The organism is Paenibacillus sp. FSL R5-0810 (assembly GCF_038002285.1).
Classification (GTDB): Bacteria; Bacillota; Bacilli; order Paenibacillales; family Paenibacillaceae; genus Paenibacillus_AQ; species Paenibacillus_AQ lactis.
This window is the reverse complement of the sequence record NZ_JBBOCF010000001.1, coordinates 403,701-519,043: the sequence shown is the minus strand read 5'-3', so window position 1 is coordinate 519,043 and position 115,343 is coordinate 403,701. Positions and strand designations below refer to the sequence as shown.

The following is a 115,343-nucleotide window of genomic DNA, read 5'->3' as shown; positions in this document are numbered from 1 at the left end:
CCGCAGTATACGATGTTCCATTCCTTCGACTGGATCAATACCTATCTGCCGCTGATCGTCCCTTCAGCCATGGGCGGAGCCTTCTTTATTTTCCTGATTGTCCAGTTCATCCGCAGCATTCCGCGAGAGCTCGATGAGTCCGCGAAAATCGACGGCTGCTCCTGGTTCGGCATTTATCTGCGCATCGTAATGCCGCTGACCCTGCCTGCGCTCATCACGGTAACGATATTCTCGTTCATTTGGGGCTGGGACGAATACTTTGGGCCGCTGATTTATCTAAATACCGTGGATAAGTACACGGTCCCGCTCGCGCTCAGAATGTTTATCGACTCCCAGTCAGCCGTTCCATGGGGGCAGCTGCTTGCCGTATCCCTGCTCTCCGTGCTGCCGCCGGTGGTCATTTTCTTTCTGGCGCAAAAGCATTTCGTGGAAGGGATTGCCACATCCGGGCTGAAAGGATAGATTTCAGAGCGGTAAACGGATACTGTAGCGTGTTCTTCCAGCTCTTCTTCAGGCGGCGGCCAAGCCGGACATCTCGATCATCCGGCTTCCGCCAACGTTGGCAATGAGGCAGCAGCGCGTTCAGCGACCTTATGGCTTCCAAGGGGAGGAGAAAACGCATGAATCCGTTTCGCACGTTTCGCATCGATTACGTTTTTTTCTTCAGTTTTGCCGGTTTTATCGCGGTCCTCATCACGATCATGATGATTGTTAGTTATCGCTTCTCGGCTGATGAGCAGGCGAACAGTGCCTCCATGTACCAGCAGGCGGTGCTGCAGCAGCTCAACAAACAGCTTACCGACCAGATGAGCGCTGTGGAGCAAACCTCGCTAGCCGTGTCCATCAACTCGCCTCTGGTGAACTATTTAACAATGAAAGGAGATTATTATGCACGCAAGAAGGCCAGGGACGAGCTGAATCGGGATTATTTGGCGCCAATGCTGAACAGCTCGCGCTCGATGTTTTCTTTTCAGATTTATATGAACGATCCGCTTCAGGTCGATCCCAACGCCAACATTCAGTACCTCCCGCTGGCCACAGCCAGCCGGGAGATCTGGTATCCGGCCATCGACAAATCCGACTTTCTCTGGATCGGCCAGCGTGAGGTCGGTTCGCCGCAGGGGAAACAGCAGGTGATCAGCTTTGTCCGTAAAATCACTTCACTTGACGGTGTGAACCACGGAATTCTGATTATCAATGTCCGGGTCAAATTTTTGCAGGACATTCTGACGGAAGATAATTCCTTGGCCAGCCGGCTCCTGCTCGACTCCGGCGGCCGGATGATCATGCACACCCGGATTGCTCCGCCTCCCGAGGAAATCAGCGCCATCCTGGAGCGGGTCAGCGGAGACACTGGGCATGCGCGTCATCTTCTGACCGCCGCCGGCTCGCTGCCTGAGAAGAACATGCTTACCGTATGGTCCCGGACATCCCCTGGCAGCTGGATGCTGGTGGAGCTTACGCCCTGGAAGGAAATTACTACCGGAGGTGTCCGCCTTGCGTGGACGATGGCTATTGTGGGAGCCGTCGCCATTTTGCTGTCCCTGTTCTTCACATTGTTCCTTTCCCGGAATTTCACGCGGCCGATCCGGAAACTGATTCAGCTGATGCAGGCGTTCAATCCCGGGAAGCGCAGGCAGCCGTTGCCCAACGAATACCGCAACGAATTCGGCAGCTTGTTCAGCGGCTACCGCAAGCTCACCGAGCGGATCGAAACGCTGTATCAGTCGCTGGAGCAGCAGTATAAGGCACAGCGCGAAGCGGAGATTAAGGCGCTGCAAGCGATGATTAACCCCCATTTTCTCTACAACACCCTGGATCAGCTGAACTGGATGGCGCTTGAAGCCGGTCAAGAGAAAATCAGCCGCGTGCTCGAGCTGATGGGGCAAATGTTCCGTATTGGCCTGTCGGGCGGCGAATCCATGATTTCGATCCAGGAAGAGCTTTTGCACGTGGATTGCTATCTGAAAATCCAACAGTTCAAGTGGGGCGAAGGATTGGAATGGCACATCGATTGCCCGAAGGATTTACAGCATCTGATGATTCCGAAACTCACCCTGCAGCCCTTTGTGGAAAACGCCGTTATGCATGGTTTTCATGGCAGACGCCAAGGACGGATCCAATTGACATGTCAGGAAGAGGACCGAGGCATCCGGATTTGGATTCGGGACGACGGCATCGGGCTGCGCGAAGACTGGAAAACACGGAAACGCCATCCGACGGGCGGATACGGCATCCGCAACGTAACGGAACGTATTCAGGTTTATTTCGGTCCGCCCTTTGGCGTTACGCTTCGCAACCGTGCCGATGTGCCAGGCACCGAAGCGGAGATCTACTGGCCGAAGCTGGATCAACAGCAGGATCAGGAAGGGGGAAAAAATCATGTGGACCATTGCTATCGTGGATGACGACCGGCAAGCGCTCGGCGGCATGTCCCGGTTAATCCCTTGGGAGCAGCTCGGCGTACGGCCCGTCGGGGAGGCCATGGATGGCGAAGAAGGACTCCGGCTGATCGAGTCAAGCAAGCCCGATATCGTCATCACGGATATCTATATGCCGGTAATGAATGGTCTCGACATGATCGAACAGCTCCGTAAGCAGCAATATACCGGCAAAATCATCATTTTGAGCGGGTATTCGGATTTTGAATATGCTCGCAAGGCACTGCGGCTTCAGGTCGACGATTATTTGCCCAAGCCGGCCTCACCGGCAACGATCCGGGAAGTGCTGCAGCGCGTCACACGCGAGTTAACGGAGCGCCGAGCGTTGGAGAACAGAGAGCGGGAGCTGCAAAACCGACTCATGCAGTATGAGCCGTTTCTGGAAAGGGAATGGGTCAAATCCGTGCTCATCGGAGGGTCCTCTTCCCCGCTAACGGATTCCTCCCGTATGCTGGACCGGCTGGGATGGAAGAATGCCCAATTCATGATGCTAGCTTTAGAAATTAAACGCCAAGGACGTATGGAAGGGATCTCCGTCCGGGACTGGCACCTGTTCCGGTTTGCCGTGGGCAACACGGTAGAGGAGCTGGCCGGTCAGGACGGTCTGCGCAGCTATTTCCTGGAGCTGCATAGTCACCATATGGCGCTGCTGTTGTATAAGCCCCTTTCGTGGCCGACCGAAGCGTTCCGCTTGGAAGTTCTGGCGCTGGCAGGGCGAATCATTTCGTCCGTGCATCGATTCCTCAGGGTCAAACTGCATATCGGTGTCGGTCTCCGTAAGGACAACTGGCTTGCCATCTCCGATTCCACCGAAGAAGCCTTCCAAGCACTCGCCGAGCGGCGCGAACCGGATTCCGCCCATCCCTGCGTCTACGTATATAATGAAGGCGGCATTCGGCGTTCAGCACGACGGAACATACGTCCGGTGCGGTTTTTCCAGGAGATGGCCGACGCAGTAAGGACCTTTGACGAGCCTAGAGCACTGCTGGCGCTGGAGGACTTCTTCCGCAAGGACAGCGGCGCGGCTCAGCTTCAGACCGACGAACTAACCGCCATCGGAACACAGCTGTTCGCCATCCTCTCCTTTACTCTGTACGAGTCCGGCATCCGGCTCGACGATGAGCTCTCTCTCACGGACTTGACCAAAGAATTGGGGCAATTGGAAGATGCCCAGCAGTGGAAGGCATGGGTAGCGGACAAAGTGAGCCGAATCTGTTCGCGTTACACGCCCAATGAAAACCTCAAGCATAAGGAAACGGTCGAATATATCATCCAATACATTCATGAGCATTACGCCGAGAACATTCATCTTCAGGATCTGGCCAACCAGGTGTATATCTCCAAAAACTATCTCAGTACCATATTCCGCCAGTTTACAGGTGAAACCTTCGGCGATTATTTAACCAGGGTGCGAATGGAAAAAGCCAAGAGCATGGTTATCGAGAAAAAACTGCTGATTGCAGAAATCGCCGAGCGGGTCGGATATCGGAATGTTCCGTACTTTACCACCCTGTTCAAAAAGCATACCGGGCGCAGTCCCACCGAGTTTCACAAAGCCTAATGATCAGTTCTGTTCTGAAATTTCCGACTCATGAGCATCCCGCCTCCTCATTCGATCATCGTAAAATACTGAAATGATTCGTTGTTTTGTCGCCTACGAGAAAGGTCCTGGACTTGGTACGTTAAAGAAGCAGATCAGTTAATTAAGGGAGGTTCATCCGATGAGAAAATCATGGCATCGTCTCGCTTCTGGCGCTGCGGCCGTGTTGTCACTGTCCCTGGTACTCTCCGCTTGCAGCGGAATCAAGAAAGAAGAAGCCGGATCCGCGGAGCCGGCAGACGGCAAGTCCATCACGCTCCGAATCATGTGGTGGGGATCTCAGGCAAGGCATGACGCAACTCTGAAAGCGCTTGATTTGTACTCCGAAAAGAACCCAGGCATCACATTCGAACCGGAGTACCAGTCATTCGACGGGTACCAAGACAAGCTGTCGACCCAGTCCGCGGGGAAAAACACGCCGGATATTTTCCAAATGGATGCCGCCTGGTTCAACGATTGGGCGTCCAGCGGACGGCTGGAGGATCTCTCCTCCATACCGACGGACCATATCGATAAGGCGCTGCTTGAGACAGGCACCTACCAAGGCAAACTGTACGCGATGCCGCTCGGCAACAACGCTTGGGGCATGGTGTACAACAAGACGATGATGGATAGCCTCGGCGTTCAGCCGCCGAAGACATGGGACGAGTTTTTTGCCATGGCGCGCGACCTGAAGCCGAAGCTGGCCAAGGACCAATACCTCACGCGTGACCTGACTGCGGACGGCGCGTTCTACATGTCGTATCAGCTGAGCATGGGCAAAGGCTTTTCCATGAGTAAGGACGGAAAATTCCATTATGACGAGGCTACCTGGAAGGATTGGATGAACAAATGGGCGGAGCTGCGCAAGGACAATCTCGTGACACCGCCTGACGTCACCGTATCGGATAAAGCGCAGGACGCACAAATGGACCTGCTCATTCAGGAGAAGATTCTGCTTCGGGGCGCGCATGCCGCGGAATTCGGCGGAACGGATGCCTTAAAACCCGGCGTGTTGGCGTTAACGACCCAGCCGAGGGGAACGCAGGCAGGCGGCTGGCTGAAAGCCTCCATGTACTGGAGCGTCAGTCCCAACAGTCAATACAAAGAAGAGGCGAAGAAGTTCATCGACTGGTTTGTCAACAGCGAGGAAGCCGGAGAAATTTTGGGTACTTCGCGCGGGATTCCGGTTAACAAAACCGTAGCCGATGCGCTCCAGCCCAAATTTACGGACGTCGATAAAAGCGCCCTCGGCCTGATTAACGAGGTGTCCAAGGACGGAGCCGCGTTTGACCCCGGTCCAGGGAATAAGGGCGGCTGGGCCAACTTCACGAAGGAATACGACAATATCACGCAGTCGATCATGTTCGGTAAAATCAGCATCGACGAGGGCTGGGACCAGATTGTCAAATTGAGCAAAACCCTGGAGTAATCCATGCCGTTAAGCTGTCTGTTTGAGTTTGGTAAAAACCGCCACGCGATAGCGATGGCACTCCGTAAAGCACCCGAAAATACCGGGTGCTTTACATTATGGAGCTTTGAAGTCTCCATAAGGCCTTTTAATTTTCTTCTTTAATTGGATACAACTCCTCTAAGCTGTTCATGTCTTTACTTCCAAGTACCGTTTCTCTGCCATTGGTGGTCATGTATCCATACTGGGATTGGCCTGAATGTGTAGAAACATTATAGAAAAACAACCGATCATTGCTAATTTGTGGATTCGTGAATTGGTTTACACGTAAGGGTATTCTGTTAGTAGTTTGCCCTATTCTTTGTTGACGTCGCTTCCTCGGAAGAATACGTACACGCCTTGGACGACGATAAGGATCAACCAGATCATCGTAACGAATATCCCCGATTCCTCATGATAGAACCAGATCTTCCCCGTCAGAATGGACTCTTGCAGTCCAGGTAAAAGCGGCGTGTCCATCCGCAGCCAGAAATTAACGATGATGTGAACAACGATGAACAAGGCAAGATGCTGCTTGAAATCCTTACGATTACCGAATTCTTTTTCCAGATTCATGTTCCTTGTCACCTCCCCGATTCGTGTAATGATCCATGATGTGATCGATATAGCGAACCACTTCTTCATCCATGCCGTAGATCAGCGGCGATTCCTGACTGGCTGCGTCGATGAAGCGAAAATATTTGGACTGTAGTTCCTCATCGCCGTTAAACCAACTGGATATGCATGCCTTCCATTGTTCGGCCAAATCCTCCACCAGAGGAGCGTCTTCATCGGCTCGCATGCTCTTGCGAGTCTTCTTGATAAGCTCCAAAGCCGTTAACAGGCGCGGGTCCTCGCTCCCGATTAAGGGAAGCTCCCTCAGCGCGTCGATCTCCTCTTCGGTGAATACATCGACTGGAAACGTGGCCGGAATCTCGTGATTTACAAAATGCGGACTGTCGATTCTTTCGATGATATTAAAAACATGCTCATCATTTCGCCTACCCGACATTTCAATCGTTTGAATTACGCCTCTCAATATAAACTGCTTGCGCTTCAGATCATCGATCTTCTTCGAGGCCTGCTCGATCTGGGCTTGCAATAGTGGAACCCACGGGTCCGCATCCGGCTCCGCTGCCGGTATTTGTTCATCGAATAATGCTTTGATTTGTTCCAGCGAATAGTCCATGGATTTCAAGGACAGGATCGTCTGGAGCTTGATGATGGCCTGATCATCGTAATAACGGTAGCCGTTTTCCCTTGAAATCGTCGGCTTTAAGAGTCCGATCTCATCATAATAATGCAGCGTTCTGCGGCTGATCTTGACTTTATGAATCATTTCTCCAATAGAATACATCATGCCAAGGCTCCCTTATCTTCCATATTTCATTCTCCATTAAAGAATACAACATCAGAAGCGTCGCTGATGAGATAGATTCCGGAGATGGTAGCAATTACGGCAAGAGCTTCATGAGTATACGGTTCGATTTTTTGATTGATTTTGATCAAGAGTCCGTTAGCTTTGTCGCCCATTAAATATCGGAGCGTAAGCAGCATGCACGGCGGTGCAATCATGACCGCACAGTATGCAGCCAGCATGGGCATCCACTCATAAACCTCAATTCCTCGCGTAGTCATCAGTCCGATGGCTGACAGAAAGGGAAGCATCGTCGCGGCCTCGATCATGGATACCGTGATGCCTAATTTCATCATGGAAGAATACGTATCCTGAGGTTTGATTCGTTCCAGCTTATTGCTCCTTCCTTTCGGTTTTTTGTCCAGCCACACGCCAATCAGCACGAGGATGGCCCCGAGTAATAGCTGAATGTACGATATGACAGCATGCTCCTTCCACGCGGATAGCCAAAATTCAAACATCGCTCCCGCTCCGTTCATGAGTGCGATGCCCAGCAAAATATAAAAACCGGCTACGGTCAACAGATACACCATGATTCGATCAGGACGGTAGGCGTTAGATAACAACAAAAAAATCGTCACGACGATCGATGCAAAGCTAAGGCTATCCAGCAAGGCCAATCCCAGGATGGTAATCCACATATCGTCCCTCCCTTATGTCATGATGCGATCCTATATATTCATAACATTGACGTTAACGTGGAAGTCAACGGCAAAAAAACGCCGCATGGTCTATAGACAACACGGCGTTCTTCTTTAAGGGTAAATATGATCTATTATTGAATCTGAATCCGATACGCCAAGCTGTCAAAATCCCCGCGCAGCGGCAACTCGATCCCGATGCTCATGAGTGCCCTGCCGCTCCATGTACCGGCCACCCCCTCAATGGCATACGACTGATCGGCTTGCAGCCCGGTCAGCTGCAGTCTCGGGAGCGGCTCGCCCAGCTTCTGGCTGTGCAGGAAAGCAAACAGCACGTTGTCGCTGCCGTCTTCGCTGCCGTACTGCACGGCCGTTACGCCTTTATGCCGAAGTGAGTCTAGGCGATACTGGCCGTTCCACAAGCCACCTTTAAAAAAATGATATTGACACGACACCAAACGGTGACCTAAAATCAAAGTATCACCAAATGGTGTCCAATTAGCAGCCATGCTGCCAATGCCTTGACTGTTTTTATAGGTAAAGACCATGCTCTTTACAGATGCCCGCATTAGCAAAGTAAACTGTTCCAAAATAAGTAGGGGAGTTGGGGATATTGAGCTTTTTTCAAGACATGTTCGCCGTATTCAAAAAGAGAGAGCTGCCATTGTTGGAAAGCCGCAAAGAATCAGAAGACGTATATTCATTTTTATTTGAGAAAGATAAGGATTTAACCTGGAAAGCAGGGCAATATGGTTTGTTTAGCATCACGCATAAGACCATCAAAAATCCTACGAAACCATTCAGCCTAGCTGCCGCTCCCGCAGAGAATATGGTTAAAATCACAACACGTATTGGTGAAAACCCAAGCGATTTCAAGAAAGCACTGCTAGAATTAAAGCCCGGCATGAAAATCAAAATGAGCGGTCCTGTAGGGTCCTTCTATCTCCAAGATAACAGCCCCTCGCTGCTGATCGCAGGCGGAATTGGCATCACACCGTACCGGTCAATCCTTAAGCAGTTAGAGGCCGAGGGGAGTAAAGACGCGAAGCAGCAAAAACTGCTCTATTTGGATGGCAATAAAGCTTATATTTACAAAGATGAGCTTGATAAATTGGCTACCCGAACTTCACTAAATGTAGCTTATCTTGATTCAAGGGATGACTTGCATGAGGAAATTGAAAGGTTTAAAGCCTTACATAACAACAATGGTAAATACTTTATAGCAGGACCGAAGTCCATGGTGGAGTCTATTTCTAGCTATTTACTAAATCAAAATATATCCAAGCGGAATATTAAAAAGGACGCCTTCTTTGGATATTAGTTCATCTTTGAAACCTTTACTTGAAACCATGCTGCAAAGGTGGTGAAATATAAACGACGGTCCCCTCAAACATCTTTAGATTACTAACAGCGAAAATCAATTCTTTTAGGAGGGTTGTCGTGATAGAGAATCATTCATCAAGGGATGTGTTTGACGCCATCGCAGATCCCACTAGACGCCAACTGATTCATCTGTTGTCACAGGCGGACGAGAAACCACTTCATGAACTTACGTCGCAGTTTTCAATGGGCCGAACCGCGGTATCCAAGCATTTGACCGTTCTTAAAGAGGCCGGACTGGTGCTTGACCGGAAAGTAGGCAGAGAAACACGATTTAAGCTGAACGCCGCTCCGCTTCGAGAAGTCCAGGATTGGGTGGCTTATTACAGCAAATACTGGACGACCAATATGTTGCGCTTGGGCCAGCTTTTAGAGGAGGAGAAACATTGAGCTTAGTATTATCCCTGGATTTTCAGTACACCACATCGATCGAGAAGGCTTGGGCGGCCTTAACCGATCCCAACAAGTTGGCACAGTGGATCACGGCCAATGATTTTAAGCCTGTCGTGGGGCATCGTTTTCAGTTTCGCCATGAGCCGAACGAATATTGGGACGGAATCGTTGACGGCGAAGTGCTGATCGTGGAGGAACCGACCCGGTTGTCCTATTCCTGGGCTGCCGGTGACGAACGGCATACCGTTACCTGGACGCTGCAGGATTTAGGAGACGGAAGAGTTAACCTTCATCTCGAACAAACGGGCTTCTCCCATGTTCATGGACTCGAAGGGGCCAGATATGGCTGGAAAGAATGGTTCGGCAAGTTTGAACAGGTGCTGGAACCATAATCGTATTCGGTATGAAGCTCGAACCCATATAAACCGGCTGCAAATGTGCGGCCGGTTTATATCTGTAATGTTGGACATGCTGGCAAGCTCTCATTTTTTCAGGTTTGTAAAACGATTGAATGACGTATTGATCATAGGAGGGTACAACATGGAAGCTTTCAAAGAATTTTTAGAGCGTATTGATAACCCGCAGCATCGCGCCCGAACGGAAGAAGTGATCAGTTGGGTCACTACAAAGTTTCCCAATTTAATGCCAAAAATTGCGTGGAATCAGCCCATGTTTACTGATCATGGCACTTATATTATTGGCTTTAGCGTATCCAAGCAACATCTGGCTGTTTCCCCTGAACAGGCAGGGATTAGTCAATTCGCTGATGAAATTGTGCAAGCTGGCTATGGTCACACCAAGGAATTGCTGCGTATACGGTGGGACCAACAGGTTGATTTCTCACTGCTTGAGAGGATGATCGAATTTAATATCATGGATAAAGCAGACTGTTCAACCTTTTGGCGGTAAATAGGGCAAACCGGATTTCCGTTCATGGCGAGTCGTCGAATCTTGATTGAAACTTTTTTGTTAATGCCGGGGGCAGGGTCTCCTCCCGTAAAGCCTAAACACCTTAGCTATATGGTTTAGCCTAACATATCTAATCGCGAGCGATGATACAACATTCCATCCCGTCAGGCCCCGTAAAGCTGGCAAAACGGCCGACGCCGGGCTTTTCCCGAGGTTCGAGGATGGCATGCGCGCCGAGTGACTCGGCTTTGATCAAGCTTTCTTCACAGTCATGAACGACATAATAAACTTTCCATTCCGACTTTCCATGTTCAGAAGCAGAGACGGTTACGCTGCTTTCATATTGATCTTTTTTGCAATAAAGAACTGCTGCATCCCGATTTTGGTACTCAAGGTTCCAATCGAATAGCTTCGAATAGAACTCCCCCGAAACTTCCAGATTGGTTGTCGTAAGCTCCAGCCAGCCCGGCAGTCCTTCGGCTGCCATACCCAAATTCAAGTGATGGGGTTCCTTGGCTGACTGCAAAGTAATTACGGCACCCGTCGGATCCTGGATGGTTGATAAACGCAAGTTCATGACGTCAAAAGGCTCGACCAGCACAATTCCACCTAAAGCTTTAACCTTGGCAACCGAAGCATCCACATGCTGAACACCGAAATACAAGCTGGTATGAGGCTTAGCTCCCTTGGGAATAACCGGAGAGTCAAGGGCAGTCAGGCTGCCCCATTCTCTTTCGCTTGAATGCATCTTGGTCATGACTCTTCCCGGCAGAAGCTCCTCCTTAAATCTCCAGCCGAATAAATCTCCGTAAAATGTTTTTGTGGTGTCGATCCGCGGCGTCTTTAAGTCCACCCAAGCCAATTGGCCTTCCGACTGATATGTTTTCATAGATCGTCCTCCCCCTCACGCAAAAAAAGCGCACACTCCTCCCAAGGAATGTGCGCTTGTGCGCTTAAATATGATGTAACTCAGTGTCTAGAATACCACGGCAACCATGCAGTTTCAATAAGCGAATAATGCTGACCCAGGCAGATTCCCTCTCCTATCCACCCAGCTTTACAGATTTATTTCTTCGCGGAAGCTCCTTGCCTTCTGTACAAAATTCCCTGGATCAGTTTGTACAAAAAGCACAGAAGAAGCGAGAAGGCAATCATCATGAAATACGTGTTCCAATTAAAGAACTGATTATTCATATGGATCGATAAAATACCGGTCGTAATGGATTCGATATGAGTCCAGTCTGCTTCACCATATCTCGCTTTGAATGCATCAGCTTGGATTTTCCTATAAATGTCTAGCCTATGCAGCTGATAGGCATAGCCCGCAATGATATAGCAGCCAAGCGCTATGATCAGCAAGCTTGAAACGCTGAGGGCCATCTTCACATGTTTCAGTATACGAATCCATTGATAGACCAACACCGGAAAAAGGATGCAAAGCGGGATGAGCAGCAGTATAGCCGGATTGCCGTTACCTGAACTGACGCCTGGTCTAGGTGTCATCGCATTTCCGAGCAAAACCAGAATCAAGCAGACCAGCGCATTGATGAGCAGACCGGCATATCGTTTCATCCTCATTTGTCATCCCCCCGCTCAAGCTTACCTGCAAAAACCAACAATCTCTTCATGAATGAGCTCAGGCATCTCATGATTGATCGCATGACCCGCGTTCTTCACAATTCGGTGATTGATCCCATACTCCCTAAGTCTCGCGAGAGACTTCGGATAATAACTCAACATATCATGGTCCCCGATCAGAAATAAGGATTTATCCCGAATCGTCTGAATCGCATCTTGTGGATAAATCGTAATCGAATGCTTCATCATTGAACGGTTGTTAAAGTACTTAAGCAGATAGGTCCAATGCTGCAAGAGGTCGGGGTTCTTCTCAAAAGCGTCTGCGCTCGCACCACACAGCTTTCGAAGCAATTTGCGGACATTTTGTTCCGATGGAAACATGGCTTCCGGCAGAAATGCCTTCATCATCTTGCTCATCACTTCGAGCTGGCTGCCGGGAACTCTGCCTGCCATGCATACGATTTTCCGAACCTTTTCCGGCCTGGCAATCGCATAATGGTAAGCAAGATAAGCGCCATAGGATACGCCGGCGATGTAAACAGACTCCAGCTTCAGAACATCAAAAACCTCATCCAACCATTTCACCTGATTAAAGGCTCGGTCGTAATTCGCGTTGGGCTCGCTCTTCCCCGAACCTCCAATATGATCGACCGCGATCACATGATAGCTGGCAGACAGCTCCCTAGCGTTATAGATCCACATCAATGCTGAATGATCTCCTGTACCGTGAAAGAGAAGCAGCGGCGGATGCTCCGGATTCCCGGCCGTTATGATATGCGTGATACCGTATTGGGTAGACACATCTGCTTCCTCGTAGGGTACATTCCATCCATTTAGCAATCGGTCGTAGGATTCATGGATAAGCCTGCGGCCTTCCTCGCTTTTATAACGCTTCACTCCTCGTCCCCCTATAAAGCTTGGTTTTTCATCAGACTTTCTGCTCCCGATGTCGTGTCTTTACGAGTTAATGCCTTTTTCACCTGTTATGTAGTGTCTTTTATGGAATTGTGAGATCATCACAATACAACCAAGCGGTGGTTTACGGTCCTGGCATTGGAGGTCTCATGTGAATCTCAATGCTTTGCACGAACCCATGATCATCAAAGTTGATATACAGCCACTGGTTAGGGCCATCTTCCTTTCCGGCCCCCAGATTATACACAGCATGATCGGTTTCATTCACGCTCCACATGGCATTATCGTTAGCCCCCAGAACATTCATGATCTCCGCTTGCATTAATCCGATCAGATCATGCTCCTTCAACATCGATTCGACCATCAGCGCACGCTCTTCCGGATAACCGACCCATCGGTTATAGTCAAATCGATGCTCCGACTGAGTCTGTGATAAGGCATATAAAGAGAAAAATAATAGAATCACACCGATGCTTGCAGTAAACCACAAATGCTGTTTATGCAGCTTTATCCATGACACCCGAGCGATCATATACAGCGCAGACCATAGCGTTATGATTGGCAACGAGGCAAACATTATTGTGCCGAATGTCATTTCGGCTTGAAGGTGGTAGATGAGCCGGATCCCGATTCCATAGGCGATCAGGTAGAAAGCAGTGATAAGTCCGAGCACGAGGGCATGCGGATTCCATCTTACTTGATATTCAGATGACATTATCTCCTCACCCCCATTCCATGCTGGCGGGTTCCTCACCGCGTACCATTCACAGCCAACTCAAAGCCTTCTCATTAGCTTCAATCCGAACTCCTACTGCTTGCTGCCCACTTTTTCCTCGCCCGAAACGGTAATTCAATTCACGGCCGTTCCTCTACCTTTGACTAGCGGAATCGTCTATTCATTTCGAAATGCGCCCGTTCCCTGCCAGACTCTATAAATATTTCCTTGGGATACTTAACGGCGGTTGGCGGCAGCTGATCCTCTGGAAAATAAGCCAACTCCACCATTTCCTCATTCTCCGTATCCAGCTCACCCGAAATGACCCTGCATGCAAACACAATGGTCAGATACTCCACCTGGTGTCCATTGCCATAGGTATACCGGCGCCCCTCTCCGCCGTAGACCCCAAGAATCCGTTCAGGAATTACGTCAAGGCCCGTCTCTTCCTTCGCCTCCCGGATCATGGCATCTGCCGGCAGCTCCCCTAATTCGATCGAGCCGGCGATTAATCCCCACTGCGACTCCCGATGCTTACGCCCAAACAAAATATGACCTTGTTCATTCCGAATAATACCTGCTACGCTTGGCATAAAAATCAGTTGGTTCCCAATCTTCTCTCTCAATGCTCGGTAATAATCCGACATTCCCATTGCTGTGTTCAGCTCCTCTTTTGCAAGTTATGATTTCCCCTCGAAAAACACGCTCAGAATAAGGACGGATTAAACATGGTTAACGGCAAAATATTACCCGCCAGGAGGTTGTCGGAAATCTGCCGCATAACCCCCGCGTCCCGATAATCGATGTATCCACTTATAAGGTCCTGCAGGCGTACCCAACAGTAATCTCGGATCTCATCCGGAGCAGGCCGAAGGGCCCCTCCTGTTATTTCCCCGACAAAGTGAAACATGACGACATGACTGCTCAAGCTGCTAACAAACTGGTATACGCCGGTGGTTCCCGTCAGCCGGACATCATATCCGGTCTCTTCCTTGACTTCCCGGACGGCAGCCGCTTGAATCGACTCTCCCTTCTCGATTCGACCGCCTGGAAAGCTCCACTTATTCCTCACTAAAGGTTTATTCTCTTGAATGAGAAGTACCCTGTCTTCATGCACGATGGATACGTTGACCACCAGTACACTTCCGTTGTTTGTCATGCTGATCCTCCTAGCGGCCTCATACCTAAAAAAACAAACCCGCCTATGGCCAAATGTCAGAGGCGGGTTCTAAGGTGAGATGTAATTGTTCCTCAAGCGTATTCCAGTTCTTGATAATTGGATGGATATCGACAGTTTACCTTTATCAACCATGAATCGCAAGGATTCTCACGATACGATACCCCATAGGAATCAGACAGTGCCCCGTCCCTTCTTTCCTTTCCCCTCAGATCGTCTCCTTCTCACGAAGGAGCATCCACTTCCGGCCGAATGGATCGGTTACATCCAAAAACCAGGCAAAACCTTCATCCCGGGTCTCCTCAACCGCCGCACCAGCTGCTGCAAGATAGGTGCGCAGCTCCTCGATTTCCCGGTTGGTTTTGAAAATAAATGAAGCTTCATCGTATGTAACATCGCTTGGCCGGGGGGAGCATTCCAGGATCAGATTTGGACTGTTATATAATGTGAGCATGTAAAAGCCCGGTTCTTCCATTAAAACATTGAAACCAAAGTACGTAAGATACCACTCGGCAGCAGCATGAAGCTCCGCCTCAGGAAAGGTCATGCGGATATCCTCCAGAGCCTCCAGAACAGGTACATGCTTTTCTTCCTCAGTCTCTGGTGACAGAGGGACCGGCTTATATCCTCCCTCAAAGCATAGGGCCTTCACCTCACCTGCATGAAGCGCCCGATTGTAAATACGGAGATCGTCAATGCTCCCTCGTAAGAAAAAATAAGGTTCATCCGTCGATTTTCTGCCAATATACATTGGCTCATTATTATACGGCGTGAAACTTCCCTTCCGTTCTGCGGTCAGCATGCCGTTTACGTACATCTTATAATCGGAGTCTGAGTATGTAACCACTACGTGGTACCACTGATCCTTCACAATCCTGGCCGGGAATGAGAGATCCGGCTCACGAAGGAAGCCGTGTAAGACGATGCCCGCATCCTTTGTGCTAAGCTGAAGAACCCGATTCCGGTTATGCCCGTCCTGAGAGAGGATAGCGCTATGCCAGCCCCGTAACACGGTCTCATCATCATAGCGACACCACACGGAGATTGAGAATGCTTCCTGAGGAAAAATCGGCGGCTGCGTAATCTCAACGAAACCTCTCTTCCCATCCAAGGTCAAGGCACTCTCTTTGCGACCAAACCGATCCGGACCGTACCGCACCTCTGTCGGAAAACCTTGATGCTCGCCGCCGCTGCTATCCTTAATTTCCTTGTTAAACAGATATTCAAGGATAAGCCCGTTACGCAAATCGATAGGATATTCCGACCTGCCGAATAACTCGTCAATCGTGATGCCGAACAGATCAGCAAGCATTGGAATGAGCATAATGTCCGGACAAGACTGCCCATTCTCCCACTTGCTGACCGCTTGATAGGTAACCCCGAGCCACCCGGCCAGCTGCTCCTGTGTCAAACCGAGCTGTTTTCTGAGTCTGACAATATTTCCGCTTATCACATTGTACGCCTGATCCATCTTGCAAGACCACCACACTTTCCTTTGATGAATCCACTATAACCAATGCCTAATCGAAGGTGTATAACGCGGAAGTAGAGCAATCGCTCTCCCCTTCTCAACTTCCGGTTGAACTGTTGCAAACAAACAGCCTCCCACAGGTTCCCTCCTTCAAAAGCTCTCATACCTGTTCCAGCAGCTCCGGCAGCATGTCCAAATGCTTCGCAAGCCAGTCCATTTCCCATGTAAAACGGGCAGGAGGCCCTTGATGTTCAAGAATGTTAGCGTTGACCCACCACACGCTCTCCATATACCACAGCCAGCGAATGCCTTGAACGAGATAGCCTTCCGGCACTTCCCGTTCTTCAAGGTAGCCTTCCATAAAGGCGGAAACCAAGACTACATCCAGCTCCGAATGGAGCGCGCATGATAGGACGGCGCGTGCGATATCCAGCTGCGGATAATCGTAGTTGAGCCGGTCAAAATCAAGAATGGCCGCCACCCCTGCAGGTCGAAACAACAAATTATCGACCCATACATCGCGATGAGCCCATCCGGGCTGCATGGGGTTCAACTCATCCCGAAACCGTTCCGTTGCAGTATACTGGGTTTCCAGGGCCGTGAGTACTTCCGGGATCTCACTCTCCGCAGCATGCTCCATGGCTCTCTTCCAATAGTCAAGACGCTCCATGCGGCTAGGGGGAACGAATTGCGGCTTGTCCTTCACTCCGAGCGAGCCATCGTTCAATACCCGATGCATGAGGGCGACCTCTCTCCCCAACGCCCGCATTTGATCGGCATTCGTTCCCCCGGGAGCAACCAGCTGCCCTTCGCAGAATTCCATAACCATGAAACGCTCGCCCTGATCCGACTTCAGGAAATAACGTCCCTCATTCGTAAGCAACGCCGGGCATTTCCCCCCTCTAGTTCGCAAGCGGATCTGCTGTGAAAACGCCATCAGCAGCACTTCCTCATCATACAGCTTAAATCGTTCCCGGTTATATTGCTTCAGAAGATATGTCCCCTGATCCGTCTCCAATTTCCATTTCAGATTCAGCCAGCCCCGGCGAATCGAAATCGCCTCATGAACGACAAGACCCATGTCGCGTTGAATCGAAACAAGTAAATCCTCCAAAATCATCCTATCCGCTTGAACCTGCTCCACCGTTATAACCAACTCCTACCGAGCATGTTTTTTTATCACACAGGACCTATTCTTCATGGAGACGTTCCGCTCCTTCTGATCATTAACGTACCTGCGAAGCTTACAATATATAAAAGCGGTCAAAACCTAAAAAAATGTAAATACGACGCCCCGCCAACATGGGTTATGATAAGGGCGAATAAGAAAGGAGGTGGGCCTTCGTCATCGGAGTGATCGAACGTCCATAAGATAAAAGGAGGAAGAGGATGAATGAAGTGGGCAAGGAGGATAACCCCAATTATGATCGTGCTCATGTTACTTTCGACCGGATCGCTGGCTGCAGCAGGAGAACCGTATGCAGCGGAAGATACAGAAGCTTCATCTGGCCCCTTGCGGATTATGAGCTTTAATCTGCGCTATGCGGCCAATGACAGCCAGCCTTGGGAGAAGCGGCGTCCCGTTATGAAGCAACTGATTTTGAACCAGCAGCCGGACATCATCGGGACCCAAGAAGGCCTACACCGACAAATCGTCGATCTTGAGTCTGACCTTCCCGGTTATGACTGGATCGGCGTTGGACGGGAGGGCGGAAGTTTAGGGGAGTATATGGCGATTTTTTATAACAAGGAACGGCTGAAGCCCCTGGAGCAGTCCCACTTCTGGCTGTCGGATACGCCTCAGATCATCAGCTCGGCAAGCTGGGGCAACCAAATTCCGCGCATGGTCACTTGGGTTCGTTTCCAGGACCTGCGCAGCGGCAAAACCTTTTATATGGTGAATACGCATCTCGACCATCAATCGGAGAACTCCCGTCAGAAAAGCGCTGAGCTGATCATGGATAAGCTTGCAGCCTTTGACAAGGACATCCCGGTTGTGATCACCGGGGACTTCAATACGCGGCCGGGCAGCGATACGCATTCGATATTTACCGGCAGCGGACTGATGGACGGCCATCTCAGTGCCAAAAAACGGACCAACGATCACTTGGGAACGTTCCACAATTACAAGGATCCCACCGGTGGAGGCAGCGATAACCGCATCGACTGGATTCTGCACAGCACAGGGTGGAATGTCCTGCACAGCACGATCATCGACGAGCACGAGAACGGCCAGTATCCAAGCGACCACTATCCTGTCATGATCGAAGCCATCCTGCAAAAAGCAAGCAAAACAACCGAGGATACGGTGCCAAAACAGCCCTTGACGACCTCCCTTCACATCACCGAGGTGGTTGCGAACTCGAACGAGCAGGGGAACTACAATTATGTCGAGGTGTTTAATCCGACGGACCGTACCATCGATTTGGAAGGATATCAAATCTATTACTACTACGATCCTGCCCGGCCATTCGATAAATCCAAATCCAATCGCTGGACGATCACGAAGGATCAGTACAGTACGGACACGACCCTGCGCCCAGGTGAAACCAAGGTCATCTGGATTAAGAAACAGCCCTGCTGTTATGAGCTGACGATGCAGGATTTTCTAGAAAATTACGGAATTACCGAAGAGACATTGGACCCGTCGCAGCTGCTGGCCGTCTTCACGCCCGGGAATAATCAAGGTTTGAACGGTACGGCTACGAACGGCCGCGCATTAGGGATTGCGTCCCCGGCAGGCACTCATCAGATTGGGATTATGTACAATAACGGAGGGCTCGATGTCGGAGTCAACGAATCCGTAACCTATCTCGAGCCCGAGCCGCTGTCAAGCCTGATGCAAAAAGGGGCAACGCATCAGATTCCAACACCGGGCACACCGTAATCCCCCGGATGCGCCCTGATCGCAGCAGGCATCAGCCTTTCCCTTATTTAAAAGAAAACATCCCTAGACATTCAATCCCTGCAGGGGAGTTAAGGGAAAGCGGATCCTTAATAAGAGCCTAATAATGACTAAAAAGCAGGCTAACACAAACCTCCCCCTCAGCGGTCGAATCGACCCGCTGCAGGGGGAGATTAGTGTTCCAAGCCATCCTGCCGCCAGCCATTCATTGCATTGTTCAACCCACGTTCAAGGTTTTCATAAAGCCTCGTTTGGCTCCGGCAAATCCGATCGACTCATAAAAGCGATGGGCATCCACCCGCTCGTTGCTGGAAGCCAGGATCATATAATTGCACTGATGCTCTTGGGCAAAACGCTCCAGTTCCTGCATTAACCCTTTCCCAACTCCTTTCCCTTGGGCATCTGGCGAAACGACGACATTTTCAATGAGCAAAAACGGTTTGCAGTTCCCCACAAGATCAATGCACACAATACCCATGGCAGTCCCGACCAGCTCCTCATTCCAATAAGCGCCGGCTACATAATACTCCGGCTTCGCGGATAGTCGTTCAATTTGCTCCTTCATCGCTTCTATATCGGATTCCTTCCCGACAAATTCTGTGAACAATGCGGATAAAACCGCTGCATCTTCTGCCTTTACACGATGATACTGTATCGTCATAGTTACAACCTCATTTCGCGTCAATCTAGTTGTCCTTCGATTCATTACGGGCGTTTAACTGCCCGAAAGATCAAGCTTGGCCACAACCTCCCCCATCGACCACGGCATGATTCCGATTTCCTCGAATCCCGCTTGCGCATAGAGTGCGCTGGCATGCTTGTTATCCGGGTGATAACTCAGCATGATAACATCGGTTCGGTCTGGTTTCGATCGAATATGATCGACAACCTGATGGAGGGCTTGCCTGCCATACCCGCGCCCTTGGTATTTCGCATCGATCATCAATCGATAAATCCAGTAGTTACCGTCATCCTCATCCGGTCCATACATCGTAAATCCAACCATCGTCTCTTCAGCATAAATAGCCATCGCCACAAATCCCTCGAGAAACTGAACCTGTGCGATTGAATAAAGATTAGAGGCAATAAAGCCGGCCTGCTCCGGTTTGGCATTTAGTTGAATACACGCTTCCCAGTTGTTCGCATCCACCGGCCTAAGCTCGATATTCATGGAATCCCCCTTGATATGCGATCATGTGTTTCAGCCGCGATCACGTTCATTTATTCCAATGAAGAAAATCGGCCTTTAAGCACATCATAGCATAAGGGAGCCCTCCAAAGCCGGTATCAAACGGTTTAAAAGATACATTATATCCATTTTCCACCCTTGCGTAGCACATCTTCTATAAACCTCTCATTTAATATATGGAAATCATATTTTCATATATTGAGGTGAAGCCAATGAGTCAAGTCAATGCCGTTCCTCAGCCAGACCTGGTGCTGATCAGCTGGTCAAGAAACCCTCTGGTTCCCGGCTCCGCCCGCCGAATCGTCGCAGCCCGCGTGATCGGCAGCGCTGCCCCATGCCGCAGCGATTTGAGACCGAATGCCCTGCTTCGTACGGCGCTGGCCTGCTTACTGGATAACGATGTAGGATTTAAAATCGTATTCCGCAAGCAAACCTCCCCGATTAGCGGGTACCTGTTGTTACAGCGTGAAAGATAATCACAGAAGGAGCAGCATGATGCTGCTCCTTCCGCTGTTTAAGGCTGCAATCCAATAGACATCCAGGGACGATGCAAAGGAGGTCGTGAGCAACTCCTCCCTACCTCAATAAGTGTATACCCCACCACGCAAAGTCACTATAGGAGGCTCGTCTTGAGGCCCTAGTCGACATCCGCTCATGACAATCTCTGAGTTATTCTTTACGATTCAAATCCTGCAGTTGTTGATTCAGCTGGTCAAGCGAACGCTGCATCCGCTCCATTCGGCGCAGCCCGGAATATTGGTTGCTTATGATGCCTGCCAATCCTACGAACAATAAAATAACAATTAAAGTCATCATTTCGCATTCATATCCTTTCTATCAATCATTTCTATTAAAATACTAAATTTACAACATTATGCAAATTCTACACTTCCATTACTTTACATCATATCATACTTCCTTCCCACATTTGATTCAGATTGCCCAGGAAATATTACATCAAAAAAAGCCTGCAAGTCTCACCCTTCCAGGTGCTTGCAGGCACATTTTCTCCATTGAAATGGGTCTCAGTTATTTCGTTTTGACAACATGGACCGCAATCTTTTCCAGCTGCGATTGACTTAGGGAGTGATCCGGAGAGCTAATCGTGACGAATCGGTCATCCAATTGAAAACCGAGCATGGCGGTATCGTCCGGGGTATACCATTTTGCCTTCGTACCGTTAGATAAAGTGACCGGCTTGCTGTTATAACCGTGCGAATAATCTCTTGGCGAGATATTGACCGTCATGTGCTCGAACACGAGGTTAACTCCATCTCCCGATGCCACTGTTTTACGATAGGCGTCCCCCTCCACCATTTGGACAGGAGCATAAGCTGTTTCAAATCCATCGAATTTTGCGAACGCGTTCCGGATTTCCCGCAGCTGCGTTTCACTGTATTTTACAGATACAAGCTCGTTGGACTGACCTTGGTCCGTCCCGGTTCCGATCACCACTTGCCGGTTCATTGCATCATACCGAACCGGTACGTCCAGCACATCCGCGATCGCCCGCACCGGCAGATAGGTCGTATTTTTATACGTGATTGGCGTCATATTTTTGCTCGTATCATAGACCTTGCCATCCACTTTGATGCCGATGCTATGGTTCAAGTACGCAGTAATTTTCTGCAGATTTGCCCCTGCAAATACGCCAGCAGCTCCACTTAAGGTCATTCCCAATACAGCCAGTGTTATGATCGATTTTTTATGTTTCATTATCTCATCATCCCTTTCTGATGTAAATGTAATCCATATTTTTACATTTTCTTATTTTGGAACGATCATCTAAACTCAACAACCTGTGTCACCAGCAAGCTCTCCTTATCCTCCGTCGTAATTCCAAGTTTCTTTCCGGAGGGGCTCCAGCTGAGTGGGTATACAGGGTGCGCTGCCGGATGAACCGATGAATAGTAGTGGGCCAGCCAAGTCACCTTCCCGGAAGCCGTGTCGAACACATATACGCCATTCATCCCGCTCTCATTCTCGGAATACACATCGAAGGCAAGTTTTGTTGAATCCGCTGACCAAGATACATAAGATATCAAGTTCCCTTTGCCGATCAGGGAGCCTTGCAAGCTGCCGGACGCGTCATAGATCAACAGCTCACTGCCCTCATCCTCGGCGGACTCCGCCGTCGTCGTTACCGCGATATATTCGCCATTCGGGGAGATTTCGAAGCTCCACACATGATCGATCAAATGCACCGGCTCCGTCTGACCAGGTTCAATAACCTTAAGAACATGGTTCATATCCGTATAATAGATCCGCCCCTTGCTTGCACCAAACGAAAAGTAGGATTCAACATGCTCATCCTCAATATGCATGTTCGAATAGGTGCCGTCTGTTGCAATGAGCCGGACATCCCCTCTCCCTTGCATTGAACCGGCAGCCAGCACGTACGTATCCGAATCCAGCCAGCCTCCGATCTCCATGTAATTATCGCCCTTGACCGGTATCAGCTCACCCGTTTGCAAGTTCTTGATGAAATTGTCGGCTGTGTACTTATCCCTCCACTTCTGGACGAAGCTGTATTTTCCATCCGGCGACACCTGCTCTTTGACGAGCTGTGATGCGGGCGGCTGAATCTCCCGCTTCGAAAGCTCGCGGCGTTCACCGGTACGTAAATTCACGGTCGCCGTGGTGTACGCAAATTCCGGCTCCTCCGTTTCGGTAGCCGCCTTCACCATTTCCGTCAATGTAATCCGAACCTCATCCTCCGACAGCCAAGCTTCAATGTTGGCAGCTGATATCCGATGCGTTCCGTCCACTACTAGCTGCTGATCATTAGGCCCTGACGATCCCTCCACGATCGTAAGTTTGCGATCCCCTTGCCTGTCTCCCGAATCGGGTGCGCTTTGCTCTGGAGGTTGACTGCCGCCCGGTTCGACAACGGTCAGCCGTCCCTGCGACTGGCAAGCTGCGATCAACGACATGACGACAAACGTGGCGAGCAGCCTCAAACCAAGTGGTCCTACATGACGCTTCATAAGCTGGTTCCTCCTATGCCCTTTGCCAAGGAGCTCGGCGCTGTCCTCTTAATCCGGCAGCCGCCGTATGTTTCCCTGCCTGAGCTTAAGTATAAAGAACGGATATCTCCAAAACATATCCGGCTTGTAACGAACTTGTAAACATCGCTGATCATCCAGCGGTAACGATCCAATAGAGATAAAAAAAGCCCAGACCTTAATACAAGTCTGAGCTAACTTTCGAGCAAATAATCCGGTGCTGTATCGGGCCGGTGAATCGGAAGGGTAACGGCAAAGGCAGATCCTTCAGGGCCTGAATGCATCAGCTGCACGGTGCCGTGCTGTTTCTCGGCCAGTCTGCGTACAAGCGACAATCCTAACCCCGTCCCGCCGCGGGCTCTCGACCGGTCGCTGCTTACCGTGTAGAACGGATCGAAAATCCTGTCCTTGGCTTCCTCCGGTATGCCGATTCCCGTATCTTTGATCGTAATGACCATTTGCTCCGCGCCTTGCGGGTCCACAGCGCGTTGATTGGCAATCGTTACGGTTCCGCCGGGCTTGTTGTATTTCACCCCGTTATCCAGCAGATTCAACACGATATGCATCAAATTGTCCGGATCTGCCCAAACCGTTCCTTCCGTCAGCGAGGTATGAATGGTCACGCTCAGTTGCTCCGCCTTGGCTTGAAGTCGTTCAGCAGCCTCATGCAGGATGGGCACGATCTGAACGATTTCGGCCTTTGTTTGAAAATCATAAATATCCAGAGACGACAGCTGGAGCGACTTCTCCACCAGGCTGTACAGCCGGCCCGCCTCCTCGCGAATCCGCTCCCTCGCTTCCTCCAATAAATCCGAATCGTCCCGGTACATTTCAAGCAGATCCGCGTATGCGATAATGGAGGTGAGCGGGGTTTTCAGTTCATGGCTGATATTCCCGATAAATTGCTTCTGCTGCTGTTCCAGCTCCTCCAATCTTGCAACGGCCTCAAGCAGCTTCTGCTTCTCCTCCGTCAGCTGACGGACCGAGGAGGAGATTCTGCCGCTCATCTCGTAGATGCCTTGAGCCAGCTCGCCAAGCTCATCCCCCCGCCTTACCGTCGGTTCGTTCAGATACTCTCCTTCGCCGATCTTCTGTGCGGCCCTATTCAGCTTGCCGATGATATGCGCCTGACGCCATACGTACAGATAACCGATGAGGAATCCGGCAATCAATACCGCCGCTCCGGTGACGACAAACAATCTCTGGATCCGATGATAGAATGCATGCTGCTCCGCAAGGGAGGCGTGAAACTGAATGATACCGATCTGCTCGTCCATCAGATAGAGGGGGGCCAAGTATAATAGCTGGTCGCCTTCCGTTATGTAAGCCGACCTTCCTTTCGCCGTATAGGTCAACGCATCCTGAACATCCGCCTTCGGCTGAAACGGCAGCGACGTGCCGGCAAGCGTACCGTCAAGCTTATACAGCGTGACCGCCATCCCGCTTCGGGCGCCGAGATCCACCGCCAGCTGCTGGCCCGACAGCTCCATATAGTCGTCCGGCGACCGGTTGGCGTTCACTAGATAGTCCTGATGCGTCCGTACATTGGCCGCCTCCGCTTCCTGAGCGAATGTATGCTCCAGACGGACGCGCTGGTCCTCCTTTATGCCTGCGAGCACCAGCGAGCTCAGCACGACGAGAATCGAGATGAGGAGCAGGGCAAGCAGAAGCGCCGCCTTCCATTTCAGGCCAATGCGCAGCCGGGCTTGGCTCATGACGGGTTCTCCGTGCTTTTGTAGCCGATCCCGTATACGGTCTGAATGACTTCATGCCAATCACCCAGCTTTTTCCGAAGGCGCTGTACATGAATATCCACCGTTCGCGTTCCGCCCGCAAATCCCATATCCCACACCTGCTCGAGCAAATCTTCTCTGGAAAATACCCGCTCCGGATTTCGCGCCAGCAATGCCAGCAGGTCGAACTCCTTCGGCGTCAGCTCCAGCTGCTTGTCATCGGCCTGAACGGTACGGCTTAACAAGTTAATCGACAGGCCGGCAAGACGGACGAGCTTCTCTTGAGAAGCAGGCGCTTCTGCCGTTTCATGCGCTCGGCTGCGCCGGGACAAGGCTTTAACCCTGGCAATAAGCTCCCGCATATCAAACGGCTTGGTCATGTAATCATCGGCGCCGAGCTCCAGGCCCAGCACTTTATCGACAATGTCATCTTTTACCGTCAACAGCAGGATCGCCGGCCGCTGACGATCGCCAAGCCGCCGGCATACATCATATCCGTTAAGCTTCGGCATCATGACATCAAGCACCATGACATCCGGATCGAACGATTCGACGCGATCGAGCGCCTCCTGACCGTCTCCGGCCGTTTCAACCGTGTGGCCTTCCCTGCGCAATGCATAAGCAATCGCGCTGGCTATACTAAATTCATCATCTACGACAAGTATTTTTGTCATCAGCTTAATGAGCTCCTTTTTACTCGCCTTTCGTTGCTCTATGTATAGCATATTTGAGGGCAGATTTCATCTTTCGAATATTTACGCCACACAGACTAAGCGTCAGAACCTAATACGAATTGAATCACTTCCTGTGCATAGCGTTCAGGCTCCTCAAGTCGCGGAAAATGCCCGCTTCCCTCAAGCACCACCATACGTCCGCCCTTTACCGTCTCCATGTAGGCCTGCTGCTGCGTTTCACAGCAGACGGGATCAAATCTTCCTGCAATCAGCAGCGAGGGCTGGGACAGCTTGAACAGCTCAGGGATCAAGCTGTCCAAGAACTTCCCTTCCGCCTCAAGCTTTGCCGCGTGAACCCGATTCTTCGCCCACATGCTTGCATCCGTAATATGACGATCCATCTTGCTATTGTAATCATCCGGGTCCATTCCGTGAAAATAAATGTTGTCACGCTTCGCGCCTAAGCCTTGTCCGATTCGGCCCCATGCCTGCCACAGCTTAAGCGATGTATGCGAGCAGGCGAGATAGGATCTGCACAGGTCAGCCTCCTCTACATGGTCTAAAGCCCGATACATACCCTGCGCTTTTGCAATTAGACTTCGCATAGATGCACTAGCATCAAAACAAGGTCCTTCAAATATTACTTTGTTTACGGATTGTGGATAATGAACGGCATACCTGAACGCAACGATTGCACCGAAGGAATGTCCGAGAAGCGTCCATTTTGCAATACCTAACTTGACCCTCAGCGCTTCGCAGTCCTTGATTATATCCCCCAAACCGAATCTTTCATCCTCCGATATAGGATCTGATCGCAATACGCCCCGCTGATCCAACGCAACCACCGTCATGTGAGATGATAAGACGCCGGCCTGATGCCAGCAAAAATCAACACAGCTTGCCCCGGGGCCTCCGTGCAAATATAATAATGCCGCATCCTTTGACCCACCAGACAATTCGACATACAGACGGGTTCCGCGTACAGCAATAAGTCCTCTCTCCACACGATCTGGATATCCCCCGTTTTCGGTTGTTGGCATGCTACTCCCCTCCGATATCAAGCTGGCGCACCCACTCCGAATCTTGCCTGGCCCACTCAATGACAGAGCGGATAAAATCATCCTTCCCGTTCGTATAGCTTACCCGGTCATGCTTAAACTGTGCTTCAAGCTCCTTTTTTAAGTTAAAATACTGTTCGCGCGTCGCAGTATCCTTTTTCAAATACTCCCTAAATAAAAGTTGATCAGCCCAGTGCTTCCCTTGATACCGGTAGATATGCAGATGATGCGTCCCTGCCCGCCACAGGCCCCGCCTAAAAAACATACGCTCAGGGAACTCCGGTTTGGGGACATATTCGTAACCGATCTGCTCCAGGCGCCGAATATAGCGCTCATCCACTAGCCCCAGTTCACTAACGCCTGCCATGATATCAATCGTCGGCTTGGCTCCCAATCCTTGAACCGCTGTACTGCCGATATGTTCGATGCGGACCTCAAGACCTGTCATAGCGGACAATATCTTTATTTTTTCTTGCGCAAAAGCATGCCGCCATTCCGGCTCGTAGTCCATGACTACAACCTCTTCCATATTAGTCCTCCTATATTAAAGAGTTGCTTTTTGGTTACCTGTCTACAGGATCGCATTATGATTTACAGTTGCCCTGGATAAAGTCCTTGCTACAAAAATATACCATCTAATACATGCGATCAATATGGCGCTTGATCACCCTTTGGATCCAAAGATAAGGCCGTCTGTTGAAGCTCTCTTTGAGATGCAGAGAAAAAAGTTGATTTTAAAATGACTCTTTGACATCGATGATGGATTCAAATTCACAGATGAGAAAAACGGCAGTATCCGGCTGCCGTTTTCTCTCATTCATAATATAATATTTTCTATATTGGCATATATACTACTAGCTACTCAGGGTAGTAAGTTCTTCATTTAGATAATCTATTACGTAGGTACTCCCTGAGGCGGAACTATCATCATTCGGATAAGCGGTGATGCAAATATCTTCGCCGATTTGTTGAACTGAATGAATCTTTACCCGCAGCGCTTCATCCATTAATTCTAAATCCGAGCCTGCGTACGGCGAGATGGATTTCCGTCCTCCCAACACTTTGGGGGCGATATAAATCATCCATTTGTCAATAAGGTTGGCCCGAAGGAAGGATCCGTTTACTTCGCTGCCTCCTTCTACCAGCAGGTCGGTAACACCTCGCTGATATAACATATCCGATAATGCATGGAGGTCCAGCCCGTAACGGTTCACAGGAACGAACAGAATTTCAATTCCTTTTTGCTGCAGCATGCGCACTCTTTCCGGATCAGCATCCTCCTTCGTGACTACCCATGTCTTTGCTGCTGAACAGTCGGTAACTTTGGCATCCTCAGGCAGTCTCAAATTCGAATCTAAGATGACCCGTATGGGATTCTTCCCGCTTTCTTCTGGCAGTCGGGTCGTAAGGAGGGGATCATCCGCCAAAACCGTATTAATTCCTACTAAAATGGCATCGACTTTGTTTCTTAATTTATGTACCACAAGCTGTGTTTCATCACATGTAACCCATTTAGAATGTCCCGTCGACGTGGCAATTTTCCCGTCAAGCGTCATGGCTACTTGGGAAATAATAAACGGCCGTCGTTTTGACATATTGTGCACGAAACGTTCATTGAGTAATTCGGCTTCCTTCCCCAATACACCCACATCAACTTCTATCCCATGCTCTCTCAATAATTGAATGCCTCTTCCGGCCACCATCGGATTCGGATCCTGCATCGCCACGACAACTCTTGCGACTCCCGAGTTGAGGACGAATTCTATACAAGGAGAGGATTGAGGACTTGGTTCCAGCGTCACATAGAGCGTTGCGTCTTCGGTATATCCTTCAGCCATTTTGAATGCATGCACCTCCGCATGAGGTTCCCCTGCATTTCGATGAACACCTGCACCGACTACTTGTCCATCTTTAACAATTAGTGCGCCAACAACCGGGTTCGGGTTCGTTTTCCCATTGGCCGTACCTGCCAGTTCCAATGCCAGCCTCATAAAATGTTGGTCTGAATTCATACGATTTACACTCCCCGTCATAATAAAGCCGTCTCCACCAAGGAGTTATAGATATGACCTGATTTTTCGATTTTCGTTGCCAAATACCGATTATTGTGCTCGGACACATCTCCCCAAATCGATACATGCTGATCGGTTACAAGTCCTTTTTCCCGCAAAGACTGCAGCTTTCTAGGATTGTTCGTAATCAGGGTGACTGGTTTTTGCCGCAAGCTCTGAAGTACACGTATGGCTTCTTCATAGGAGCGATGGTCATCCTCGAAGCCAAGACCAAGATTGGCCTCTACTGTATCGAACCCTTCCTCTTGCAAAAGATAAGCTAACGATTTAGAGAAAAGACCTATACCGCGACCCTCGTGATTCGCCAAATAAAAGAGAGCCCCGCTGCCGTTTTCCACGATCATGCGCATGGATGTCCGCAGTTGGTAGCCGCAGTCGCATCGTTTACTCCCAAAAATATCTCCCGTATGGCAAATGCTGTGCATCCGTATCAAGGCATGCTCTTCGTTAGCAAAATCACCGTATACCAGCACGGAAGACTGCTGATATGAAGCGAGATCTGCCTGAGATAATGATTCTAGAATATCATTCTTATCCATAAATGAATTGCCTGTATTTAACCAACTGTACCATTTAAATACGACTTCATGATCCTCCAATTGCACAGGGAGCCGAACGGGACCAACAAGGCCGATGTTGGGACATTCCGGCTGTTTAAGAATGGTTAATTTACTGTCTAGCAATTTCCTGACCTGGTCCGAATTCATGAATACAACTCCTTTTTTGTTATGATGGTTACAATCGATGGTTTGTTTTCCTCCCTGAAAACGTTGGCAATTTTGCGTTAGCTATTACTTCTTCAGCCTAAAAAATCCAGCCGCAGAAATGTAATTTTCTAGAAATGGACACAAAAAAACCCCTGTCTGAATAGACGGAGGCTTCCGTCGTATTCGGTAACTGGCTGGCATAGCGGATGCAAGCGATCCACCTTAGCCCCTGTAGCTTTGCGTCGCCACTTTTCAGTGGGTTTGCCATTATCGTACGATGTCATTTCATAAAATTAATCCGCGATTGTTGTCGATCATGGAAAGGCAACACCAAATCAGAAACAATCGAAAGTAATAGCTTTTTGTCGATATGACTACAAATTGAATATAAAATACAACATCATGAATTGCAACCAAAATATAATTCGATCCGAAGGACGATTAAAGATTACCGTTTTCCCGCCCACTTTCTAAACTAGGACTCTGAACCCACACTTCAAATGGTCCGCTTAAGCTTTATTTCAAATGACGGCTTCGTAATGTATTCCATATAAGCGATCGTGCCGGTAAACTCCAACGATTCCGCCAACGGCAACAATATGGGTTGGCATGATCATGGCATTCGCCTCCGCTCGTTATTCTTGCTTATCATCAGCTTTTCGAGGAATAAACCTCATTGTAATTCACGATGGCTCCAGGGGAATGCTCTTCATCTAAAATGCGAAGCAGATGTTCTCCAATCTCGGCAGTAGACAGCAGCTGCCCTGATTCAAAGGCCTGGGAAAATGCACCGGCCAGCTCAAACTGCTTCTCATCCTGTCCTCTGGCCATGCTCTGCATTTCCGTATCCACCATGCCGGGATTGACGGCAATAATCTGAACCGGGTTCTCTCGGCTTGCTTGCTCTGCCCCTACGCACTGCGTGAACATATTCAGCCCGGCTTTTGCGGTACAATATGCGCTCATGGAAGGAGCGGGGTATACCCCCGAACCCGAAGAAATATTCATTATTTTCCGCCGTGCCTTATACCTGTTTGTTTGGTTCAAAAAGCAAGAGGTTAGAATCATCGGCGCAATAAGGGTAATTTGGACATTCTTCGCAATCTCGGCTGCGCCGCATTGTTCAATTTTCCCGAGTGGTTCCAGCATCGAGGCATTATTAATGAGGTAGAGCGTATCGGTATCCGCAAGCTCAATGCTTCTTATGATATTCTCCATCAACTGCTCTAGACCCGAGGGGTCACTCAAGTCATACACATAATGAGTGTAACGCTCATAACGATCCAGTGTGATCGAATGGTTTCTCGCAATTCCGTAGACGGCATGCCCCTGCTGAAGAAGCATCAGTGCAAGCTGTCCTCCGATCCCTCTCGACGTGCCCGTTATAATATAGTGTCTTTGGCTCATCTTTCGCACCTCCATTTTATCTCATCCAACCGCCTTGCATGCTTTTCATCAAACATTTTGCCCTCGCGCTGGATGGAGACCTTCTGATTGGATGAATATTCCACACCATATGGATTTCCAGTTTCAATTGCTATTCTCCTGCCTGTGGCCTTCGTAGATTTCGATGTCGCCCTTAATCTTGGGCACCCTGCGAGATACATTCTTAGCAATTTAGAAGAAACCGCTGTGCTGCGGCTATGGTACGATGGGATCAGTAGAAACCCATTCCCGTAGATTCGAAAGGAGCTGCATCTGATGAATCCCACCATTCAGAGGATATCGCCAAACCTGTGGTTCAACAACGAAGCTGAGGAAGCGGCACGTCATTACGTTTCAATCTTTAACGATTCTAAAATTACAAGAGTTACGCGTCACGGGTCGGAGCAGAACGAACATCACCCGGTAGAAGAAGGCAGCGTCATGACGGTGGAATTCCAGCTGGAGGGCCAGCAATTCGTCGCTTTGAACGGGGGGCCCCAGTTCCATTTTACAGAGGCGATTTCATTTATCGTCCATTGCGAGAGCCAAGAAGAAATCGATTATTATTGGGAGAAGCTTGGGGAAGGCGGAGATGAAAAAGCCCAGGTATGCGGCTGGTTAAAGGACAAATTCGGCGTGTCCTGGCAGGTTGTCCCTGCAAATCTGAGCACGATGATCACCAATCCGGATCGGGCGAAAGCGGAGAGGGTCATGAAGGCGCTGCTGCAGACCAAAACCAAAATTGACCTGCGAGCATTAGAGGAAGCTTATGAAGGGTAAGCGATGAGTAAAGGGTGCCGAGCGGCACCCTTTACTTTTCCAGATCATATTACGGAACGCCTGCAGCTGGCAAACGGCCCATGGCTTGTCATCGATTATAAGTTTCGATTGTGTAGAATCGGTTCCCTTCACTTTGAAAATATTCGCAAACGAGAGCAATCGTTCCGCATCAGCCGCTGTAATCATCTTGTCTCTGTCCTCCCAGCTTAAGGCAATGGGTAATGTTCAAGTGCTGCGGAGATTCTGAGAAACCCAAGCTGATGTAGAAATCCCCGGCCTGCGGCTGATCCGTTCGCAGAACCAGCCAGCTGTAATGATCAGCGGCCGCTTGGATGACTGCTTGCATCAGCATTCTCCCGACCCCCTGTCTCCGAAATTCCGGCAGCACATACATTCTCCGCACCCTGCCGGTGTCCCCGCCCGAATCGGGCGCTTGATTCAGCCCGCAAATGCCGATGATTCGACCTTCGGATCGGCATACGAACAATGCTTCATGATTGCGGTCAAACCGGTTAACACCAGAGATATACTCATCCACGAGCCGGCGGATATGCCTGAAATCTTCCCTGCTGCTTTCGGATACCAGCTCATCTAATTCACCAGGATGGAATCCCTGAACTTGATAGACCTGCATCTGCTTCCCTCCTCTAATCAGCCTTATGTAACCGTCCATGGTTCCGCCCCCTGTTCCATCTTGATCTGCAACGGTGAATCATCCAGAGCACAACAGGTCAATCGCTTGATTTTTGAAAAAACACTCCTCCAATAAACCTGGCGGGCAGCCCACGTTTATTGTAAGGAGTGCTCTTCATTGCTTCCGGTCATAGCCGGATCTTTAGCTCATGAATATTCTTCCGCAGCCATCGCGGCTGCCTTCGTCTCATGCACGGTGCCAAAGGGATGCTCCGGAGGCGCATAGATTACATAGACTTTCAGAGGCTTATTGCCTGTATTTGTTACGTTGTGCCACTTTCCGGCCGGGATCATGATCGCATCATCGTCACGAGCTTTCTTCACAAAGCTCAAGTTGTTCCTCGTATCCCCCATTTGGACAAGCGCTTCGCCCTCTTCGATTCGAATGAATTGGTCCGTCTTTGGATGGACCTCAAGACCAATGTCACTGCCAACATCTATACTCATCAAGGTGACTTGAAAATATTTCCCCGTCCATATCGCTGTACGAAACGTGTCATTTTGTTTTGTAATTTTTTCAATATCGACAACGAAGGGTTTCATGCCCTGATCCGTCAATACCTCCTCGTGCATAGCCCCAAACCGTTCCGCATACTCGATCTCACTGGTGGCAGCGTGCACAAACACCTCTTGAATAGCAGGGTTACGATAGGATGATCCCTGCTCCTGGTATGTTTTATACCCCTCGATTCCCGACTCGTACGCCATGTTCAACCCTTCTAAATAATGACCAAACGCAGCGTGATTAACGATCTCGCCATCAGGCTGATTGCCGGTAAGCGCAACATAAAGATTCATAAATTGATTTAGCTGCCTGTTTCTGTGCTGTAAAGCCTGAGCAATCTGCCTCTTATGGTTGGGAGTCGGCGCTGCTTCTGCCAATTTCGTATACAGGTCAATCACGGCGCGCTCTCTTCGTACACTCGAAAGAATTGCCTCCGATATTTGATAGAGCTGATCGGATTCGATTTTATTCATAATGTGATTAATTCATTCCTCTCCGCGGGTGTTCATAAACCCATCGTATGCCTAGTTTTTGCAAATGTTCCTTGAATTTCAGGTTCCGACGGGCATGCCATCCATTAAACGGTTGAAATTTGTATTTTCATACAGAATGTTTGTAAAATTTCGCATAGTCATGTACTATAGGCTTGATTGCCAAAAAGAGAAAACAAAGGAGGTCTTCAATGGACGACATGATGTTTGAGGTTGGAACCGCTTTAATTTTGGTTGCCATCGCCTCCGTTATTGCCGGAAAGCTTAAATTTTCCATCATCCCCTTCTTGATTGTTCTCGGTATGCTGGTGGGTCCGCATGCGCCGACCATCGGTATCCTCGACTTCAAGTTTATTGACAGTCAAGGCGTTATTGATTTTTTAGGACAAATCGGTATTTTATTTCTATTATTCTATCTGGGACTTGAATTCTCGGTTCAGAAATTAGTGAAATCTGGGCGAAACATTGTGACTGGAGGAACAATCTATGTCACGTTAAATTTCGTGCTGGGGCTTGCTTACGGTTTTTTGGTCCAAATGCCGCTTTATGAAACGCTGATCATCGCAGGGATGCTCTCCGTTTCTTCCACGGCGATCGTCGCCAAAGTACTGGTTGATTTGCGCAGGACCGGTAACGCGGAGACGGAGCTCATCCTCGGCATGATTTTATTTGACGATATTTTCCTCGCTGTGTTCTTGTCGGTCATGTCCGGCTTATTGCTCGGGGGAACGGCTTCGATCGGAGCCACCATCTTGTCCGTTGGCATCTCCATCGGATATATGCTGCTGTTCTTCGTGATCGCAAGGAAAGGACCGCCTATCCTAAACAAATTGCTGCGTATTACATCGAATGAAATTTTTATCATTGTTGTTTTCTCGACCATGATCTTTATCGCAGGCTTCTCGGAAAAGCTTCACGTTGCAGAGGCAATCGGCGCGCTGCTATTCGGGCTTGCGTTATCGGAAACGGAGCACAGTGAACGGATTGAACAGCTCGTCGTTCCGTTCCGCGATTTTTTTGGAGCGATATTTTTCTTCAGCTTCGGGCTCAGTATTGATCCGTTATCATTAGGCAATGCGTTCTGGCTTGCAATCGGCGCCGTGATTCTAACGATTATCGGCAACCTGATTGCCGGAATGATCGCCGGGCGGAAGGCGGGACTGTCGCATAAATCTTCGCTTAACATTGGACTCACCATCATGGCGCGCGGCGAATTCACGATCATCGTAGCCAATTTGGGTGTGGCCGGCGGATTATCTGCCTTGATCAAGCCATTTTCCGCACTATATGTTCTCGTTCTCGCTATTTTGGGACCGCTCTTGACAAAAGAATCGAAGCGGATCTACCGCGGCGTAAACCGGATATTCAAATGGAGCGAGCCGGTGGAGAAAGGGAAGAAAAAGCATTCCAGCGTGAGCGAGGTCAGCGAGGTCAGTGAAGACTCGAAAATCAAACTGGATCAATAAACATGGAAGGAGGAACTCCATATGAGTTTCATTCGTGAGTCCGAACTGCCGGGCATCGGGAAAAAGTTTCTCATTCAGACCCGATCAGGAGATAAATTGGCTGTCATTATCCATAACGACGGCCGAAGAGAGATGTATCATTTTGAGGACGATGATCCTGAAGAAACCCTCTCCCAGATTTCTTTGGACGATGACGAAGCAAGACAAATCGCTGCGATCGTCGGGGGGATGGTTTACAAGCCGAAAGAGCTTGAGACCATTGAAGTGTCGCTTCAAGACCTGATCATCGAGTGGATCCGCGTAGAACCGCATTATCAAGGAGCGGACAAATCGATTGAGGAGCTCGAAATTCGTAAAAGGACGGGGGCCAGCATCCTTGCGATCGTCAATCGCCATCAGCAAAAAATAAACCCCGGGCCGGAGCACGTCCTTTCCGTCGGTTCCACGCTCGTACTGGCTGGAGAAAGACAGCAAATCCGGCAGTTCAAAGAGCTTCTGATGGGCAAACGAACCGGCGAGCCCGATCAAGTATAACATCTGTACTCATTCTATATGATCATGTAAAAGGAATCTTCCTTAATCTAAAAAGCACCCTTCGGATGGACACCGGGTAATCCCAGTCGTGCATCACGTAAGGGTGCTTTTTAAAATTGCGGGCTTCAATCCAAACTTGCTTTTCCCCTGCATCAGGCAGGCTATTGTCCCCGCGCTGTAGGCCCTGATCTTGATCAGCTAAGCTCAGCTCCAATGCCCTGAGCCTCAAGCAAAGGTGCAGCTCCGCCTGCCGCCTGCAATCATATTATGCATGTGCCTATATCAGCTTTTTGACGATAATATCCACGATCATGAATACCAGTGCGGCGCCGACACCAAACGTCCAATACAGCAAATGCTCCGATTGACCGAAGTTTACGGAGGCATCGGAAAAGATCAGCATCGAGACGAGCAGGCCGAGTACGCCATACAGCGCCACCGTTATCAACGCCTGAACGATGGCCTTCCGGGGTCGTATCCGTTGCAGAATTAGCTCGATACCAATCGAAATCGGGACCCCAATGAGCAGCATAATCATTACGCTGTAGATGCCGACGACAACAATATAAAAGGTAAATCCGTAATGTAGGTTCATCATGACAAGCGCCATCACGGATGTAAAGATAAAGGACGCAGCGATCCCCGAAATGCATTTTTTGATCAGCATACTCAGCATTCTATCGCTCCATTCCTTCATGAATATCGGCCTATCCTTCAATTGGCTTCATTTGCAGCCAGGTTACCGGCTTCCATCGCTCCGTAAATCGTGAGCGCCTTCTCCATCTTCTGAATGTATCCTGCCGAGCCGCCGGAGCACAGCAGCTTCACATCGTTCCGTCCGCTGCTGCCAAGCAGGCCGCGTTCTCTCAGCACCTCGACTAGTCGTTTGACGGTCCCCATGCTGCCGTCGATGATCCGAATGTGCTTCGGCAGCAAATCGCACAAGATGTTCCTGTAAAAAGGATAATGCGTGCAGCCCAGCACGACGGTCCCATATTGCGACAGGTCGAACCCTTCCAGCTTGCTCCTGAAATACGCCTTCATGACTTCCGGGTCAAAGTTCAGGGCCTCGCAGTGCTGGACGAGCTCAGGGAGCGGCAGGGAATCCACGATATGCCTGTCGTCCACGCGATGCACGAGCTCCCGGTATTTGGCTTCCTTCAATGTAAGCGGCGTCGCCAGGACTAGGATTCTTTTCCCGGTGTCCCGGTTGATTTGTACGGCCGGTTTGACGGCAGGCTCCATGCCGATAATCGGAATGTCGTATTTCTTTCTCAGATCTGAAACGGCGAGGCTCGTCGCGGTATTGCACGCAATAACGATTGCTTTGACCTCTTCTTCCATGATGGTTTCGATGGAATGCTGTATATAGGTCTTCACGTCTTCCGCCGCCTTCGAGCCGTACGGTACATGAAGCGTGTCGGCATAGAACAAAAAATCCTCCTGCGGCAGTCTCTTCATGGCCGTCGATAATACGGTCAATCCGCCCAGCCCCGAGTCAAAAAAAGCAATTCTCATGATTTTCACCTTCGGTATGTTCGTTGTGTTCGTATCGCCACCTGGTCGAATACGTTCTTAAGTAAACCATATTCGCGGGCGGTTTGAAAAGCCAATTGGCCCAGGTCCGAGCGGAAAAGTAGCCATACTCCAAAAAAATCTTCTTCCCTCGAAGCCCGTTGACAGCTCATCTATGCGAATGAAGACATGAACAATCCTTGTTATGTGAACGCTCTGACATCGTGGTCTCCCGACCTTTGTTGCCACATTTACAGAACCATCTTTTCGATCAGACCGCCGCTCTGGAATACAGCAGGGCACCGCCGGAGCCGAGGATCACGAAATGTTTGCCGGATGGGGAAAATCCGCACCTCACGTTTCCGTCCAATCGGTTCAGATCCAACATGACGGTGTCCTTCAAGTACTCGTAACCCTGCCTGAAGACGTTGTCCAATACGACGGAGGACCTCGGCCACCATGGATAGATGACCTCCAGCATCCATCCGTCATTCGTAAGCCGAATGCCGTCCCCGGATTCGAATCCGAATATCGTGATCAGCTGCTCATCATGCGGAATGCGGAAGGTCAATCCATCCGGCCCCATTCCTTCCTCCGTCGCATTCTCATCCCGGTTTCGATGAAGCAGCTGCCCTGTTCCTGGCTGCGTTACGCTGTAACCCGAGCTGCTGATCAGGACGAGATTTTCTTCCTGATCCCAGCCGCAGGCCGTACTGCCTGCAGCAGGAACGACGATCTCGGCTGCCCATGGGTGCGGAGGCTTTGCAGGCTCCATGGCTTGCGCGCGCTGAAGCAGCTGAAGCTCATAAGGCGTGCGGATTTCTTTCTGAGGACTTCTTCCAAATTTCATGCATGATTCTCCTTCATTCGGTATGATAGGCACCTTTCCCTCATTCCCTCAATATAGTGTAAAAGGGAAGGACGGGATGAAGTATGGAACTGAACTCGGCGCAAGCGCAGCGGGCGATTTTTCTGGCGGCCGTCTGCAGTCAGACGTATGCGCAATTTTCGAATCCGGACGGATCGTTTGTGCTTCCGGCGAATTACTCGCTCTACGATACCATTGAAGCCAGATCCTTACTTAGCGTATGGGAACGGTTCGGGTTTATTCTTGAGTCGGACGAAGAGATCGTCATTGCCTTCCGGGGAACCAGCTCGACAAGCAACTGGATCGCTGACGCGATCGCCTCCCAAAAACGGTTCAGCTATATCAAGGACGACGTCCTCGCCCACCGCGGGTTCACGGGTATCTATTCTTCCGCCCGCAAGCAACTTACGGCTGCGCTTCGGCGGTTGGATCCTGACAAGCCCTTGTTCCTGACCGGGCACAGCCTGGGTGCAGCCCTTGCAACGTTATGCGCAATAGACGTCGCCGCGAATACGGAACGCGCTCCCTTCCTGTTTACGTTCGGGTCGCCGCGCGTTGGGGATCACGCTTTTTCGAAAGCCTTTGCCCAATATGTGCCGAACAGCTACCGGATCGCCAATCTGCTCGATGTGGTAGCCCATGCCCCGCCTCCTGTCTACAAGCTTCCGAAACGGAACAAAACCTATGACTACAGCCATGTTCCCTCCCCCTGCGCGCTTAACTTTCAGAACGGCTCCGTATCCGCCAATCATATCATCGGGAATTATTATGCCGAGCTTGCCAAACGGGAGCCTGAATTTGCCGGGTTATTGTCTGAGACGAATCCCGGCTTCTGCCCGGGTACGGAATTCATGATCCCTCAAATAGCGGGGAACTAGTACGCTGCATCACGGTATCCGGCCATAGTGGGGCATCAATTCTCCCTAAATTTGCATTATGGTCGCTTCCGGTTCAGGGGAGTGATTCCTCGGATGGCGTCAGCATCGGAAACAGCCGCTTGATTTCATCCGCGCTCGGCCTCCTGCTATAATCCGCTACCTCAAACGGCTCTGCATATTGGATCTTCGCGGCGTGCTTCTCACCGTACCCCTCCACAATCGCAGGCATCATCTCATCCGACACGCGCAGGAAGGTTTCCCAATGCTTCAAAATAAATTGACGCTTCTCCTCCCAGCGCTCCGGAACATCCTGCAAGAAGCCTCCTTGCCATGGCGCAAATTCATAAAACTGGGAGGCATGCGCGTCACACGCCAGCAGCTTACGCTCCATGACATCCCCGGCGTCGATAACGATATCCGGCTTGTACGAACGCCTTGCCGCATAATCCGGCATGAGCAGATATAGGGGCGACTTCGTCAGCGCCGGAACCTCCGGAACGGCGTTAGGCACATTGGCAACGAAATCCGCTGCATCCCGCACCGCCCTGCCCGCATTCCGATTGTCCGCATGGCCGGGACCTTCCGGATGGAAGGTGATGACGATATCCGCCTGCCACCCCCGGATCAGTCGGATCACTTCTTTGCGCACCTCTACGGTCGGCATCAGCTCCCCGTCCGGGATGGGAAGCACGGTATATTCCTGAACACCGAGATGTCTGGCCGCTTCCTTTGCTTCTGCAACCCGGCGATCGATGAGCGCCTGCCCGCTCATTTCGTGATGACCGCAGCGGCCGTCGGTTAGCGTCACGAATTTCACCCGATGCCCTCGATCCGCGAAAGAAGCCGCAAGCGCTCCGGCATAAATTTCAGGCTCGTCGGGATGGGCTGCAATGACGATGACTTGAATGGGATGAGACATATTTCTGGTTCGCTCCTTCTGCTTCAGCGTATTGTTCAGCGGATCTTTTGGATTATAAACACAAGGCTACTTCGATCTTCTCATAAGAGGGTGATTCTCATTCAACTCCAGCAAGTCCCACAGGTTTCCGTAGAGATCCTTGAACACGGCCACCATTCCATAAGGCTGCTCTTTAGGCGGCCGGACAAACTCGATTCCCCGCTGAACCATCTCCTCGTAATCCCGCCAAAAATCATCGGTATTCAGAAACAGAAACACCCTTCCTCCGGCTTGATTGCCGATAAAAGGCTCTTGCTCCGGCTTGGATGCCCTGGCAAGCAAAATGGTCGTACCGACCGATCCCGGCGGAGCAACAACGACCCAGCGCTTATCCTGCTCCGGCTGGTATGTGTCCTCGAGCAATGTGAAATTCAGCTTACGGGTATAGAACTCAATAGCTTCGTCGTAATCTTTTACAACAAGCGCGATATGTACGATGGATTGGATCATATTCAGGGGCCCCCGTTCGTTTTTTAATGAAATTTTTTATACATAGTCTTTGTAGCTGCAATGCTCGGCCTGCAACATCTTGGGCCAAACGTTTACGATTGAACCACAAGGTTTCGCTCCATTAGTCTTCATGCCTTGTTCAAACGGGTTGGGGATATGTCTTCAATCGCTGCCGGAACACGTTACCGTAATACTCTATGGTTTTGGGATAAGCGGTGTTGTCGATCAGCTTTTGCAAAAAATATTGCCCTTCTTCATAGTGAATAAAGGTATCGCTGCGGTCATACAGCTGTCTAACCAGCTGCCGAACGACTGCAACCTTCTCCTTCGTGCAGCCGAATCCGATGCGAATCAGATCCAGCTGATCGACGGGATCCCTGTACGTGTCCAGCACGACAAAATGATCACCATGACTACGGGAGGCATACATTAAGACGTCGCCGGAATGAACCGGCGCATCAAGGTATCGCTCGTAAATCGTGGTGACCGGAATATCGATATCCAGCGCTTTTCTAAGGTCCATGAAGACGGGATCCTCCACATATTCGTCGCTGTCATCGTCGATGTAGGTAACCAGCTCGGTTATCGGGATCGCCATTAAAAATTGGTAGGTTTGCATGCGATTCTTCACCTCGTTGAATCGGGTCGTTTTCATCTGGAGCATGAACCAGGCCCGACATCTGTTCTTATGCTCGGCGCTCTAAGCTTCGCCGCTGCTCCTCAATGTAGTTATACACTTTGCGTATTTCCGACTCGTAATGCTGGTCAATCTCGAAATACGGGACATCATATTGGGCACATTGCTGCCTGAAACGCTGATGTTCACTGATATGCTGGGACACCGTACGGTCTTCCGGATAAGCACGTGTCTCAACCACATTGCGATGCGTAATAATCTTGGAATCGAAGTTATCTTCGATATAACGTTCCGAGAAACCCAGAAACACCGGTATGACATGCTCAGCATATGTCTCCTCCAACTCCTTCACATGCCGCGGCAGTACATAACAGCCTTCAAGGATCAGGTGCTGCCGATTTTCGATGGCCGTCATGATCATCCCTTTCACGATGGGCCATAGTTTGCTGCCGATCTGCTCCGTGCTGTCGAGCGGTGTAAATCCGCAGTCCGGATTCCCCCGATATAACCCCATTTTCAAATGATCGATTGATACATAAGGAATATAGTACGTCTCAAGCAAGGTTTGGGCCATCAGCGTTTTTCCGGTACAGCTGCTGCCAATGATCAGGATGATCATGTTATCGTTCCTTTCCGCTTATCCTAGTAAATCAACCGTTCGTATGACTGACCTGGATCGGATCAAGAGGCTTCCACTGTTTTCAAAATTCAAAATATTCCCTGTTCATTATACCACTCTATCAACGGACGAGCGGCTCTCTATTCGAAATTAAAATCGTCTTTAAGGCTTCTTAGCTTGTGATCCCGGTTTCGAAGTGTTATTTTTATTAGGATAACATTTGGTTATGAATGAAATGAGAGAGCAGGAGCGTTTATGTCAAGAAAAGTATCGATCCGGGTCCTCGCGGAGGAGCTCGGCTTATCCAAATATGCGGTTTCCCGGGCGCTAAGCGGAAAGTCCGGAGTCAGCGAAGCTACGCGGCAGCGCGTAATGGAACTGGCTAAAACGCTGGGATATCAGCACCGGCAGCAAGCTCCGGCCTTGCAGACCGGGGAACGGGAACAAGCATCGTCCGCCCCGTACATCCTCGTGTGCATGAGTCATGCCCATTCCGCCAACGCCGTTTATTGGCAGCGGGTCTTGAACGGATTGCTGCGCACCTGCGACGTGCTGGGATATCCGACGATCATCGTGTCCCCCGAGCCGGAACCGGCCCGGGCCGACCAATCGCCGCAGCAAGCGATCGCTCCCCATCTCGATTGGTCCCGGTGCGGCGGCATCGTGGTGATGGGCAACCTTCCCGAGGCGGTTCTCAGCCTCATCGCCCGCGCGGAGCGTCCGTACGTGCTTGTTGATCATACAGATGACCTGACCTCCTGCGATAAAGTGAACAACGATAATATCGAAGCCGGAGCGGCTATCACAAGGCATCTGCTCTCCCTGAAATGCAGGCATATCGCCATGATCACGGATGAGGCCTGGTCGCCCAGCTTCGAGGATCGCCTTACGGGTGCCAGGATAACGATAAGCCGCCAGCCCGAAGGGGCGGTCAAGCTTACCGAATGGAGAATCCGTTACGGAGCTCCCTGGGAGCAGTCATTATATGAACGGATGCTGGAGCTTGGGCCGGCATCGCGCCCTGACGCGTGGATCGGCGCTAATGACGATATTGCGATCCGCTGGATGCGCAAGCTTCAATCGGAAGGCCATGCCATTCCAGCGTTTACACGGATCGCCGGCATCGATAACGTGGAAGCCGCAACCCTTGTCACGCCTTCGTTGACTACCGTCAATCTGTGCAAGGAGGAGCTGGGACAGCGGGCAGTCGAAGCGCTGATACGCCGCATGGAGCGTCCCGGCGCTCCTACGGAGACGATCCATCTATCGACCCGGCTAATTGTCCGGGACAGCGCCTGAATGTTCTTGAGTAATGTAAAGGTGCCCGTCATCCCATGACGGTTGGGCAGTCCTAACATATGCTTCAACAGACAAAGAAACCCGCTTCAAGAAGCGGGTTTCTTTGTATTAGTACTGGTCCATTCGGAGCGCCCTTCGTTACACCAAGCCCTTCTTCATTCCTTGCAAAACAAGCTGCGCAAACAGGCTGTTGGACCAGGCAAACCAGGAACGCGTATACTGATCCGGGTTATCGGCGTGGAAGCCTTCATGCATAAACCCGGTTCCTGCATCGGTAGTCTCCAGCATATCGATCATCGACCGGAGCTCCTCATCCGTCGAAGCCGTTAATCCCTGCATGGCGAGGGCCATATGCCACACGTATCCGGGCGGCGTATGCGGACTCCCGATCCCCTTGGCGGCTGATCCTTCATAATAATAAGGATTATCCTTGCTCAGGATGAAGCGGCGTGTATTTTGATAGATCTCGTCGTCTTTGTCCGCGAAGCCCAGATATGGTATGGAAAGCAGGCTCGGTGTTCCGGCATCGTCCATCAGGCAGTAATTGCCGTAACCGTCCGTTTCGTAGGCGTAGATCAGGCCATATTCGGGATGCCGGTAGGTGCCGTATAACCGGATTCCGTGCTCCACCTCTTCTTCAAGCTTCGAGATGGTGTTAACCAGTGCTTCGTCGCGGAACACCCATTTAGCGATGTCCTTCATTTGCCGCAGGGACACGACCGCGAACATAATCGCCGGGATATTAAAATGGAATTCGCAAGCGTCGTCGCTGGGCCGGAAGCCGGACCAGATCATTCCCGTATAATTGACCGGCATGCCCATGCCCTCGTTCCGGAGCGTATCGATCGGTGGGCAATTCCGGCGCTGGAAGCGGTAGGCTGAACGCTCGAAATGCCGCTGCTCAGTCTGCCAGAGGCGTATGATGCCTTCCATGCCCCCCTTGAACCGCTCGTCGAAAATATCGCTCCGTCCCGTATGGCTTGCATACATCATATGCCGCTTCACAAGCCCTCCGATGATCCGCTGCAGATCCGGATCCTCCTTGGCCAAAGGCACGTAATGGATCACCTGCTCGACGGAATCGCGCAGCCACATCGCCGGAATGTCGCCTGTAATAACGAATGTGGTGCCGTCATCCATCAGCTTCGTTGTCGTCTCCAGGGTGTTCGGGAAGCAATTCAAAAACTGCTGCAGCAGCCTTGGGCGATGCGCCAGCTTGACTCTGGCCTCCTCCATCGTCGCCTGAACAGCAGCCGGCAGCTTCATGTCCGGGATGTCAATCTTCGGGAGTTTGTATTGAATCAAGGTTTGTGATCCTCCTTGTTGTCATAAATATCTTCCAGTCGCTAGCCTTCAACCCGTAAGTTCACGGCTTCTCCCCGCTTCGAATCGGGACCGACCCGAATGCGGAATTCTCCCGGCTCCACAACGGCCTTCATGTCGGGACCGATCAGCTCCAACTGCTCGGGTCCGACCGTGAATGTCACCTCCCGGGATTCCCCGGCTTTCAGGAACACTTTGCTGAAGGCCTTCAGCGCCTTCTCCGGCCGGGTTACCGACGCGGCCAGATCGGAGACATACAGCTGAACGACTTCAGCGCCATCCCGAGGGCCGGTGTTGGTCACGACGATCCGGACCGCGGCGGAGCCGTCAGCCGGAATAACGGCAGGCTCTACGCTCAAATTGCCGTAATGGAAATCCGTATAGCTTAGCCCGTAGCCGAACGGATATTTCGGCTCCAGATCCGTTTCGAGATAACGCTTGCCACGGGTCCGCTTCGCATTGTAGTTGATCGGCAGTTGGCCGACCTCCTTCGGAATGGTCAGCGTCAGGCGACCGGACGGGTTGACGTCACCGAACAAAATATCCGCGATGGCGCTGCCACCCTCCTGACCGGGATACCATGCTTCGAGGATCGCCGGAATAAGCTCGTCGATCCACGGCTCGGTAATCGGTCGGCCGTTGATATAGACGACCACCACCGGTTTGCCGAGCTTATGGATTTCTTGCAGCAGTTCCAGCTGCACGCCCATTAAATGCAGGGTGGAGCGGTCGATGCCTTCTCCGCATTCCATATCGCTCTGGGCAAGCCCGGTTACGACCGAAGCGCCGGTTCGGAGATCGATCGTGCCTTCCCCGAAATCTCTCGCGCTGGAGCCGCCGATCGCCATCACGATGACATCGGCCTCCGCCGCGCATGCCAGCGCATGGGAGAAGCCCTCTCGGGAATCGCCTTGGATTCGGCATCCGGGCGCGTACAGAACGCGCGAGTCCTCATCCTCGCCAATGTATCTGCGGATCCCCTCCAGCACGGTTATGATCTGACCCGGCGGCTGCGGGGAGGTATAATCGCCGAGCTGGTTGTATGGCGCATTGGCGTTGGGTCCGATGACCGCGATTTTACCGGTCTTCGGGTTCAGGGGCAGGACGTTGCCTTCATTTTTCAGCAGGACAATCCCCTCGGCCGCTACGCGGCGGGCTAGCTCAATATGCTCCTCGCACCCGATGACCTTCTCCGCCCGTTCAGGGTTCGTATAGGGACGGTCGAACAAGCCCAGCCGGAATTTCATCGCAAGAACTCGGCCAACCGCCGTGTTCAGGTCGTCCTCGGTGATATGTCCCTGCTCCAATGCCTGCCGTAGATACACCCGGAACATCGATCCCGACATCTCCATATCGACGCCGGCCGTGAGAGCCTGTGCCGCGGCTTCCTCCCCGGAAGCGGCTGTATTATGGCCGCTCTTCAGCATGTCGATCGCGCCGCAATCGGTGATGACGAAGCCGTCGAAGCCCCACGCTTCGCGCAGCACGTCATGCAGCAAGTACCGGCTGGACGTGCACGGCACTCCGTCGATTTCGTTATAAGCGGTCATCACCGATTGCGCGCCCGCTTCGACGGCTTTCCGAAACGGCAGCAGATCGATTTCGTGCAGCTCGCGAAGCCCCATATGGACGGGCGCCCCGTTGCGCCCGCCTTCCGAGGCGCCATAGCCCGCGAAATGCTTCAGCGTAGCCAGCAGGCTGTCCTCCGCATCGAGGCGGTCGCCCTGCAGCCCCTGCACGGCTGCCACCGCAAACTCGGCCACCAGATGCGGATCCTCGCCGAACGTCTCCTCGGTGCGGCCCCAGCGGGGGTCACGCACAACGTCCAGCACAGGCGAGTACGTCGCTGCGCCGCCTTGGCTGCGGGTTTCGGCGGCAACGGCGCGGCACATGCTCCGGAACAGCTCCGGATTCCAGGTGCTTCCGATCGTAAGCGGAACCGGGAATACGGTCGCGCCGATCGCCATATGCCCGTGGGAGCATTCTTCCCCGAACAGAATCGGAATGCCGAGCCGCGAATGCTCGATGGCATAGCGCTGGATCACGTTGACCGCTTCCGCCCCTTCCCGCGGGGATAACCCGTTTTCAAGCGTCACCTCAGTCCATGGATCCGCCCGCAGCGTTCCGTATAAAGAGCCGATGCCGCCTTCCGCAAGCTGCTGCTTAAATTCGTCCGTCACCCGAATCGTACCGTCATCGCTTCGGGTATAGGCTTTCCAGCCGAACGGCTGAATGAGCTGACCGATTTTCTCCTCGACCGTCATTCGCGCAAGCAAGTCTTCCACACGCCGCTCAATCGGCAATGAAGCGTTCTTATAATTCATCGGGCACCTTCCTTTTTCATGAATGATTGAATGTCATAAGAATGTCTTAGTTGCTATCGTTATTTTTGTTAGGTTGATTTGTGATAACGTTATTACCGACTAGTCTACGTTCTTTTTTATCAGCCGTCAATGCGGGATTTATAATAGCTGCACCTCAAGCCAACCAAAGCTTGGGAGCATGAATAAAGAGGCTCGCCGGCACGAGCGAATCGGCCGGCGAGCCTCCCTTGGACGACGGACAGGTCTTTAGCAGCCGAAGCCGCCTCCCCTATCTACAAAAAGCCCCCTCAATCCGATTAATGGTATAGCATGGGCATGCGGTCCAGGTCTAATATCAGACCTGTTGATGACGCACGATCCGCACCTCTTCCGGACGATATACGGTCTGTACCTGCCCTTGGGAGTCGGCCGTGAACATAACGGTTCGCTCCCGTTCCAACGGAAACCGATAGGCCGCTCCGGAATCAGGGTCTCGTACCTCGATATCCGTTGTAACTCCATACTCGGAGATGAAGATGTACAGGCTGCCCCGTTCAAACGCCAGCTTGCGGCCGTAAATGCCCGGCAGCCCGCCTCCTTTCAGCCATTCCAGCTCCGGCGAAACGGCGGCCGCTTGAATCGCCTCCGAATACAATGCCTGAATCGGCTCCCAGCGCTCGTTCAGCTCGACCGGGAGCGGACACCAGATGAACCGCCCTGACCCTAATGGAACCGTAATCGGCGCAAGCTCGCCGTCCGGCTGCCCAGCGGGGCGATCCACCGCCAATGTGCCGATCTTCCGCTCGCCGAACGAAACGGCATAACGATCTCCCGCCAGCTGCAGCGTCTCTTCCCGAAGAACGTTCGCATGAAACGTCTCTCCAAGCTCCGACTGCAGGCGCTCCTGTGCCGTTCCCCAGTACGCATCGGTACGGAGCGGCCCGCTCCAGAGAACGGTGCTGCCGGCTCTTGCCAGCTCGAGCAGCTCCTCGAACGCCGCATCGTCGAAATTATGCGCGCTCGGCACGATGATCACCTTGGCCGGATGCCGCTTCAGATCGGCCAGCTGATATTCGCCGATGCCGCGCGGATGCACATTCATGCCGAAGGTAAGCGTACGCATGGCTCTTGTCGTTGCTTCATACGCCAGCTTTCGGCTCGAAAAATCGTTCGAATACGGAAATACGACCGCGATCTCCTCCAGCTGCCGGTTATCGTCGAAGATGCCCGCCGCTTCGTTCATAAAGCGTCCGAAATCATAGGACACGTCAGCCTCCGGCTTCTGCGTGCCGTCAGCCCGAAGCGCTCCGATGTTGGATTCGTTGGCGTTATCCATGAAGTAATTGATATTCCAAATCCACTGCACGGCCCCCGCTCCCCCGGTCGAAAAAGCGTAAGCATATTTGCGCTCCAGCATATTGCGCAGCTCCTCTTCCGTCCGCTTGGCAATGCCGTCGGGACGCTGCACGTGCATGATACCGGTCTCCTGGACCAAATTCGGCTTGTCCGGCGTCTTCGTGAATATGCCGTCCCATGCGAGATGATCGTTCTGCCACCAGGAATGGACCGTCGTATAATCGACGACGGGGCCGTAGAAGGACGGCGACGGACGCTGGGAGCAGATGCCCTCATCCTGCCCGACCGTAACCAGCTGGTTCGGATCGCAGCGGCGGATCGTCCCGATCAGCTCGGAGGCCCAGCGATTATGCATGTCCATCGTGAACAGCGTGAAATCCAGCCACGGCCCCCATTTCTTCGGCTGCAGCACGCTGTTGAACAGCTTGTCGTCCGGACTCGGAGCCATAGCTGCTTCGAACGAAGGGAGCTCGCCCGGCGTCATGTTCCAGCGCTCCTGGAGCAGCGCAATATCGCTGCCGTGCCGCTGCCAGAGCCACTCGGTCCATGCCTTCCGCTCGAACCGGTCTCCGATCGTCACCGGACCTTCAAAGATCCGCTTCGGATCGAACAGCGAAGGCTCGTTGATCAGATCCCAATGCACATTGGTCGTCCCCTGGTGTCTTGTCACGATGGAAGCCACGAATCGCTTCTGTGCCTCTACCGAGCGCGGGTCCAGGTACGGGTTCACGCCTTCCCATGCTTCCGGTGCAAACGAGAAGAAGGTAAAGGTCACCTCCAGCTCATGCCGTTTGGCAGTCAGAATAAAGGCGTCGATCGCCCGCATCACATCCTCGGCCGCATGGCCGTCGGCGAACATGATCATCCGGTATCCGGTCCATATCCCCGTCCGGATCAGATTGATGCCGGCCCGCTTCATCTCGGCCATATCCGCATCCCACCGCTGCACGTTCGGCAGATGGAGGAACTTGCGCGCAACGTCGGAGGTCATATACGTCATACCGACAATCGGGACGGTTCGGCCGCCGCGGCGGAAATAGTCGCGTCCGCACTCCAGCCGATCTCCAGCCTGCAGCAGGGAGCGGTCGACGCCCCATACCGCCTGGGTCAGATTGCGCTGTTCACCGGACTCGGAGACGGCTTCGCACGTGATCCGGTAAAGGCCCGGTTCCAGCCGCACGGGGATGGATAAGCGAAGCTGCTGTAGATCCCGCTGCAGCGCGCCGGCTTCGGACCTCGCCTGCCCGGACCATACGGGCTTCCCGGAACCGTCCTTGATGAGGCGTACCTCGAACTGCCATGCCTGAGCCGGAACGGACGTCCGCGACAGCGCCTGCAGCTGAATCGTCACTTGCGGCGATTCGCCCGGCTCATATGCGGCATAGTTCGGCTTCAGCCAAAGCTCGGTCACGCCTCTGCCGGCATATTCAGCCAGCTCCCGCAGCGCGGCCGCACCTTCCGCTTCCCAGAATATGGCCTGCAGCTGCTGGTTGATCAGAACCCAGCGGCCCCCGGCATAATCGCCCTTGTGCTGCTCCAGCATCACCACCGGAGCGCAGCGCTCCCGCTGATCTCCGTCCTCGCCGATCAAGAGCGGCGAGATAACGGCGTCCATGGGACCGCATGCCCCCATCTCGGCGGGAATATCGCTTGCCTTGGTTGGATGCAGCGTCAATCCCCACGTCGGTTCAATGCCGAACAGCTCCTCACGCCCCTGCAAAATCGGAAATTCGGCAGATGCCTTCAGCTTCCTTACCCGCGACACATCCACCGCCAGCGCGTCGTGAATATCCATCCGCTGATGATAAGCCAGCTGCTCGCGTTCGGCATGCCACGATCCGTTCAGCTCGCGGACCGGCCGCCGAAACGGCACGCCACCCGCATGGACCAGACCGCCGCCGTCCTTCAAATGGGATTCGATCGCCTCCCAAGCCGCTTTTGGAAAATATGGCCCGTGAAGGTGAATCAACGTATCCCAGCCGCCTTCCGATAACCGACCGGCTAACGTCTCGGCGCTTGCGACCTCCGTCCATTCCTTCATCCGCTCCAGCGCGTCCGCGGTTGGCCGCTCGCCCGGATACGGGAACTGCTCGTCGTAAAATAACAGCGTTCTCATCATCCTTTACTCCTTTCCGGCTCCGTCTCTCGGCTGGCCGTCGGCGTAGACGGATGTCCCGCGCGTTCTCGCCCAATCGGCAATTCGGGATGGATCTCCCGTCCACAGACGCTCCCGTCCCCACTGGTTCGTCTCGGGCCGGCTCTCGCATTCGATGCGGATGACCGGGAACAGCTCGGTCGGACGCTCCTTCGGCAGTCCTTCGATCCAGAGCACGTCACCCTCCTGCCGGAAATCCAGCTCCTGTCCTGTCGTGAGCAGCGTTACCCGGTTTACGGGCGTGATGAGATCCGCCAGCCGCAACACCGGTCTTCCGTCCCAGAACCGGATAATGAGATACAGATGATTGTCCTTCATGGTCTGCCGTCCGTAGGTAATAAACTCGGTCAGGTTTCCGCCGTCCGAGCCATAAATCGCCTCGCCGTGCACCTCCAGCCATTGCCCGATCTTGAGGGCACGCTCGACGAACGCAGGAGGCAGCTGCCCATCAGGCTGCGGCCCGACATTGAGCAGGAGATTGCCGCCCACCGTGCCGCCCTTCTCCGCGCACTCGCACAGCATGTCGAGCAGTACATCGGCCGGACGCCAGCGTTCGCCGTTCGTATAGCCCCACAGCCGCCACGTCGTCACCTGGCTGGACTCCCAGAGCCGCTTCTGGTCCGGGACGATGACATGCTCGGGAGAACCAAAGTCGCCCAGCACCTCGGAATCCCCGGATCCGCCGCCTCCGTCGGCATGCAGCTTCTCCTCCTCGGACAGCCCTAGACGGTTATTCACCAGAATGTCGGGCTGAATCGACTTCATCCGCTCCACCAGCTTCACGCTGTCCAGGTCCTCGGCCGTTCTCGGCCACACCCCGTCGAAGAAGAAATGATCGATGCGTCCGTAATTCGTAACGAGCTCTTCCACCTGGGTATGCAAATAGCGCTTCATGACCTCCCAGCCTTCCGGATCCTTCTCCGGTCCGTCGAAATAGGCCGGGATCCGCCAATCGATCCAGGAGTAGTATAAGCCCACCCGAAGCCCCTCCGCTCGGAAGGCGTCGGTGAATTCCCGGACAAGATCCCGGCCGGGAGCCTGCTTCGCGCTGGAGTAATCCGTCGTGGCTGTATCCCATAGGCAGTATCCGTCATGATGGCGCGTCGTCAAGCATGCATACTTCATGCCGGCCTTCCGGGCCGTGTAGGCCCACAGCTCGGCGTCAAAAAACTCCGGATTCCACTCACAGGCCCTCCGTGCATATTCGTTCTGGTCCAGATGCTCCCGGAACAGAACCTGCTCGCCGCGTCCGTATTGGGCATACGGCCCGAAATGAATGAACATGCCGTACCGGCTTTCCGTAAACCATTTCCACCCTTCCCGGATGGCTGGCGCCTGATTGGTCATTCTTCATGTCCTCCTTAAGGCTGATCCGCCGCTTGGCAGGTCAACCGCGATTATGATGGGTTCGCCTCGATAAAGAGGCTTGGTATGAGCTTTACTCTATCCCGTAGAGGCCTGTCTTGAACACTTTACTTTTGAGGGAAAACTTCGAAAATGGCCAATATCGATCGATTGAAGTCTCATTTCCAGGCAGCCTGCTTCATGATTCGCACCACCCAAAAAACAATCCCTCGTCCGGCTGAAGCCGGGCGAGGGATTGCCTTGTTTCTAATGGATGTGTCGCACCCCAGGTGAGGAGCGATTATTGCTGACTCGCTCTCCATTCATCGAATTGCCGCTTGTATTCCGCCACGACCTCGTCAAGACCCGCAGCCTTCATGGAAGCAAGCATTTTGTCGTAACCGTCCTCGTATTTCACAACCCCGTGCATGACCGGATAGACGCTCGTCTTCAGCTCGGCAATGCAGTTGGCGTACTGGGAGGCGACATTCGTCGGATCAAAGGTGAAGCCGATCGTAATACTGTTCACGGCATCGTCCGCGATGGTTGTACGGCGTTCCAGACGCGCCGGGTCGGTATTCGTCGGATACCGGTTCATCTCGACGTGACCAAGCAGCCAGTACGGCAGCTCGTACGTCGGAGAACCGTTCTCGTTCTTGGCGAGATAATCCTTGGTATTCTTGCCGGTATCCTTCCAATGCACGTCCTTCACGCCGCTCTGCACGAGATCCATGTTCTCTTGGCTGCTGTATACCCAATTCAAGAACTGAATGGCGGCTTCCGGGTGCGGAGACGTTGCCGATACCCCGTTCGAGTTCCGGATCGCATACGATCTGAACTTCGGCTGGTCAGCCAAATAGTAAATATCCAGCTTGGCATCCGGGAAGGATTGAAGGATGGCGTCGCTCAAGCCGACATCCCCCGGACGGTACAGATAACGTCCGGCCAGTTCTTCCTGGTTGATGACTTCCGTAGGCGTCGTCAACAGATCGCTCATGATCAGTCCGCGCGCATAGGCTTCGTTCATGTACTGCACGTCTTTTTTGAACTCCTCGGTCTCAAGCCAGGACTTCACGTTCCCTTGCTGGTCGATGTAGATCATGTTGTCGGCCACCGTAAACGGATAGGTGTCGTAGGTCGTGTGCAGGAAGTAGGCAGGCTCCTCCAGCATTTTGATATATACGTTCTTGTTGTCCTGCGGCCAGTTCTTCTGCAGCGTCTCTGCCGCATCGAGCAGCTCCTCCGGCGATTTCGGCGGCGTCAGGCCATTGGCCTCAAGCAAATCGGTCCGGATCGTGAACATGCCGTCATTATAAGCGGTGTCCGCCCAGAAGTTCGGCACGTAGGTGATCTTGCCGTCGATTTTCGCGGATTCCCAAATCCAGTCCGGCATGGAGGCTTTCAGCTCGGTGCCGTATTGGTTCAGGAGATCGTCGATCGGAATGATCCCGCCCGTCCCGGCAAGCACGGTCGGCCCTTTCGTATCGTGCATGATGGCGATCAGCTCGAATTCTTCGCCTGTGGACATCATGAGGTTGGTCTTCTGATCCCATACGTCCCATGCGATGTACGTCGGTTCATACGTAAGGTTCAGACCGTCGGCCTCAAGCTTTTCGTTAATCGCTTTAACCGCGGTATCCAAATCCTGCGGCGCGGTGCCCGGGAGCAAGTACCGGACGGGCAGCTTCTTCTCTCCGCCGCTCTCCCCGCTTGCGGAGCCCTTCTCCCCGCCGGCATCTCCTCCGCCGGAGCAGCCCGCGATCACGGAAATAATGAACATCGCGGCCAACCACATTGCTAGCGCTTTCCTTTTTTTCATGCCTGTCTCCCCCTGACTTCATTTGGTTTGGTCTTGCGGTACGGTTCCTATCTTAAGGAGACATCGGCGATTGCGTATACTTCAAAATGATCGATTTCGCCATTTTAAAACACTTGAAGAGGCTGTTCAATAAGTCCTCTATCCATCATGAACCAGGTCAGGAAGCCACCAGAACTTCAATTTTTGAAAATGCACTATATACGGTCCGTCACTGCGCTTTTTTCGTCTCAATCGCATGCTGGCTTCGGAACTGCGCAGGCGAGATTTGGTAATGCTTTTTAAACAGCGTATAGAAATAAGTCGTATTCAAAATGCCCACCTTCTCGCTGATCGATTGCACCGACTCCTCGGTGCTCACGAGAAGCTCTCTGGCTTTCTCCAGGCGGACGGCATTCAAGTAATCGTTGAACGACAGCTCGCAATGCGCCTTGAACAGCTTGCCGACATAGCTTCGGGACAGCTTGACCTCGCCCGCCACCTGCTCGAGCGACATATCCGGCCGTGCATAGTGCTTTCGCACATACATCTGAATGAAGTCCACGACCTCGGCATGCCGCACCGCGCCCGACTCCTCGGACAGGCTGCAAAGCCGCAGGGCGAGCTCCTTCAAGGCATCCGCGGTTTCCTGCAGCGTCTGGAAACGGGTAATGCGCCGCGTGAAGCCAAGGAACAGCTCCGCACTCTCCCGGCTCTTCACCGTGTGGACATTGAGCTGCTTGTACAGACCGCCGATGAACTGATTCATGAAAAACATTACTTCATGGTAGTTGTAATCCCGGATCTCCTTGATCCACAGGTCAATTTCCTTCTCCAGCTTGTCCCGCTGCTGCAGCTTGATGGCCTCGATGATCCGCTTCTCCCGCTTGTCCGGATACTGCGCATCCGACCGCTCCTTCTCCGCGGCGACGACCGGATCGCAATGGAACAGCCTGCCCTTGCCTTCGAAAAACCGCTGCCGGAAGCAGGACTGCGCGTAATCGAACGACTCACGCAGCTCCTCGTACGTCTGCGCGGCCGTTCCGATTCCTACCGTGACGGATACGCGGAGCGTACGGAGCATTTCGCCCTGCAGTTCCTCCAGCATGCCGGTTACCCGGATCGGCGGCCGGTTCTGCTTGATCGGCAGAATAACCGCTACGACGCCTTCCCCGACCGCGGCCACCCACGCTCCCTCCGGCTCCAGCATCTGCTGGGCAGCCCGGGCGACGGCGGCGCAGGAATACGATTGCAGCTCCCCGTCCTCACCGCCGGGCGAGCCGTCTTGGCTATCGAGAAGGAGGGCTGCCGCCAGGAAAAACGGCCCCTTGCCGTCTCTGGCCAAGCGCCGGAATGCCGTCTCATCGCCGCCGCTGAGCAGCTGCAGCACCTGGGCCTCTCGGGCGACCGAAGCTTCGGATTCCATCGACCGCATTCGTTCCGTCATCTCTGCGTAGGTCGTATCGAGGATAGCGAATTCGTTGATTTGACGGCGGTTTTCCTTCATTTTCGGAAGGGGAATCATCTTCTCCAGCAGGTGGCGAATCGGATTGTACGCATGATGGGTCAGCCAGATCGACAGGAAGATGCTGACGACAAAGCAGGCCAACGCAAGGATCAACGCCGTCGTTCGCAAGGTCTGCATGTTGAACAGCAGATTTTGATATTGGCTCACGCTGATAAACGTCCAATTCATATCCTTCGATTTGACGTAGGTGACAATGCTCTTGCTGCCGTCGATGGAGCGGGTGAAATAGCCGCTTTCCGAGGTGGAGGACAGAATGGACTGCACATACGATTCCTGCGAAATATCCTCCATGAAGCGGGCCCGGTCCGAATGGGTAATGATCGTTCCATGATCATCAATAACATACAGCGAATCCACCGCTTCGTTCCGGTATCCGCCAATGAGCTCCTGAATGGTGGAGGTGCTCATGTTGATCACAATGGCGCCTTTGGAGCTAAGCGGCGAATAGTAGCTCGGAAGAAGGACAAAGGTTAGCACGTCTTCGCTACGGCTTGGTGAACTGGCGACCGATATCCTGCGCGGGAAGAGGTGAAAATACGTCGTATTCTTGCTGTTGATCTCCTCAAGCAGCTCCTTCTCCTGCTCCTTGGTAATCCCTTTCGTGTTGAGATACGTATTGTTCGAGCCGTTATAGATTCCAATGGAATGAATGAACGGGTAAGTGGACTGAATTCGGTTCAGCGTGCCGAACACGCCGTACTGCTTGAGCGGATCGGCTTTTTTATCCAACAAGGCGTTCACGATCTCCTTGTCGCTGAGCAGCAGGTTGCCGACATTATAGATCTGATCGCGGATGACGCTGGATACGGCGCTGTTCTGCTTCAGCATCGACTCGGAGATTTTCCCGACCTCCTTCGCGGTGCTCCAGGAGAACATCGTAAACAGGACGACGGTTACAAGGGCAATCATGGCTGCCGTAAGCAAAACAAAACTGAGAAACATGTTGCGGTACACTGCATAACGGAACAATCGCTGCCGGATCATATTCTCCCCCCTTGCCATTTGTCTTTTATGAAGCATGGACTTCCATCTAAAATCCAACAACATCGCTGTCATTATATGTAATATCTATGTCAGATTATTGAAGCAATCAACCCACCGGATCGCTGGGTTCGGATCCGCATTTTACTCTCATCTTACATTTGCAGCGTGCATTCATCAATATGAAAACGCATTCTTATAATTCAAAGCTTTCCATTCCATCTTTGGCCTCCCTGCTCAAACCCCTTATAAAATCAGGCTTTTACCGCTATTCTTTCAATCTGGAGGCGCAGACCTGAATACGAAAATTCGAAGTTTTTTCCCGTTTTTAAAGTCCGCTTCCTGCCTTCCAATCCGCTCAAACTCCATTTTCATAGTTTACGGGTCACGGCAACTCTCTTTACACTCGAAACAGAACTGCTGACGCTTGCAGCCCCATCATAAACGAAAGGACGTGCCTCCTATGAAAAAAAGCCGCTCCGGCTTTCTGCGTGAAATCCGCTCGAACGGCTCCGCGTACCTGCTCATCGTACCGGCCGCCATCTATACGCTGGTCTTCGGCTATTTCACGCTCCCGTACATGCTTATCGCGTTTCAGAAATTCAACTTCAAGACCGGGCTCTTCAACTCGGACTGGGTCGGCTTTGACAATTTCAAGTTCTTCTTCTCGTCGCCCCGGGCATGGGAAGTCACCTTCAACACCCTGAAGCTCAACTTCTTGTTCATTATCGTCGGAACCATTGCCGCTATGGCGCTGGCTATCCTGTTCAACGAGCTTCGCAGCCGCTGGTTCTCCAGGGTGACGCAGTCCACGATTTTGTTCCCCCATTTCTTGTCCTGGGTCATTGTCAGCTACATTATTTACAGCCTGCTGTCGACGGACTACGGCATCCTGAACCGGATCCTGGCGTTCTTCCATGTCGATCCCGTCAACTGGTATGCATCGCCGAAATATTGGACATGGATCCTCACGATCGCGGCGGTCTGGAAGGACCTCGGGATGAACCTCGTCATTTATCTGGCCGCCATCACGGGCATTGACGACAGCTACTACGAAGCCGGGCGGATCGACGGCGCTACCCGCTGGCAGCTCATCCGCCATATCACCATTCCGCTCATGCTGCCAACCGTGTCCATTCTGACGCTGCTGGCGCTTGGCAAAATTATGTACGGCAGCTTCGATATGATTTATGCCATCGTGAAGGACAACGGCCTCCTGTATCCGACCGTCGATGTCATCGACACGTACGTTTTCCGTTCCCTTCGCACCATCGGGAACCCGGCACAGGCGATGGCTGTCGGCCTGTACCAGTCTGTGGTCGGCTTCATCCTCGTGTGGGGCAGCAACAAAATCGTGAAGAAGGTGAATCCGGACCATGCGTTGTTCTAATACGAGCCGGAACCGTTCGGAAAGGAGCGAATACCGATGACGTCCAGACCTAAATTGTTCAACACCGTAAACGCCGTTCTGATCGGCATCATCTCCATCCTGTGCATCTTGCCGATGCTGCTCGTGCTCATGGTGTCCTTCACCGATGAAGCCAGCATTAAACAATTCGGCTACCAGCTGTTTCCGACCGAGCTGTCGCTCGATGCCTACAAATTGCTCCTGTTCGGCAGCACGCCGCTGTACCGGAGCTATATGATCTCGATCTTCGTCACCGTGGTCGGCACCATCCTGGCCGTAACGATCACGTCCATGGCCGGATATACGCTTGCCGCCAAGCACATCCGTTACCGCAACCGGCTCGGATTGTTCTTTTTCATCACGATGGTATTTAACACAGGGCTTGTCCCTTGGTACCTCATTAACCTTAATCTTGGATTGAACAACACGATCTGGGCGCTGATCATTCCATCGCTGGTATTCAATCCGTTCAACCTGTTTCTTGTGCGCAATTATATGTCCCAGATTCCTGCCTCCCTCACGGAGGCTGCGAAGATCGACGGCGCCAGCGATTTCTATATCGCGTTCCGGATTTTCTTTCCGCTGTGCATGCCCGTCCTTGCGACGATTACGCTGTTCTACGGCATCGCCTACTGGAACAACTGGTTTAACGCCATCATGCTCGTGGATAACGAGAAGCTCTACCCGCTTCAGTACCTGCTGTTTAAACTGAACTCGGAAATCAGCATGATCCAGCAGATGCAGAGCAGCGGTGCCATTCTCGGCACCCAGACGCTGCCGCAGGAATCGGTCAAGATGGCTACTGCCATTCTGACGATCGGTCCGGTGGTGCTGTTCTATCCGTTCCTGCAGCGGTATTTCATCAAAGGCCTGCTGATCGGCTCGTTGAAGGAATAGGGCAGTGATTGATACAATGCTGCTCAGATGCAACAATAAAGAGGCTAACCGCTATGGCGGTTAGCCTCTTTATGTCGTATTGAATGAGACGGGATTGAACAGCGAGAGACGCCTCATCCTGCTTCGATCTCATTTCCGCACTTCGGACAATATTGGTACAAATCATTGTCGATGGATCTTCCGCAATAAGGACAAAAGTTGAAATCACCTTGGGGAACCGGCAAGTCGCCCTTATGATCCTGCCTCGAATCTTGACCAACATATCGATCGAAGGGATCTGGTTCGTTATCCGTAATATCGTACACCGACATGCGGTTAGCGCCCGTCGCATTTTTATAATGGAAAATCCCTTGCACAATTGCGATGCCGACAAAGACAATCCCGAAAATGACTATGAATACAGGAGCCCCCATGTTCGCGGCCGAGATCGTCCAGAACACGCCGAACAGCCCAACAACAACGCTTCCAGCCGCTCCCATGGCTGACGGCCCACGTCCTGGCTTTATGCTCCGCATCTATCTCCCCCCCTCTCATCGACACGCCTCACTTCATTAAAAAGACAAGGTAATCCGTCATTACCCCCTGATAACCGAAGGATCGAAGCATGGTCGTTATATTGCCTCTATGATAGGTTCCGTGATTCACGACATGCTGAAGGATCTCGGCGATTGAATTTTCCATTTGCCGTCCACTTGCCATCGTATACGAGACCTTCTTCTCCGAATCGGTCAGCGATGATACGTAATCGCGAATTTGCGACTGTAATTCGTCCATCTCCTGGCGCGCTTCCTTAAGATCCGTGAATGCTTTCTTTGCGAAGGTCGAAACCTGTTCTTCTTTGATTCTGTTTAACCATATGTTATCCGCAGAGACGAGGTGACTAACCACTTCGGCAATGGATTTAAACCCTAGATCGACTTCCCTTAAGAAGACTTCGCTTGGCAGCGTGTCAAGATGATCCATCACTCGCTCGTTCGCCCATACGTTGTAGTCATATAGTTGGATCAGTTGTTTGTTCATCACTATCACTCCTTGGTGAGAAACTATTAACATTCCAATCATTACCAAACCACCCCGACCTTAAAATGCCCTTATCTTGGGCGGAGGTGGTTGTGGTTAGAGCTTCTTCCATGATTATACATCTTGAAGGGCGCCGAAGTATAGACAGTGGAACATGGACTTCTCACAAAAAAAGACCAGGTAAATCGGTTTCTTTCTACTACTTCTATTAAGCAAATCAGCCATCGTTAAAGAACGAAGGATGCTACAGTCTAAGCACCATCCATTCCTCATCAAAGTATTGGCCTTCGAACTTAAGGGCATTTCGCTCTAATCCAAACGTCTGAAATCCGATGGACTGATATAATTGCTTAGCAGGATGATTATCGGAGACGACCGTTAAATTAATCTGTTCGATCCCTTCCGCCTCCCTGGCTCTTCGAATCAGTTCCTCCATCAATTGTCTTCCGACCCCCATTCCCCGCTTCTCGGGAATCACATACATTCCAAACACATTGCCCTTATGTAACGTCTTCATGCCGCTCTCTCGCATAAAGGTTACGATTCCAACTAGTGATCCATCCTCCTCAAAAGCCCCTAAAACAAATTTATCCCGACTCGGTTGTATTCTTTCCGTTACCGTTTCCAGAGAGAACTTCACTTCCCGATCGTAGGTGGAGCCAAACGCATGGGGATCCCTTCTTAGCCCGTCTAGTCGAACCTCTTGATATGAGGGAGCATCCGCTCCATTTAACACGGAAATCTTCATGATCTTCTGCCTCCTTGCTTTCTACTTCTCGCAGCGTATTCCAGAAAGGATCGGCTCTACTTGATGGAGCCATTGATGCTTATTGTCGGCAAGTAGAGTGTTCCAGCCGAGCTTTATAGCGGGGATCAGATTCTTTTCTTGATCATCGATATAAAGAACCATGGGATGGGAGGCGCCATAATCATCAAAATATTGTGCTACATGGTGATATATTTGGATATCTGGCTTCGATAAGCCTACTTGATTAGAGATGGTGATGCTTTTGGTATGAGGCTCGATTTGGTCAAGAATCGGTTCCAGCCATTCCTTACAATGATTGCTTAAAACATGAATATCTGCGATTTGGCTCCACTGCCCTAAGGAGTGAATGGCAGGAAGCGGCTCCAGTGACTGAATCAGCAGCTTCCGGGCCTCTTCTCTATTCACCCATTTGATGCGGTTGCATAACCAAATCCAAAAATCGCCCTCACTGAGCTTCCCGGTCCAAAGATCTTTTCGCACTTCGTCAAATTGCTCCCGAATACGCTGAAATGAAAGTCCTGACTCTCCGAATATCGCTGGCCAAAAAGTCGATGAAAAATTGCTCACCAATACCCCCGCTAAATCTAATACGAGCTGAGGCTTACCATTCACGGTTTCTGCCCCCTTTATTTTATATGTAACCTTTGAAAAAGATTGGGGGGCATGGAGCCTGCTAATCTTCGCCTCCCTCTAGTTCCGCTGCATTGCGGTCTAACTATAGTCCTCGATGACCCTTAGCTTGTCATCCTGCACAAGAAACATTGATCTTCCTGTAAGTTTCAAAGATTCCCCGGCTTTCATCCCATTCGGCAGATCCACAGCCAATACCCCTTCGTAATCCACCTCAATCTCAGCTTTATCACCTGTAATCGTGATCTGCTTCATGATCTGGCATCTTTGTGAGAATATCGTCAGAGACTGTTCAGCTAAGGCACGAAATTGCTCGATTCCTTTAGTTTCCGTATCTACTACACCGTCACGAACATTTCGAAATTCAATGTCCTCATGCAGATGCCTGGTCATACCTTCAACATCAAAGGAGTTATAAGCATCCAAATAATTTTCAATGAGCGATTGAACTTGAACATCTCCCATTAGAGAATCCCCTTCCCCTATCGAGTAAGATTAGCAATTTGATGGTTCTGTGGGGGAGACGGCCATATTTGGGCCGCTCCTTAAAGCTCCAGCTTTAACGACTTATAATTATTTCTCATGTACATATATCCTGAATATACGGTTAAGATAGCTGCCATGAGCATGATCGTATAATCAACCCGAAAGCTCGTGATGTATGTAAATGGATCATTGCGTAACAGCACAGCTGCAATTCCAATAACCTGAAGGACTAGCTTGAGTTTCCCATGCTGATCAGCGGCGAGCACGATTCCTTTCGCAGCAGCCATGATGCGAATCCCGGAAACAAACACCTCTCTCCCGATAATAATCAAAGCAATCCATGCTGGGATCAACCGCTGTGCGACCATTACGATCAAGGCAGCTGATACTAATAGCTTATCTGCAAGTGGATCCAATAATTTTCCTAGATTCGTAATCTGGTTATATTTGCGGGCAATACACCCGTCTAATTTATCCGTAACCGATGCAATAATAAATATGGATACAGCCCAGTAACCCCCATACTCGTTCAAATATTGAAAGACTACGGATTGATTCACCAACCAGGAAGGATACGGCTGGCAGGCCAAGAAGAACAGAGGGATCAAGCCAATCCTTAATAACGTTATTTTATTGGCAAGATTCATGTCCCAGCCTCCACTTCAACGATGCCAACGGCCGAATAAGGATAGTCAATCTGCTTCTTTACCAAATCCGCAGTTTCCGTTCCAGCGAATAATTCAATGACATAGACCCCTAAATCGATAGATGTCGCTACGCCTCCTGCTGTTATAACTTTACCATCCTTCACAATCCGGGACTTGACTACTTCCAAGCAGTAAGGTTCCAGTAGGCCATAAACATTAGGATGGGTGGTGGCTTTCTTATTCTTCAAGAACCCTGCTGCCCCCCACAACAAGGATCCGGTGCATACCGAGACTTTGTACTCAACGGATTCGGCGGTCTTGATCCAATCCATGAAATCCTTGTCATGTATGAGCTTTCTGGTTCCCATTCCTCCCGGAAGGAATACGAAATCATATTCAGATAAATCAGGCCTGATGACATACACCTTTACCGTCATTCCAAGTTCATCCGTAACCTCCTCGGTCAAGCCGCAAATATCCCACGTTGTTCCTTGGGACGAATCAAACTGATTAAGACGATAAATCACGTCATAGAATCCAACAAAGTCTAGAAAAGTAACGCCATTAAATAACACTAAGGCAATTCTCATCATATCCATCCTCTCTTATGGTCCAACTACTGGAGCAGACCGAGGCTATGTATTTCAGATTACATTAGAATACATTGTTATAGGAAGCAAAAACTTCCTCACCCTGCATTATTTAATGGTGTCATATAAATCAACTTCAATATCATTGATCCCGTCATGCCCCCATTCATCTGATATCTCCAGATGCCATGCCCGATGAATCCGCTCGAATTGATGATCATCGATCCATCTATGCAGCTGCTCATAGGTGTTTCTGATTTCATGGTTGGGCCCTCTATGTGTGATAACAGCATATTTTTGTTTAGGGACCACTAAAGAAACCATGCCTTCAGGGATCTCATTAATTTCACTTACCTCGACACATACCCAATAACCATCTTCCTCTTCGGAGTAATCTCCAACAATAAAAGCCCCTACAAGTCTCGCCGGATGGATAACTTCTTGGATTTCGCCCAGCCTGTACCTGAGCATAACAGAAGCTTTGGGGATTTCATTGGCATATTGATCACCAGGACAGACTACCCGTATTCCAACCAGCTTTTTTTCATCAAGCTCGACTACTTTCATGGAATGACCTCTCTCCTAATCGCGTTATTCAAACGGACCTTTTACCTGATCAATCATTTATTACAATTGTATATCCTCGTAATGCTCAACGACCGGGAAGGGATCATAGTAATGGTGAAGCAGTGCTTTACATTGTTGGTATTCCTGCGACTCTCTAAAACCAACGGTATGATCCTCCAAGGAATCCCATCTAACGAGCAATATATATTTGTTCTCCACTTCCAGACATTTTTGAAGCTCGTGATGGATATAGCCCTTCATACCAGAAATAATATTTGATGCTTTTCTAAAATCTGCTTCGAAATCCGCGCTGAGTCCTGGTTTTACGTTTAACATAGCTACTTCAAGGATCATACTATCCCCCCCCTTTTTTACTTCATTGGACCTCGTTTATTCACTTCAGGAAGCCGTTAAGTCGCTCATTTTGTTGTTCTTCACAAAACATAATCCGATTTCCTTCACTATCATTGACCGCAAAGAACCTTGGACCATTAGCTCCTTCAATAGGCGAAACAATATCTACTTTCTTGGATTTCATAAACGCATATGTTGCTTCAATATCATCCGTATCGAAGAAGAATAGATGATTTTCGCTTGGCTTGATCTCATCCCGATGTATGCTGTCGAGCAAAAGGCTCGTGTTTCCTAATGGAATCGAGTAGATCGTTTTTACATCAGGATCCGTATTCCGGGTATACTCCTCATCTTTGGGTAACCCCAGGATTTCACGATACCATTCAACCGCTCTAGGCATATTATGTACAATGACAAATACCGCTCCAATTTGTTTTTTCACCGGACTCAAGGTTTTCATATTTATTCGCTCCCTATGTACGTTATTTAATAACTGTTCCCTTAACGCGCCTTCTCACCACACTGCAGCTAATCCAATTGAATGTTTTCTTTTAATTCTTCGTATGCATCAGCCAACCAAGGATGAATCACCTTCAAGGTTTCTTTTCGTTCCCATAAGTAATTGATATATGTAAATGCGCCGTGTGTTAGGGATTCCTGTAAATTCTTTTTCAGTTCATTTAGATAAGGAGGCGTTCCTTTCTGATCCCAGGAGATCTTGTCGGCGACAAACAAAACCTGGTCAAGCAACGTGGAGTTGGACCTCAAGGTTGTATGGCAGCCAACTGCATTTAATATTTCCTCATCTGTAACATGAAAGACTTGTTCCGCCATGACCTTCGAGATTTTCTGGTGAATAATCATTGGATATTTTTCTTCTTCAGGTAATACGTCAATGGCTAATTGTCTAGCTGCATCGATTCTGGCATGGTTCGGAAAAACTACGCTAATGTCATGCAACCAACCTGCCGTCTCGGCCGCGACCGGATCGGCATCAAACAATAATGCAAGCCTCCTAGACTCTGCCCCAACATCCGAGCAATGCTTAGCGGTTTCTGAACACTGATTGAGTGTAAGGAATTGCTGAATATCTGTCTTCAAATCTCCTGTAAAATGGAGATGTTCCGTGAATGGCTTGAAAATAGGATGCATCGTTCGAATCCCTCCCAAGAAATGAAAAGTATGACTTGTATTCACTATTTCATTGAATAATGCATTACCAGAAAATCAATCTCCTGACCCGAAACCTTACTCTTGAATGACTGGCCTTTAATGAACCCAACACGTTCATACACTTTAATGGCTCGTTCATTGAATGCTGCTACAACTAATTGAACATCTGATTTATCATACTCGTCTTTAATAAAATCAAGACTGCTTATTAAGAATTGTTCACCGTATCCCTTCCCCGTCAGTTCCGGCTTTAGACCCAGGCCAAAATCGATGTATTGCTCATCATTATAAATGCCAATTTGATACCCTCCCGGTACACGCGCCGAGTTACCTGTACATATAAATCCTATTAATTCATTTGCGTAATCCAAGACATAGAAGTAGTCACCATTCATAAACTCGGATATATCGTCCAAACCTCCATCCATACTGTATAGAGAGTAAGGTTCTTCATATGTCCATCTGGCGATTAATGAGGCGTATTGCTCTGTCATTTTTAAAAATTGAAATGATGACATGACCAAGCTTGCTCCTTCACATATATTTCCTAAGTACTTCCTCATCCCAAACTTGCACTTCAATATATCTTTCTGGCCCTTTATCTCCATCTGGATTCCAGGCTTGGGGTAATCCATATTCATCAATGATTTTCACGATTTCATGAAACGTATAAATCTGCTCCCTGTATGGTTTTCCATCTTTATACCTCATGGTAGGAAACAGATCCCCATACGTAAAGCTAAGGATATCCGGGTTGAATTCACTAATTTGAATTTGGATTTCTTCCCCAGTGGTATACCATTCTTTAAGCCATTTGCACCTTCCCAATGTCATATAATGGGGATACTTCATTTTTGGCTTTCCGCCTTTTTGAATAAACAACTTGCGGGCTTTCTCTTCTAGATCAAATCGAACTTCCAGATAGTTCTCTGGCCGTTTACTAGCAAAAACGCTCCCCTTCGCTTTTATTGCTTTCATGACGGCTTTGGCCTCATCCAGTGGTAGAGACGATAAGTTCTTAAAAGGTCCATTACTGTCTTCATAATAATGAAATAAATATTGGATATCCATTCTATTGTCCTTCTTATTTGAAGTTTTCTAACTCCTTATTTCTTGAATCATAATCCCTTCGATTTCCCTAATCATTGAAATTTCTACTCGATCTGTCGTTGTGATAAATCCTAACTGCTCGTGGGCTGTCGTCAGTAACCATACTTCTTTGTTCTTAAAGAAGCATAAATCCTCTAGCAAATCAGGATGTCTCCATCGATATAGTCCCTTCGCTTTATTGATTAACAGTTCTTCCAATTCAGGCTTGCAATTGAAATAATATATGTCCGCATGGTGTCCCAATAATCGCGTTCCCGGCCATTCCTCTTGTTTCTTCACCGTATTAACGTATGGCTTTAGTTCTTCGATTAGTATTTTCGTCTTCTCCGTTAACTCCAGTTGCTCTCTTTTAACTAAAATGAACTCATCACATATTTTAAATGCCAATGATATAAGCTGCTTATAAGTGCTTCCAACGGGTTCTTCAAGGATCTGTATCATTTCAATATCTCCTATGATCTTAATAAAGTTGTTACTTGTTGCTTTAGGTCTTCAAATAAAGGTCTTTGTACTGTGCTTATTTCTTCAATTTCAATGTCTTCTATACTTTTAAATTCTAATTGTAATGATTCTTGGTTCTGGTCGTGATAAATTAAGGTTTTATTGTCCGAGGCAATTCGCCATTTGAAATCTACTTCTGCATTAAAAATGAACATTACAAATACAACTTCATTCCCGTCTGGATATTTATATTTCATGCGTGAGCCACTATAAATCGTATAAAGTTCATGTCGTCTAACCTTTAGTCCTGTTTCCTCAAACACTTCGCGGATCATAGTTTCTTCAATGGATTCACCTGCTTCCATTCCACCTCCTGGAAGCCCCCAGTCTCCATAATCTGATCTTCTTTGAAGCAATATCCTGCCTTGGTTATCTCGTATGATGGCTCCTCCAGTTACGATTATCCTCAATCTCGCTACTCCTTTCTCAGATGTTTTGTAGAAATACCGACGTAATCTCCTTTTTACATAGCTTCCTCACCTAGCATACTTTGTTTTCTTGTATCAAAAAAATAACCCAGCCATAGATAACTCATATCTTAGGCTGGGTCATTGGTTGACTATAATTCTTTTAATTATACATCTGACTTAACTCATAACCAAGCGTTATAACAACAAAACCTGGATGCGTGTAATTTCCACAGTTACTACGTTTGATTTGTTGGAAGACAGGATTTATTCTAACCCCAATAATCTTCCATTAATTTCTTAGACCATTCCGGCTGCTTCACCTCGCGGTGGGGAAGGAACTCCTTCATAACCGGTTTAATATCAATGATGGGCGTACCATCAATTGCATCTAAATGTTTTACGATCAATTTTTTATGATGATGCTCCAGCAGTTCGACTGTAGTCAAACCTAATTTATTGGGTCTGTTCTTTCCACGCTGGGCAAATATCCCCACCATGGGAAATTCCTTATTATTTCGTGGATGTCTCGCCTCATATTGAATTTTGTCATCCGCTACTTTATCGAAGTAAAAAATAATCTCCAAATGTGAAAAATCGCCTATTCCTTCAAGCGATGACCCATTTAAATCATCTACCAGCTCAATTTCAGATACAATGGAGCCCCATTGATCATCTTCAATTTCCGTTCGTGAATTACGTACATAGGCAATTGGTTTAATGATGAATTCCATAAGTTAGCCCAACCTTTTGATTTGAATTGAAATGATTATACCATGTTTTGGAATTCCATATCGACATCGTTTCAGCTTATGTACTACGGCACCGAACGGATGGTCTTTAAGATTCCAGTGTCTCGAACACGCTATATTTCTTGAAATCATTGGCAATGGGATGCGGCAGGTAGTTCCTGAGCTCAGAACTGGTTACCCACTTATAATCACTATGTTCGTCTGAGAGTTTGATTTGATCATCTGTTGTCCTGCACAGATAGGTAAGAAGCACGATCTGTCTGAGCGGGTCTGTAAAAAAAGTAGTTGCAAACAATAACTTCTCAACGTTCACTTCAATTCCGATTTCTTCTTTCACTTCACGAATCAGGGCTTCTTCCAACACTTCACCAAATTCAATTTTCCCGCCGACCGTTTCCCAGCTTCCCGCATCTACCTCTTCGGTTGATGATCTTTTTACGATCAATGCCTTGCCGTTTTTAGCTATCACGCCTTTAACTACAACGATGATTTTATTCTCCAAGCTGCCCCCACCTCGACCATTCCCTTTCTTATGCACGATTTATGCTAGATCTCTTGGCGAAATATATAGATAATACATTAAATTCAATATGAAGCAGACAAGACAACAAAATCGAATGCGTCACGTCTGTAATAGCGCCAAAGAATATCCCTCCGATAAAAGCAAACATCATATATCGAATACTCTGTGAAGATAGCTTGTAGTATTGCAAATGAGAAATCGCAAACAGCAGCGCTGATATAACTACCGGAATCGTTACGGGCAAAAACATGACTTCCATAATTTCTGCGGAATGAACGGATTGCTTCAAGATCGGAAGGATCAGCCCTCTAAAGAGAACTTCCTCAATAATCGGATAAGTAATGGCGAAATTGATTATATTGTATCTACCGATTGGATGATATCCCGAATATCGTGAGAATATATAATTTCCAACCAAAAGAATGGCAAACACAGGCATTATCGCAAATATATTTACTGGCGAGCTGTAAACATTATTTTCTGTAAAAAATGGCACTGCGATTAATATGCCGACTGCCCAAAAGTATAAACTGTACTGTCCCAGCTTGTGAGATTGAAAAGTCCTGAACAAGATCTCCATGATCTTATAAGAGAAAGATAAAATGAATGATAACCCTAACGATAAGAACATCATTAAGCTCCTTGTTAATAGAATTTCACTTCATGAAGCCTAATAAAACTCAACATAGGTTATACCTCTACCCAAAATCGATTGACGATGTTTCCATCTTCTTCAATATAATCATGATCTTGAATTCCGCCGTTCTTCATAATCGTTTTCTTGGAAGCAATATTATCGGCATCACATACGACTAACACTTTACGTATTCCCAGTTCTTTGGTTTTCTCTAACGCTAAGGATAATAATTGGGTTGCATACCCTTTACGACGTTCAGAAGGCCGAATCCCATATCCAATATGACCGCCACAATTCAGTAGCTTCTCATTTAGCTGTATTCCGAATTAGCTGTCTATATTCCCAAGCTTCCGCTTATATTTTCGTTATAAAAAGATTATACCATGTTTTGGAATCCTCCCTTCTTCAGCATGTAAAGTGACAAAACGTTTGAATAGCGGGGCGATGGACAGCTGATAATTTAGGACTCAAAGGGCTCGAATACGTTGTATTTCTCACAACCCCGAATCTATCACCGATTATCATGGATTTTAGATATCATAGTCGTATGCACAGTTTTATGCGTAGGATGCGAACGGTTCGATTCAGATAATCGTCAATTAAATAGAAGGAGATCCTAACAACAAGGAAGTGACAAAAGTTGGATGACAGGCAACTGTTTGAAACGTATAAGGAGACGGTGTATCTATTTTGCCGCTATATGGTGCAGAGCCGGGCGGATGCCGAGGACCTCTGCCAGGATGTTTTTTTCAAAGCGATGATTGCTGACCGGACAAACGTGCAGAACACGAAAGCTTGGCTGCTACGAATAGCGGCTAACGAGTGCAATACGTTCCTAAGGAGGAGACAAAACGGGTGGGCCAAGGAGCTCCGCTCCTTCATGTTGGGTATGCCGCTGCGGACCCCAACCGTCGAGGAGACTTTCGAGCATAGGGAAATGGTACATACTCTGCATCTGCAGCTGGACAAGCTGCCTAAGAAAACCAAGCTCGCCTTTGTGCTGCATTATTCCGCTGAGCTTTCGCTGCCGGAAACAGCCGAGGTGCTTAATGTGCCACTGGGCACGGTAAAATCTCGGATTAACCGTGGTCTTAAGAAAATGAGAAAAATGCTGAAAGAAGACCCATCGGGTAATTGGAAAGGAGAGGAGACGCATGCCGGAGCTAAAGGATGATTTTGTAAAAAAGCTGTCTCGCTACCCGGAGGAACAACCGGATTTCGAAGCCATGTTTCATACATTGGAGGAGCGTAAGAGGAAGTGGAAACGAGAAACAGGAGGTCAGGCTGTTCACGCGGAGATCCCATCCTCCAAGACTCGTTACAGGCCGGCGGTTCTACTGGCGAGTGTGCTGGGCATTGCTGTACTTGGCATCACCGCACAGCAGGCAGGACTGTTGAACTCACTGCCGCAGATGATAAATTTTCAAAATGCGGCCGTGGGACAAACGTTAAATGAACACACCGAACAAAGCGGTGTCAGCTTGCATTTGGATCGCGTCTTTAGCAGCCCTTCGACGTTGAAAAATGATCTTACTGATCTGGAATTCCATCTTTCTCTGGAGATTCCCGATCGTTCCGGCTACGATTATGCATTTTTTGACACCGGAACCCTGACCAATCTGGATACTGGAGAGAAAGAAGCGTACATTGCCAACCAGATCAATTTTACTCAAAGTGAAGGTAAGCTTGCCTCTTATTTCGTAGCCCAGGGCAAAGAGCCGTCCAGCATCTCGGGGCGCTATCAGCTTGAGCTTCAAGACCTGTATTTGCGGAAAACCGTCAAAATGCCTCTTAACGGGAAGCTCGATGAAATGAATGGAAGGGCTTATGATTTGAAGGGAGATCGTTTTCCTTCCGTAACGATCAAGTCCTCGGCACGTGTAGGCAATGATTGGGTCGTTCGTTATTCAATCCCTAGGAGTATGAATTCACACAAGGAATTCCTCAACGAATGGAGAAATTCGACCGAGCAGGACAATTATCAGATGGTGCTCGTGACAGGAAATAAAACAATCGAGCCTACAAACAGAGGAACCGCTTCGGGGCTGCGTTCAGAAACCTTTGATATCTCAGGTCTCGACGACCGGGAAATTGCTGAAGCAAAACTGTATTTCACCTTTCCGGAAACGGTAAGGATGGTTGAAGGTGACTGGGATCTGACGTTTACTGTTGATGAGAATCAGGCTTCCCAGCCTTTGAGCACCATTCCCCTTCAGATCGATCCAACCAACGTGAAAGGGTTTGATTTTGTACCGACAAACTTGATTTACACGCCAGCCAGCATCATTGTCCAGATTTCAGGATATTCGGCAGAGCCCGTTTCGGGTCGGTATTTGCTTGATGATGTCAAGCTGAGCGTCGGAAATGTTACCCTCAATGGATTTGTGGCAGACAATAATCGCCTGATGTTTATGCTGGACCAGCCCTATCAGGACTATTCTAATGAGCCAGTTATGCTTGAACTGGATAAAGCCCGGATTGTTCATGAAGACCTGTCACAGAATTGGACACGGCTGAAGGAACCTTCAGCCAAGGAGCAAATTGCGGAGTATAAGCTGGATGCTAATCAGGTGATTCAGTATAAATATTACCGGAAAGGCGATGGGTTAATGGTCATAACGAAGCTAAAGAATGGCAGTACTTTCAGTTTCCTAGGAACAAGTCTTAAAATTAACGGATACAAGATTCAACCTTCTGAAAATCAGTCAAGGAACTCCGGAGAAAGCAAGCGATTTGATTATTATGACAACATACCGGAAGGTGCCGAGCTTGAGATTAATCCAGGCTTGTATATCGTTGAAAACGACAGCTACTCACAAAAAATCAAACTGAAGTAATCCTTCTGGTTCAAGGATGATAGCACTAGGGACGTTCCTCATGAGAGGAGCGTCTTTGCTGTTCTCACTCACACTGCTCATCATTTACGGAAGTTCCCGATGCAGAAACGGAAATATGCGATCCTTGGTTTGCAATAAATTCACAGAACAAAGGAGCCCCAAGAGGAGCTCCTTTGTTCATGACTTAAGTATCATCATATATCAGGTGTTACGTCATTTCATTGCTCAATCCTAAAGCCGGAGAAAACGCCTTTGGAGTTGAAGTAACCTGTTACAGTTGGAGAGCCCTTCTTGGTAAAGATGACGGCATCATGAAAAGCAGATGGGGCTCCGCTATTTTCCTCACGCGCTGCTTGGTACCCCGATAAATCCAGATTCATGATCTCCTTGGCCTGCTTTACGGCTGCTATTTTTAACTTGTCCAGGCTAAATGAATTTACCTTCTCGCGAATGGCCTGCGTTTCTTTCTCAGGATTTTCCACGCTTACTTCGGACAGCTCTTTAACCAGAGATAAAGCTTGCAATTTGATCCCGAGCAGTCGATTGGTTGATTCTTCAATTTCAAGCTCAATATTCCCTTTATTCGTCTTGTACTCTAACGCATACACTTTTTTCTTGTTCAGCTCGATCACGAAGCTTGCTCTCGGGTTATCTTTACCTTGTTTCGCTCCAACTCGGGAAAGTGCTTGGGCTGCCGCTTTTTGGATCGGAGCTGGGACCTCTTTCAACGCCCCTCCGCCACGAGCCGCCTTCCCATCCACAAGGTTAACAAAATCATTATTACTGTAAGCGATGATATCCGTAGAGCCGCCTTCTTCCAGATAATGAACATTCAGTCGTGTATAACCATCTGCAGATTTATTAAAGATCTGTTTCCAGGCGGCATTCAGCTTGGATTTTGTGGAATCATTCAGTTCTACGAGCTTCGGATTCACATAGAGCTTCACTACTTTGCCGTCAGGCTTTACCAAGACCTCGCCGGCCAAAGTACTCTTCTTCTCCCAGGAGAAGCTGATCACTTCACCACCATAGTCGACGGTTTCCGCCTTACTGAAAGAAACAGGGGTCATAATGAACTCCTTTAGCTTCGCCTGCGCGGCATCAACCAGCTTCTGATCCGATGTCAGCTGGTTAACTTTGTTCGAACTGACCGCATTCCCAGCCTGTTCGACTTTACCGCCCTTCCCCGCCTGAATCGCTCCTACTGCTCCTACACCGGCTAGAACTGCAGCCAAGGCTGCCGTGCTTACTACTTTGTAAATTTTGTTCATACCTATCTTCCTCCAAAAAAACATTTATTCGTGTCTAATCCCGAAATATGGGCGACACAATAATATTGACTAATAACAAGGAGGAAGAGTTCCCTATTTTAATCCTCCCTCCAATTCCTTGACCGCCTTTGCTCATTCATCATAGCCTTCACGTTCCTCCTTATGCTCTTAAATTCAGATTCATCCAGGATCTTTGCCAACGCCTTGAACGAATTTAAATCTGTGGTTAAGTTAGTATAGGTTTTAAATTGATAATTCCCTTATCTACCGATGTTTCGATATATCCGACGATTTGGTCAAACGTAAATACATGGAGCTTTTCATCTAAATCGTCCTGATCATACTCCATATCGCCCAATGCGGAAGAAATAAATAGTTTAACCTCACTTGCCTTAACTTCCTGCAAATCCATGATGGTCGGTTGTATGCTAAGCCAATTTCTTAACTCATCCATGACACCATAGTATTCCAGTAACTTTCCATTTAGTAATCGGAAGTCATGATGGTATCGCTTGTACAACCCTTCATCTGCTTCCATTCTATTTTTCAGCCAAGCTAGATTAAACCCTTGCAGCCAAATATCATCGGCGATTAAATGTGCAAAATACCCCAATACATAATGACTGTCTTTATACGAGCTATACTTATGTAGGAAACCATGATAATCGATATATCGTGTATAATTTTGAACTTCGCCTTTGAAGAAGTGGGATATGTCTTTGGTAGGGACAGCGTCAGGAGCTATGCCACCTATTAAAAAGGACGACTTATCCTTAATTGCTAGACTATCTGCAATTTTATTAGCAATAATCAAATGCATAATTCTTGAGCCCATGCATCCACCACCATGTATTTTTTGTTGGAGCTTAGTTACGGAAATAACTAGGCTCTTAAGTTAAATCTTTATATAGAAACTCTCTGTATTTCTTAAAACCTTGCTTATGATAGAACCTTCCAGCAGTTTCGTTGTTGACCCAGTAATCAAGCTCAATTTTGGGGATTCCGTGTTCAAGCGCAAATTCGCATACTTTATCCATCAGAAGCGTACCTAATCCCTTACTCTGAGATTCTTTAATTATGCTTAATTGGTGCACATAAATAGATTTGAATGATTTCTTAAAAGCACTCTCATGGTACTGTTTTATTTCAAACCAAATGTACCCTAATGCTTGACCACTCTCATGAAGAAGATAAAAGTAATGATTCGACGTGTTATCTGCCATCAATTTTTGAAAAAATTGATTAATTTCTTGGTAATTGTATGCTTTAAAATACTCAGGAAATAAAGAGTAATGTAGATCATGAACGGCTTTATTCAGACGAGCGATCGTACTAGAATCTGTAGACCGAACCACTTCCATGTTGAGTTCCTCCATCTTTACCTCAGTAACATGCGCAAATATTTTTTGTTATAGGAACCGGATTCCTCCACTACTCCCCTGCCCCTAATGGCTTCATAAGTAATCAAAGCTCTCCATACGAGCGATACATAATCGTACTCTCCTCCAACTCTTACTTTTCAATCAGTTCTTTAATAAACTCCGATACGCTGGAGAATTCATAGTCCGGCTTTATTAATAACTCGCTGCCATGAGAATTGTCGAGCCAATTCACTCCTACAGTCTTCACCTTGGCCCTAACTCCTGCTTCAATATCTGCCTGACTATCTCCGACAAATAACGTTTCTTGAGGCGAGCATCCCAATAGCTTCATAGCCTTGATAATCCCTTCCGGATGAGGCTTGGGATCAACAACATCGTCACCGGTTATCGATACTTGGAACAGATCATCTGGAAATAGATGCTTTACGGATATTTCATAGCTTCTTCTTGCCTTTCCGGTTACGATTCCGGTCAACATCCCTTTGTGGTGAATGAGATTTATCAATTCGAGGATTTCTTGGTTACCGGATACGAATCTGCTATGTTCTCTTTCGTAGTGCAAATAGTAATCAGCAACCGCTTCATGAACCCGATCTTTACAGCGTAAATTCTGTTGAATGATACCAACTTCGGATGGTCCGAACATGGCAACAATATCTTGATCCGATAATGTTCGTTGATCATAGGTAGTAAAGACCTTTTGAAACGAATAAAAACAAACAGGCAGCGTATCTGCCAATGTTCCGTCAAAGTCGAACAAAATCGCTTTATATTTCAAAGTGGTCACCTCAATTAAATCTATATTTTAGATCCGTTATTAGTCTTAAGGTTTTTTCTCTTGTTATTTACGACTCCAAATGGAACATGAACCGAAGGGAATTTTCTGGCTACTCCCTCGATATGACCTACTTGATCGTCAAAGAATATATGTGGCATAAAAACATTCAACACCCTTATTTTTTCGACTCCTCCAAGAAAAAACGCTTCATCCACTCGAATATCAAGCTTTCTAAGTGTAGTAATCATTCTTTCATGGGCAGGCGCATTCCTTGCAGTAACAATAGCTATTCTAATTCTAGGTTTATAGGTGGGATCATTTTGGTTCTTATGTATCTCTCGTTGCTGAAGTTTGGAGATTTCTGTGAAGAATCTTAATAGCGGCCCCGCAGGCAAAGGCTCACTAGCCATCTCCTTCTCATGTGAATGAAATTTATCTAAAGCACCACTTTGAAATATAGACTCAGCCGAGTCATCAGCAATGATACCATCGAAATCAAATGCTAATCGTATTTCATTATCCTGTTCATCATCGACATAGTCCGAAGGATAGATACATCCTGCAGGGTACCCATGTTCAACAGCTTCTTTAACGTCATCTGGATTACCGGATAGAAAAAGGGTTGCATTAAAGGCTGCCATATATTTAAAGGGATTGCTTCCTGCCACAAAAACAGCTCTACTAATGGTTAATCCATAACGTTCGATAGACTTGAAAACGCGCAAACCCGTATCAGGATCATTTCGAGAAAGAAGGATAACTTCAACGATTTGATCTTGAGGAGTATTTATGCTTAATAGCCTTTTTATTAGCGGATATGCAACACCAGGCATTAGTATTTCATTCTCATGTTCTCTTTGGTACGCTCGATAGGCTTCCTCTCCTTCTTCGCTAAATACACGATGGGACTCTGTTAAATCAAACAATGCACTTGAAGCCACCGCAATTACAAATTTACTCTCAATATCAAATGGCATAGTTCTTTCGCCCTTTCTGCTTCCTGCTGTAATACTAAATTTTTTTAATTTTATAATCGCTTGCTTGTGAAATGATAACTGGTCACCTACTTCATGGGCTTAATCCCAAGATTCCATTGCTCTATGATTCTCTCGATCTCGAGCAAATCTCTGACCATTCCATCACATCCAACCGGCTCTGTATAAAAAGCATCTTCCTTCCAGATCCCTTTCATTCCCGCGTTCTTGCTCGCAGCAATGTCATTCGCAGGATGATCTCCTACATAAACGCAGGCTTGAGGTTGTACCCCCATCCGTTCAGCTGCCCTAAGAAATATGGCTGGATCAGGTTTTCGAATGCCCTCGATTTCGGAAATCAGAATCACTTCAAAATACTTCTGAATTCCTAGAGCCTCAATATTACTTGACTGGAAGTCCCCAACTCCATTCGTAATGATTCCTAGCTTAAAGCCATGGTTTTTAAGTCTTTCCAAAACCTCGTGCGTATTCGGAAAGGGGACAGCATGTTTACTGAATCCACTCGTATAATCAGCTAATAGTTCATTCCAATCCAGCGGCAGCTCAAACTCCTTGATCAACTCCTGGTAGACTCGATCCTTCCACACATAGCCGCGATGATCTAATTCAATAAATCGGTTTGTATATCGCTCCATCCCTATACTTTTAGCGTTATGTATAATCCTCGCATATTGATCAACAACAAAGTGATATAGAGAAGTGCTGCGGTCTAGCAATGTCCCATCAAGATCAAAAATAACAGCTCGAATCATAGGATATACCGCCTTTCATAACGATGACCTAAGGACCTCTACGTTACCGAATTACATGCTCTTGATGTCTTCCTTTATTCTGTACTTTTCGGTTTTATTCGCTCGATAAAATAAACTAACGGTGGACACAGAAAACGTGTGGTTATTTTCAAAGTCAAGAAGGATATCCTTTCTCATCTCTTCAATGGTAGCTTCGGATAACCTTGATTTTCGTGCTACCGTAATATGAGGCTTATAAAGCTCTAGTTCAAAACATTTCTTAATACTTTCCTCGTTTGGCTTAAACACCGACACAAGTTGTTTATGCAGCTCAATCAGCTCATCTGACTGAACATCCAGATACAATACATCTTTATCTCCAAAATATCTCGGCCCACCAACAGTAATCTGTAAGTCCCGAAATCCTGAAATGACCTTCCGGCATGCCGGAAACCAGTTCATATCCTCTGTTAATCCACACGAAGCTTTGACGGTGATATGAGGGTCCGATCCATCGAGATATTTATATTTTTCTCTTACGTTCATGACCTTCTCATAAATATCCCCTTCGGGAACAATGCCAAAAAAGAATTCCATTTGTCACGGCCTCCTTCGCTATGCAGTTTCTTTCAGCGGTCTTCAAATGTACTTTCCCAGAACGGTCCTTCTTCTTTATTAAAATATCTCTGAATAACCTCTCTTACGGGGTATGGCTGCAGATTATGCTGCTCCATGTCATTCATTCGAATCCAGTAAAACTCCAAATGGTTCTCTTGGGATTCAGGGTTTATTGAATGATCGATATGTGGCAACTCGACTCGAAATAAATGATTGAGTTCCTGATGGTAGGTCGTGGGAAGCTCAAAATCAGCTTCAACACATCCTATATATTCCCCCACGATACTCTCTTGTCCAAACTCCTCTTTAATCTCCCTGGATAACGTGGTTCTCATGCCTTCCTTAAACTCTACGTGACCGCCTGGAAGAAATGTGTTGTCCATGCCCTTACAGTGCGCGACTAATAGGTTACCATCCGAGAGAATAACCCCTCTGGCGAGCACATGATATTTTTGATTGTTGATATCCCTATATTTCATAAAAAATCATCCTTATCAATTGGTTTGAGCCTCATTATTTCACCAGTTTAGCCCACATTCCTGTTTAGCCCACATTCCTGCGTTCTTACAGGACTTATTTAGCTCTGAGGTGTTCTTTACATTTCTTAGGTTCTCTGTAATCTATAGAAATGACCCAGCCACAGATCGCTATTAATCCTAGGCTGGGTCGTTGGTTGTTTATAGCTTACTTCCTGAAGTATACATCTAAATGTCAAAAGACGGTAGATTCATAGGAAAGGACTCCTCCATCTAGGCATCTATGATTCTTGTTACAAGTCGGAAACATTTTAGATATTATTTCGACATGTTTCTCCTATATACTCTATGTGTAATGGGATCAGGAGGGATACAGCATATGAAAAATAGCAAATTAACGTCGTTCATGCCGAAAATCGTCATCGGTTCCTTGGTCGCAAGCTTGGCTTTAACCTGCATGCCTTTTCCAAAGGGAGCTGATCAAGCGATTGCCGCTGCATCGCGCTCGTCGCAGAGCTTCGCGAAATTTATGCAGATGAACGCTCCGAGCCGGACCGTGAAAACCATAGGCGGAATTCAAACGGTCACGAACCTTTCCAGCACGGTTGTACTGGTAAACAAGCAGAGAAATCTACCTTCCACTTATGTTCCGAAGGATCTGGTCGTTCCCAATGTTCCGTTCAGCTTCTCTGGGCCAAGCCCTAAGAAGCAGTTGAGAAAAATCGCGGCCAATGCCTTGGAGGATTTATTCGCTGCTGCTAAAAAGGACGGCATTGAGCTCAAAGCTGTCTCCGGCTACCGTTCGTACGCCACGCAAAAATCGATCTTTGAACGCAACGCCAGCATCAAAGGCGAAGCCGTAGCGAACAAGACCAGCGCGCGCCCGGGACAGAGCGAGCATCAGACCGGTCTAAGCATGGACATCTCCAGCGCCTCGGTTGGATATGCACTGGAGCAAAGCTTCGGCAGCACGAAGGAAGGCAAGTGGCTGAAAGCCAACGCCCATAAATACGGCTTCATTATTCGTTATGGCAAGGGTAAGGAAAAGCTTACCGGTTATTCGTACGAGCCTTGGCATGTTCGGTATGTCGGCGTTTATATTGCGGGAGAGATCACGAGACAGAACTTGACGCTTGAGCAATACTTGCAGAAATCCATCTGACTTTAAGAACGGGCAGCCCTGCTGCCCGTTTCGTGTTAAGCGCCTCTTAGACATGAACATCATCTAACTCATCAGGACAAATAATAATGTATTATTCCATTTCATATTGATCATAGTTCAATTCCGATAGCGTAGTATGGAAGCTTTCCCTTTCTGCATCGAAAATTTCTTTCTCGATGATTTGAAAAATCACAAAAGCAGCCCATCCTCTAATGAGGAGTGAGCTGCTTTTCGTTGACCATGAATCCTACATCCTAAATTACACGGTTCCATAATGCTGATGCATATTGCCAACCAAATCGAGAGATCCCTTTTGCAGGAATTACTGTCTTATGATGAGGATGTCTCTAGGCGGTCTGCCTGTGCTTTGAATTTGAGAAATTTCAGCATCCGTAAGATTTCGTCCTACCAAAATGAGCGAAGATGTTACATTATCAAAATTGCCTAAGTTCGCTACATTTTGGCTTCCCCGGAATACACGGAATGATCCCTGAAAGTTAATTCTCGAAAATAGTACAAGGGTTACTTGAGAGCTTTCCACTACATTTCTAAGCCGAAAACTCGAAAGGATGTTGTCAAATCGAAATGCTCCAAGATCGCGAATTGCAACACCTCCGCGTCTGAAGAGAATCCTACGAACAGAAAAATTAGGGCCAGACCAAAGAGCAAGACGTAAATCGCTGTTTGCCATCTATACCACTCCTTTTCTTGGGAATGATATAGTATATTACCAAGTTGAGAGAATGGTATAAGGCAAAAATATCAGTTTAAAAGTTTGTTTTTTCGTATAAACATAGATTTCGTTATCCTTAAATCCTCTCAAGTCTATTTACAAGATTCATAGTCATCGATTTAACTATTTAAGGAAATCCGGACAATACAACAACAGGAACCTTTCTCACCCAACTTCTGATATCCCAAGTTGTTATGGGTAACTCCTTACATGTGCTGCTTTCCGCTGCACGATACGAGGTGAACTTATCAAAACGATATAGTAACCTCAACTTTGACGAGGACTGGTTCCATGAACAGCTTGCTGGTTATGCGGCTGCATAAGCTATTTCCCGATTTACGCTAAAAGACCTCCCAGCTCTAGGCATACGCCCGTTCCAGCTGAGAGGCCTATTATTTTTTTATCATGGACTTTCCTTATTCCAAAGTCTCTTCCTTCTCAAGTGCTTGGCAGCCTTCGCATAATCCATAAACCTCAAAGCGATGCCGCAAGACTTTGTAATTCCCGGGTAATACAAAACCGTGGTCCATTGGACAGTAATCAAAGGGAAGTGTTTTTTCGCAGTTAACGCAAATCAAATGATGATGGTGGTGGGTCGTGCAGTTCTCTTTGAACTTTAAACCCCCGTCCATAAAATAGAAATGCTCCAAAACCCCCATCTCACTTAACATGCGAAGATTACGATAAACCGTATCCAGACTCATGCTCGGGTAATAGACGGACATTTGATCATATACATCTTTGGGTGATAAATAACCGTCGTGGTCAGCGAAGATCTGAGCTAACGTCCTTCTTTGTTCCGTTACTCTCCATCCATTTCGCGCCATCGTATTCAGCATGTCTTTCACTTTGGCTTGGCTGTTCTCCTTCATTACCATACGTTCCCTTCCTGAGTATACAAAACATCCTGCATAATACCGTCTCCATGTTTTGAAAAAGATTTATTCTTGTATTTTATCAAGAATGAAGGGAAATGTCATATATGGCTACTATCATGAAATGAATGGATGTCAAACAATGAGTACGTTAGCCCTCGCCCTCTATCTTTACTCAAACGTGCACCTTACCAGTTGGACTTCTTGATACCTGGAATTTGTCCTTTGTGGGCTAGCTCGCGAAACACGATCCGCGACACGCCAAACTTGCTAATGTAGCCTCGGCGTCTGCCGGTCACCGCGGAGCGATTGTGAAGTCTTGTCGAAATCTATTCATTTAAAGCTGCCTGCAGGGCTTGGAGATTTTGGCGCATGATCGCAATATAATCAAGCTGTTTGGAAATATCCTCTTCCGTCAACCCTTCAATCGGATTTAATACAGCAGTGGTTGCTCCGATTTCAGCGGCAATCGTTTCTGCAACGTTTGAAGCGACAAGCGTTTCAAAGAAAATGGTGTTAACGTTATTTTCCTTGGCGAATTCAATAATCTTGGCCATTTGCGATGCCGATGGCTCCTGATCAGGGGACAGGCCTGCTATCGGTACCTGGGTTAAGCCGTATTCTTTGGCCAAATACCCGAACGCAGCATGCTGGGTGATGAAGTCTTTTCTCTTGGAATCCTTCAAGCCTTCTTTAAACTCCTGATCCAACGCCTCCAGCTTGCTTACGTAGGCATCTGCATTCGCTTTGTAGGCATCCTTATGCTGAGGATCTGCTTCGGCCAAGCCTTGTTCAATATTACGCACTTGCTGAATAGCAAGAGCAGGTGAAAGCCACACATGGGGATCAAGACCGCCGTGATCATGATGATGCCCGCCTTCTGCGCCATGGTCATGGGCATGCTCATCTTCGTGGCTATGTTCACCTTCTGCGCCATGGTCATGCGCATGTTCATCTTCGTGGCTATGTTCACCTTCTGCGCCATGGTCATGCGCATGTTCATCCTCGTGGCTATGTTCGCCTTCTGCGCCATGGTCATGGGCATGTTCATCTTCTTGGCTATGTTCACCTTCTGCGCCATGGTCATGCGAATGGGAATGCCCTTCGCCTTCCATGATCTCTATTCCTTGACTTGCCTCAATTACCTTCAGATCGCGATCTTTTACGCTATCCAGTACCTGATCGATCCAGCTCTCCATACCGGCACCGTTATAGACAATCACGTCAGCATCAGCAATGCCTGCCATATCCTGCGGCGTAGGTTCCCAGTCATGCGGTTCAACCCCTGCCGGAACCAAATTCTCGACATCCGCCATATCACCAGCAACTTGGCGCGTGAATTCATACATCGGATAGAAGCTTGTTTTAATCTTTAATTTTGCTGCTGTTGATGTATCTGTTACTTGGCTATTTGTTGTATTCATGCTTCCATTGGATTCACTTGGCTTGGCAGAGCCGCAGCCCGCGACAGCCAATGCTGCGGATAATGAAAAAGCGGCAAGGATTCGTTTATAACTCTTAATCATGATTAATAACTCCTCTTACTTTCGGTTTGTTTATTTGTACAGATCTTCGATTTCGCAATTGCAATAGCTTCTGAATGAATACAGCTATGAGCAAGAACCCTAACAAAATGAGAGCAATCGTGCCACCAGGCGGCGAATTCAAATAGTAGGAGGCGGTTAGTCCCGAGAAAACGCCAACCCATCCTGTAAGGACGGCTACGCCCATGGCAGCTATAAACCCGGGAGCAATCCGGAGTGCGATCGAGGCTGGAAGTACAATAAGTGCCGATACTAGCAATACGCCAACGATCGGCATGGAAGCAGCGACCGTCATGCCTGTAAACACGGCGAATAAAAAGGAAAGAAGCGAAACCCGAGTCCCTGAAATCGCAGCAGTCTCCTCATCGAAGGCAAAGTTATAAAGGGGCCGGCGTAAGGCAACAAAAAACACCAGCCCTAATGCGGCTACGATGGCAATCAAAGCGAGCTGGGTATCACTGACCGCAACGATGGATCCAAAAAGGTAGGAACTAAAGCTTTTATTCAAATGCGGATTCAAACTCATCAGGACGACGGCCACTGCCAGTCCGGACGTCATGATAATGGCGACCGGCACCTCGGTGTAGGTTCGGTATACCCTTCGAAGCTGTTCAATGACAAGCGCTCCGATAATGGCGATCACAAATCCGCTTATCGTCGGATTGAGATGCAGGAACGATCCTAATGCCACCCCTGCCAGCGATACATGGGAGAGGGTGTCAGCCATAAGCACCTGCCGTCGAAGCATTAAATATACGCCGAGGATCGGAGCGATAACACCAATCAGGCCTCCTGCCCAAAACGCACGCTGCATGAATTCGTAACCGAGCATCGCCATCCCGTATCCTCCTTTCGTTCCAGATGGACGACCCGGTCCAGGTAAGGATCGATTTCCTCCAATGCATGGGTAACCATGATCACCGTTTTTCCTCTATGTTTCACATAGTGATCCAGCAGCTCGTATAACTCTTTACGGCTCGCTTCATCCATCCCGGTTGTTGGCTCATCAAGGATTAGCGCCTCCGGCTCCTGAGCCAACGCTCTGGCAATACAAACCCGTTGCTTCTGACCCCCTGACAATTCACCAATCTTATGGTTGCGATATTTCCACATTCCCACTTCCATCAGGCTTTTCTTGACGGCCTCATGATCGCTGGCTGCAAACCGTTTGAACAACCCGAGACGATGATAACGGCCTGAACGAACAAGTTCGATGACTTTGCTGGGGAAACCGGCATTAAACGAAGCCACAAGCTGGGGAACATAACCAACCGTTATTGGTGATCCGTCCTCCGATACACGATTCATTTCAATCGTTCCGCTCCAAGGCTTGGTCAAGCCCAGCATCAATTTCAGCAGGGTCGATTTCGCTGCACCATTGGGACCTGAAATCGCGATAAATTGCCCGGTATGGATATCCAGTGACAGGTCCTGGATAACAGTTCGATCTCCGTATCCAAACACGACGTCGCGCATGGAGGACAAAATCATTTCAATCTCTTCCTTCCTCATGACAGAACATTCAACACTGTCTTGCGTAATAATTACGATTAATAACACTGCCTATATTAACGTGTCTCGCGATGCAGCGTATATCTTTTCAATCTAGGGCAATACTTGCGCATTTCCAAACGCTCAGGATGATTTTTCTTATTTTTGGTTGTCGTGTAATTCCGATCTCCCGTTTCGGCGCATGCCAATGTAACGATGACTCTCATATTTTGCATCCTCCTTATTAGTAATTTTTACGATTAGAAATCGTAATCTCTATGTGTATCCTTTGTCAATCCCCAATCGGATGATGACTTCTATTAATAAGCAGCGACAATTATTGGTTTATACTCTTCAATCGCGTTCTGCATATGCTTCATCTGAAGAGGCATTCGCTCAATAATCGCTTTACGTTTTGCTTTTAGCACAATTTGCTCGATATCAGCAAAGCTGCACCTTGCAAGCTGCCGGCAAGTTTCAGTGAAAATTGACGGATCACATTCAAATTCGCCAATGAGAATTTCAATATATTGCTTCATTTGCTCCTGCCCAGGCACGGTATAGATTAACTTCGTATCGAACCGGCGCCATATCGCCTGATCCAGATCCTTTTCCAAATTGGTGGCGGCCATTATAATGCTCCGGTCTCCAAAATCATCCAAGCATTGGAGCAACGTATTTACAGCACGCGCCATCTCCTTGACTTCATCGTTGTTATCTCGAGTCCGGGCTATGGCATCGAATTCGTCCATAAACAGGACACACGGGAACGCGCTGGCATAATCGAATATTTTACGGATATTGCTTCCGGTTTCCCCCAAATGACTGTGAATGATCGCGTCCAAGCGAACCAAGACAAGTGGAAGCTCAAGGACCTTAGCCATGTAAAAAGCCGTTAACGTCTTACCTGTTCCGGGAAGTCCGTACATGACAATCTTGTTTGGAACCGGCACGCCATGCTGTTCAAACTCCTCCCTCATTCCTAAAATTTCAATAAATTCTTTCACAATTCTTTGATTGACTTCTGACAAAATGAGATGCTTTGCCTTTCTGGTACATTCTTTGGGTGAATATAGGTTTGCCATGTCAATTCCCTTCGCACGGGGAAGACGCTGGCTCGCATTACTTTTACTCATGAATGGCTGCTGCTCCTTCAGTGTATATAATCAGTTATGCAATCCAAGGCAATGGATTCTCAAAGCACGCCCAATTCAAGCTCATTTCCCCATCGGTAAGCAGACACTGATCCAACGCAGCCTCAATATGCTCTCGGTCCATATCGATCCCGATCATCACCAACTCGGTTTGCCGGTCTCCCCAATGGGTGTCCCATTTCACCCGTACATCCTCCTCGGTTCGTAAAATCTCCTCTCTTTCGGCTGCAGGAAGCGCGGCAACCCAATATCCGGCGGGTCCAAACTGAATCGAAGGGCCAGCTTGGCTTAAGCTTGCCGCAACATCTCCATCTGCAGCCAACCACACCAGTCCTTTGGCTCGAACAACCTGTTCAGGCCATTCCCCCATGAATTCAGCCAACCGGGATGGATGAAAGGGCCTTCTGCGGCGATACACGAAGGAGCTGATTCCATACTCTTCGGTCTCCGGGACATGCGCTTCTTTTTGCAATTCCTGGATCCATCCGGCTGACAAACTTACACGTTCAAAATCAAACAATCCCGTATTCAAGATCTCCGACGGATCGACCTGTCCATGCCGGGTACGAATGATCTTGGCGCTTGGCTGCAGCTTCCGAAGGACAGCTTCAAGCTTGTTCAATTCCGCGTCATCCACGAGATCACATTTATTTAGGAGCAGTACATCGCAGGTTTCGATCTGATCGATCAGCAAATCCACGACATCACGATCATCTTCGCTTCCCGCGCCCTGATTGCGGTCCAGAAGGCTCTGACCGGATGCGAAATCCTGCCAGAATCGATTCGCGTCCACGACGGTGACCAAACAATCGAGCTTGGCCAGATTCGTTAAATCGATCCCTGTCTCTTCGTCGGCATATGTAAATGTCTGAGCGACCGGGATCGGTTCGCTGATGCCTGTGGATTCAATCAGAATGTAATCAAACCGTTGTTCGCTCGCGAGTTTTTCGATTTCCTTCATTAAATCATCTCGCAGCGTGCAGCATATGCATCCGTTGGACATCTCAACCAGCTTCTCTTCCGTGCGGGATAAGGACGCCTCTCCCTTAACCAGTGCTGCATCAATGTTAATCTCGCTCATGTCATTTACAATGACAGCGACCTTCAGGCCTTGCCGGTTATTCAGTACGTGATTTAATACCGTCGTTTTTCCCGAGCCTAGATACCCGCTGAGTACCGTTACGGGGATTTGTTGTTGTGTCATTGCATTCTTCTCCTTGTGACTTGATATTGGACTTAAAATAGACTAATCCATATTATTCGTAATGATTACGATTTATGACAACCCTAATATAATTGCTTTTATTCAAAATGTCAAACGTCCATATTTCGATACGGCAGTTCGTTAGGATCACAAATCATCTTGGCTCCAAAAAAACCACAGCGAATAGACCAAAGATGATCATGGATCCCTGGTCTACCAGCCCTTGATTTTGTAAGCGTTGAGCAATTCCTCATCCTTCACGATGAACGACTGAATGGGGCAGGAATATGGGCGTTCCCGCCACAGGATCCTTCAACACCGTAGCGTGTATTCCGAACACTTCCTGCAGCACAGCTTCAGTCAGCACTCGATCCGGCGTACCATCCCGTACAATCCGCCCGTCCTTTAGAACAACCATGCGATCCGCGTATCTCGCCGCCTGATTCAAATCATGAAGCACAACAATGATCGTAGTCCCCCTCTCCTGGTTCAGCCTCCTAACGAGCTCCAGTATCTCCAACTGATGTCGAACATCCAGAAATGTCGTGGGCTCATCCAGCATTAACACGGGAGTCGACTGCGCGATCGCCATGGCAATCCACGCTCGCTGCCTTTCTCCCCCCGAGAGAGAATCCAGCGGCCGCTGCTCGAAAGCTTGCATACCGGTAACTTTAAGCGCTTCTTCGATCGCAGCATGATCCTGCTTTTTCAACATCCGCAGCGGACCTACATGAGGATACCGTCCCTGCTCTACCAGCTCTCTGACCGTAATGGCCATCGGAACCTCCGGTGACTGAGGGAGTATCGCCATCTTCCTTGCCAAGGACCTCGGAGATTCTTTTGCAATGGCATGCCCATCCAGATATACACACCCTTTCTGCGGCATAAGCAGCCGTGCCATGGTTTTAAGCAGCGTGGATTTGCCGGATCCGTTGGTGCCCAAGAGCGCAGTCACACCACCCGATAGGATATCCATAGACAGCTCTTTGAGGATGGGTTTGTCGTTATATCGCAGCTCTATGTTCTGAGCTTCCAGCAAGGGTTTTTGGGATTGATCTTCTTTCATCTTCGTCTCTGTCTCCTTGTTCGTTGAAACATTCAATGTGATTTTCTTTTTTGCTTAATGAGATACAGAAAAAAAGGAGCCCCCATAAAGGCGGTAACTGCCCCTACCGGAAGGGAAACTTGCGAGCTTAAACCGAATACATGCAGCTCGAACGATACGGCCTGGGCAATGACATCGGCGCCGAGCAGCAGCACGCCTGTGACAACCGTACTGAAAGGGAATAATCTTCTTGCATCTTGGCCTACCAGTCTCCTTGCAATATGAGGACCGATAAGACCAATAAATCCGATCGCGCCAACAGCTGCAACCGCTCCTGCGGTCAGCAATGCCGCCAGGATGAGCATCATCCATCTCATTCGACGAACAGACACGCCCAGACTAGCCGCCGTAGACTGCCCTAATTGCAACGCATTCGCAGCTCCAGCGCTAAGAAGACCGAGAGGGATGATGACTAATGCCCAAGGACAAAGCATATCCCAATGCACCCATACCCGGCCATTAAGGGAGCCGATCATCCATAACAAGATGCTGCCGACCGCTTCCGTATGCCGGAGCAGGATCAATGAGGTGCAGGATTGCAATACGCTGCCCGTTAGTATTCCGACTAACGCAAGCCTGGTGATATCCATTCCCTTGCCAAGACTTAATGCGTTAACAAAAAGGACGGTGCCGATGCCGCCGGTCCATGCAACCAAAGGAAGATACCTCGTCGCATCCCCTAAACCGTCAGCAAATGTGATCCAAATGACGATCATCAACACCGAGCCTGCCGATACGCCGAGTAATCCCGGCTCTGCCAACGGGTTGCGGGTTATGGACTGAAGAATCGCTCCTGCCAAGCCCAGCATGGCGCCCGCTACAAGCGCAATCAAAGTCCTTGGCAATCGAAGCTGCCATATGATTTGTCGATGGTGTGCCTCTTCATGTACGTTCGCCAATGCACGCAGAATATGCTGCGGTGAAACCACCACTTTGCCAAATGCGATATGCATGACACACAGAATCAGGACAAGCAGCAAGGCTGCCAGGAGTCCGATCTTATATGTCATCTCATAGGGATTGCGATTACGGATCAGCTTGTTCATTCTGAAGACCGCCCCCCAAGCTTACGCAAAAACAATCCGATAATAACAGGTCCGCCGATTAAAGTCGTCCAAAGCCCGACAGGCACTTCCCTGGGCATAAACACGGTTCGTGCCAGGATATCGGCCGTTGTTAACAGGACGGCTCCGAGCATTGCCGAGAATGGAAGAACGAACTTTGCGTCATATTGCTGTGATAGGCTCCGTATCAGGTGTGGAGCGATCAAGGCAATATAGCCAATAGGTCCGCACTGGGATACAACCGCTGCCGTCATCGTGCAGCATACGATGAGCAGATAAATACGCACCCGCATGACATGAAGTCCCAGTCCTTCGGCCGTCTCGCTCCCCAAGCGCAGTACGTTCAAAGATCTGGCGAAGCTTAAGGAAAGGGGAATCGTAACGAGCGCCCAAGGCAACAGATGACCGACATGAGTCCAATTGCGGTTCGCCAAATTCCCCATCAGAAACGTAAACAAGAGGCTCGCACTATTGGATGACCCCATCGTAATCACCCATACCACCAATCCGTTCATGATCGCAGTGACAGCAGCGCCGATAAGGATAATATGTATGCCTCCATTTCTTCCCCCGGCTGCCAAAATAACCACAGCCCCGCCTATAAGTCCTCCAAGAAGGGCAAACCATGGCTGCATGCCATAGGAGACGGGAACATGTAAAACCGTAACAAGAGCCATCATAAACGAAGCTCCCGAAGAAACACCTAACAACTCCGGACTTGCTAATGAATTTCGAAGTCCATCCTGCAGAAGAACGCCGCATAATCCCAGCATCGCTCCGGCAATGCAACCTAATACGATTCGAGGAAGCCTGATCTCCAGAACGGACACCCTCTCGAGTTCGGTTCCCCCGTTAAAGAACAGCAGCTGCTGCAAACCTGACCAGGATATTTCCGGGTAGCCGTACTTCATGCCGATTGATATCACAGCAGCCATCGTGAAAAACAATGCAAAAAAAAGGGGCGCTCCCCCTATTTTTGCTCTCTTGATTATGGTGGGATCGGTACGCTGCAAAGCTATTCCACCGCTTTCTTATAAAGCTCGGGATACATGTGGCTCATCGCTTCGTCTAAAATGATGCCGAGCGACCGCGTTCCCCTGCCGCTGGCCCATACGGATGTACGCATCTCATGAACCTGTCCATTCTTCACCGCGCGGAGTCTGGACCACAGCGGGTTCGTCTTGAATTGCTCGGATAATGGCTGTGAGTCGGGGCTGAACGTGAAAGTTTCGACAAAAATATAATCCGGATCGTTCTCAAGCACCTTTTCCAAAGAATAAGCCATCCCCCCTGCTTGGTGGCCGCCGTCAGCCTCGGGTGCAGGCCATGGGTATTGCGTGACTTCCGCCAGCACTGAGCCCACAAGCGACCCGGCCGTATCGATCCCGAAATTTACATCAGACCCGTACATCACCAATGCGGTCTTATCCTTCGGACTGTGTTCCTTGTAGTAATTGAATTTATCCAGCAAGCGCTTCTCGGCCGCTTCGGCTTCGGTTACTCTTCCGGTCAGCTGGCCCATATGCTGCAGGAACTCGATCGATTCTTGCATACTCTTGGGCTGAACGATATATAGCGGAGCAATGCCGGCTAAGCCTTCCCGCAACCCTTCATGGGTTCCTTCCAATCCGATGACAATATCCGGTCCCGCCAACGAAATATCCTCCAAATTGGGTTCAAAGAAGCTTCCTCCGATTTTTCCAAGGCTTGCTGCTTCTTCACCATAAAATTCCGGTTCAGGCGCAAGTCCTCCTGCCGTTACCGCAGCAGGTTTCAATCCCAGCTCAACCAGGGCATCTACGCAGATCTCTGTTAAACACGCGACCTTCTCCACCGGCAGGGCAACGGATATCTCCGTTCCGGTTACATCCTTGAATGTCGCTTCGGCGCTTGTTCTTTCCTCATTTGACGCTGTCTCCTCAGCATTTGACGCGGCCCCTTCACCATGTGGCGCCATCCCTCCAGCATTTAGCGTTGCCTCTTCATCACTTGGCACTACCCCTCCAGCATTTAACGCTCCCCCTTCAGCATTTGGATCCATTCTGTCCGTTGCGGTCTCAGTCGCCGTTTTTTGAGGAACACTGCTGCAGCCAGAAATGAGTGCTGCAATTATCAAAAATACGATACCTAGACGTTTGCGCATATGGTACATCCCCTTACCTATAGTTGTAATAATTACAAATTAAACGCATGAAAATCACTGAACTGCCCATGAAAATGATATGTATTCCCTTCTTAATCACATTGATCTCCACCACCTAAAATACATTATCGAGGTAATTAAATTGTAATTATTACTATTAAATTCGAAAGAAATATAGCATGCCGCCATGAAATAGTCAACATATTTTTCCAAGAAGATTCGTCGCGGATTAGACAAAAATCCCGATCGCTTACATACAAAAAAGCCGCGGCAACGCGGCCTCTTGGACTAATATGCTATTGTCTTCTCACCGTTACCGATCCCTCGCCTCTATTAAAACTTCCTTCAATTCTCCATTCTTCCGACCCGCCGACATCAGTGGCATGCTGATCCCGTTGTCCTTATTGATCTTGCAGTTTCTTTCCAATGGGGTCATCGGACAGATTTACCAGAATCGATAAATCGTTAATTAATTTGATCTTAACAAAAGAGTCATTCGCCGAATGGTTGATCCCTGACACATGTACGCTTCCTTTACTTCTCGGGTCATCGGGATTATAAATAAAGGAAACTTCATAATCGGAAGCCCCTTTTTTGTACACATAGTTATACACGTATTCATCTGTGTCATTACTGAATGAATGAACAAAAAACTGCCCCTCTTTCCCGCTTTGTCTAGCTTTAGCCAACCAATCACGGACCTGCTCACTATGTTCAGGTTCAACTTGATTTAACTCGTAAGAAATTACCTTAGACATCCTATTGTCCAGATCAGGCACGTTGTCTTCTTTACCTGAACATCCCGTCATCAACAGCATCAGCAAAATGAAACCTATAATGTATTTCATCGCTCTCCCTTTCATCCTTTGATTCCCAATTGACTTCCCGAAATCGTCGCATGCCTGGTGCAATAACAGCCCGACTCCCGCGAAGATTAGCTAATTCGTATGCTGTCTAATGATTCATTTGTATGCCTTTCCAGCACGGTACCATTCACCTGAATGTAAAAAGTATTGAACCAACCATAGCTTTAATGGTGTTCATTTCGTTCAGTGCCGTTCAAACCTAAACACCGCCCAGCTCATACTTAAACCTCAACTCGGACAGGGGCAGGTTCCCTCAAGTTTCTCCGCTCATTCTACCATACTATAACGGATCTTAGGGAAATTACCATTCAGCAGCAATCGGAAGCACCTTCCGTATGCGGAGTAATGAGCAACCTTCACACATCGGGGCCAGCACTTGCACGCTCCGCTGAGCTACCTTCACACATCGAGGCCCCACCACCAGCGCAGCAAAAAGCCGCTCAGGACGTACACACCTGAGCGGCTTTCCCCCTTCCCCCCACTGATAGGGGGGAAGGGACGCTTCCACCAACGGTTAGGCCTCGAACGGTAAGAACTTCAACGGAGCAGGCGGAATGGGGCTGGAGAAACGTGAGTGGTCGCCTTTGTCTCCGGATTTCCCCATTTACCAATCCCTTTCAAGAAATCCGGTGACAACAGCGATAAGAGGCACCATCCGCATGCGGAGTGATGAGCTACCTTCACACTTCGAGGCCCCAACTGCACGCTCCACTGACCCTCACACTTCGAAGCTGCACCTACACGCTCCGTTTGAGCATCCTTCAATACTTCAGAGCCTGCACCTTCACACATCGAGGCCCCACCACCAGCACAGCAAAAAGCCGCTCAGGACGTATACACCTGAGCGGCTTTCCCCCTTCCCCCCACTGATAGGGGGGAAGGGCCGCTTCCACCAACGGTTGGCCTCGAACGGTAAGACTTCAACGGAGCAGGCGGAATGGGGCTGGAGAAACGAAGTGGTCGCCTTTGTCTCCGGATTTCCCCATTTACCAATCCCATTCAAGAAATCCGGTGACAACAGCGATCGGAGGCACCATCCGCATGCGGGGTGATGAGCTACCTTCACGCATCGAAGCTGCACCTGCACTCCCCACTGAGTTCCCTTCACGCCTAGGAGCATCACCTACTGAAGCACCATCCGCATGCGAAGTGATGAATTACCTTCACACTTCGAAGCTGCACCTGCGCGCACACTGAGCAACCTCCACTTATCGAAGCCCTGCACTTGCACGTGCTACGCCGAACAACCTTCACGCTTAACCCGCAATCTTCTTCCCACGCTCAAGCCGGACAATTTGCTCTTCACCACTGTCAGCCAGCTCACGGAACTGGTCGATCGTCTCCCGCATCTTCGGAAGGGCCTGCTGCTTAAAGGTGCTGATAGCCTCCATCGCCTCGAATGTATCGGCAAACGCCTTCTTCAGCACATCCACCGAAACACTGCTGTTAATGGCTTGCTTCTGGATGGCCACCCCTTGGGATTTCAACATCTTCGCTGTCCCTTCGATGAAGGTGTTTGTCGTCTTGTTCAGCGCCTCAATCTTCTCTAATACAATCTTCTGATTGTACAGGGCGCTCGCTACCGTGACCGCGACACGCAATGCCGACACGGTAACCGTCTTCGCCCGATCTACCCCGCGAATCAGCTCCTTATTGTTGCGGATCAGAACCTCAAAGGCCAAATAGCCCTGTTGATTCACCGCAAGCATCTGCTGCATATCCATCAAACGCTGACGCAGAGGGAAGAGGACCTCTTCCGAGATAAAACGAATCTTCTCCGGATCGCCGCCGCGCTCCTGCTCCAAAGTCAGCTCCTGCTCAATCCGCTGGTCCATGAACATTCCGAGCTGAATCTCCTTCTGAAGCTGTTTCGTGAGATCGCGAAGGAACTGCTGTTCAATCTCAAGCGTCGTGTTATCGTTTTTGAGGGTCGCCTTGCCTTTATCCAAGGTTTCTACGATTTCCGAAATGACTTCATCCGCTTTCTTGAATTTCACAAAGTAGGCACGAACCGGATTAAAGAGCTTTCCGAGAAAGCCTGTTTTGAGAAAATCAATCCCGCTGGGATCCAGATCCTTCAGATGGAGATGAAGCTCCGTGAGTCCCTTGGCTACAGGCCCGCCTTCATCGCCGGCCTTCGACAGCTTACCGACGGTCACTTTGAGCAAGGAGTTTTTGTCAGAGGACTGGCGCATCGTGCCCATCCCGAAAGAATCGATGCTGGTCAGAATGCCCCGGCGCTGTTCAAGCGAGTCCAGGTCAATGTCCATCAAGGACTTTACATTGGTCTCGGCCTGCGTCATCAGCTGCTTCATTTCTTCATCGACAGGAGCGACTTGTTCCTCCAGCACCGTCTTGATTTCATTCTCATTTGGTACAGTCATTGTAAAAGTCATACAAAAACCCCCTTTAACCGAATATATAATGTGTTACATTTGCACATTCAGCAATTGGCCGATCTTATAGACAACGTCGTCGGTGTCGGCATTGATGCTTGCAGCTTCATTGATGCTTGAAATCTTCTGAAGGGCTTCAATGTCCGCGTTGTAGCCGATCGTGTAAATCGGAATTTTAAACGCCTCAATCAAGCCTTGGACATCCTTTAGCTTACTGCCCCGGTTCGTATCCCCGTCGCTCAGTACGAAAATGACCGGCTTCGTATTCGGATTCGCGGCGATTTCATCCTGCAGCAGCTTCATGGCTACGACAATCCCGTCAAATGTAGCGGTGTTGCCCTCCGGAACCAGGTTCTCGGCGGCACCGACGAACAGGGACTGCTGGTTCGTGTCATACTTCCCGATCGGGAGGTTGATGGTGACATCATCCGAATAGGAGACAAGACCGATGCTGTTCTGTGAACCCAGATACTTCTGACCTTGAATCAAGGATTGCCGTAAGCGATTAATCGGTTCACCGGACATACTGCCCGACACGTCGGTTACAAACACAGCCGTAATGGAGGCTCCGCCATTTTTCTTGTCCTTCCAAAGCTTCTGCGCCCGGGAAATGGTTCCGCCGTTCACGACTTTGGCTTCCGGTTTATAGTCTGCCAGCTGGTTAAAACCGTATTTGCTCGCGCTCTTCTGATATTTATCCTGAGCGGCAAAGTCGGCAAACTTCTTCAAGATTTGTTTCTTAAGCGCCGGGGTATCCCCAAGGGCATACAGCGGGCTGTCGTGTCTTACGCCAAACGGAACGAATTCATAGGCTGACCGAAGCTCGGCTTCATTAAAGAAGGTTTGATATTCCAGAACAAAAGCATCCAATCGCCCGGATTCGGCGGCTTCCCTCATCTGCAGTGTGGTTAATGCAAGGAATGGGACGTTGGCCTGGAATTTTTCAAATCCTTCGACGGCCTTGTCACTCAGCAGATTTTTGCTGTCGAACGCGCTAAGCGCAGCGACCAGGAAATTGAGTCCGGTCGAGCTGGCAAACGGATCCGTGTAACCCATCGACAGCTCGCTGGCTGCAATCGCTTCCGTTACCGTTTTGATGTTAACCTCGCCATACTTGCTCTTCAGCTCATCATATTTTCCTTTATCGATCACGATGCCCGGAACATTCCCGTTCAGGCTCTTCGAGATCCGTTCGGTCTTAATACCGCCCGATTTGATCATCTCCATCCACAATTCATTAGATGGCGTAAAGGCATCCGGCACGTATTTGCCGGACTTTATGTAGTCTGCCGCAGTTCCCGAGTTAATGCTTCGGATCATCACAGACACAGGCTTTCCATTGACGGTGACTTTGGCTTTATTGAAATCCGTCGCCACCTCATTCAACCATCCGTCGACCCCTGACCCTGCTTTCTCGGGTGAAGAGAAGATTTCAACGAAATGAGGTGTGGAGTTTTTGACCGAGACCGGGAACTTATCGATGTCGGGCAGGGATTCCGCCACGTCCACCGGATTTAAATCAATCTGTCCTTTAATGGGCTCTGGTGTTTTGACTTTAATCTTACTGTACAGCTTATCAAGCTTCTTCGTGGCCTCCTCAGCTGTTAGCGGCTGAGCCCCGCTCCCAAGATTCGAAGTGGCACTGATTCCGAAATAGACGACTGCAAAAACGACAACTACAATTGCGGCAAGAAAACCAATGACTTTACCTCTGCCGGACATTCCATGACCCCTTTCAGTCTTTGTACAGTTTGGTTTGGCTGATCAGAGCATCGATTTCTTTCATGCAAGCCATGTTTTCAATGCTCTCTAAATCCAAGCTTCCTAGACGAGCAATCTCAAGAAGGAGCTTATCTAGCTTTAATAAAATTTCTTCATTCGTATTTAAGGATTCATTCACAAAATTAAGGTACTCATTGTAAACCTCGATCTTCTCCTCAATGATTCGCGCTGAGAGCTTTTTGTTCTTTCGCAAATCAGCAATCGCGGCAAAATCAGAGACACTGAACACGCCAAGCTTATTGAGAATGCTTTTGATATTCATGTAAAACAGGTTCTCGACCTCATGGATTACGGAATTGAACTTTTTATAGCTCAATTCGGACGCATCAAATCGCTGCTCCAATACCTCCAGCAGTTTCAGCTTCCGGTTCTTCATCCGGTCCAGCTGATTTAACGCAAGCTCTACATCTTGCTTAAGCACCGCAATGGAACGGTAGCGGCTCATGGCCTCCACGTAGTCCTCATGCGTAACAACCTCTTTCTTCGTCTTCACAACCGGCTTCGGTTTAAACAGGTATGTATAACTTCCATAAACTAAAGCGATCAAGCTCGCTGCAAGAAAAGCAGCCCCGAAAGCAACGATCAGGGGACTCTCGGCTTTAAGAGATACCCCAAGAAAGCCTCTGGACCAAACCAATATGTTTGTGACAATGACGATTGTGATCAAAAGGAAGAACTTTTTGAACTTAGGCTCGCTCAATACCCATCACCAACTTCACGCATCGTTATAAAACCACCCTTTTGATGTCCTGTTTTGTTAGCAAATTATACCATAGACAAGCCTACTTTTCTTTGCATTTTAATCGAGAATTGGAAGAAGTAGTCACTTTTTTGGGAGAAAACTCGAATGAACCTCTCCGCATTTACCTATATTATACGGTCCTCCTGCCCGGAGGTTTCCTGTTAGTTTCGTAATGGAAGGAAATCCGTCTTAACGGTATAGAGGAACCGCAACAATCTCCCAATAAAAATATAGAGCTGCACCCACCTGATTCAGAGGGCACAGCTCTATTTCATATTTAATAAATTCAGCTATCATCAACGCCGAAGATGATTGGCAAGAGCAGCTAAGCGATAAAAAGCCGGCTTCGGCCTGTGCCGCTCATCGAACAGCAGCGGCCAGTTTTTGCGCCCACGTACCGGAAAATCGCTGAGCCAGGTGTGGTCGTCCGCAGCTCCCCAGAACGTCACCGCGCTAATTACATCGCTGTATTCCTTAAGCAGCTTGAACACGGCTTCGTAGAATTCAGCCTGCTGTTCCAGCATTCCCGGTTCAGGCTCGGTCAGATCGGCCCGCTTATCTTCGAAACGGAATACCGACACATCCAGTTCCGTGAGCTGGAGCTGCAATCCTAGCGAAGCATATTTTTCGATGGCTGCCCGGATGTCATCCAAGGACGGGTTGAACAGATTCCAGTGTGCCTGCAGGCCAATGCCGTGAATAGGTACTCCCCGGTCCAGAAGAGACTTGACCAAGGTATAAATTTTATCCCGTTTGCTTGGATGGGACTCATTGTAGTCGTTGTAGAACAACAGCGCATTCGGGTCGGCAGCATGCGCGTATTCAAACGTTTTGGCGATGAATTCGTCCCCGGCGATTTCCGTCCAGCTGGAGGTACGCAGCAACTGATCGCCGTCATCGGCAATGACCTCGTTCACAACGTCCCAAGCGTAAATATCGCCCTTATATCTGCCTACTACCGTTTGGATATGCGAACGGATTCTTTCATAAAGCACGGCTTTGCTCACGAGCTGATTCTGCTTGTCGCGGAACAACCAATCGGTGGTCTGGTTATGCCACACCAGCGTATGTCCGCGGACAGCCATCCCGTGTTTGCGCGCGAAGTCCACGATTTGATCCGCTTCCTCGAAGGTGTAAAGCTCTTCCTCTGGGTGAACGCTGGCGAACTTCATTTCGTTTTCCGCCGTAATGCTGTTAAAGTGATGCGTAAGCAGACTCTCCTGCGACTTGATCGTATTACTACTGACCGCCGCACCTATATGGAAGTCTTCCGCGAATATGTCTTTAAGTGCGGACTCGGCCGGTACCGATACATTCATATCTCTTCCTCCTTACCAATCCTGGTCTCAAACCAGTCAAAGCTGGCTGAGCCCGAAGCGGGTTTCCCATTACCGCTTGCGTAGAGTCCGATAAGCACTCCGGTAAAGCACATTTTGTTTACGAAATCCTCCGGTGACAGCGGCTTGGCGGCTCCCTTGCCGAGCCGGATCCACTCAAGCCCGTCCAGCGAATAGGACAACGAATAGCCGGTTACGTCCGAGCTAATCTTTAAATATACCGAGTCCGCATGGACCGGTACTTCCGCCGCCAATTTGGATTCGCCTCTTACGGTCAGTCTGGCGCCGATCATCTTCCGCCCATCTTCCTGCTTTAGAAAAATTTCATAATGGGCGTCCTCATCCCTTCTTGCGCATATCCCCGCTTCCTCGCCATCGCGGATCGCACCGAATTCAAGCAAAGTCCTCCATTCCGCCCGGACATGTTGTTGGCGTCTGCCTACAAAAGCAACCTGACCCACGTCATTTAAGCCGGCGGACTGTCCTCTCAAGGTAAGCCAGCCTTCTCGCTCGGTTAACGACCAGCTTCCTTCCGCCGGGTTCCGAAGGAAGGTCCAGCCATGCCGGAGCTTAGGCTCATCAAAATCATCCTTGCCTTCGAACAGGGCCATCGGCCCGGACTTTATCCTCTCTGGCGTCCCCGGTAACCGTTTTACGCGCATATCGAGATTTACGGTGCCTTCATTGTTGTCGATCATCGGCCATCCCTCGTCATTCCAGGTTACAGGAGCAAGAAATGTCTCCCTGCCGAGTACGCTGTATCCCGAATCAACAAGTCGAACGCCAAGAAATACTGCCCACCAATCACCGTTCATATCATCCACGAGGTCCGCATGGCCTAAATACTGAATGGGGTGCTCGATCCCCCGGTGTGTCAGAATCGGATGCGGATACAGCTCGAACGGCCCATAGGGACTCGCGCTCCGTCCGATAATTTCCCGGTGATCCTTCGCCGTGCCGCCGGAAGCGGACATGATGTAATACATGCCGTTTATTTTGTACAAGTGGGGCCCTTCCGTCCATGGACCGCCGTCCCCCCTCCAGATGACTACCGGCTCGGACAACGCTTTTCCGGTGGCAATGTCAATTTCGTACTGGATGGCATGGGAGTCGTAATCAGCACCCTGCTGGGCGGTCACATATACTTTGCCGTCATCGTCGAAGAACAAAGAGGGATCGATCCCACCATACGGGACCAGGATCGGATCGGACCATGGGCCGGCCGGATCCTGGGTGGTTACGTAAAAGTTCCCAATTCCATAAACATCCGTCGTAATCATATAGAACGTTCCGTTATGGTACCTTAGCGTCGGTGCATAGATTCCGTCCGAGCTTCGCCGTGCCCTCAGATCCAGCTGGCTGTCCCGGTCCAGCACATGCCCGATTTGTTCCCAATCTGCTAAATTACGACTGCGGAAAATCGGCACGGCCGGGAAATATTCAAATGAACTGCAAACCATATAAAAGTCATCCCCTGCCCGGACAATGCTCGGGTCTGGATAAAACCCCGGAAGAACTGGGTTCGCATAACTGATTGCATGTATCGTCATGTTCTACTCCTTAACACTGCCGACATTCAGACCGACAACAAAGTACTTTTGCATGAACGGATAAACCAGCAGAATCGGAACCGATGCCACGACCGTTACGGCAGCGCGAATTGAAATCGGCGTTACCATGTTCACCGCAGCGTCCTGCGTCATCCCGGCTCCGGCAGCCACTGCCGGGTTGCTGTTCGCGTTCATACTGGATGACAGCAACTTCATCAGCTCATACTGCAAAGTGCTCAGCTCTTGGCGTGAGGAGGTATAGATGAATGCATCGAACCAGGAGTTCCAAGCCCCCACGGCCACGAACAGCGCAATGGTTGCCAGCACGGGTTTACACAGCGGGAAGATGATCCGAATGAAGATTTTAAAATCTCCGGCTCCATCAATTCTTGCCGATTCAACCAAGCTTTCCGGAATCGTTCCGATATACGTCCGGATAACGATCATATTGAATGCGCTGATCATCGACGGGATCACATATACCCAGAACGAATTCAGCAGGTGCAAGTCCTTCATCAGAAAATATCCAGGAATCAAACCGGCGTTAAAGTACATCGTCAGAATAAAGATCAAGGTAATCGGCTTGCGGAATACATATTCCCGACGGCTCAGCGTATACGCCAGCATCGTGGTCAAGACCAGATTCAGCAGCGTTGAAAGCACCGTTCGTGCCACGGAAATCCAGAACGCGTCATATATCGTTCCCGAAGCGAATACCGCCTTGTAATTCTGCCAAGTAAATTCCCTCGGCCAGAGATAGATTCCCCCCCGGATCGTATCATTCCCCGCATTCAGGGAAACGACGATCGTGTTCAGGAACGGATATAATGTGACAACGACAAGACCAATCATAAACAAGGTATTGAACGTATTAAAAAGGATCGGCTCTACTCTTTTTTTTCTGACGGATTTAGGCGCTGCGGCAGCAGTTGCTGGCCCAGGGCTGATTGTTTGATTTGCCATTATAGCAGCCTCTCTTCCCCTAGCCGTTTCGCGACTCCGTTTGCAATCAATAACAGCGTCACACTAACGACCGTTTTAAATATACCGGCAGCCGTTGCTAATGAGTAATTGCCTTGGGCAAGCCCGTACTTCAGTACGAATATGTCAATCGTTTGCGACCAGTCGACAACAAGACCGTTGCCCAGCAAGTATTGAACCTCGAAGCCTGCCTCCAAAATGTGACCGACCTGCATGATCAACAGAATGATAATCGTTGGCTTAATGCCCGGCAAAGTGACATGGAACATTTTCCGATAGCGGCTTGCCCCGTCCATATCGGCAGCCTCATAAAGCGCCGGGTCGATGGATGCCATCGCAGCCAAATATATAATCGTATTCCAGCCGACTTCTTTCCAAACATGCGACGCTCCGACGATTCCCCAGAAGTATTTGCCTTCACTGAGCCATTGGATCGGCTCCTTGATGAGATGCAGCTTCATAAGGACATCATTGATGATTCCGTCTGAAGCCAAGCTCGTCGCCACAATCCCGGTTACGATGATCCAGGATAGAAAGTGCGGAAGATAGGAGATCGTCTGTACGGTTCTTTTCCAAAATACTTTCTTGATTTCATTCAGTAATAACGCAAGAATAATTGCAGTCGTAAAGCCGAGAATCATATTGATAACACTCATTGCGAGCGTATTGCGAAGCACTTGCAGGAAACTATCATCCTTAAAAAGAAATTCAAAATGTTTAAATCCTACCCACTTCTGTTCACTAAAGTCTCTAGCCGGCTTGTAGTCCTGGAAAGCCATGGTCCATCCCCAGATGGGAACATAGGCAAACAAGATGATGTAAGCCATCAGAGGCACTGACATATAGATCAACTGTCTCTGTTCTTTGAGGACGGCCCAGGTGATTTTCTTGTTTTTCTTAGGCTTCCGGACGGCAGAGTCTTTGACAAAGGTCTCTTCCATAAGTTTGTTCTCCCCAAAACCCCATATTTCGTAAACAAGGAAGGCATGAAGCCTTCCCGTTTCCGATTCATGTATCTTCCGCTGCCTTACTTAACAGACCAAGTGTCTCTTCTCCATTGCAGCACTTCATTAATCCGATCTTCATAAGCCTTGATGTTGAGCTTGCGGATTTCAGTGACGTACTCATCCCAGACGCTGTCGAATTCTTCCGGTTTAGCTAGAATGGCTTTCGGTAAGTACTTCGTGGACAACTCATTTTGCTTCGTATTCACGATTTTCGCTTCAGATCCGTCTACCAGGTCGACAGACCATGCCGGGTACGCGATGTCGTTCTCAGGAGCCGGACTGAAGAAGTCGACATAGCTGTTGAATCCGTATTGGGCGAGGAAGTTCTTGTCATACTCTTTCATGCCTGCCAGAATTTCTTCAGGCTGGGCAGCCGCATCTGTCGCGTTGCCGTCCGAGAATAAACCTTCCATTTTTGGGGCTTGGCCGTAGAAGGAATCGGCTTTATTCGCGAGCTTCCAGGTTGCATCGGTAAACTGGTCGCGCTGCTCTTGCGTTTTCATGAATCGGCCGTCTTTAACGATGTAATCTTCCCCTTCGATCCCCCAGGCCAAGATTTTTTGCCAATCTTCTTGAATCAGCGTATCCAACAATTTGATAATTCGGATAGCCTGTTCTTCGGATGCATTGACCGTAATCCCGAACCCGTTATTGAGGTTCAGAGCCGGGCGGTCTTTGTAATGATCCCGGATGCCTTCATCAAAGACAAGCGGAAGACCGACATATGTTCTTTCATCTTTCTTCTGGGTAATCAGCGCGTTTTCAGCGCTTTGGAAGTTCCAGTGCTGGTCAAACATACCAAGGACTGCGCCGCTGGAGATTTTCGCCATATACTGGTCGAAGTTTTGAGTGAACGTTTCTTTGTCGATGATGCCCAGGGCATTCATCTCGTTCAGCTTTTTATAATAGCGTTTGGCATAGTCCTTATCGGCAAAAATTTCCGCCTTGCCGTCTTTAACGACTACGCCGCCATCGTTCGGATGACCGATCAAATGCTGAGGAGCATTGAACAGACCCCAGTTTTTCCAGTCATAGTTCAGAATTTCAAAGCCGATCGTCGGCGTACCGTCGATGGTCGGATGCTTTTCCTTGTATTGTTTAATCAAGTCAAAATATTGATCCAAGGTTTTAACCTCTGGATATCCCGCCTCTGCCAAAACGTCCTTCTGAATCCAGAAGGCTGGGCCCGAATACCAAGACGAGGTAACGTCAGCATTCGTTACGCCGTAGTTTGGTAGATTGTAAATATGACCGTCGTTCGGGTCTTTCATCATGTTCCAGTACTTCTCATAATGCTTCTTCAAGTTTGGCGCATGCTCTTCAATCAAATCCTCGAGCGGGATAAAGGCACCGGCAGCTGTCAGCTTTTGATTCGCTGTCATCATGTCCGGATAATCGCCCCCTGCGATCATAACGCCGAGCTTCTGGTCAATATCGCCAGCTAGGAACTCGAATTTGAAGGATGCCCCTGTCTTTTCTCTGATTAATTTATAAATCTTGTTGTCAGGTGTTGGTTGCTGGTCGGGCTGACCGATGAAAACCGAAATTTCAAACGGCTCCACTCCATTCGCGACATTTTCCCCGGCTTCCTGTCCGTTATTATCGTTCTTGGCGGCTCCCTTGTTGTTACCGCCGCTGCAAGCCGATAGTACGAGACCGAGCGAAAGCAGCAGCACCATGCTGAACCGGAGTACCGACTTTTTCTTTCCCCCCATTTAAAGCACCTCCGAAATGATATGGTTACTTCAAGGACTGTAAGCCCTTTCAATAACTTATCTTTATTGTAAAAGCGCTGCCAAACGCGAACTATAACACAATTAAAGCTTTTCCCCTAAAAACTTTAGTTCCTGTTTTTGTATTCATTGGGGGACATACCCAATCGTTTTTCGAATTGTTTCAGAAATTGGCTGTAGTTCACATAACCTACCCTTTCCGCGATTTCGCTGTTTTTATATTGGTTTAGCCGAAGCAGCCGGGTGGCCTCCTCAATCCGGAGATTATGCACCCATTCGTTAAATCCGACACCGTTCTTCTTCATGAGCAATTGCCCAAGATACACCGGGTGCAAATAAAAACGCTCGGCCAGCTTCTTGATCGTCAGTCCCTCCCGGTAATGTTCCCGGATGTATTCGTTGATCTCCTGAATGATTCCCTGCGATTTACGAGCCTGCTCCCGGCTCAGCAAATCAATGCACTCGAGGCCGAAGTTAAGCAGAAGATCAAAAAGATCGTTCAGATTCATCACCGAATCGGCCAAAGCGGATACATCATATTTCGCCAGCACATCCGAAGCCTGCTCGCCGGATTCCTCCATATACTCTTTCATTTTGTACATCAAATGAATGACAGTCTTTTTCACCGTTTCAGGGGCGAGCCGCAAGTTGCGAAACCTCTCCGCTTCCGCAGCGATCGTATCTTGATAACCGGCGGCATTTAGAAGATTGAACGCCTCCATCACGCTGTCCACCAAGCGTATCGAGGCGTAACGATATTCCAGCTTTCTGTTATCGACCGATTCGTAAGAAATGACCCCGGCATAATCGGGGTCATAGAACTTATGCTTTATCGCCTCTTCCGCGGTGCTGTAGCAGCTGGCAAGACGCATGATCGATTGTTCCGGTGAGCCCACGGCCATAAACACCCGGTGACCGGCGAATCGGGCAGACAAGTCAGCAAGCATCCGGAGCGCGGGATCCTCCTGACCGTCATCCGGCGAATACCCGAGAACGATGCCGAAGCGGTTCTTGTCCAGGTCAATCAAAAACATGGCACTTTGCTGCTCAACCAGGGAGCTGGCGATTCCCCTCAATTCCGCGTAACTCGTTGGCTCCGTTTGAACCAGGCAGATGTTCCATGCGTCCCGGCTGGCTGACAAAGGCTCCAGACCGTCCGGTCCGTCCCTATCCGGAGCCGGACTGTGCCCTAGCAGCTGACGGATCTTTGAAACTTGCTCTTCCCGGGAAGCAATACTGCTCCATTGTTGCTTCTCGGCTTCATGCAGCAATTCACGATAAATCTCGCGCAGTACGTGAGAGGCTTCTTCCGCTTCAATCGGTTTCAACAAATAGTGCGCGATTCCGTAACGCATCGCTTTTCTTGCATACTCGAACTCGCTGTATCCGCTAACGATGGCGAAGCTGATTGCTTTGTTGCCGTTCTTCTGCCACTCCCCGATCATTTCAAGGCCGTCCATGAGCGGCATATGTACATCGGTGACCACTAAATCCGGCGCAAGGGAAGCCATCAATTTCAGCCCCTCCGCGCCGTTGGCGCATGTGCCGCATATGTCAAAGCCAAGCTCCTCCCAATTGATCCATAATTGCATGCCTTCCAAAGCTCCGGGTTCGTCATCGATCAGCAGAACTTTAAATCTCAATTCCGTTCCCCTCCTTGCTCGTAATCCTGATGATCCAACAGACTGACGGGAATCTCGAAGAACACCGTCGTTCCCTGATCCGGTTTGCTGTAAATATCAAAGCGGACGAGGTCGTTGTAATATAGCTCAAGCCTGCAATATACATTGCGGATTCCGATGCTGGTGCCGGACGTATTCTCGTTGCGCATGGAAATAAGAACCTCTCGAAGCTTTTCCGGGACCATGCCTTTGCCGTTGTCCTGCACGGATACACGAAGGTTGCCGTCTATTACCGTCGCGCTGATTTTGACCACGCCTTTCCCATCCACAGCCTGAATGCCATGCTTGCACGCATTTTCCACCAATGGTTGGATACTCATCTTCGGTATTTTATAAAGCAGCGCTTCCCGGTCGATATCAAGCTCATACTCAATCTTGTCCCTGAATCTGAATTTCTCGATCTTCAGATACATTTCGATGAACAAGATTTCTTCCTCAAGCGTGACGATGTCCGCTTTCCAGCTAAGCAATCTGCGAAGCAGTCTGGACAGGTTCTTGATGATATCCGTCACGTCGGAATAATTGTTTTTCGTACAGACGACCAATATGGCATTCAGTGTGTTAAACAAAAAATGCGGATTCATCTGACTTTGCAAAAAGTTCAGCTCTGCCCGTACCCGCTCCATCTCCAGGTTCTTCTTCTGAATTTCGAGCTTGTACACATTGTTGATCAAAGAGTTAATCTCGGCTGTCATCCTATTGAAATTCTGGATCAAGCCACCGATCTCGTCCCGGCCCTCATCCATTCGGATCAGGTCGAACTTCTCGTTGGTAACCTTCTGCATATGTCTGGACAACCGTTTAACCCGATAATTGTATGATCTGAGCATGATGTAAATAAATATAAACGAAAACAGTGTAATGACAGCTGCGATCATCCCCACATAAAGCTGCATTTCGCGCATGGCTTGGGATAAACGGGTTCCCTGCGTCACGCCAACCAGCTTCCAGCCCTTTACGTAACTTGCCGTTCCGATGGAGACGACATGTACGTCTTTGTCCTTGTCGTGATCAGCAAGCTGAAACACAGGATAAGCATCGGTGACGTCCCGCTGGTACCCGCTGTCCGCAGACATAATGATTTGGTTATGCTCATTGACCAGATAGAGATTTAAATAGTCCTGCTCGCGCAGGATGACATCGTAAATTTTGTTTAAGTCAATATCGATCCGGAGCAATTTATCATACTTGCTATATATGTCAAAATAGTCCATTTTTTCGATAACACTCAGATAAGGGACCGTAGCTGTGCGGTTATTTGCTTCTGTCGCCCTGTAAGCCGCTACCATAACAGGGGACGTCGATTGTTCCCACAGCCGATACCAATCGCTATTCTTCGCATTGGCATCGAGCACTTGATAATTCCCGCCGGGCATGATCGTATCATTCTCCGTAAATATGCTGATTCGCTGAATCTGATTGTTGACGGGAATATAACTGGTCACCCGGTTTCGAAGCTGTTCGTCGAACGTTTCGTAAAACTGGATCGGACTTTCGTAAGTTCGGTCCAGCGTTTCATACAGCAGCTTGTCCGTATTGAGCGCATGACTGACCGCTACACCGCCGTCAATGAACTCATGAATATCTTTTCTGGCCCGCTCCAGCGAGATCTGGAGGTTTTGTTCCTCGCGGTCTTTGATGATGCCGGTCATCCGGTCCATAAACGCGATATTGATAACCGCGATCGGGAGCAGCACGCCAATCACGTAGATGAGTATGAATTTATAGTTCAGCGGTATATCGTTAATAAATGATCGGAATCTGAAACGTTTTTTCATGATTTTGGCACCGTCCCGCCGTTCAATCAGCCGGCTCCCTCTCGGTTTTCTGCTTGTACGCCGATGGCAGCACTCCTGTAAGGCATTTAAATTTGATGATAAAATAGTCCGTATTCGGATATCCGACCTGAAGCGCAATGTCCGAAATTTTCATTTGGGTGCGTCTTAGCAATCGCTTTGCTTCCTCGATTCTTTTCTCGTTAAGATAGTCGTTAAACGGCTTACCGGTCTCTTTTTTGAACAACTGGCCCAAATAGGCGGTGTTCATGTGAAACATTTTGGCCAGATCCTGCAGCTGAAGCTTGCTGCGGAACTCCCGGTCCACATATTGAATCACGTGAAATATCGTATTGTTCTCGTTCTTGGCCTCAAGCCTTGCCAGGATATCGGCCGCCTCCAAGCAAAGTTCAAGGACATAGGTTTTCAGTGCGGAATAGTTCCCGAAACTGTCGATGGCGCCATGGCCGTCGTGAAGCTTTCTCATCAAAGCATCCGGATCCCCGTTCATTTCTCCGATCCGCCTGCAAAGACTCCACTCCAGGTCAGCCACATGGGAAATGGCCTCTTTCAAATCAAGCATGCCTTCCAACATGGAGTCCAAAGCGGCTTCAACAGCGGCATGAATCTTGTTGATTCGGGACGCCGTCACAAGCTCCGTAAGCTCCTTGAATTTCTCCTTTGCGAGCTCCTGCGATTTTCCGCCTTGCCTTAAATCCCTATAAAGATACACACCTTCTCTGCCTTGACAACGTTTGCATTTATTAACCTCCAACGCCTGTAAATACAGCTCTCGAATCGACTCGATCCCTTGCAGAACGCCGCTGATCGTCACGATGACCGGCTGGCTTGACGGATCCTCAAGCTCCCTGTGGAGCTGCACGCTGAGCTCATGTACCCGGCAAGAGGGGAATTCATCATCAGGCAGAATCACCCCGATCCTCCCCGCGCTGTCCTCGAAAATACGATCGGGTTCCTGCTTGAAATATTTCTTAACCCGTCCGGCCAGAGCGTCGGATGGCCCGGAAGCTTCAACCACAACGCACCGCAGCTTCGAATCCTTCTGCAGAAGAAGGGCCTTTGCAGCCTGCAGCTTAAGTGACTCGTTGTCTTCGCCTTGAATTAAACGGATCAATAGATTGTTGGTAAACAAAAATTGCATGCGGCTATGGCATTGCTCCGCTTTAAGCTCCTCTTGAATTTTCGTGCGCAGGCGTATCAGGACTGCCTCAATTTCTTCTTCGTCGAATGGCTTGAGCAAATATTCCGTGACCCGCTGCTGCATTGCGGTAAGCGCATAATCGAAATTATCGTAACCGCTCAATATGACGAACTTCGGTGGTCTTGCCAGCTTTTTGTTCGAGCGCTCGATCAGCTCCAATCCATTGATCACCGGCATATTGATATCCGTCAGAACCAGCTCCGGTTTAAGCTCTTGAATCATGCTGAATGCTTCGGAGCCGCTCGAAGCCTCGCCGCATATCTGGAAACCGAAATTTCTCCAATTCACCATCGTGCGAAGCCCCTCGATTACCCACGGCTCGTCATCCACCAAAAGCACATTCATCATCGATATCGCTCCCCTGAAGTTGGACTATAATGCTAATTTGTAAGCGCACTCATGATTTAGGCTAACTTATGACAACTCAAGAACAGGGAAATCTGTATCCTCAACCTATATTAGAACTTACGTAATCGTCTATAGCCGAAATAAAGGTCATACCCGGTAAATTTTAGTTTTCGCCATCATTTAAGCGAGCCTATTGCTGCTGCATACCGAACAGTACAGGCTTCATCCTATGGAATAATTGATGCGAATCTACCTTTTCGTAATTCCATAACATGATGATTCGTAAATCACTTGCAGGGTAGTACCAGATTTCTGAGCGAAATCCCGGGGTACCTCCCCCGATCAAGCGAAAGTCCGTCCCCAAGAACCAACCATATCCATAATTGAGGTTCGGGTCAAAGCTTGTAACATAGTAGGGCGTGAACATCTTATCCATAGTTTCCGGTTGAAGCAGCTCCCCCTTAAAAAGGGCCTCGCACCACCTGTCCAAATCATGAACCGTAGAATACAGCTCTCCCGGTGCTTCAATACCGCTTAATTTATCGTTGTCGGCATTGGCGATTTTGCCGTTCTCCAACGTGTGTCCGTATGCTCGTCCAAGGGTTATCTTCCGCGGGTTATCCAAGCCGGTGGAGCTCATCTTCAGCGGGGCAAAAAACCATGTATGCAATACTTCCTCATACTTCATCCCTGTCACTGCTTCTATTATATATCCTAACATGATAAACCCCGTACTGTTGTAGCTCCACTGTTCACCCGGATTAAACTGCTGCTTAAGGCGCGTTAAATAATCGATAAAATCTTGGTTCTCCACTTGCAATCGACTCATCTCAAAACGCAAATTAGGCACGCCATAAATATCTTGCAGCCCCGACGAGTGGCTCAATAAATGGTGAATGTTAATCTTCGGGTGAAGAACGTTGAATTTTTCAACATATTTGCCAGGATGATTTTCAAGATCGATAAGCCCTTGCTCATAGAGCTTGAGGATGGCAGCGGCAATAACCATCTTCGTTACGGATGCAATATGGAACTTCGTATCCAGCATATTGGGAACCCCTAGTTGAATGCTCGCCTGACCGAAGGACCGGCTAAACTCCTCTTTTCCCCCTCTTGAAATCAATAGGTTGCCCGATACATAATTTTCCTTGCTAAACGCTTCCACGATTTCGTCTACATTTTTTAGCATGGAACTCCACCTCATTTTTTTATTTTCTAGTTCACATTCTCTCTTCACCATACGGATAAGCCGGTTCTTGTATCGTTTGCATCCGTTATGTACCTTACATGATCGTATCCTCGATGCTGCGCATTCTTAAATAGGTCTTCTATCAACTTATTGTTCTTGCAGTAGATACTGACGAAGCAGCTATCAACCACCAGAAGCACGAGCTGACAATCACTATTTAGAAATTCCTCATATGTTTTTACTTCTACGATGTCTTTTCCTTGAGGAAAGGCTTTCAAGTCCTGGAAGATGATATAGTATTCGTTTTCCTCCAGAAGCTTTTTTAAGGTTATTCCATCCCAAATCTCCCCCGCCCCTGCAAAGAGCGTTTCCTCAAATTGACCGTCAACGATGAAATAGGCTTCCTCACCACCAACAAGCCAGTTATACTCATCGGTTTCAAAGGGCTTCAAAATATCTCCAAGGAGCCTGCCATACTTATTTGGTATTTCAAAGCTAATTCCTCTTATCATGTGGCTGTTCCTTCTACTCTCTTAGCCATTAAAATATCTGGTTTTCCCATTCCATTTGCATCCGGTATAATCCCGACAATGACATATCCCAACTTGAAATAGAAATTTGCGGGATGATCTTCACTTCGAAATTCTTTAATGAACGCAGGAACATCTGTATAGATATTCCGATTAGACAAGTTCGTTTGATTATGTTCGTCATCCGAGCCTAGCATGATCGTAACTCCGCCTCTTTGGGCAACCTGCTTTTCAAAATCCAGAACCAGCCGTTTTCCATGCCCTTTTCTTCTATGAGCTTCACGGATTACCAAGGGATGGAGCTCCCATACATTTCCGCCATATTGACTTTGACCCCCGATCCACCCAATGACTTCACCCTCTTGGCTAAGTAATACGCGGCTAATTCTCTCCTCTTGCAATGAATCGATTACTTCATCTTTTGCAGATTCATATGTTGACCAGGCCTCGAAGCTCTCCTGTAAAAGCCTAGCGGTTTGATGGATTCGAGCCGTGTCTTCTTTAGTCAGATCCACTATTTTCATTCACAAGTATCCTTTCATTTTAAATTCTAGCCAGCTTCGATTGGAATTTAATAATATATGAATGTTTTTGAAAAAATCCCGATAATCCCATAAATAATAATCCGCTCCGGGTGTATTGTTTTGAAACAAACAGGTTTTAATACCTAAGAGCTTTCCAGGGATAATATCAATTTCCCGATCACCGATAACAAGGTCAATTTGATTTCTCTTATGCAAATACAGGTAAGATTCCGGATCTGGCTTTCTCGCGTACCCATCATCACCTGCAACGAGATCTACAAAATATCGTTCCCACCCATAATGCTTAATAATAGACTCCACTTCCCTCCGAGGCTTATGAGTCATGATAACGCTCTTATTAGCCGCTGATAGTATGTTCTCTACATGAGGAAATGGCGGTGTTTGTTCAGGCAGGAGCCGTTCTTCTCTTCTAAAAATTTCCCGAATTTGCGATTCGGATAATTTAAAGTGCTTCACAGCATGGGTGAATGATACTTTTAGATAGGTCAGAATCTCCTCTTCCGCCTTGTCTTCTTCCATCACGTCTTTAAAAATAGCGGCATAAGCAGGATAAGTATTGAATAAGGTACCGTCGAAATCCCATAGGATATTTATGATCACACATCCTCCTTATTAAGCATTGGATTTATAGAAGAGGAAGCCAAGGGCCGTCAATTCATTGTTAATTTAGGCCACTACAACCATATAGTTAGTACATCGTAACCCTTATGCCATTCAACTTTTCCATTATTATACATCCCATTGGCGAAGGGTGATAGCATTGTATGCATGAGCATAATGTGTACATGGTCGTTCCTCACGATCACGATAAAAAAAGGATTGGGTAACGATCGGAGTTCAACCCGATGTCCCAATCCTGTTCTTGTTTACTTCACGATAACCTTGGCAGCAGTACTGCGGTTTCCAGCAGCGTCTGTCGCATAGAGGGTTAAAATTTTCCCTGCCTTCTGTGCCTTAATGGACACAGTAAAATTGCCACTCTTATTCGCAGTTCCTTTGCCAATCAGCGTTTTTCCGGAATATACCGTTACAGTAGAAGATGGCTCGGCCTTGCCCGTGACCTTGGTTGACTGGCTTTTCAGTGCATTCACTTTAGGTGCTGCTGGCGGAGTCAATTCCTTCATTCTCAGGCTATAAGCTCCGGTGTTAGCGCCGTATTTCTTCACCTTGACATAATACGTGCCTGGTTTAAGCTGAAGCTTCTGTACGACTTTTTTCGGCTGATCGTCACTAGCGTAGTACACATCATTTTTATACAGTTCTGTCACACCATCGTTTGCAAGGAGATAGACAAGGACTTCGTTAATCTGTGACGTGAAATCCAACTGAACGGGTCCGGTTTTCGGTACCGTAAATTTGTACATATCCACATCATCCGACCAGGAAATCCAGCCTTTCACATGTTGATTGGTCAATTGGATCGACTGCGCCATTTCCTTCGTATCATTCGGCTCAGCATCATGTCCGTTATAGGCTTTAAAATTCGCTTTTAGAGTGTATTTTCCGGTGTTGCTGCCATATTTCTTGACTTTGATAAAGTACGTACCGGCTTCGAGATCAAGCGACTCATTCCACTTTTTCGGCTCTTGATCACTACCATAATACAGGTCGGCTTTATCAATTTCGGTCGTACCATCAGCGTCCAGTACATAAATTAACACTTCTCTAATCTGAGAAATGGCCTCCAAATCGACTTGCCCGGCCTTTGGCAGCTGGAATCGGTAAACATCTACGTCGTCGGATTCGGAAATATAGCCAGTCTGCGCTTTGTTGTTGGTCTGGAGCGCCTGCGACTGTTCCGTGTTGTTGTTCGGCTCCGCATCATTTCCTTTCACCGGAGTATGATTCGCTTTAATTGTATATTTTCCGGTGTTGCTGCCATATTTCTTCACTTTAAAATAATAGGTTCCCGCTTCCAAATCGAGGGATTGCGTCCATTTCTGCGGCTCGTCCAGGCTTCCATAATACAGGTCCTGCTTTGTGATTTCCGTCGTCCCGTCGCCATCCAATACATAGAGTAAAACCTCTCTAATATATGAAAATGCCTCCAAATCGACTCGTCCAGCCGACGGCACATCCAATCGATAAACATCAACCGAATCGGACTCGGAAATAAGGCCCTTTTGAACGGTTCCCTTTAAATTCAGAGGCTGTGCTGCATCAGTGCTATCATTTGGCTCGATATCCTGGCCATTGGCCGGTGTGTGGGTAAGTTTAAGAGAATAGGCCCCCGTGTTCTTGCCATACTGCTTAACCTTGATGAAATATGTACCTGCCTCAAGATCTAACCATGTGTCCCATTTCTTCGGCTCGGATTCACTGCCGTAATAGAGATCTTCCTTAGCAAGCTCCGTTGTACCGTCGGGTGCCATCACATAGAACAGCGCTTCTCTGATTTCAGAGAATACTTCTACATTTACTCGTCCTGCTGAAGGAACGACAAATGAATACTGGTGCAACTCATCACCTGCATTCGTGATCGACCCCGTAATCTTGTTGTTGAATGTCAGCACTTGGGAACTGTCTGCCGCAACGAGCGAGCTTGGGAATAAGCTGAAAACTAATAATAAAGATAAAATTAAACTCCATGATGATTTCTTCATCTGACTTCTCTCCCTTGATGTACGATCTTGCCTTTCGAATTGCAAAAAGTGCTGACAGATCCCCCCCTTGAGAATTAGATAATTCCTATCCTGGTAATGAAAAATAACAGGCAATTCCAAAATGATGGGTACCTCGCGACCACTCATGTTCCTTAGCAGAATATTAGAACTTTTAGCCCGCTTCTTATGGCACAGTTTTCATTTCACAAATCATTATTTTGATAGTTTTTTCCTAACTTTAGATAGGACAAAAGAAATACATAAAAATTATAGTACGAATTCTAAAAAAGAACAATTAAAATAATTCATCAAGCTTGCCCCGAAAATAATGAGTTCTATTTTTATGGATGGATTCTTGCAATTCTGTAATTGCACGCAACAAAAATAGCCCAGCCTGTGAGCGCAGACTGGGCATTTATGGTTTGTGCTGTTTTCCTTGACTAAGCGAAAGCTATTCATCGTTAATACATTGTTATATGAAATACTACATCTTACTAAACCCACCACTTACTCTGTCTTAACAGTTGAACCTCCACATTCATTTCTTGCTCGATCCATTGCAGCATTTGGGTTTTCATCACAAAAAACTCAGAGGCTGCGTGGGATAGACCAATCAATGACATTTGAGTCTCCTCAACGTATTCCTTCATCCGGTTATATTTGCTCTTTCCATAATCATTATGAATGTGGCAATGGATTTCTCCTGTCACATAAGCTTGTGCCCCTTTGCGCTCTGCCTCTTTCATATCGGAAACAACATCCCCGCATCCAGCAATGATGGCAATTCGCTGAATCCGTTTATGTTTAATTCCCTCAAAATCAACATAGGGCACCTCAAAAAGCGGAAGCAATCTATCAATCAATTCATCCGTGCTTGTTAAATCAATATCGCAAATCACCCCCGCGTATCCGTTACCGTATGGGCAGAACTCATCTACGATCTCGCCTCCAAGTGCTTCCGAAATCGAAATACTTGTACCAATCTTACGATTATAATCTAATGGCGCATGACAAGTGTAGATCGAGAGCTGTCTTCGTGAAATCTCATCTAGAAGAGACGGGGTTATTGGCAAAAAACCTCTCCCCCACTCGCCTTGAGGATCACCACACTCCATTGGTATGGGATGATGCATAAACAGAAGATCACCTTCATCCGCTTCCTCAATAAACTGTATTACGACCTCATCCGTTGGAAATGAAGCTAAAAAAATCCGCTGGAGCTCCGGACCTCCCTTCATCATTAGACCATTAAAGCGCTGGGTAAAATCTTCTTCAAACTTCGCTTTCCAATCGAAACCAATTGGATCATAAACCATGGGGATAAATCTGCTGAAAGCAGGATCTTTATCTAGCTGATAAACGTCAAAGAATAAATCAAGTTTACTTTGTACATCATGCAGCAATTCCACTTTTTACGGCTCCCCCCTTTTTGTTCTGTTCACAATTTATTCCGACCCTTTCACTCACTAAACATGTTTTCCATTGGTTCTTTGCAATGCTGGTACCCATGTTTCTTGTAAAAATCAACACCCTCATCACTTGGCCACACAATGATAAATTCATATCGGTTTTCTTTTGCCCATTCATTGATTTTAGATATCAACCGACTACCAATGCCTCTTCCTCGAAAATCTGGTTTTGTATAGACATTCGTCATATAGGCAAATGGATAGGTGATTCGTCCAGGTCTTGGTACCTTGTGAATAAGTTCTATGTACATATTGGAGACTAGAAAGCCGTTTTCTTCAGCAACCCATATATACCAATTCCCGCTTTCAAATGCATCTAATAAAAACTCCATACACTCATCGTAGAAGTCATCATATTTTTCATTTTTCAAGTTGCCATCCACATCGTCTTCAAATGTAAAATCCCATCTCATGCGAATAAGCTGATCCATATCTTCCTTCGTTGCAGTTCGAATTATCATGAGATCACCCCTGTTTAAAAATTACAGCCAAGCTTAGTCCGTCGCTTCTTCTTCGTCCCAAATGGCATACTCGCCATAGCCTAAATACTCGCGCACCTCAAGAGCTTTGCTGCCCCGTATAATGATCTCCATGCCTTTTTCAGCGTCCCATTCGGTTCCTCCACCCAGAATGGCTCCGAATGTATCATCACTTCGGTCGTAAGGGTTTCGATAAAGCTCAACATCCCCTACGGACATAAAGGCCAATATCTCTCTCCCACTGGCTTCAGCCAAGCCGGTCGGATAATCAGCCGTATCACTGGACATTTTTTCATTTTTCCACTCGCATGCTCGCTCGCATATTTCATCAATCGTTTCAGCCGGCAAAGCATTCAACACGGTATCAATATATGCTTCTGCTTCCTTCACACGCATATCTTCCGTATTAAAGTGATATTCGACTTGGCATTGGAATAAAGCAAGCTGCCCAAACCCGGACATTCTGCATTCATCTTCTGGATCTTCTGATCCAACTTGTTCTAAACGAAATCCTTCCGTCATAAGACGCCCTCCTCCATAATCTACGCATCCCAGTACACAGTGATAACCGATTCACCACGCCTTCAGGCGTAATATCCTCCATGCGTTAAATATTGGCCTGTTTTCTTGTAGTGTTTAAAAATTTTACTGAAGATTGGCCATTGCCTGACTTTGCTTATTATTTAATAAGATAACAACCTGTTCCATGGGTGTATCCCATGGAATCTCTCCGCTTACCAGCTTTTCAAGATCGACCTCAAAAAGGCCAGTCAACTCGTTCAAACAGCTTCCAAACCGATATTCGGCAGCTGATCCCTTCAACTCTACTAATTCGAATTCAATACATATCGCCATAGAAAACGTCCTTTGATTGTATTCTCATGTTTTAGATCCTTCTTGTAAAAACAAATTTAGAACCCTTTTTAGTTATGGTTATTCAAGAAACACCCAAGCCTCTAATAGCTCTTGTCTTTGGCTTGGGCGTTTGTAGTCTGAGCATTCTTCTTATGGATTTTCCTCTTTAAGTTTTTTCATCTCGTCTAACGTCATCTCATTACATTGCTTGATGAACTTCAGTATAAATTGCAGCTCTTGATCCGTATATTGACCCATGATCTGAAGAGTCGATTGCATGAGCGATTTAAATACAGGCGCAACCTGCTCGGAACGTTCCGGAACGAGCTTGACGACGACGCGTCTTCGATCATTGGGGTCCTTGTCCCTGATGACATAACCCGCCTGTTCCAGCCGATCAATCACACTGGTAACAGCTCCTGTCGTAAGCCCCGTTAATTGAGCCAGCTGCCCGGCCGTTACAGGCCCAGCCTGATTTATAAAGTCCAGGCATTTATGATCGGTAGCGTTCAGACCCATTTTCTCAGAGATTAAATCATGCAACATGACCGCACGCGCGCTGTTCTGGCGCAACTCAAGCAGCAATTCCTGCTGCAAGGACGAAACATCCGGTAAAACATTGTCTCTTGACATCGTGAAACCTCCGCGGTAAGATAAAAACATCTTGATTGATCAAGATATTTAATTCATTAAGATTATTTATCGATCAAGATTTTATTTGTTCACAAGTATAGCACAAGGGTTCTGTACCCGCCAAACCAAATTAACTATGGAGAGGACTGGTTCAAATGGCTAAACAAGAAGAACTGAAAGCGATCAGTGATTTATTCGCAAGCTTAAGCGAGGCTTGGAACAAGGGCGATGGAGCAGCTTACGGGAATTGTTTTACCGAAGACGCCGATTATG

The 115,343-nt window shown here is 48.8% G+C and carries 119 protein-coding genes, 2 pseudogenes and 1 riboswitch (2 of these 122 cut by a window edge); of the genes and pseudogenes, 21 read left to right on the top strand and 100 right to left on the bottom strand.

The window, feature by feature from the left end; translation table 11 throughout:
• The 4 genes from MKX76_RS02375 to MKX76_RS02360 all read left to right on the top strand — a co-directional run.
• Window positions 1-462, top strand: partial view of a carbohydrate ABC transporter permease gene (locus tag MKX76_RS02375; RefSeq protein ID WP_210094734.1) — the 3' portion only. Its footprint begins 375 nt before the window's first position; 462 of the gene's 837 nt are visible here — the last part of the coding sequence; the start codon falls outside the window, past its left edge; its stop codon occupies window positions 460-462.
• Window positions 463-620: 158 nt separating this feature from the next.
• A complete protein-coding gene (locus MKX76_RS02370) occupies window positions 621-2,408 on the top strand; it encodes a cache domain-containing sensor histidine kinase (RefSeq protein ID WP_210094735.1) in 1,788 nt (595 codons plus the stop codon).
• Window positions 2,383-4,002 carry a response regulator transcription factor gene (locus MKX76_RS02365; protein WP_210094736.1) on the top strand — a complete coding sequence of 540 codons (1,620 nt, stop codon included), beginning with the start codon at window positions 2,383-2,385 and terminating at the stop codon, window positions 4,000-4,002. The genes MKX76_RS02370 and MKX76_RS02365 overlap by 26 nt, the downstream gene beginning before the upstream one ends.
• Window positions 4,003-4,162: 160 nt before the next feature.
• On the top strand, window positions 4,163-5,452 hold the full coding sequence (locus MKX76_RS02360) for an ABC transporter substrate-binding protein (protein WP_210094737.1): 1,290 nt from the start codon (window positions 4,163-4,165) through the stop codon (window positions 5,450-5,452).
• A 333-nt stretch (window positions 5,453-5,785) separates the two neighbouring features.
• On the opposite strand, the gene MKX76_RS02355 is transcribed toward MKX76_RS02360, so the two are convergent.
• From MKX76_RS02355 to MKX76_RS02340, 4 genes are all read right to left on the bottom strand, one after another.
• Window positions 5,786-6,046, bottom strand: a complete 261-nt coding sequence (locus MKX76_RS02355) for a 2TM domain-containing protein (protein ID WP_007127960.1) — start codon at window positions 6,044-6,046, stop codon at window positions 5,786-5,788.
• Window positions 6,021-6,830 (bottom strand): MerR family transcriptional regulator, encoded by an 810-nt coding sequence (locus MKX76_RS02350; RefSeq protein WP_341032909.1) that lies wholly within the window; start codon window positions 6,828-6,830, stop codon window positions 6,021-6,023. The genes MKX76_RS02355 and MKX76_RS02350 overlap by 26 nt, the downstream gene beginning before the upstream one ends.
• A gap of 26 nt (window positions 6,831-6,856) precedes the next feature.
• Window positions 6,857-7,528 carry a GAP family protein gene (locus MKX76_RS02345; protein ID WP_341032908.1) on the bottom strand — a complete coding sequence of 224 codons (672 nt, stop codon included), beginning with the start codon at window positions 7,526-7,528 and terminating at the stop codon, window positions 6,857-6,859.
• Window positions 7,529-7,662: 134 nt separating this feature from the next.
• Window positions 7,663-7,950: a GH36 C-terminal domain-containing protein gene (locus MKX76_RS02340; protein WP_445669833.1), complete on the bottom strand. Its 288-nt coding sequence runs from the start codon at window positions 7,948-7,950 to the stop codon at window positions 7,663-7,665.
• A 191-nt stretch (window positions 7,951-8,141) separates the two neighbouring features.
• On the opposite strand from MKX76_RS02340, the gene MKX76_RS02335 reads away from it, so the two are divergent.
• The 4 genes from MKX76_RS02335 to MKX76_RS02320 all read left to right on the top strand — a co-directional run bounded on the left by MKX76_RS02335 (window position 8,142) and on the right by MKX76_RS02320 (window position 10,210).
• Window positions 8,142-8,849 carry an FAD-dependent oxidoreductase gene (locus tag MKX76_RS02335; RefSeq protein ID WP_341032907.1) on the top strand — a complete coding sequence of 236 codons (708 nt, stop codon included), beginning with the start codon at window positions 8,142-8,144 and terminating at the stop codon, window positions 8,847-8,849.
• A gap of 119 nt (window positions 8,850-8,968) precedes the next feature.
• Window positions 8,969-9,298: an ArsR/SmtB family transcription factor gene (locus tag MKX76_RS02330; RefSeq protein WP_007127955.1), complete on the top strand. Its 330-nt coding sequence runs from the start codon at window positions 8,969-8,971 to the stop codon at window positions 9,296-9,298.
• Window positions 9,295-9,693: an SRPBCC family protein gene (locus tag MKX76_RS02325; protein WP_341032906.1), complete on the top strand. Its 399-nt coding sequence runs from the start codon at window positions 9,295-9,297 to the stop codon at window positions 9,691-9,693. The genes MKX76_RS02330 and MKX76_RS02325 overlap by 4 nt, the downstream gene beginning before the upstream one ends.
• Window positions 9,694-9,841: 148 nt before the next feature.
• On the top strand, window positions 9,842-10,210 hold the full coding sequence (locus MKX76_RS02320) for an iron chaperone (protein WP_341032905.1): 369 nt from the start codon (window positions 9,842-9,844) through the stop codon (window positions 10,208-10,210).
• A gap of 130 nt (window positions 10,211-10,340) precedes the next feature.
• On the opposite strand, the gene MKX76_RS02315 is transcribed toward MKX76_RS02320, so the two are convergent.
• From MKX76_RS02315 to MKX76_RS02280, 8 genes are all read right to left on the bottom strand, one after another.
• Window positions 10,341-11,099 carry a VOC family protein gene (locus MKX76_RS02315; protein ID WP_341032904.1) on the bottom strand — a complete coding sequence of 253 codons (759 nt, stop codon included), beginning with the start codon at window positions 11,097-11,099 and terminating at the stop codon, window positions 10,341-10,343.
• A gap of 176 nt (window positions 11,100-11,275) precedes the next feature.
• Window positions 11,276-11,788: a hypothetical protein gene (locus tag MKX76_RS02310; protein WP_341032903.1), complete on the bottom strand. Its 513-nt coding sequence runs from the start codon at window positions 11,786-11,788 to the stop codon at window positions 11,276-11,278.
• Between the two features lie 21 nt (window positions 11,789-11,809).
• Window positions 11,810-12,685 carry an alpha/beta fold hydrolase gene (locus MKX76_RS02305; protein ID WP_341032902.1) on the bottom strand — a complete coding sequence of 292 codons (876 nt, stop codon included), beginning with the start codon at window positions 12,683-12,685 and terminating at the stop codon, window positions 11,810-11,812.
• Between the two features lie 142 nt (window positions 12,686-12,827).
• A complete protein-coding gene (locus tag MKX76_RS02300; protein ID WP_341032901.1) occupies window positions 12,828-13,418 on the bottom strand; it encodes a hypothetical protein in 591 nt (196 codons plus the stop codon).
• A gap of 164 nt (window positions 13,419-13,582) precedes the next feature.
• Window positions 13,583-14,071, bottom strand: coding sequence for an NUDIX domain-containing protein (locus tag MKX76_RS02295; RefSeq protein ID WP_341032900.1), 489 nt, complete (start codon window positions 14,069-14,071; stop codon window positions 13,583-13,585).
• 53 nt (window positions 14,072-14,124) lie between these two features.
• Window positions 14,125-14,577, bottom strand: a complete 453-nt coding sequence (locus MKX76_RS02290; protein ID WP_341032899.1) for an NUDIX hydrolase — start codon at window positions 14,575-14,577, stop codon at window positions 14,125-14,127.
• A gap of 226 nt (window positions 14,578-14,803) precedes the next feature.
• Window positions 14,804-16,066, bottom strand: coding sequence for a LamG-like jellyroll fold domain-containing protein (locus MKX76_RS02285; RefSeq protein WP_341032898.1), 1,263 nt, complete (start codon window positions 16,064-16,066; stop codon window positions 14,804-14,806).
• A gap of 160 nt (window positions 16,067-16,226) precedes the next feature.
• A complete protein-coding gene (locus MKX76_RS02280; protein WP_341032897.1) occupies window positions 16,227-17,210 on the bottom strand; it encodes a phosphotransferase in 984 nt (327 codons plus the stop codon).
• 279 nt (window positions 17,211-17,489) lie between these two features.
• On the opposite strand from MKX76_RS02280, the gene MKX76_RS02275 reads away from it, so the two are divergent.
• Window positions 17,490-18,953, top strand: a complete 1,464-nt coding sequence (locus tag MKX76_RS02275) for an endonuclease/exonuclease/phosphatase family protein (RefSeq protein ID WP_341032896.1) — start codon at window positions 17,490-17,492, stop codon at window positions 18,951-18,953.
• Between the two features lie 235 nt (window positions 18,954-19,188).
• Here the strand turns inward: MKX76_RS02275 and MKX76_RS02270 are convergent, their stop codons facing one another.
• Window positions 19,189-19,632 carry a GNAT family N-acetyltransferase gene (locus MKX76_RS02270; RefSeq protein ID WP_251537421.1) on the bottom strand — a complete coding sequence of 148 codons (444 nt, stop codon included), beginning with the start codon at window positions 19,630-19,632 and terminating at the stop codon, window positions 19,189-19,191.
• Window positions 19,633-19,686: 54 nt separating this feature from the next.
• Window positions 19,687-20,142 carry a GNAT family N-acetyltransferase gene (locus MKX76_RS02265; RefSeq protein ID WP_341032895.1) on the bottom strand — a complete coding sequence of 152 codons (456 nt, stop codon included), beginning with the start codon at window positions 20,140-20,142 and terminating at the stop codon, window positions 19,687-19,689.
• Window positions 20,143-20,372: 230 nt separating this feature from the next.
• Between MKX76_RS02265 and MKX76_RS02260 the strand changes: the two genes are divergently transcribed.
• Window positions 20,373-20,636 (top strand): hypothetical protein, encoded by a 264-nt coding sequence (locus MKX76_RS02260; protein ID WP_007127941.1) that lies wholly within the window; start codon window positions 20,373-20,375, stop codon window positions 20,634-20,636.
• Between the two features lie 193 nt (window positions 20,637-20,829).
• Here MKX76_RS02260 and MKX76_RS02255 read toward each other — a convergent pair whose 3' ends face one another.
• The 10 genes from MKX76_RS02255 to MKX76_RS02210 all read right to left on the bottom strand — a co-directional run bounded on the left by MKX76_RS02255 (window position 20,830) and on the right by MKX76_RS02210 (window position 30,816).
• Complete coding sequence (locus MKX76_RS02255) at window positions 20,830-20,976, bottom strand: hypothetical protein (RefSeq protein WP_007127940.1); 147 nt, start codon at window positions 20,974-20,976, stop codon at window positions 20,830-20,832.
• A 213-nt stretch (window positions 20,977-21,189) separates the two neighbouring features.
• Window positions 21,190-21,876 (bottom strand): stalk domain-containing protein, encoded by a 687-nt coding sequence (locus MKX76_RS02250; protein ID WP_341032894.1) that lies wholly within the window; start codon window positions 21,874-21,876, stop codon window positions 21,190-21,192.
• Between the two features lie 65 nt (window positions 21,877-21,941).
• Window positions 21,942-23,147, bottom strand: coding sequence for a WD40 repeat domain-containing protein (locus MKX76_RS02245; protein WP_341032893.1), 1,206 nt, complete (start codon window positions 23,145-23,147; stop codon window positions 21,942-21,944).
• Window positions 23,148-23,359: 212 nt separating this feature from the next.
• Window positions 23,360-24,880 carry a sensor histidine kinase gene (locus tag MKX76_RS02240; protein ID WP_341032892.1) on the bottom strand — a complete coding sequence of 507 codons (1,521 nt, stop codon included), beginning with the start codon at window positions 24,878-24,880 and terminating at the stop codon, window positions 23,360-23,362.
• Window positions 24,877-25,572, bottom strand: coding sequence for a response regulator transcription factor (locus MKX76_RS02235; RefSeq protein WP_007127936.1), 696 nt, complete (start codon window positions 25,570-25,572; stop codon window positions 24,877-24,879). Before MKX76_RS02235 ends, MKX76_RS02240 begins: the two co-directional genes overlap by 4 nt.
• Before the next feature lie 95 nt (window positions 25,573-25,667).
• On the bottom strand, window positions 25,668-26,612 hold the full coding sequence (locus MKX76_RS02230) for an alpha/beta fold hydrolase (RefSeq protein ID WP_341032891.1): 945 nt from the start codon (window positions 26,610-26,612) through the stop codon (window positions 25,668-25,670).
• Window position 26,613: 1 nt separating this feature from the next.
• Window positions 26,614-27,159, bottom strand: coding sequence for a GrpB family protein (locus tag MKX76_RS02225; RefSeq protein ID WP_341032890.1), 546 nt, complete (start codon window positions 27,157-27,159; stop codon window positions 26,614-26,616).
• Between the two features lie 325 nt (window positions 27,160-27,484).
• Window positions 27,485-28,642: a bifunctional diaminohydroxyphosphoribosylaminopyrimidine deaminase/5-amino-6-(5-phosphoribosylamino)uracil reductase RibD gene (ribD, locus tag MKX76_RS02220; protein WP_341032888.1), complete on the bottom strand. Its 1,158-nt coding sequence runs from the start codon at window positions 28,640-28,642 to the stop codon at window positions 27,485-27,487.
• A gap of 17 nt (window positions 28,643-28,659) precedes the next feature.
• The gene (locus tag MKX76_RS02215; RefSeq protein ID WP_341032887.1) at window positions 28,660-29,409 is read right to left on the bottom strand and encodes a GTP cyclohydrolase II; all 750 of its coding nucleotides are present in this window, start codon (window positions 29,407-29,409) and stop codon (window positions 28,660-28,662) included.
• A gap of 182 nt (window positions 29,410-29,591) precedes the next feature.
• A riboswitch (cyclic di-GMP riboswitch) is annotated at window positions 29,592-29,685 on the bottom strand.
• A 375-nt stretch (window positions 29,686-30,060) separates the two neighbouring features.
• The gene (locus MKX76_RS02210; RefSeq protein WP_007127933.1) at window positions 30,061-30,816 is read right to left on the bottom strand and encodes an SDR family NAD(P)-dependent oxidoreductase; all 756 of its coding nucleotides are present in this window, start codon (window positions 30,814-30,816) and stop codon (window positions 30,061-30,063) included.
• 294 nt (window positions 30,817-31,110) lie between these two features.
• Between MKX76_RS02210 and MKX76_RS02205 the strand changes: the two genes are divergently transcribed.
• Window positions 31,111-31,614 (top strand): VOC family protein, encoded by a 504-nt coding sequence (locus tag MKX76_RS02205; protein WP_144870207.1) that lies wholly within the window; start codon window positions 31,111-31,113, stop codon window positions 31,612-31,614.
• Between the two features lie 169 nt (window positions 31,615-31,783).
• Here MKX76_RS02205 and MKX76_RS02200 read toward each other — a convergent pair whose 3' ends face one another.
• Together MKX76_RS02200 and MKX76_RS02195 are read right to left on the bottom strand one after the other, a co-directional pair.
• On the bottom strand, window positions 31,784-32,248 hold the full coding sequence (locus MKX76_RS02200) for a GNAT family N-acetyltransferase (RefSeq protein ID WP_341032886.1): 465 nt from the start codon (window positions 32,246-32,248) through the stop codon (window positions 31,784-31,786).
• Window positions 32,249-32,454: 206 nt separating this feature from the next.
• Entirely contained in the window at window positions 32,455-33,285 is an 831-nt protein-coding gene (locus tag MKX76_RS02195; RefSeq protein WP_007127930.1) for a cupin domain-containing protein, read from the bottom strand.
• A 209-nt stretch (window positions 33,286-33,494) separates the two neighbouring features.
• Here MKX76_RS02195 and MKX76_RS02190 point away from each other — a divergent pair, with 209 nt between their 5' ends.
• Together MKX76_RS02190 and MKX76_RS02185 are read left to right on the top strand one after the other, a co-directional pair.
• A complete protein-coding gene (locus MKX76_RS02190; protein WP_028404659.1) occupies window positions 33,495-34,769 on the top strand; it encodes a cation:proton antiporter in 1,275 nt (424 codons plus the stop codon).
• Window positions 34,770-34,790: 21 nt separating this feature from the next.
• Window positions 34,791-35,303 carry a cation:proton antiporter regulatory subunit gene (locus MKX76_RS02185; RefSeq protein WP_341032884.1) on the top strand — a complete coding sequence of 171 codons (513 nt, stop codon included), beginning with the start codon at window positions 34,791-34,793 and terminating at the stop codon, window positions 35,301-35,303.
• Between the two features lie 277 nt (window positions 35,304-35,580).
• Here the strand turns inward: MKX76_RS02185 and MKX76_RS02180 are convergent, their stop codons facing one another.
• The 3 genes from MKX76_RS02180 to MKX76_RS02170 all read right to left on the bottom strand — a co-directional run bounded on the left by MKX76_RS02180 (window position 35,581) and on the right by MKX76_RS02170 (window position 37,668).
• Window positions 35,581-35,979, bottom strand: a complete 399-nt coding sequence (locus MKX76_RS02180; RefSeq protein WP_341032882.1) for a hypothetical protein — start codon at window positions 35,977-35,979, stop codon at window positions 35,581-35,583.
• A 38-nt stretch (window positions 35,980-36,017) separates the two neighbouring features.
• Window positions 36,018-36,821 (bottom strand): glutamate racemase, encoded by an 804-nt coding sequence (gene murI, locus MKX76_RS02175; protein WP_341032881.1) that lies wholly within the window; start codon window positions 36,819-36,821, stop codon window positions 36,018-36,020.
• 268 nt (window positions 36,822-37,089) lie between these two features.
• Window positions 37,090-37,668 (bottom strand): hypothetical protein, encoded by a 579-nt coding sequence (locus tag MKX76_RS02170; RefSeq protein ID WP_007127924.1) that lies wholly within the window; start codon window positions 37,666-37,668, stop codon window positions 37,090-37,092.
• 83 nt (window positions 37,669-37,751) lie between these two features.
• Here MKX76_RS02170 and MKX76_RS02165 point away from each other — a divergent pair, with 83 nt between their 5' ends.
• Window positions 37,752-38,564, top strand: a complete 813-nt coding sequence (locus MKX76_RS02165) for a lipase family protein (RefSeq protein ID WP_210094760.1) — start codon at window positions 37,752-37,754, stop codon at window positions 38,562-38,564.
• A 73-nt stretch (window positions 38,565-38,637) separates the two neighbouring features.
• On the opposite strand, the gene MKX76_RS02160 is transcribed toward MKX76_RS02165, so the two are convergent.
• The 4 genes from MKX76_RS02160 to MKX76_RS02145 all read right to left on the bottom strand — a co-directional run bounded on the left by MKX76_RS02160 (window position 38,638) and on the right by MKX76_RS02145 (window position 41,228).
• Window positions 38,638-39,483 carry a PIG-L deacetylase family protein gene (locus tag MKX76_RS02160; protein ID WP_341032879.1) on the bottom strand — a complete coding sequence of 282 codons (846 nt, stop codon included), beginning with the start codon at window positions 39,481-39,483 and terminating at the stop codon, window positions 38,638-38,640.
• A 66-nt stretch (window positions 39,484-39,549) separates the two neighbouring features.
• On the bottom strand, window positions 39,550-39,972 hold the full coding sequence (locus MKX76_RS02155) for a VOC family protein (protein ID WP_341032877.1): 423 nt from the start codon (window positions 39,970-39,972) through the stop codon (window positions 39,550-39,552).
• 139 nt (window positions 39,973-40,111) lie between these two features.
• Window positions 40,112-40,591: a hypothetical protein gene (locus MKX76_RS02150; protein ID WP_034272811.1), complete on the bottom strand. Its 480-nt coding sequence runs from the start codon at window positions 40,589-40,591 to the stop codon at window positions 40,112-40,114.
• Window positions 40,592-40,658: 67 nt separating this feature from the next.
• Window positions 40,659-41,228: a 2-phosphoglycerate kinase gene (locus MKX76_RS02145; protein WP_341032876.1), complete on the bottom strand. Its 570-nt coding sequence runs from the start codon at window positions 41,226-41,228 to the stop codon at window positions 40,659-40,661.
• A gap of 255 nt (window positions 41,229-41,483) precedes the next feature.
• On the opposite strand from MKX76_RS02145, the gene MKX76_RS02140 reads away from it, so the two are divergent.
• Window positions 41,484-42,527 carry a LacI family DNA-binding transcriptional regulator gene (locus MKX76_RS02140; protein WP_341032875.1) on the top strand — a complete coding sequence of 348 codons (1,044 nt, stop codon included), beginning with the start codon at window positions 41,484-41,486 and terminating at the stop codon, window positions 42,525-42,527.
• Between the two features lie 138 nt (window positions 42,528-42,665).
• Here the strand turns inward: MKX76_RS02140 and MKX76_RS02135 are convergent, their stop codons facing one another.
• From MKX76_RS02135 to MKX76_RS02110, 6 genes are all read right to left on the bottom strand, one after another.
• Window positions 42,666-43,832 carry a glycoside hydrolase family 125 protein gene (locus tag MKX76_RS02135; RefSeq protein WP_341032874.1) on the bottom strand — a complete coding sequence of 389 codons (1,167 nt, stop codon included), beginning with the start codon at window positions 43,830-43,832 and terminating at the stop codon, window positions 42,666-42,668.
• Window positions 43,833-43,873: 41 nt separating this feature from the next.
• Window positions 43,874-46,174, bottom strand: coding sequence for a glycoside hydrolase family 3 N-terminal domain-containing protein (locus MKX76_RS02130; RefSeq protein WP_341032873.1), 2,301 nt, complete (start codon window positions 46,172-46,174; stop codon window positions 43,874-43,876).
• 334 nt (window positions 46,175-46,508) lie between these two features.
• Window positions 46,509-49,625 carry a glycoside hydrolase gene (locus tag MKX76_RS02125; RefSeq protein ID WP_341035013.1) on the bottom strand — a complete coding sequence of 1,039 codons (3,117 nt, stop codon included), beginning with the start codon at window positions 49,623-49,625 and terminating at the stop codon, window positions 46,509-46,511.
• 6 nt (window positions 49,626-49,631) lie between these two features.
• A complete protein-coding gene (locus MKX76_RS02120) occupies window positions 49,632-51,011 on the bottom strand; it encodes an alpha-L-fucosidase (RefSeq protein ID WP_077567323.1) in 1,380 nt (459 codons plus the stop codon).
• A gap of 298 nt (window positions 51,012-51,309) precedes the next feature.
• A complete protein-coding gene (locus tag MKX76_RS02115; protein WP_341032871.1) occupies window positions 51,310-52,827 on the bottom strand; it encodes an extracellular solute-binding protein in 1,518 nt (505 codons plus the stop codon).
• Between the two features lie 208 nt (window positions 52,828-53,035).
• Window positions 53,036-55,315 carry a helix-turn-helix domain-containing protein gene (locus tag MKX76_RS02110; protein WP_210094768.1) on the bottom strand — a complete coding sequence of 760 codons (2,280 nt, stop codon included), beginning with the start codon at window positions 55,313-55,315 and terminating at the stop codon, window positions 53,036-53,038.
• 460 nt (window positions 55,316-55,775) lie between these two features.
• On the opposite strand from MKX76_RS02110, the gene MKX76_RS02105 reads away from it, so the two are divergent.
• Both MKX76_RS02105 and MKX76_RS02100 read left to right on the top strand, forming a co-directional pair.
• Window positions 55,776-56,702: an ABC transporter permease gene (locus tag MKX76_RS02105; RefSeq protein ID WP_007127911.1), complete on the top strand. Its 927-nt coding sequence runs from the start codon at window positions 55,776-55,778 to the stop codon at window positions 56,700-56,702.
• Window positions 56,703-56,738: 36 nt separating this feature from the next.
• Complete coding sequence (locus tag MKX76_RS02100; RefSeq protein ID WP_144872022.1) at window positions 56,739-57,617, top strand: carbohydrate ABC transporter permease; 879 nt, start codon at window positions 56,739-56,741, stop codon at window positions 57,615-57,617.
• Between the two features lie 113 nt (window positions 57,618-57,730).
• Here the strand turns inward: MKX76_RS02100 and MKX76_RS02095 are convergent, their stop codons facing one another.
• The 19 genes and pseudogenes from MKX76_RS02095 to MKX76_RS02010 all read right to left on the bottom strand — a co-directional run.
• Window positions 57,731-58,132, bottom strand: a complete 402-nt coding sequence (locus tag MKX76_RS02095; RefSeq protein ID WP_341032870.1) for a zinc ribbon domain-containing protein — start codon at window positions 58,130-58,132, stop codon at window positions 57,731-57,733.
• A 28-nt stretch (window positions 58,133-58,160) separates the two neighbouring features.
• A complete protein-coding gene (locus MKX76_RS02090; protein ID WP_341032869.1) occupies window positions 58,161-58,637 on the bottom strand; it encodes a DinB family protein in 477 nt (158 codons plus the stop codon).
• 244 nt (window positions 58,638-58,881) lie between these two features.
• Window positions 58,882-59,385 carry a GNAT family N-acetyltransferase gene (locus tag MKX76_RS02085; RefSeq protein WP_213614527.1) on the bottom strand — a complete coding sequence of 168 codons (504 nt, stop codon included), beginning with the start codon at window positions 59,383-59,385 and terminating at the stop codon, window positions 58,882-58,884.
• A 21-nt stretch (window positions 59,386-59,406) separates the two neighbouring features.
• A complete protein-coding gene (locus tag MKX76_RS02080; protein WP_007127906.1) occupies window positions 59,407-60,018 on the bottom strand; it encodes a hypothetical protein in 612 nt (203 codons plus the stop codon).
• A gap of 99 nt (window positions 60,019-60,117) precedes the next feature.
• The gene (locus MKX76_RS02075; RefSeq protein ID WP_007127905.1) at window positions 60,118-60,501 is read right to left on the bottom strand and encodes a nuclear transport factor 2 family protein; all 384 of its coding nucleotides are present in this window, start codon (window positions 60,499-60,501) and stop codon (window positions 60,118-60,120) included.
• A gap of 80 nt (window positions 60,502-60,581) precedes the next feature.
• Window positions 60,582-61,169: a CDP-diacylglycerol--glycerol-3-phosphate 3-phosphatidyltransferase gene (pgsA, locus tag MKX76_RS02070; protein WP_007127904.1), complete on the bottom strand. Its 588-nt coding sequence runs from the start codon at window positions 61,167-61,169 to the stop codon at window positions 60,582-60,584.
• A complete protein-coding gene (locus tag MKX76_RS02065; RefSeq protein ID WP_007127903.1) occupies window positions 61,166-61,759 on the bottom strand; it encodes a DJ-1/PfpI family protein in 594 nt (197 codons plus the stop codon). The genes pgsA and MKX76_RS02065 overlap by 4 nt, the downstream gene beginning before the upstream one ends.
• Before the next feature lie 108 nt (window positions 61,760-61,867).
• Window positions 61,868-62,326 (bottom strand): GyrI-like domain-containing protein, encoded by a 459-nt coding sequence (locus tag MKX76_RS02060; RefSeq protein WP_007127902.1) that lies wholly within the window; start codon window positions 62,324-62,326, stop codon window positions 61,868-61,870.
• A 60-nt stretch (window positions 62,327-62,386) separates the two neighbouring features.
• Window positions 62,387-62,680, bottom strand: a complete 294-nt coding sequence (locus MKX76_RS02055) for an antibiotic biosynthesis monooxygenase family protein (protein ID WP_007127901.1) — start codon at window positions 62,678-62,680, stop codon at window positions 62,387-62,389.
• Between the two features lie 40 nt (window positions 62,681-62,720).
• On the bottom strand, window positions 62,721-63,140 hold the full coding sequence (locus tag MKX76_RS02050; protein WP_007127900.1) for a VOC family protein: 420 nt from the start codon (window positions 63,138-63,140) through the stop codon (window positions 62,721-62,723).
• A gap of 68 nt (window positions 63,141-63,208) precedes the next feature.
• On the bottom strand, window positions 63,209-63,832 hold the full coding sequence (gene yqeK, locus MKX76_RS02045) for a bis(5'-nucleosyl)-tetraphosphatase (symmetrical) YqeK (protein WP_007127899.1): 624 nt from the start codon (window positions 63,830-63,832) through the stop codon (window positions 63,209-63,211).
• 44 nt (window positions 63,833-63,876) lie between these two features.
• Window positions 63,877-64,371, bottom strand: coding sequence for a GNAT family N-acetyltransferase (locus MKX76_RS02040; protein ID WP_007127898.1), 495 nt, complete (start codon window positions 64,369-64,371; stop codon window positions 63,877-63,879).
• Between the two features lie 16 nt (window positions 64,372-64,387).
• On the bottom strand, window positions 64,388-64,924 hold the full coding sequence (locus MKX76_RS02035; protein WP_007127897.1) for a hypothetical protein: 537 nt from the start codon (window positions 64,922-64,924) through the stop codon (window positions 64,388-64,390).
• 27 nt (window positions 64,925-64,951) lie between these two features.
• A complete protein-coding gene (locus MKX76_RS02030) occupies window positions 64,952-65,404 on the bottom strand; it encodes a hypothetical protein (protein ID WP_007127896.1) in 453 nt (150 codons plus the stop codon).
• Window positions 65,405-65,415: 11 nt separating this feature from the next.
• A complete protein-coding gene (locus MKX76_RS02025; RefSeq protein WP_007127895.1) occupies window positions 65,416-65,874 on the bottom strand; it encodes an NUDIX domain-containing protein in 459 nt (152 codons plus the stop codon).
• A 269-nt stretch (window positions 65,875-66,143) separates the two neighbouring features.
• Window positions 66,144-66,605 carry a tRNA (N6-threonylcarbamoyladenosine(37)-N6)-methyltransferase TrmO gene (gene tsaA / locus MKX76_RS02020; protein ID WP_007127894.1) on the bottom strand — a complete coding sequence of 154 codons (462 nt, stop codon included), beginning with the start codon at window positions 66,603-66,605 and terminating at the stop codon, window positions 66,144-66,146.
• Between the two features lie 106 nt (window positions 66,606-66,711).
• Window positions 66,712-67,125, bottom strand: a complete 414-nt coding sequence (locus MKX76_RS02015) for an NUDIX hydrolase (RefSeq protein WP_007127893.1) — start codon at window positions 67,123-67,125, stop codon at window positions 66,712-66,714.
• 28 nt (window positions 67,126-67,153) lie between these two features.
• Entirely contained in the window at window positions 67,154-67,585 is a 432-nt protein-coding gene (locus tag MKX76_RS29725; RefSeq protein ID WP_245255979.1) for a CPBP family intramembrane glutamic endopeptidase, read from the bottom strand.
• 251 nt (window positions 67,586-67,836) lie between these two features.
• A pseudogene (locus tag MKX76_RS02010) lies at window positions 67,837-68,097 on the bottom strand (GNAT family N-acetyltransferase); the annotation flags it as partial.
• Window positions 68,098-68,423: 326 nt separating this feature from the next.
• Between MKX76_RS02010 and MKX76_RS02005 the strand changes: the two are divergent.
• Window positions 68,424-68,957, top strand: a complete 534-nt coding sequence (locus tag MKX76_RS02005; RefSeq protein WP_007127891.1) for an RNA polymerase sigma factor — start codon at window positions 68,424-68,426, stop codon at window positions 68,955-68,957.
• On the top strand, window positions 68,938-70,620 hold the full coding sequence (locus MKX76_RS02000; RefSeq protein WP_144879713.1) for a hypothetical protein: 1,683 nt from the start codon (window positions 68,938-68,940) through the stop codon (window positions 70,618-70,620). The genes MKX76_RS02005 and MKX76_RS02000 overlap by 20 nt, the downstream gene beginning before the upstream one ends.
• 218 nt (window positions 70,621-70,838) lie before the next feature.
• On the opposite strand, the gene MKX76_RS01995 is transcribed toward MKX76_RS02000, so the two are convergent.
• The 8 genes from MKX76_RS01995 to MKX76_RS01960 all read right to left on the bottom strand — a co-directional run bounded on the left by MKX76_RS01995 (window position 70,839) and on the right by MKX76_RS01960 (window position 76,874).
• Window positions 70,839-71,891: a hypothetical protein gene (locus tag MKX76_RS01995; RefSeq protein WP_341032864.1), complete on the bottom strand. Its 1,053-nt coding sequence runs from the start codon at window positions 71,889-71,891 to the stop codon at window positions 70,839-70,841.
• Window positions 71,892-72,117: 226 nt separating this feature from the next.
• Window positions 72,118-72,726, bottom strand: coding sequence for a hydrolase (locus tag MKX76_RS01990; RefSeq protein ID WP_341032863.1), 609 nt, complete (start codon window positions 72,724-72,726; stop codon window positions 72,118-72,120).
• 55 nt (window positions 72,727-72,781) lie between these two features.
• Window positions 72,782-73,252, bottom strand: a complete 471-nt coding sequence (locus tag MKX76_RS01985; RefSeq protein WP_341032861.1) for a GNAT family N-acetyltransferase — start codon at window positions 73,250-73,252, stop codon at window positions 72,782-72,784.
• A gap of 151 nt (window positions 73,253-73,403) precedes the next feature.
• Window positions 73,404-74,060, bottom strand: coding sequence for an HAD family hydrolase (locus MKX76_RS01980; RefSeq protein WP_341032860.1), 657 nt, complete (start codon window positions 74,058-74,060; stop codon window positions 73,404-73,406).
• Window positions 74,061-74,071: 11 nt separating this feature from the next.
• Window positions 74,072-75,028: a 5'-nucleotidase gene (locus MKX76_RS01975; protein ID WP_341032859.1), complete on the bottom strand. Its 957-nt coding sequence runs from the start codon at window positions 75,026-75,028 to the stop codon at window positions 74,072-74,074.
• 86 nt (window positions 75,029-75,114) lie between these two features.
• Window positions 75,115-75,798 carry an HAD family hydrolase gene (locus MKX76_RS01970; protein WP_341032858.1) on the bottom strand — a complete coding sequence of 228 codons (684 nt, stop codon included), beginning with the start codon at window positions 75,796-75,798 and terminating at the stop codon, window positions 75,115-75,117.
• 51 nt (window positions 75,799-75,849) lie between these two features.
• Window positions 75,850-76,374, bottom strand: a complete 525-nt coding sequence (locus tag MKX76_RS01965; protein ID WP_007127881.1) for a 2'-5' RNA ligase family protein — start codon at window positions 76,372-76,374, stop codon at window positions 75,850-75,852.
• A 32-nt stretch (window positions 76,375-76,406) separates the two neighbouring features.
• Window positions 76,407-76,874 carry an NUDIX domain-containing protein gene (locus MKX76_RS01960; RefSeq protein ID WP_007127880.1) on the bottom strand — a complete coding sequence of 156 codons (468 nt, stop codon included), beginning with the start codon at window positions 76,872-76,874 and terminating at the stop codon, window positions 76,407-76,409.
• A 376-nt stretch (window positions 76,875-77,250) separates the two neighbouring features.
• On the opposite strand from MKX76_RS01960, the gene MKX76_RS01955 reads away from it, so the two are divergent.
• A complete protein-coding gene (locus tag MKX76_RS01955) occupies window positions 77,251-78,033 on the top strand; it encodes a M15 family metallopeptidase (protein WP_007127879.1) in 783 nt (260 codons plus the stop codon).
• Between the two features lie 322 nt (window positions 78,034-78,355).
• Here the strand turns inward: MKX76_RS01955 and MKX76_RS29720 are convergent, their stop codons facing one another.
• The 34 genes and pseudogenes from MKX76_RS29720 to MKX76_RS01790 form a co-directional block, all read right to left on the bottom strand.
• Window positions 78,356-78,724, bottom strand: a complete 369-nt coding sequence (locus tag MKX76_RS29720; protein ID WP_007127878.1) for a hypothetical protein — start codon at window positions 78,722-78,724, stop codon at window positions 78,356-78,358.
• A gap of 458 nt (window positions 78,725-79,182) precedes the next feature.
• Window positions 79,183-79,644: a Fur family transcriptional regulator gene (locus tag MKX76_RS01950; protein WP_028404689.1), complete on the bottom strand. Its 462-nt coding sequence runs from the start codon at window positions 79,642-79,644 to the stop codon at window positions 79,183-79,185.
• Between the two features lie 185 nt (window positions 79,645-79,829).
• A pseudogene (locus tag MKX76_RS01945) lies at window positions 79,830-79,964 on the bottom strand (30S ribosomal protein S14); the annotation flags it as partial.
• Window positions 79,965-79,970: 6 nt separating this feature from the next.
• A complete protein-coding gene (locus MKX76_RS01940) occupies window positions 79,971-81,167 on the bottom strand; it encodes a metal ABC transporter substrate-binding protein (protein WP_341032856.1) in 1,197 nt (398 codons plus the stop codon).
• On the bottom strand, window positions 81,160-82,023 hold the full coding sequence (locus MKX76_RS01935; protein ID WP_341032855.1) for a metal ABC transporter permease: 864 nt from the start codon (window positions 82,021-82,023) through the stop codon (window positions 81,160-81,162). Before MKX76_RS01935 ends, MKX76_RS01940 begins: the two co-directional genes overlap by 8 nt.
• The gene (locus MKX76_RS01930; protein ID WP_341035012.1) at window positions 81,969-82,676 is read right to left on the bottom strand and encodes a metal ABC transporter ATP-binding protein; all 708 of its coding nucleotides are present in this window, start codon (window positions 82,674-82,676) and stop codon (window positions 81,969-81,971) included. Before MKX76_RS01930 ends, MKX76_RS01935 begins: the two co-directional genes overlap by 55 nt.
• 77 nt (window positions 82,677-82,753) lie before the next feature.
• Window positions 82,754-82,903, bottom strand: coding sequence for a 50S ribosomal protein L33 (rpmG, locus tag MKX76_RS01925; protein WP_341032854.1), 150 nt, complete (start codon window positions 82,901-82,903; stop codon window positions 82,754-82,756).
• Window positions 82,904-82,996: 93 nt separating this feature from the next.
• Window positions 82,997-83,812 carry an AAA family ATPase gene (locus tag MKX76_RS01920; RefSeq protein WP_341032853.1) on the bottom strand — a complete coding sequence of 272 codons (816 nt, stop codon included), beginning with the start codon at window positions 83,810-83,812 and terminating at the stop codon, window positions 82,997-82,999.
• A 34-nt stretch (window positions 83,813-83,846) separates the two neighbouring features.
• A complete protein-coding gene (locus tag MKX76_RS01915; protein ID WP_341032851.1) occupies window positions 83,847-85,034 on the bottom strand; it encodes a GTP-binding protein in 1,188 nt (395 codons plus the stop codon).
• A gap of 250 nt (window positions 85,035-85,284) precedes the next feature.
• The gene (locus MKX76_RS01910; RefSeq protein WP_007127869.1) at window positions 85,285-86,100 is read right to left on the bottom strand and encodes an ABC transporter ATP-binding protein; all 816 of its coding nucleotides are present in this window, start codon (window positions 86,098-86,100) and stop codon (window positions 85,285-85,287) included.
• A 32-nt stretch (window positions 86,101-86,132) separates the two neighbouring features.
• The gene (locus MKX76_RS01905; protein WP_341032849.1) at window positions 86,133-87,185 is read right to left on the bottom strand and encodes a FecCD family ABC transporter permease; all 1,053 of its coding nucleotides are present in this window, start codon (window positions 87,183-87,185) and stop codon (window positions 86,133-86,135) included.
• Window positions 87,182-88,138 carry a FecCD family ABC transporter permease gene (locus MKX76_RS01900; RefSeq protein ID WP_341032847.1) on the bottom strand — a complete coding sequence of 319 codons (957 nt, stop codon included), beginning with the start codon at window positions 88,136-88,138 and terminating at the stop codon, window positions 87,182-87,184. The genes MKX76_RS01905 and MKX76_RS01900 overlap by 4 nt, the downstream gene beginning before the upstream one ends.
• A gap of 80 nt (window positions 88,139-88,218) precedes the next feature.
• Window positions 88,219-89,160: an ABC transporter substrate-binding protein gene (locus tag MKX76_RS01895; protein WP_341032845.1), complete on the bottom strand. Its 942-nt coding sequence runs from the start codon at window positions 89,158-89,160 to the stop codon at window positions 88,219-88,221.
• 587 nt (window positions 89,161-89,747) lie between these two features.
• Window positions 89,748-90,194 (bottom strand): hypothetical protein, encoded by a 447-nt coding sequence (locus tag MKX76_RS01890; RefSeq protein WP_341032844.1) that lies wholly within the window; start codon window positions 90,192-90,194, stop codon window positions 89,748-89,750.
• Between the two features lie 1,274 nt (window positions 90,195-91,468).
• Window positions 91,469-92,608, bottom strand: coding sequence for a toxic anion resistance protein (locus MKX76_RS01885; RefSeq protein WP_007127863.1), 1,140 nt, complete (start codon window positions 92,606-92,608; stop codon window positions 91,469-91,471).
• Window positions 92,609-92,641: 33 nt separating this feature from the next.
• Window positions 92,642-94,330 (bottom strand): substrate-binding and vWA domain-containing protein, encoded by a 1,689-nt coding sequence (locus tag MKX76_RS01880; protein WP_341032842.1) that lies wholly within the window; start codon window positions 94,328-94,330, stop codon window positions 92,642-92,644.
• Between the two features lie 13 nt (window positions 94,331-94,343).
• Entirely contained in the window at window positions 94,344-95,090 is a 747-nt protein-coding gene (locus MKX76_RS01875; RefSeq protein WP_007127861.1) for a hypothetical protein, read from the bottom strand.
• 338 nt (window positions 95,091-95,428) lie between these two features.
• Window positions 95,429-96,451, bottom strand: coding sequence for an endo-1,4-beta-xylanase (locus MKX76_RS01870; protein WP_340900000.1), 1,023 nt, complete (start codon window positions 96,449-96,451; stop codon window positions 95,429-95,431).
• The gene (locus MKX76_RS01865; protein WP_007127859.1) at window positions 96,448-98,019 is read right to left on the bottom strand and encodes a glycoside hydrolase family 43 protein; all 1,572 of its coding nucleotides are present in this window, start codon (window positions 98,017-98,019) and stop codon (window positions 96,448-96,450) included. The genes MKX76_RS01870 and MKX76_RS01865 overlap by 4 nt, the downstream gene beginning before the upstream one ends.
• Window positions 98,020-98,022: 3 nt before the next feature.
• Window positions 98,023-98,982: a carbohydrate ABC transporter permease gene (locus tag MKX76_RS01860; protein ID WP_007127858.1), complete on the bottom strand. Its 960-nt coding sequence runs from the start codon at window positions 98,980-98,982 to the stop codon at window positions 98,023-98,025.
• Complete coding sequence (locus MKX76_RS01855; protein WP_007127857.1) at window positions 98,982-99,941, bottom strand: ABC transporter permease; 960 nt, start codon at window positions 99,939-99,941, stop codon at window positions 98,982-98,984. The genes MKX76_RS01860 and MKX76_RS01855 overlap by 1 nt, the downstream gene beginning before the upstream one ends.
• A gap of 86 nt (window positions 99,942-100,027) precedes the next feature.
• Window positions 100,028-101,722, bottom strand: a complete 1,695-nt coding sequence (locus tag MKX76_RS01850) for a hypothetical protein (RefSeq protein ID WP_007127856.1) — start codon at window positions 101,720-101,722, stop codon at window positions 100,028-100,030.
• Between the two features lie 125 nt (window positions 101,723-101,847).
• Window positions 101,848-103,383, bottom strand: a complete 1,536-nt coding sequence (locus tag MKX76_RS01845; protein ID WP_007127855.1) for a response regulator transcription factor — start codon at window positions 103,381-103,383, stop codon at window positions 101,848-101,850.
• Window positions 103,380-105,200, bottom strand: coding sequence for a sensor histidine kinase (locus tag MKX76_RS01840; RefSeq protein WP_007127854.1), 1,821 nt, complete (start codon window positions 105,198-105,200; stop codon window positions 103,380-103,382). Before MKX76_RS01840 ends, MKX76_RS01845 begins: the two co-directional genes overlap by 4 nt.
• A 22-nt stretch (window positions 105,201-105,222) precedes the next feature.
• Window positions 105,223-106,767 (bottom strand): response regulator, encoded by a 1,545-nt coding sequence (locus MKX76_RS01835; protein ID WP_341032841.1) that lies wholly within the window; start codon window positions 106,765-106,767, stop codon window positions 105,223-105,225.
• Between the two features lie 190 nt (window positions 106,768-106,957).
• Window positions 106,958-108,007: a serine hydrolase domain-containing protein gene (locus MKX76_RS01830; protein ID WP_341032840.1), complete on the bottom strand. Its 1,050-nt coding sequence runs from the start codon at window positions 108,005-108,007 to the stop codon at window positions 106,958-106,960.
• A complete protein-coding gene (locus MKX76_RS01825; RefSeq protein ID WP_341032839.1) occupies window positions 108,001-108,468 on the bottom strand; it encodes a DUF2691 family protein in 468 nt (155 codons plus the stop codon). Before MKX76_RS01825 ends, MKX76_RS01830 begins: the two co-directional genes overlap by 7 nt.
• Complete coding sequence (locus MKX76_RS01820) at window positions 108,465-109,010, bottom strand: GNAT family N-acetyltransferase (protein WP_341032838.1); 546 nt, start codon at window positions 109,008-109,010, stop codon at window positions 108,465-108,467. Before MKX76_RS01820 ends, MKX76_RS01825 begins: the two co-directional genes overlap by 4 nt.
• A complete protein-coding gene (locus MKX76_RS01815; RefSeq protein ID WP_341035011.1) occupies window positions 109,011-109,625 on the bottom strand; it encodes an HAD-IA family hydrolase in 615 nt (204 codons plus the stop codon). It abuts the gene before it with no gap.
• Between the two features lie 272 nt (window positions 109,626-109,897).
• Window positions 109,898-111,634, bottom strand: a complete 1,737-nt coding sequence (locus MKX76_RS01810) for an Ig-like domain-containing protein (RefSeq protein WP_341032836.1) — start codon at window positions 111,632-111,634, stop codon at window positions 109,898-109,900.
• Between the two features lie 494 nt (window positions 111,635-112,128).
• Window positions 112,129-113,043 carry a Nif3-like dinuclear metal center hexameric protein gene (locus MKX76_RS01805; protein WP_341032835.1) on the bottom strand — a complete coding sequence of 305 codons (915 nt, stop codon included), beginning with the start codon at window positions 113,041-113,043 and terminating at the stop codon, window positions 112,129-112,131.
• Window positions 113,044-113,093: 50 nt separating this feature from the next.
• Window positions 113,094-113,564, bottom strand: coding sequence for a GNAT family N-acetyltransferase (locus MKX76_RS01800; protein WP_341032833.1), 471 nt, complete (start codon window positions 113,562-113,564; stop codon window positions 113,094-113,096).
• Between the two features lie 33 nt (window positions 113,565-113,597).
• Entirely contained in the window at window positions 113,598-114,104 is a 507-nt protein-coding gene (locus MKX76_RS01795; RefSeq protein ID WP_341032831.1) for a DUF6985 domain-containing protein, read from the bottom strand.
• A 483-nt stretch (window positions 114,105-114,587) separates the two neighbouring features.
• Window positions 114,588-115,070: a MarR family winged helix-turn-helix transcriptional regulator gene (locus MKX76_RS01790; RefSeq protein WP_007127843.1), complete on the bottom strand. Its 483-nt coding sequence runs from the start codon at window positions 115,068-115,070 to the stop codon at window positions 114,588-114,590.
• A 155-nt stretch (window positions 115,071-115,225) separates the two neighbouring features.
• Between MKX76_RS01790 and MKX76_RS01785 the strand changes: the two genes are divergently transcribed.
• Window positions 115,226-115,343, top strand: partial view of an SgcJ/EcaC family oxidoreductase gene (locus MKX76_RS01785; protein ID WP_028404704.1) — the 5' portion only. It continues 323 nt past the right edge of the window; 118 of the gene's 441 nt are visible here — the first part of the coding sequence; the start codon lies at window positions 115,226-115,228; its stop codon lies beyond the right edge, outside the window.

Coding starts and splice junctions, on each gene's coding strand:
- MKX76_RS02370 (WP_210094735.1), top strand. CDS start 621: ATGAATCCGTTTCGCACGTTTCGCATCGATTACGTTTTTTTCTTCAGT.
- MKX76_RS02365 (WP_210094736.1), top strand. CDS start 2,383: ATGTGGACCATTGCTATCGTGGATGACGACCGGCAAGCGCTCGGCGGC.
- MKX76_RS02360 (WP_210094737.1), top strand. CDS start 4,163: ATGAGAAAATCATGGCATCGTCTCGCTTCTGGCGCTGCGGCCGTGTTG.
- MKX76_RS02355 (WP_007127960.1), bottom strand. CDS start 6,046: ATGAATCTGGAAAAAGAATTCGGTAATCGTAAGGATTTCAAGCAGCAT.
- MKX76_RS02350 (WP_341032909.1), bottom strand. CDS start 6,830: ATGATGTATTCTATTGGAGAAATGATTCATAAAGTCAAGATCAGCCGC.
- MKX76_RS02345 (WP_341032908.1), bottom strand. CDS start 7,528: ATGTGGATTACCATCCTGGGATTGGCCTTGCTGGATAGCCTTAGCTTT.
- MKX76_RS02320 (WP_341032905.1), top strand. CDS start 9,842: ATGGAAGCTTTCAAAGAATTTTTAGAGCGTATTGATAACCCGCAGCAT.
- MKX76_RS02315 (WP_341032904.1), bottom strand. CDS start 11,099: ATGAAAACATATCAGTCGGAAGGCCAATTGGCTTGGGTGGACTTAAAG.
- MKX76_RS02310 (WP_341032903.1), bottom strand. CDS start 11,788: ATGAGGATGAAACGATATGCCGGTCTGCTCATCAATGCGCTGGTCTGC.
- MKX76_RS02300 (WP_341032901.1), bottom strand. CDS start 13,418: ATGTCATCTGAATATCAAGTAAGATGGAATCCGCATGCCCTCGTGCTC.
- MKX76_RS02295 (WP_341032900.1), bottom strand. CDS start 14,071: ATGGGAATGTCGGATTATTACCGAGCATTGAGAGAGAAGATTGGGAAC.
- MKX76_RS02290 (WP_341032899.1), bottom strand. CDS start 14,577: ATGACAAACAACGGAAGTGTACTGGTGGTCAACGTATCCATCGTGCAT.
- MKX76_RS02285 (WP_341032898.1), bottom strand. CDS start 16,066: ATGGATCAGGCGTACAATGTGATAAGCGGAAATATTGTCAGACTCAGA.
- MKX76_RS02275 (WP_341032896.1), top strand. CDS start 17,490: ATGATCGTGCTCATGTTACTTTCGACCGGATCGCTGGCTGCAGCAGGA.
- MKX76_RS02270 (WP_251537421.1), bottom strand. CDS start 19,632: ATGACGATACAGTATCATCGTGTAAAGGCAGAAGATGCAGCGGTTTTA.
- MKX76_RS02265 (WP_341032895.1), bottom strand. CDS start 20,142: ATGAATATCGAGCTTAGGCCGGTGGATGCGAACAACTGGGAAGCGTGT.
- MKX76_RS02260 (WP_007127941.1), top strand. CDS start 20,373: ATGAGTCAAGTCAATGCCGTTCCTCAGCCAGACCTGGTGCTGATCAGC.
- MKX76_RS02255 (WP_007127940.1), bottom strand. CDS start 20,976: ATGATGACTTTAATTGTTATTTTATTGTTCGTAGGATTGGCAGGCATC.
- MKX76_RS02250 (WP_341032894.1), bottom strand. CDS start 21,876: ATGAAACATAAAAAATCGATCATAACACTGGCTGTATTGGGAATGACC.
- MKX76_RS02245 (WP_341032893.1), bottom strand. CDS start 23,147: ATGAAGCGTCATGTAGGACCACTTGGTTTGAGGCTGCTCGCCACGTTT.
- MKX76_RS02240 (WP_341032892.1), bottom strand. CDS start 24,880: ATGAGCCAAGCCCGGCTGCGCATTGGCCTGAAATGGAAGGCGGCGCTT.
- MKX76_RS02235 (WP_007127936.1), bottom strand. CDS start 25,572: ATGACAAAAATACTTGTCGTAGATGATGAATTTAGTATAGCCAGCGCG.
- MKX76_RS02230 (WP_341032891.1), bottom strand. CDS start 26,612: ATGCCAACAACCGAAAACGGGGGATATCCAGATCGTGTGGAGAGAGGA.
- MKX76_RS02225 (WP_341032890.1), bottom strand. CDS start 27,159: ATGGAAGAGGTTGTAGTCATGGACTACGAGCCGGAATGGCGGCATGCT.
- ribD (WP_341032888.1), bottom strand. CDS start 28,642: ATGAATTCAGACCAACATTTTATGAGGCTGGCATTGGAACTGGCAGGT.
- MKX76_RS02215 (WP_341032887.1), bottom strand. CDS start 29,409: ATGAATTCGGACCAGGTCAGGAAATTGCTAGACAGTAAATTAACCATT.
- MKX76_RS02210 (WP_007127933.1), bottom strand. CDS start 30,816: ATGAGCCAAAGACACTATATTATAACGGGCACGTCGAGAGGGATCGGA.
- MKX76_RS02205 (WP_144870207.1), top strand. CDS start 31,111: ATGAATCCCACCATTCAGAGGATATCGCCAAACCTGTGGTTCAACAAC.
- MKX76_RS02200 (WP_341032886.1), bottom strand. CDS start 32,248: ATGCAGGTCTATCAAGTTCAGGGATTCCATCCTGGTGAATTAGATGAG.
- MKX76_RS02195 (WP_007127930.1), bottom strand. CDS start 33,285: ATGAATAAAATCGAATCCGATCAGCTCTATCAAATATCGGAGGCAATT.
- MKX76_RS02190 (WP_028404659.1), top strand. CDS start 33,495: ATGGACGACATGATGTTTGAGGTTGGAACCGCTTTAATTTTGGTTGCC.
- MKX76_RS02185 (WP_341032884.1), top strand. CDS start 34,791: ATGAGTTTCATTCGTGAGTCCGAACTGCCGGGCATCGGGAAAAAGTTT.
- MKX76_RS02180 (WP_341032882.1), bottom strand. CDS start 35,979: ATGCTGAGTATGCTGATCAAAAAATGCATTTCGGGGATCGCTGCGTCC.
- murI (WP_341032881.1), bottom strand. CDS start 36,821: ATGAGAATTGCTTTTTTTGACTCGGGGCTGGGCGGATTGACCGTATTA.
- MKX76_RS02170 (WP_007127924.1), bottom strand. CDS start 37,668: ATGAAATTTGGAAGAAGTCCTCAGAAAGAAATCCGCACGCCTTATGAG.
- MKX76_RS02165 (WP_210094760.1), top strand. CDS start 37,752: ATGGAACTGAACTCGGCGCAAGCGCAGCGGGCGATTTTTCTGGCGGCC.
- MKX76_RS02160 (WP_341032879.1), bottom strand. CDS start 39,483: ATGTCTCATCCCATTCAAGTCATCGTCATTGCAGCCCATCCCGACGAG.
- MKX76_RS02155 (WP_341032877.1), bottom strand. CDS start 39,972: ATGATCCAATCCATCGTACATATCGCGCTTGTTGTAAAAGATTACGAC.
- MKX76_RS02150 (WP_034272811.1), bottom strand. CDS start 40,591: ATGCAAACCTACCAATTTTTAATGGCGATCCCGATAACCGAGCTGGTT.
- MKX76_RS02145 (WP_341032876.1), bottom strand. CDS start 41,228: ATGATCATCCTGATCATTGGCAGCAGCTGTACCGGAAAAACGCTGATG.
- MKX76_RS02140 (WP_341032875.1), top strand. CDS start 41,484: ATGTCAAGAAAAGTATCGATCCGGGTCCTCGCGGAGGAGCTCGGCTTA.
- MKX76_RS02130 (WP_341032873.1), bottom strand. CDS start 46,174: ATGAATTATAAGAACGCTTCATTGCCGATTGAGCGGCGTGTGGAAGAC.
- MKX76_RS02125 (WP_341035013.1), bottom strand. CDS start 49,625: ATGAGAACGCTGTTATTTTACGACGAGCAGTTCCCGTATCCGGGCGAG.
- MKX76_RS02120 (WP_077567323.1), bottom strand. CDS start 51,011: ATGACCAATCAGGCGCCAGCCATCCGGGAAGGGTGGAAATGGTTTACG.
- MKX76_RS02115 (WP_341032871.1), bottom strand. CDS start 52,827: ATGAAAAAAAGGAAAGCGCTAGCAATGTGGTTGGCCGCGATGTTCATT.
- MKX76_RS02110 (WP_210094768.1), bottom strand. CDS start 55,315: ATGATCCGGCAGCGATTGTTCCGTTATGCAGTGTACCGCAACATGTTT.
- MKX76_RS02105 (WP_007127911.1), top strand. CDS start 55,776: ATGAAAAAAAGCCGCTCCGGCTTTCTGCGTGAAATCCGCTCGAACGGC.
- MKX76_RS02100 (WP_144872022.1), top strand. CDS start 56,739: ATGACGTCCAGACCTAAATTGTTCAACACCGTAAACGCCGTTCTGATC.
- MKX76_RS02095 (WP_341032870.1), bottom strand. CDS start 58,132: ATGCGGAGCATAAAGCCAGGACGTGGGCCGTCAGCCATGGGAGCGGCT.
- MKX76_RS02090 (WP_341032869.1), bottom strand. CDS start 58,637: ATGAACAAACAACTGATCCAACTATATGACTACAACGTATGGGCGAAC.
- MKX76_RS02085 (WP_213614527.1), bottom strand. CDS start 59,385: ATGAAGATTTCCGTGTTAAATGGAGCGGATGCTCCCTCATATCAAGAG.
- MKX76_RS02075 (WP_007127905.1), bottom strand. CDS start 60,501: ATGGGAGATGTTCAAGTTCAATCGCTCATTGAAAATTATTTGGATGCT.
- pgsA (WP_007127904.1), bottom strand. CDS start 61,169: ATGAATCTTGCCAATAAAATAACGTTATTAAGGATTGGCTTGATCCCT.
- MKX76_RS02065 (WP_007127903.1), bottom strand. CDS start 61,759: ATGAGAATTGCCTTAGTGTTATTTAATGGCGTTACTTTTCTAGACTTT.
- MKX76_RS02060 (WP_007127902.1), bottom strand. CDS start 62,326: ATGAAAGTAGTCGAGCTTGATGAAAAAAAGCTGGTTGGAATACGGGTA.
- MKX76_RS02055 (WP_007127901.1), bottom strand. CDS start 62,680: ATGATCCTTGAAGTAGCTATGTTAAACGTAAAACCAGGACTCAGCGCG.
- MKX76_RS02050 (WP_007127900.1), bottom strand. CDS start 63,140: ATGAAAACCTTGAGTCCGGTGAAAAAACAAATTGGAGCGGTATTTGTC.
- yqeK (WP_007127899.1), bottom strand. CDS start 63,832: ATGCATCCTATTTTCAAGCCATTCACGGAACATCTCCATTTTACAGGA.
- MKX76_RS02040 (WP_007127898.1), bottom strand. CDS start 64,371: ATGTCATCATTTCAATTTTTAAAAATGACAGAGCAATACGCCTCATTA.
- MKX76_RS02035 (WP_007127897.1), bottom strand. CDS start 64,924: ATGGATATCCAATATTTATTTCATTATTATGAAGACAGTAATGGACCT.
- MKX76_RS02030 (WP_007127896.1), bottom strand. CDS start 65,404: ATGATACAGATCCTTGAAGAACCCGTTGGAAGCACTTATAAGCAGCTT.
- tsaA (WP_007127894.1), bottom strand. CDS start 66,605: ATGGAATTCATCATTAAACCAATTGCCTATGTACGTAATTCACGAACG.
- MKX76_RS29725 (WP_245255979.1), bottom strand. CDS start 67,585: ATGCCTGTGTTTGCCATTCTTTTGGTTGGAAATTATATATTCTCACGA.
- MKX76_RS02000 (WP_144879713.1), top strand. CDS start 68,938: ATGCCGGAGCTAAAGGATGATTTTGTAAAAAAGCTGTCTCGCTACCCG.
- MKX76_RS01995 (WP_341032864.1), bottom strand. CDS start 71,891: ATGAACAAAATTTACAAAGTAGTAAGCACGGCAGCCTTGGCTGCAGTT.
- MKX76_RS01990 (WP_341032863.1), bottom strand. CDS start 72,726: ATGGGCTCAAGAATTATGCATTTGATTATTGCTAATAAAATTGCAGAT.
- MKX76_RS01985 (WP_341032861.1), bottom strand. CDS start 73,252: ATGGAAGTGGTTCGGTCTACAGATTCTAGTACGATCGCTCGTCTGAAT.
- MKX76_RS01975 (WP_341032859.1), bottom strand. CDS start 75,028: ATGCCATTTGATATTGAGAGTAAATTTGTAATTGCGGTGGCTTCAAGT.
- MKX76_RS01970 (WP_341032858.1), bottom strand. CDS start 75,798: ATGATTCGAGCTGTTATTTTTGATCTTGATGGGACATTGCTAGACCGC.
- MKX76_RS01965 (WP_007127881.1), bottom strand. CDS start 76,374: ATGGAATTCTTTTTTGGCATTGTTCCCGAAGGGGATATTTATGAGAAG.
- MKX76_RS01960 (WP_007127880.1), bottom strand. CDS start 76,874: ATGAAATATAGGGATATCAACAATCAAAAATATCATGTGCTCGCCAGA.
- MKX76_RS01955 (WP_007127879.1), top strand. CDS start 77,251: ATGAAAAATAGCAAATTAACGTCGTTCATGCCGAAAATCGTCATCGGT.
- MKX76_RS29720 (WP_007127878.1), bottom strand. CDS start 78,724: ATGGCAAACAGCGATTTACGTCTTGCTCTTTGGTCTGGCCCTAATTTT.
- MKX76_RS01950 (WP_028404689.1), bottom strand. CDS start 79,644: ATGGTAATGAAGGAGAACAGCCAAGCCAAAGTGAAAGACATGCTGAAT.
- MKX76_RS01940 (WP_341032856.1), bottom strand. CDS start 81,167: ATGATTAAGAGTTATAAACGAATCCTTGCCGCTTTTTCATTATCCGCA.
- MKX76_RS01935 (WP_341032855.1), bottom strand. CDS start 82,023: ATGGCGATGCTCGGTTACGAATTCATGCAGCGTGCGTTTTGGGCAGGA.
- MKX76_RS01930 (WP_341035012.1), bottom strand. CDS start 82,676: ATGATTTTGTCCTCCATGCGCGACGTCGTGTTTGGATACGGAGATCGA.
- rpmG (WP_341032854.1), bottom strand. CDS start 82,903: ATGAGAGTCATCGTTACATTGGCATGCGCCGAAACGGGAGATCGGAAT.
- MKX76_RS01920 (WP_341032853.1), bottom strand. CDS start 83,812: ATGAGTAAAAGTAATGCGAGCCAGCGTCTTCCCCGTGCGAAGGGAATT.
- MKX76_RS01915 (WP_341032851.1), bottom strand. CDS start 85,034: ATGACACAACAACAAATCCCCGTAACGGTACTCAGCGGGTATCTAGGC.
- MKX76_RS01910 (WP_007127869.1), bottom strand. CDS start 86,100: ATGAAAGAAGATCAATCCCAAAAACCCTTGCTGGAAGCTCAGAACATA.
- MKX76_RS01905 (WP_341032849.1), bottom strand. CDS start 87,185: ATGAACAAGCTGATCCGTAATCGCAATCCCTATGAGATGACATATAAG.
- MKX76_RS01900 (WP_341032847.1), bottom strand. CDS start 88,138: ATGGCTGCTGTGATATCAATCGGCATGAAGTACGGCTACCCGGAAATA.
- MKX76_RS01895 (WP_341032845.1), bottom strand. CDS start 89,160: ATGGCGCCACATGGTGAAGGGGCCGCGTCAAATGCTGAGGAGACAGCG.
- MKX76_RS01890 (WP_341032844.1), bottom strand. CDS start 90,194: ATGAAATACATTATAGGTTTCATTTTGCTGATGCTGTTGATGACGGGA.
- MKX76_RS01885 (WP_007127863.1), bottom strand. CDS start 92,608: ATGACTTTTACAATGACTGTACCAAATGAGAATGAAATCAAGACGGTG.
- MKX76_RS01880 (WP_341032842.1), bottom strand. CDS start 94,330: ATGTCCGGCAGAGGTAAAGTCATTGGTTTTCTTGCCGCAATTGTAGTT.
- MKX76_RS01870 (WP_340900000.1), bottom strand. CDS start 96,451: ATGAATGTATCGGTACCGGCCGAGTCCGCACTTAAAGACATATTCGCG.
- MKX76_RS01865 (WP_007127859.1), bottom strand. CDS start 98,019: ATGACGATACATGCAATCAGTTATGCGAACCCAGTTCTTCCGGGGTTT.
- MKX76_RS01860 (WP_007127858.1), bottom strand. CDS start 98,982: ATGGCAAATCAAACAATCAGCCCTGGGCCAGCAACTGCTGCCGCAGCG.
- MKX76_RS01855 (WP_007127857.1), bottom strand. CDS start 99,941: ATGGAAGAGACCTTTGTCAAAGACTCTGCCGTCCGGAAGCCTAAGAAA.
- MKX76_RS01850 (WP_007127856.1), bottom strand. CDS start 101,722: ATGGGGGGAAAGAAAAAGTCGGTACTCCGGTTCAGCATGGTGCTGCTG.
- MKX76_RS01840 (WP_007127854.1), bottom strand. CDS start 105,200: ATGAAAAAACGTTTCAGATTCCGATCATTTATTAACGATATACCGCTG.
- MKX76_RS01835 (WP_341032841.1), bottom strand. CDS start 106,767: ATGATGAATGTGCTTTTGGTGGATGACGAGCCGTGGGTAATCGAGGGG.
- MKX76_RS01830 (WP_341032840.1), bottom strand. CDS start 108,007: ATGGTGAAGAGAGAATGTGAACTAGAAAATAAAAAAATGAGGTGGAGT.
- MKX76_RS01825 (WP_341032839.1), bottom strand. CDS start 108,468: ATGATAAGAGGAATTAGCTTTGAAATACCAAATAAGTATGGCAGGCTC.
- MKX76_RS01820 (WP_341032838.1), bottom strand. CDS start 109,010: ATGAAAATAGTGGATCTGACTAAAGAAGACACGGCTCGAATCCATCAA.
- MKX76_RS01810 (WP_341032836.1), bottom strand. CDS start 111,634: ATGAAGAAATCATCATGGAGTTTAATTTTATCTTTATTATTAGTTTTC.
- MKX76_RS01800 (WP_341032833.1), bottom strand. CDS start 113,564: ATGATAATTCGAACTGCAACGAAGGAAGATATGGATCAGCTTATTCGC.
- MKX76_RS01795 (WP_341032831.1), bottom strand. CDS start 114,104: ATGACGGAAGGATTTCGTTTAGAACAAGTTGGATCAGAAGATCCAGAA.
- MKX76_RS01790 (WP_007127843.1), bottom strand. CDS start 115,070: ATGTCAAGAGACAATGTTTTACCGGATGTTTCGTCCTTGCAGCAGGAA.